Genomic DNA, 115,343 nt, shown 5'->3' with positions numbered 1-115,343 from the left:
ACAGGGACATGAACAGTCCTTTCCGGACTCGAGAGGTCAGCGAGGGTCGGGCAGGCCGGCGGCGGCAGCGGCGGCGGCCTCGTCGAAGATTTCGAGCAGCGGCTGGGCGCCGTTGCCGGCGGCCCACCTGCTGAGCGAGGTGTTGAGCACTCCGCCCGCCACCGCCAGCAGCAGCGACGGGAACAGGTCCTGCTCCGCGTCGGTGCCCGAACGCCGGGCGATGGCCGCGATCATCGGATCGCGCGAGCCGGAGTTGAGCGTCGTCGCGCGGATGAGCAGCGACGGATCGCCGTGGATGATCCGCAACCGGGTCAGCCACTCGTCGCGGTCCCGCTCGATGTCGGCGAGTTCCTCCCGGACGGTCGCGATGAACGCGGGGAACGCGTCGATCCCTTCCGGCTGCGCGAGGAACCGGGCGATCGTCTGCTCGGCCCGTTCGGCGTGGTCGGCGTACGCGAGCAGCACGGCGTCCTCTTTGACCGCGAAGTAGTTGAAGAACGTGCGCGCGGACACGCCCGCTTCGGCGGCGATGTCGTCGACGGTGACCTGGTCCAGACCACGCTCGTCGATCAGCCGAAGGGCCGCGAGGGCGATCGTGCGGTGGGTTTCGAGCTTCTTGCGCTCGCGAAGGCCGGGAGGGGTCACCGGATCAGCGTAGCGTGATCTTGCAGAAGCTGCAAAGTTGCAGTTTGTGAATCAGGGCACCTCGGGCCTCCCCGGAGCGGGCTGGCAGACTCACCGACCGTGAGCGGAACGGTGCTGGTGCTAGGCGGACGCAGCGAGATCGGGACGGCGGTGGCCGTCCGGCTGGCGCGCGGAGGAGCGAAGCGGTTCGTGCTCGCCGCGAGGCCGGGCGCGGATCTCAAGGAGCAGGCCGCCGCTTTGCGCGAGGCGGGCGCGGAGACCGTCGCGACCGAGGACTTCGACGCCGACGACCTCTCCGCGCACCGCCCGCTGCTCGAGCGCGTCCTCAAGGAGCACGGCCCGCTCGAGACCGTCGTGCTGGCGTTCGGCATTCTCGGCGACCAAGCCCGCGCGGAGACCGACGCCGCGCACGCCACCGCGATCGTGCACACCGATTACGTCGCTCAGGTGTCGGTGCTCACTCACACGGCGGAATTGTTGCGTGCTCAGGGTTCCGGAAACGTGGTCGTCTTCTCGTCGGTCGCCGGGATACGCGTGCGGCGGGCGAATTACGTGTACGGCTCGGCGAAAGCGGGGCTCGACGGGTTCGCCTCGGGACTGTCCGACGCGCTGCACGGCACCGGCGTCCACCTCCTGCTCGTGCGTCCGGGCTTCGTGATCGGCCGGATGACCGAAGGCATGTCTCCCGCGCCGTTCTCCAGCACCGCCGATCAGGTGGCCGACGCGACGGCCGCCGCGTTGCGCCGCCGCCGGGAAGTCGTGTGGGTGCCGGGCGTGTTGCGCTTGGTGTTCGCGGCGATGCGGTTCGTGCCGCGCGCGGTGTGGCGGCGGATGCCGCGCTGAACTCCCTGTGCCCGAAGGGATACCGGCTGTCGCCGCGCGCTCGGCCGAACGGGCAGCATCACATCTTCGCGACAGGTTTCTCAGGCTATTCCCAGCTAACGCGGTGATCCTCGAACGAGGGGGTCGAAATCCGTCCCCGGGGAAGCGAGGAACCGGCCGTGCTGATCACGTCCCGGGGCCGCCGGATCGGCGGCCGTGCGGTGCTGGGGGTGGTGTCCACCCTGGTGCTGGGCGCCACCGGATTCGCGTGGTCGCAATGGCACCGGCTGGACACGAGCCTGGTCACCGCCGACGTCATCGCGCCCTCCGCTCAGGTTCCGGACACCCCGGCCGGAGAACCGCTCACCGTCGCGCAGAACATCCTGGTGGTAGGTCTCGATTCCCGCACCAAACCGGACGGGACGCCGCTGCCGCAGAACGTGCTCGACGCGCTCCACGCGGGCAGCGGGGACGACGGCGGCAACACCACCGACACGATGATCGTGGTGCACGTCCCGGTCGGCGGGGCGGCCGCCACCGCGATCTCGATCCCGCGGGATTCCTATGTGGACATTCCGGGGTACGGCAAGCACAAGATCAATTCGGCGTACAGCCGCGCGCGGGCCGATCAGCGGGGAAAGCTCGCACAGCAAGGAATGAGCGGTCCGGAGCTGGAGGTGGCCGCCGACGCGGCCGGGGCGAAGTCGGCGATCGCCGCGGTGCAGAAGCTCACCGGGCTCACCGTCAATCACTACGCCGCGGTCAATCTCTCCGGGTTCGCCGCGCTGAGCCAGGCGGTCGGCGGAGTGCAGGTGTGCCTGAACGCCCCGGTGCACGATTCCTTCTCCGGTGCGGATTTCCCCGCCGGAACGCAGACCGTCTCGGGTACCCAAGCGCTCGCCTTCGTCCGGCAGCGGCACGGCCTGCCGGGCGGCGACCTGGACCGGATCGCGCGGCAGCAGGCGTTCATGTCGGCGATGGCGAAAACCGTTCTCGGCTCCGGCACCTTCACCGATCCGGCGCGGCTTTCGTCCCTGGTGGACGCTTTGGCAGGTTCGGTCACGCTCGACCACGGCTGGAACCTGCTGAGCTTCGCCCAGCAACTGCACGGCCTCAGCTCGGGCGCGATCGCGTTCGGCACGATCCCGGTGCAGAGCCTGTCGCTGGCCACCCCGTCCGACGGCGACGCGGTGAAGGTGGATCCGGCGCAGGTGAGGGAGTTCGTGCAGGCGCAGATCAGCTCGCCGGACGTCTCGGCCTCCGGGGGAGCATCCGATTCGGACACTGTCCACCCGTCGTCGAGCGGCGGCCTGGTGCGGCCGATCGCGCAGACGACGACGCCGGCTCCTCCGGCGGGGACTCCGGCGCAGCCGAAGCTGACGACTGCCAGCGGCTGTGTGAACTAGGCCGTCGGCAGCGTGATGGTGAATGCCGCGCCGCCTTCGGGTGCTGGTCCGGCGGTGAGCGTTCCGCCCATTCGCGTCACCAGTCCGTGTGCCAGCGCCAGCCCGATGCCGGACCCGACCGGGCGGCTGTCGCGGTACCGGGCGTTGAGCACGCCGCGTTCGAACGCCACCGGGTAGTCCTCCGGCGCGAGCCCCGGCCCGCCGTCCCGGACCGACAGATGTGCGTGGCCGTCCGCGACCGCCAGCGCGAACACCATCGGCGCGCCCGCCGGCGTGACGCGCAGGGCGTTCTCCGCCAGCCCGTCCACGACCTGGTGCAGCCGCCGGGCGTCGGCGGTGACCAGGACGGTTCCCGGGGGAGACTGGACGGTCAGCGAGACGTCCGAGCGCGCACAGCGCAGGCGCCACACCTCCGCGCAGTCCCGGACCAGCGCGGCGAAGTCGAAAACGTCCAGGTCGAGCTGGAATTCGTCGGCGCCGAGGCGGGCGAGTTCCAGCAGATCCGACACGAGCCGTTCCAAGCGCTGGGCCTCGCGGTGGATCGTCTCGCCGGCGCGGCGGGCGTCCGGGCCCTCGGCGACTCCGTCGGCGATCGCCTCGGCGAAACCGGTCACCGCGGTCAGCGGGGTGCGAAGTTCGTGCGACACCGACAACAGGAACTCCCGTTGCCGGGATTCGCTGCGGGCCAGCGCGTCGGCGAGTTCGTTCAGCGAGCCGGCGACCTGCGCGACCTCGGCAGGGCCTTCGACCGGAACCCGCACGTCGCGGCGGCCGGCGCGGAGACTCCCCGCGGCGGCGGCCGCGCGGCGGAGCGGGCGGCCGAGCAACCGCCCGGAGACGTATCCGGCGACGGCGGCGACCAAGAGCCCGATGCCCAGTGCCAGAAGGATGTTGCGCAGCAACGCGTGCTGGGTCGATTCGGCGCTGCGCACCGGCTGCACGAGCGCGAACGCGGCTTCCGGGCCGACCGGGCGCACTTCCACGAGGTAGTCGACGTCGCCGATCGCGACCCGCGTCGAACGGTCCGTTCCGGACGTGAGCCCGGCCCGTTCCGCCGCGCGCACCGCGGTCGCCTGGCCGGAGTTCTGGCCGCTGACCCGGTGCACGACGACCTCGATGCCCTGCCCCCGCACGACCGCCGCGACCTTGCCGATCGCGAGCCGGTTGCCGATGCCGGTGCCGTCGAGCTGCCCGGCGACGACGTCGGCCTGGTCCCGCAGCGACTGCTGCAGCACCGAATCGGCGGTGCTGCGGACCAGCCGGGACGCGACGAGCCCGGCCACGAGCACCGCGATCCCGGCGACCGCCAGGCACACCACGGTGATCCGGAGCGCGAGCGTGGTTCTCATCCGGCGTCCGCCGCGTAGCCGATGCCCCGGACTGTCCGGATTGGACTGTCCTCGCCGAGTTTCGCCCGCAGCTGCGCGACATGCACGTCCACCGTGCGGGTCCCGGCCGCGGCGGCGTAGCCCCAGACCGCGCTGAGCAGCTGATCGCGCGACAGCACTTGGCCGGGGTGACGCAGCAGGTAGGCGAGCAGATCGAACTCGGTGGAGGTGAGCGCGACCTCCTCCTGGCCTGCCCAGGCGCGGCGCCCGGAGACGTCGACGCGCACGCCGCCGCAAGCCAGCGTCGTGGCCGGACTGCCGGACGCGCGCCGCAGCACAGTCCGTACGCGGGCGGCGAGTTCGCGCGGGCTGAACGGTTTGGTCAGGTAATCGTCCGCGCCGATTTCGAGACCCAGCAAGCGATCCAGCTCGTCGTCGCGGGCGGTCACGAACAGCACCGGCGTCCAGTCGCCCGCCGCGCGCAGTGCCCGGCAGATCTCGATCCCGTCCATTCCGGACAGTCCAATGTCGAGCACAACGGCCACCGGCCGCAGCCGGCGGACGGCCGCGAGCGCCTTCGCGCCGTCCGGCTCGACCTCCACCCCGAACCCGTCGCGCCGCAGGTACAGCGCAGCGAGTTCGGCGATCGCGGTCTCGTCCTCCACGACGAGGACGAGACCGCGGCCAGCTGACCCCATCCGGGCTCCCGTTCCTCCGGCCGGCTACGTCGGGGGAAACGGTACGCGCGTCACCGCTGCCCGTCGCCCGCCATGTCGGACTGGATCGAGTCCAGCGTGGACTGGATGCTGCTCAGATCGCCGTCCGGCGCCGCCCCCGACGACGGCGTCGAACCGTTGTCGCACGCCACGCAGCCGAGCCCGACGACGGCAGCCGCGGCGGCGATCGCGATCAGCCGTTTCACTTCGGCGCCTGGCAGTGCGCCGCGGCGAACGCGTCGAGCTGCTTCGTCGCGTTCGCCAGCTCCCCGATCCGGCCCTGCCGTTTGTCCGCCCGCTTCTGCAGCCGGTCGGCCTGCGCGGTGTGGCCCTTTGTGCGGGCGTCGTTCGCGCGCGCCTTGAGATTCGCGACCGACCCGGAGACCTCCGGTCCGCCGTTGATCCGGTTGGTCAGGTTCTGGGCCTGTTTGCGCAGTTTCGGCACCCAGGCCGTGCACATCTGCTGCACCTCCTGCGGGCTCAGAGTGACCGGAGCCGGGGCAGGCGCCTGCGTGTCGGCGCTGGCGATCGGCGCGGCCACGAGCAGTCCGGCCGCGATCCCGCAGCCGGCCAGTGCCAGCCGCCTCGTTCCTCGCATCGTTCTCGTCCTCCCGTGTCGGTGTTTCCGGAACCACCGTCGCGCGCGGGTGTACGAGGGGTGTGGGACGAATGTTCGGGTTCGGTAAAGCCCGCCGGCCCGGGGGGAGTGTTACTCTCTTGCGGAGAGCGAGGAGGCCGCCGTGCTCGGAAACCCGTACGACCGCGAATGCCCGACGCGCCAGCTGCTCGACCGGATCGGCGACCAGTGGACGGTGCTGATCGTCGGCGCACTGACCGACGGCCCGCTGCGGTTCACCGAGATCGGCAAGCGGGTCGACGGGATCTCGCAGAAAGTCCTGACGCAGACCCTGCGCAGCCTCGTCCGCGACGGCATCCTCATCCGCACCGCGTACCCGGTGATCCCGCCCAAGGTCGAGTACGAACTGACCCAGCTGGGCCGCAACCTCGCCGAACCGCTGGACCTGCTGGACCGGTGGGCGCGCCAGAACATGGACCAGGTGACGGCGGCGCGAGCGGCTTACGACGCGGAGAACGCCGCCACTGCTTCTTGAGCGGCGATGCCGCGGTTCTCACCGGCGTTAACACTCACGAGGGCTGCCGCAGCAGGTTCGTCAACGTATGCGCCTCCTTGAGCAGCAGCGCCCCCAGCTCGCCCCGCCGCTCCGCCCGGAACCGCGACTCCACCCCGGTCAACGTCAACGCCCACGCGGGCTCTCCGGCGGGCGTGAACACCGCCGCCGCCATTCCCCAGCTGCCCTCGACCACCAGCCCGGGATTGGTCGAATACCCGTCCTCGCGCGTCCGCGCGACCCGGGCCCGCACGTCCTCCGCCCGGTGCGCCGGACCCCACTCGGCCGTCAGGTCCACTGTGGACAGATAGTCCTCGACCTCCCGGTCCGGCAGCATCGACAGCACCACCAGCCCCGCCGACACCACGCCCAGCGGGAACCGGGCGCCCTCGTACAGCACGAACGACCGGATCGGAAAATCGCCGTCCTCGCGCAGCAGGCAGACCGTCTCGTTGCCTCGCCGGGCGGAGAAGAACGCGCTTTCCCCGGTCGCCGCGGCCAGCCGGTGGACGCTCGCGCGCGCCTGCTGCGTCACGTCGTAGCGCGGGGCGGCCGCCTCGCCCAGCAGGTACAGCTCCGGGCCCAGGTACCAGCGGCCGGATTGCCGGTCGCGGTCGACGTAGCCCTCGGCGGCCAGCGACGCGAGCAGCCGGTGCACCGTCGGCCGGGCCAGGCCGCACTGGCGCGCCAGCTGCGAGGTCGACGCTCCGTCGCGATAGGCGGACAATGCGCGCAGGACCGCGGACACCCGTCCGACGACGTGGTCAGGAGGCGAGGCAGGCACGGGACGAGGGTACGTCCGCTCAGTGGACGCATCGGGCGCGGGTGTTCGGTGCGCGAGAGGTTTGCCGGGGATCCCGGCGTGTCGGTTGACCCGTTTCCCCTGCGCTGGGTTGTATGCGGGGACTGACCACTCACCGAACGAAGTGGAGAGGATGCCGTGCCGACGAAGTACCGCAGCGCCGCGGAGGCCCTCGACGGGCTGCTCGAGGACGGGCTGACGATCGCGGTCGGGGGCTTCGGCCTCACCGGGAACCCGAACGACCTCATCGAGGCGGTCCGGGACTCGGGCGTGCGCGATCTGACGATCGTCTCGAACAACATGGGAGTCGACGGGGCCGGACTCGGCATTCTGCTCGAGAACCAGCAGGTGCGCCGGGTGATCGCGTCGTACGTGGGCGAGAACAAGCTGTTCGCGCAGCAGTACCTCGACGGGACCGTCGAGGTCGAGTTCACCCCGCAGGGGACGCTCGCCGAGCGGATGCGGGCAGGCGGCGCGGGGATCCCGGCGTTCTACACCAAGTCCGGCGTCGGCACGCCGATCGCCGAGGGCAAGCCGCACGCCGAGTTCGACGGGGTCACCTACGTGCAGGAGCGCGGGATCGTCGCCGACCTCGCCCTGGTGCACGCCTACGTCGCGGACCCGGCCGGGAACCTGATCTACCGGTACGCCTCGCGGAACTTCAACCCGCTCGTCGCGACCTGCGGCAAGGTGACCGTCGCCGAGGCCGAGCAGGTGTCGGACGAGTACCTCGATCCGGAGCGGATCACCACGCCGGGGATTTACGTGCAGCGGCTGATCCAGGCCGCCGCGCGGGAAAAGCAGATCGAAAAGCGGACCGTGCGCGTGCGTGAGGAGGCGTCGGCGTGAGCTGGACTCGGGACGATATGGCCACGATCGGGGCCCGCGAGCTGCGGGACGGCGATTACGTGAATCTCGGGATCGGGATTCCCACGCAGGTGGCCAACCACATTCCGGACGGTGTGCAGGTGACCTTGCACAGCGAGAACGGGATTCTGGGGCTGGGGCCGTTTCCCTGGGAAGGGGAGGAAGACCCGGACCTGGTGAACGCCGGCAAGCAGACGGTGACGCTGCAGCCCGGGGCCAGTCTGTTCGATTCCGCGGAGTCGTTCGCGATGATTCGCGGCGGGCACATCGATCTGGCGTTGCTCGGGGCGCTGCAGGTGGGGGCCAACGGGGATCTGGCCAACTGGACCGTGCCGGGAGCGCTGGTCAAGGGGATGGGCGGGGCGATGGATCTCGTCGCCGGGGCCCGCCGGGTGGTGATCATCACTGATCACACCGCGAAGGACGGGACGCCCAAGATCGTCGAGAAGTGCACTCTGCCGTTGACCGGGGCCGGAGTGGTGAACCGGATCATCACCGACTTGGCTGTCCTGGATGTGACCGAGGACGGGCTGAAGCTGGTGGAGCTCGCGCCTGGGGTCTCTCTTGAAGAAGTGCGGGAGAAGACCGGGGCGCCGGTAGCGGAGTAGCTGCGGTCTGGATGCCCTGGCGCGCCGGGGCGGCTTCAGAGAAGTGCGTGAGGGGAACCCTGAGGGAATCTGATTCCGTCAGGGTTCCCCTCACGGCTTTGGTTACCTGGCGGGGAGGATGCGGCCTCGGACTTCGCCGAAGCCCAGCTTCGCGCCGCCGCTGGTCGTGGCTGCGCCGGTGATCGTGACCTCGTCGCCGTCTTGCAGGAAGGTGCGGGATTCGCCGTTGACGGTCAGCGGGTCCCGCCCGCCCCAGGAGAGTTCCAGGAACGAGCCGCGTTCGGCTGGGTCCGCCCCCGAGATCGTGCCCGAGCCGTAGAGGTCGCCGGTGCGAGCGGAGGCGCCGTTGACGGTCAGGTGGGCCAGCATCTGGGCGGGGGACCAGTACATCTCGCGGTACGGCGGGCGGGCCACTTCCTGGCCGTTCCACTCCACGGACAGGGTGATGTCCAGGCCCCACGGCGACGATTCCCGCAGGTAGGGCAGGGGTTCCGGCGACGTCTGGCCGGGCAGCGGCACCCGGGCCCCGGCCAGTGCCAGCACCGGGACCACCCACGGCGAGACCGACGTCGCGAAGCTCTTGCCCAGGTTCGGGCCCAGCGGGACGTACTCCCAGGCCTGGATGTCGCGCGCGGACCAGTCGTTCAGCAGGACCGCGCCGAAGACGTGGCGAGGGAAGTCGTCCGGCGAGACCGGGGTGTTGGCGGGGGTGCCCGCGCCGACAATGAAGCCCAGCTCCGCCTCGATGTCCAGGCGGGTGCTCGGGCCGAAGACCGGACCGTCCTCGCCCTTGCGCTGGCCGCTCGGGCGGACCACGTCGGTGCCGGACACGTAGACCGTGCCGGAGCGGCCGTGGTAGCCGACCGGGAGGTGTTTCCAGTTGGGCAGCAACGGTTCCGCGTCCGGACGGAACAGGCGGCCGACGTTCGACGCGTGGTGTTCGGAGGCGTAGAAGTCCACGTAGTCGGCGACGTCGACGGGCAGGTGCAGCTTGACGTCGGCGACCGCGTGCACGGCTTCGGCGGGCACCTCGCCGGTCACCAGCGTCTGCAGCCGCGTGCGGACCTCGACCCAGCGGTCGTAGCCCTGCGCCATGAAAGCGTTCAGCGTCGGCTCGGCGAAGACCGCGTCGCCCAAGGCGATCGACAGGTCCAGCACGTGCTCGCCCACGCGCACGCCCACCCGGGGGCTGCCGTCGCCTGCCGAGAAAACGCCGTACGGCAGGTTTTCGACGCCGAAAGGGGAGCCGGCGGGAATGTCGAGCACGGTCATGCGGTGGCTCCGATCAGGCCTAGGTCTGTCAGTTCGGTGAGCGGGTCGGTGATGCTGCAGGTGCCGAACGAGGTGAACTTGGCGCGGGCCGCGGCCAGGCGCTCCGGGGCCAGCGCGCGGATCCGGCCGGCGACGGTCTCGGCCTCGCGTTCGGCAAGCAGCGCAACGACTTCCTCGTCCTCGGCGCTGCGGTCGGCCGCCTCGGCGGCGAGCAGGAGGTTCAGGAATCCGTGCTGCTCGAAGCCCGTGTTCGGGTCGGTGTTGCGGATCGCGTGGTGCAGGCCCGCGGTCGCCTTGAACGGCACGCCCGCCTCGGCGGCCGCGCGGATCGCGGCGGCGAGTTCGGCTTCGTCCGGGTAGTACTCGGCCGACGTGCCTCCGGTGCGGAACTTCGCCTTGTGCGGGGTGCCGGAAAGCGCCCGCAGCAACGGAACCCGGCGTTCGTCGCGCGGGATCTCCACGGCGACCGGGACCGGGCAACCGTCCACCGCGGACAGGAACTCGGCGACGTCCATCCCTTGCGGCACCGCGATTTCCAGCGATTCGACCGACACCGGAAGCCCGTCGACCGCCTTGAGCACGCCGGCGATGCCGGCAGGCCCGCCGGGCAGCGTCACAGTCAGCGGCAGGGTGGTTTCCCGGCCCTGGACGACCTCGGCGAGTTCCGCCAAGCCGGACGCGGCGACCACCAGCGGGCCGACCATCGCGGCGTACGGCGCGGCGGTGTGCCGGTCGTGGGCGGCGACGGCGTCCGGCAGCGGCGCGAGGCCGGGCGGGAAGACCGCCGCGTCGTCGAGCAGGCCGCGGGTCAATGCGTCGGTCACGACTGCGGTCCCCGTCCTGCCCAGGTCCAGGCGTAGCCGGGGTCGTCGCTCGCGTGGCCGCCCTCGCCGATCTCCAGCGGGCGGAACGTGTCGACCATGACGGCCAGCTCGTCGAAGAACTCCGCGCCGAGCGAGCGTTCCACCGCGCCCGGCTGCGGGCCGTGGCTGTGGCCGCCGGGGTGCAGGCTGATCGAGCCCTGGCCGATGCCGGAACCCTTGCGCGCCTCGTAGTTCCCGCCGCAGTAGAACATCACCTCGTCGGAGTCCACATTGGAGTGGTAGTACGGCACCGGGATCGACAGCGGGTGGTAGTCGACCTTGCGCGGGACGAAGTTGCAGATGACGAAGTTGTTGCCCTCGAACACCTGGTGCACGGGCGGCGGCTGGTGCACGCGGCCGGTGATGGGCTCGAAGTCGGAGACGTTGAACGTGTACGGGTAGAGGCAGCCGTCCCAGCCGACCACGTCGAACGGGTGCGTCGGGTACACATAACGGGTGCCGACGACGCCGCGCGAGCCGCGGTGCTTCACCAGCACCTCGACGTCGGTGCCCTCGACGACCAGCGGCTCGGCCGGGCCGTGCAGGTCGCGCTCGCAGTAGGGCGCGTGCTCCAGCAGTTGGCCGTAGCGCGACAGGTAGCGCTTCGGCGGCGCGATGTGCGAGTTCGCCTCGATCACGTAGGCGCGCAACGGTTCCGGGCCCTTCGGCACCCAGCGGTGCGTGGTGGCGCGGGGGAGGATCACGTAGTCGCCGGTGCGGGCGGGCAGCGCGCCGAACACCGTCTCGACGACCGCTTCGCCGGACTCGACGTACACGCATTCGTCGCCGATCGCGTTGCGGTACAACGGAGAAGCCTCGCCGGCGGCGACGTAGGAGATCCGCACGTCGCCGTTGCCGAGCACGAGACGGCGGTTGTTGACGACGTCCGCGCTCTTCCATTCCTGGCCCGGGAACAGCGTGTGCAGCTTGAGGTGCAGCGGCTTGAGCGGCCGGTTCTCGGTGAGCGTCTGGTCCGGCAGTTCCCACGGCGTCGCGTCGACGATCGCGGACGGGATGCCGCGGTGGTAGAGCAGCGACGAGTCGGAGGAGAAGCCCTCCTCGCCCATCAGTTCCTCGGAATAGAGCCCGCCTTCGGGCGTGCGGTGCTGGGTGTGCCGCTTAGGCGGGATGCTGCCCGCGCTGCGGTAGTAGGCCATGGGTCGCCTCCTCGGCGCGAAGTAATCAAAGTATGTACTACTTTTCGGTCAGCCTAGTCCACGGACTGGCCGGGGGAAAGGGTTAGCGGCGGGTCGCGAACCCGGCCCGGCCGGAGATGAGCTTGTCCAGCAGCATCACCAGCACGCGCTGTTCGGCCTCGGTGAGCACCTCGACCCAGCCGGCCTCGCGTTCGTTCTGCGCCTCGAACACCTCGAGCATCTCGGCGTGCCCGGCCTCGGTGAGCGACAGCCGCACCGAACGGCCGTCCGTCTCGCCCGGCGTCCGGGTCAGCAAACCCTCGCTGACCAGGGTTTTCGCCAGATTCGACACGGCCGCGCGGCTCATCCCGGCGAGCCGCGCGGCGGCGGAGGGTTCGAGCGGCCCGGCCAGCCACACGACGAACAGCACCCGGAACGCCGACCACGACCGTCCGCGCGGCCGGTGCACGGCGGATTCGAGGTCGTAGGTGACCAGGTTCGACGCCCGGTTCAGGGTCAGCAGCACCTCGGTCGCCAACTGGTGGCGGAATCCGAATTCCTCCGAGAGCCTGTGGTTGGCCAGCGCGATGAACGACCAGAAGTCGAGCGAGTCCGGGTCCGGCGGCGCGGCGGGGTCCTGCATGGACAGCACTGTAACCGCGCCGCCGGGATAATCAAACTCGAAACTACTTCACCGGGCGAGCCAGGCGGGCGCCCGCGTCGCGCGGCACCTTCAGGAATGCCAGCATGACCGCCGCGACGACCAGGCAGCCGATCGGGAAGTACAGCCCGATCGTCACGTCGCTCTCGGTCGCCGCGAGCCCGATCGCGTACGGCCCGAAGAACCCGCCGAGCGCGGCGATCGAGTTGATCGCGGCCAGGCCGACCGCGGTGTGTTCCTTCGACAGCACGCGCGCGGCCATCGCCCAGTACGGCGCGAGGTAGCCGAGCACGCCGATCGCCGCCAGCGAGAGGCTGATCAGCGACAGCGTCGGCACGGTCTTGAACTGGATCGCGCCGAAGAACCCGATCGCCGCGACCAGCACGGTGCCGATCACGTGGCCCTTTCGCTCGCCGGTGCGGTCGGAGTTGCGGGCCAGCAACAGCATGCCGACCGCGCCGACGACGTACGGGATCGCGCCGAGCAGGCCGATGTTGGTCGAGGAGTATTTCGGGTCGAGCTGTTTCACGATCAGCGGCAGGAAGAACGTGAGCCCGTACAGCCCGCAGGCGATGAAAAGGTTGGAAATCGCCAGCAGCATGACCTTGCCGTCGCGCACCGCGCGCAGCTGGCCGAGGAACGTCTCCTTCTCCTCCGGCACGTACTCGCGGTCGATCTCGGCCTGCAGCCAGGAGCTCTCCTCTGCGGTCAGGAACTTCGCGTCGGCGGGCTTGTTCGGCAGGCAGAAGAAGGTCAGCAGGCCGATCAGCACCGCGGGCGCGCCCTGGAGGATGAACACCCACTGCCAGCTGCTCATGCCGAACCAGTGCACGTGGTCGAGGATCCAGCCGCCGAACAGGCTGCCGAGGATCAGCGCGATCGGCTGCGCGAGCGCGAGCGTCGCGATGGCCCGGCCGCGTTCTTTGCCGCGGAACCAGAAGGTCAAGTACAGCAGCAGGCCGGGGAACAGGCCCGCTTCGGCGATGCCGAGCAGGATCCGCGCGATCATCAGGTGCGTCACGCTCGCGACGAACCCGGTCAGCACGGTCACGATGCCCCAGCTGACCGCGATCCGGCTGAGCCACAGCCGGGCCCCGACCTTCTTCATGATCATGTTGCTGGGGACCTCGAACACCACGTAGGCGAGGAAGAAGATCGCCGACGCGACGCCGAAGGTCGCGGCCGTGATGGTGAGCTCCTTGGCCATGCCGAGCTGGGCGTAGCCGATGTTCGCCCGGTCCATGTAGTTGAAGATGTAGAGCAGCAGGACGATCGGCATGATGCGGACGCCGACCTTGCGGACGGTTCGTCTGGCCAGCGGGGAGTCCGCCGTGGTGGCGGCTGCGGCGGGGACGGACATGGGGTTTCTCCTCGACGGTGAGCAGTAACTCTCGGGGGTCAGGCAGCGGCGGAACGGCCGGCGATGCGGCCCATGGCGACGGCGTTGGCGACCGCGTTGCCGCCGCCGACGTAGCGGAAGCCGAGCACTCCGGCCCCGGCCTCGCCCGCGGCGAACAGCCCGGGCACGCGGTCGCCGCGGACGTCCAGCACCGCGGCGCTGGAGTCGATCTCCAGCCCGGCGTGCGTGCAGACCAGTTCGGCGGGCAGCGTGCGCGCGGCGAAGAACGGTCCGGTGGCGATCTTCTCGGGCGGTTCGGCGGCACCTTTGGCGGACAACGTTTCGTGCCTCAGGAACTCCGGGTCCTCGCCGGCGGGGAGCTGGGCGTTCCATCTGTCCACAGTGGCCTGAAGAGCGGCGGCGGGCACGTTCATCCCGCCCGCCAGTTCTTCCAGCGTGTCCGCGCGCAGGGTGCGGCCAGCGTCCGCCTCGGACAGTACGTGCTCGGCGTTCCAGTGCGCGTAGCCCGGCGGGAGGTCGCGGCGCGCTCGGTCGTCGAAGACCATCCACACTGGACCGTCCTGCGCGGAAATGATGCCGCTGGACACCGCGTAGGAGGCGTCCTCGTCCATGAACCGGCGGCCGTGTGCGTTCACCAGCACGCGCGAGCGCGGCGGGAAACCGGACTGCCAGTGGTGCAGGCGCTGGAAATACGCGGTCGGCAGCAGCAGTCCCCAGCCTTCGCCGGTGATCGAGGCGGACACCTGCTCGCCGAACGCGAAGTGGTCGCCTCGGGAGCCGGGCGCGGCGACGACGAACAGATCCTCGCCCGCCGCGTCCGCGTCCGGGTAGTACCGCGAGCGCAGCGCGGGGTCTTGCGCGAACCCGCCGCTGGTCACGATCACCGAGTTCGCGCGAACCTCGATGCCGTCGGCGACCACGCCGGCGACCCGGCCGTCCTCCACGAGCAGCCGTTCGACCCGGGTGTTCAGCACCGCTTCGGCACCGGCCTTGCGGCGCGCGCGGTCGAGCACCTGGACGAGGCCGTAACCCTGGTCCTTCGGCACGTGCCCGCGCCAGACGTCCTCGACGCCCGCGCGGGTCAGGCCCGGGGTGTGCGCGTCGTGCGACACCTTCGCCGGGATTTCCGCGCCGAGCCCGATCAGCCATTCGACCGCGGGTCCGGCCTCGCGGCAGAACGTCTTGAGCAGGCCCGGTTTCAACTGCCACTGGTTGAGGTCGAGGTAGTGCTGGAAGAACCGCTCCGGCGTGTCCTCGACGCCCAGTTCGCGCTGGACGCTCGTGCCCGCCGCGGTGAGCATGCCCGCGGACAGCTGGGTCGAGCCGCCGAGTTCCTTTTCCGACTCGAACAGCATCACCGAGGCGCCGTGTTCGGCCGCGGAGACCGCTGCGGCCAGGCCCGCGCCGCCACCGCCGATCACCACGACGTCCGTGTCGACGCTCATCCGAGATCACCTCCGGTTTCGGCGAGAATGCGATGGTAGAGACCGTTCGAGACGAGACCGCCGTCCACAGTGACCTCGCTCCCGGTCAAGTAGGTGGACCGGTCCGAAAGCAGGAACAGCACCGTGTCGGTGATTTCCTGGGGATCGGCCATCCTTCCGGCGGGCACACTGTCCACAGCGGACTTGACGAACGCGTCCGCGCCGGCCAGCAGCCCGGTGCCGACCAGCCCCGGATGGACGGAGTTGACCCGGATCCGCCACTTCGCGAAATTGCCCGCGGCGGACTTCGACAGTCCGGTCAGCCCCCATTTGCTCGCCGAGTAGGCGGGGGAGAAGTAGCCGATCTGGCCGGAGATCGACGAGATGTTCACGATCGAACCGCCGCCCGAATCGCGCATCAGCGGCGCGGCCGCGCGCATCCCGTGGAACGGCCCGGACAGGTTCACCGCGAGCACCCGGTCCCAGACCTCGGCGGTGGTGTCCTGGAATTCCAGCCGCCGCGAGATGCCCGCGTTGTTCACGAGCCCGCCGAGCGAACCGTGTTCGGTGCGGATCCGGTCGAGCACGCGAGTCCACTGTGCTGGTTCGACAACGTCCATTGTGTACGGCGTCGCCGCACCACCGGCCGCGCGGATCTCCTCGGCGATTTCGTCCGCACCAGCGAAATCCGCGACGCAGACGTGCACGCCGCGTTCGCCGAGCGCGCGGGCGTGCTGCGCGCCCATCCCGTTCGCCGCGCCCGTCACGAGCACGACGTCCGGGTAGCGCACGGCTTCGGTGGCGTCAGACATGCCGGGAGCCGCCGTCGACCGCGAGGCTGTGCCCGGTCACGTACCGCGAGCTGTCCGAAAGCAGGAACAGCAGCACGCCGCACACCTCTTCCGGCGAGCCGATCCGGTGCAGCGGCACCGCGTCGAGCGCCTTCGCCAGCGCAGGCGCGTCGTCCTGGATCCAGCGGGTCATCTCGGTGTCGATGTAGCCGGGGGCGATCGCGTTGACCCGGATGCCCTGGTCGCCGAGCTCCACCGCGAGCGATTCGGTGAGGTGCGCGACCGCGGCCTTCGAGCTGCAGTACGCCGCGCGGCCCTTGCGCACGCGGACCGCGGACACCGACGCCATGTTGACGATCGCGCTGCCCGGCTCCATCCGCGCGGCCGCGGCCTGCGCGCCGAACAGCACGCCCTCGACGTTCACCGAAAGCGTCGAGCGGATCTGCTCCGGGGTGATGTCGGGAACCTCGGCGTAGGGGAAGATTCCGGCGTTGTTGACCCAGAAGTCGATGCGGCCGAACTCGTCGATCGCGCGCTGGGCGAGCGCGACGTGGTCCTCGGCGCGGGTGACGTCGACAGCGGACGCGACGATCCGGCCCGGCTTGTCCTCAAGGGACTCCGCGGCCAGCGCGGCGGTGAGGTCGTCGGCGGTGGCGGTCATCGCGGCGGTGTCGAGATCGCCGCCCACCACGTGCACCCCGCGGGTGGCGAGACCGGCGGCGAATCGCGCGCCCATGCCTCGGGCCGCGCCGGTGACCACGGCGACCTTGCCCGGCATCTCCGGGTAGCGCGCGGTCGCGGGCTGGTGCAGCACCCGGCCGGGGCCGGTGGGGGCGAGGGGAGGGACGGGGGTGGTCAAGGAGGGCTCCTAGGTGAGGGTGGGCGGGTCTCGTGAGTGTTCATGCCGGTTCTCACCGGCATGAACACTCACGACGTGGTCAAGGCTCGCGGTGCACGGTGCGTCGGCGCACGCGCCAGCCTTCCGCGGTGCGCACGAGTTCGTCGTCCAGCACGGTGAGCCGGTGCAGTCGCGGGGCGCCGCCTTCCGGCGTCCCGACGATTTGCAGGTAAGCCAGCGCTCGCAAGGTGTCCTCGGACTGTCCTGATCGGACCTCCACTGTGGACACCACGTGCCGCAGCCGCTCGCCGGACTCGACGCATCCGGCGTGGAACCGCTCGGCGAACGCGGTCAGCGCGGCGGTGCCGGCCTCGGGCTCCGGGTAGCTGGGCGAGACGAACTCCCCGTCCGGGGTGAACGTGGCGGCCCAGCGCGCGGCCTGCCCGGAGTCGATGGCGTGGCTCTGGCGGCCGTAGAGCTGATGCACCGCCAGCACGTCCTCGACGGGTACCTCGCTCATGTCCGAACCTCGATCCGCGGGGGAGTTGCCTGGAGCGGCAAACGTGCTATATTCGCACGCACCGTGCGATATGTAGGAACAGTAGGTCGCCGGACAAGCTGTCGTCAAGGGAGTCGTGTGTCCGAATCGGGGACGTCGAAGACGCTGAGCCACGGGCTTCAGGTGCTGGAGCTGCTGGTGGAGCACCCGCAGGGGCTCACGATGACCGAGATCGCCGAAGGGATCGGCGTGCACCGCACGGTCGCGCACCGCCTCGTGCGCACGCTGGAGGCGCACCACCTGTGCCGCCGCGACCGGTTCAAGCGGATCTCGCTCGGCACCGGCCTGGTGCGCCTGGCCGAACCGGTGGAGCAGGACCTGCGTACGCTCGCGCGCCCGGTGCTGGAGGAGCTTTCGGACGCCGGCCGAGCGTCGGCGCACCTGGTCGTCCGCGAGAACGCCGAGCAGGTGCGGATGCTGATGATCGTGGAACCGCGGCAGGCGCGGATGCACGTGTCGTTCCGCAGCGGCCAGCTCGACCCGATCGGACGCGGATCGGCCGGGCTCGCGCTGCTCTCGGCGGAGCCGCCGGTGGAAGGCGAACGCGAGGAGATCACCCGCGCCCGTTCGCGGGGTTATGCGGTGTCGGTGGGGGAGATCGCGCCGGGGATCACCGGGATTTCCGCGGTGGTGCCGACCGGCCGGGACGCGCCGGGCACGAGCATCGGGCTGTCGCTGTTCGAGGCGCCGGACCCGGACGAGCTGGGCCGGTTGGTAGTGGCCTCCGCGCAGCGGCTGGGCTCCCTGCTGAAGTAGCTCGCGGCCGACGAGTCCGGCATCGTGCCGCCCCCGGGCTAGCGGCCGACGAGCCCGGCTTCGTGCGCGAGCAGTCCGGCCTGCGTCCGGTTCGTGCAGTCGAGCTTCACCAGCATCCGCGACACATAGCTCTTCACCGTCGCCTCCGCCAGATGCAGCCGGCCTGCGATGTCCGCATTGGACAGTCCTTCGCCCAGGCACGCCAGCACATCCCGCTCCCGCTCCGTCAACCCGGCGGTCCGGCGGCGGGCTTCGTCGTCGCGGCGGTGGCCGTCCGACGACAGCGCGACCAGCCGGCGCGCGGCCGACGGCGACAGCACGGTATGCCCGTCCGCGGCCACCCGCACGAGGCCGATCAAATCCTCCGGCGGCGTCGACTTCACCAGGAATCCCGCCGCGCCCGCGCGGAGCGCGCGGATGACGTAGGTGTCCGCGTCGAACGTCGTCAGCGCGACGACCGCGGGCGGTTCCGGCAGCGCGCAGATCCGTTCGATCGCGGTCAGCCCGTCCACGCCGGGCATCCGCAGGTCCATCAGCACCACCGAAGGCCGGTGCCGGACCACTTCCTCGACCGCCTCCGCGCCGTCCCGCGCCTGCGCGACTACCTCGATGTCGCCGGCCGAACCCAGGATCGTGCGCAGGTGCGCGCACACCATCGGCTCGTCGTCGGCCACCACGACCGTGATCACCGGGCAGCACCTTCCGTGGTCGGGACGTAGGCGGGAAGTATCGCACCGATCTTGAACCCGCCGCCGGGCGCCGGGCCCGCCTCGAAGCTCCCGCCGACGAGTTCGACCCGCTGGCGCAACCCGCTCAGCCCCGCGCCGGAGCCGGTGCCCGCGAGCGCCGCGTCCGGCGGCCGGGTCGCGCGGGTGTTGGCGACCGCGACGTCCAGCCCGCCCGGGTGGTAGCGCAGTGAAACAGTGGCCGAGCAGCCCGGCGCGTGCTTGCGGATGTTGGTCAGCGCCTCCTGCACGACCCGGTACGCGGTGCGCGCGACGGTCGGTGACACCGAGGTCCGGTCTCCGGTCACGGACAGCTCGGTCGCGATGCCGACCGCCACCGATTCGGCGACCAGGTCCGCCACCTCGCCGGGCAGTGGCGGATTCGGCACCGGAGGTTCGATCCCGGTGCCATTGCGCAGCACGCCGACCAAGTCGCGCAGCTCGTCGAGCGCGTGCGCACCTTCGCGACGGATGTCCTCAGCGGCCGACTTCACGGACGGATCCGGCGACGTCACGCCGAGCGCGCCCGCGTGCAGCACCATCAGGCTCAACCGGTGCGTCACCACGTCGTGCATCTCGCTGGCCAGCCTCCGCCGCTCGGCCGCCAGCGCCTGCTCGGCGAGCAGATGCTGCTCGCGTTCCGCACGCTCGGCCCGGTCGCGCAACGAACTCAGCAACTGCCGCCGCGCCTCGAAATACAGCGCCACCGCCACCGGAAGCGCGGTGCTCAGCAGCCCGAACGGCGTCGTGTTCCAGGCCGGGTTCCACGGCCGCGTCGCCAGCAGCGCCAGGAATCCGGCGATCCACAGCAGCCGCCGCCGGTCCAGCTGCCGGACGAGCTGCGCCAGCACGATCGGCGTGATCGTCGGGACGGTCATCAGCGTCGGCTGCCGGGCGGGCACGAGCAGTCCGGGGGAGAAGAGGTCGGACGCCAGCATCGCCAGCGAGGCCGCGATCAGCAGCCCGGCCACCGCGTTCGGGAAACGCGCCAGGAGCAGCAGGGACGCGTCGCAGACGAGTTCGAGCACGAGCGTCGCGTACGGCCCGAGGAAACCGGTGGTGGGCCCGGCGGCGAGAAACAGCCCGAAGTCGAGGCAGGCGAACACCAGCGCGGCGCCGCCCAGCCAGAGCCAATCGGTCGACCGCGGCCAGGAACGGCGTGTGCTGGTCACCCGGCCACGGTATCCGGTCGCCGGTCCGTCCGCGCCGGATCCGCACCGCACGGGTGGCGGGCTACCGCCGAAAGTTGCGGCCCGGGCGGAAACGATCCACTTTCGTCGCCGCGACCCGCTACCGAACACGCTTACCCCGCACCCGCCCGGCGCGGTGGACTCGACGCCATGACGAGCGAAGGAATCCCGCGGTTCGCCCGGCTGCCGGTGCTGGCGGTCGCGGCGGGCGCCGTCGCGCTGCTCGTGGCGACGAGCACCCGGTACGCGCACGGCTTCGACGAACTGTACTTCCTCGTGGCCGGTCGAGATCATCTGAGCTGGGGGTATTTCGACCAGCCGCCGCTCGTCCCGCTGCTGGCCGGCACGCTCGACCAGTGGTTCCCCGGTTCGCTGGCCGCGCTGCGGCTGCCGATGGCGCTCGCGGCCGGCGCCGGGGTGATCGTGACCGCGCTGACCGCCCGCGAACTCGGCGGCGGGCGTGGTGCGCAGGTCATGGCAGCCGGGGCGTACGCAACGTCGGGGCTGATCATCATCAGCCACTGGGTCGCCACGTACGCGCTCGACCCGTTCTTCTGGACGCTCGTGGTGTTCCTCCTCGTGCGCTGGACGCGGACCCGGCGCGACGGCCTGCTCGTGTGGGCCGGAGCGGTCACCGCCGTGTCGCTGCAGACGAAGTTCCTGATTCCCGCACTGTGGGGCGCGGTGCTGGTGTCGGCGTTGCTCTTCGGGCCGCGCATCCTGGTGTCCCGGCCGAAACTGTGGCTGGGCGCGCTGATCGCCGTCGTGGCGACCTTGCCGACGTTGCTCTGGCAAGCCACGCACGGCTGGGCCTACACCCGGATGGGCGAAGTCGTCGCGGCCGAATTCCCCGGCTATCTCACGTTCGCGCGCGACGGCTTGCTCAGCGCGGGAACGGGAATCGGCGTGCTGGCGCTGCTGTACGGGATGTGGCGGCTGTTCCGTTCGCCGGACCTGGCGCCCTGCCGGTACCTCGCGGTGGCGTTGCTCCTGGTCGTGGCGGTGATCATCGGGACGCACGGCCGCTCGTACTATCTGATGAGCCTGTATTCGCTGCCGTTCGCCGCCGCCGCGGCCGAGCTTTCGCGACGGAATCTGGTGCGGTGGTGGAAAATTCCGGTCGGAATCGCGTTCGCGCTTTCGGCCGCGATCACCGTCGCCGGGCTGCCGGTGTGGCCCGCTTCGATGAAAGCCACGTCGTTCGGGCCGATTTCGCTCGGCACCGTGTTCGCGGCCGGGGAGACCGCGCAACAGCAGCTGGCGGACGGCGTCGGGCAGGCGTATCGGTCACTGCCCGAGCCGGTGCGCCGGGAAACCGCCGTATACGGGGAAATCTACCCGTTCGCCGCGGCCGTCGAGTACTACGGGCCGCGGTACGGGATCCACGATGTCTACAGTGGACACCGAGGATACTGGTACTTCGACCGGCCGCCGGATTCCGCGAAGAACGTGCTTTTCGCGGGCTTCGATCCGGCGTTGCTGCGCCCGTACTTCTCTTCGGTGACTGAAGTGGTGCCCGGGCTGATGTGGCTGTACACCGGGCGAAAGCAATCCTGGGAAACGATCTGGCCAGAGGTGAAGAAACAATGAGCGACTCCTTGCCCGCGCGAGCGTACTTCCTCGCCTGCGACCCCGACGGCGGCCCGGCCTCCCGGCGTCCCCGGGCGGCCCTGCTGGTCCGCGCGGCCGCGGCGACCGACCTGGTGCTGCGCGGAAACCTCCGCGACCAGCGCGGCCACGCCGAACCGGCCGATGCCGCCCCGACCGGCGACCTCCTGCTCGACGATCTGCTCGCCGACCTCCGCGCGCACAGCCCGGCCTCCTGGCGCGCGCTGCTGCGGCGCGGCAAGAACGACACGCTGCAGTCGCTGGAAACACAACTCTCCGCGGCGGGGCTGCTTGAAGAAGGCCGCAGTTCAGTCTTGCGCCGCAAGGTTTTGGCGCCTTCCGACCCGGCGCGAGTACGCGACGCGCACGCGCGGCTCGACCATGCCCTGACCGCCCCGCTGTCCGAAGTGGACGCTTCTGCCGCGGCGCTGGCCGCTCTCGCCGCGGCGTCCGGAGCCGGAATGTCCCGCTCGGACGCGCGGCACCACGCTGATCGGCTGAAGGACCTGGAGAAGCTCGCCGGACCGGTCCTTCCCGCGCTCCGCAAGGCCGTAGCGGGCCGGCGCGCGGCGCGGATCGCGGCGTTCTCGGGCGGTTCCGGAGGCTGAGTCGACAGTTCGGCCGCTGCCGAAGCGTGGACGTCGTACCGTGGCGGACATGACCTCCTTCGCCGCATTGCACGTCCCGGGCCGTCCGCTGTTGCTGCCGAACGTCTGGGAGTTCGGTTTCGCCGCCGCCCTCGCCGCCGCGGGCCACCCGGCGGTCGGCACCACCAGCCTCGGCGTCTCGGCCGCCGCCGGGCTCGCCGACGGCGCCCCGGAGTCCCGTGCCGCGACCGTCGCGCTGGCGAAATCGCTGGCGCCCCTGGACATCCTGGTCAGCGTCGACCTCGCCGACGGCTTCTCCGCCGACCCCGAGGAAGTAGCGGACCTCGTCGCGGAACTCGCCGACGCCGGGGTAGCCGGGATCAACCTGGAAGACGGCCGGGCCGACACCCTCGCCCCGATCGTCGTCCAGGCCGCGCTGCTGGCCAAGGTGCGCGAACGCGTCCCGGGCATGTTCCTCAACGCCCGCACCGACACCCACTGGCTCGGCGCCGGACCGGCCGCGGACGCCATCACCCGGGCCCGTGCGTACGCCGACGCCGGTGCCGACTGCGTCTTCGTTCCCGGCCTGCACGAACCAGCGGACGTGGCAGAGCTGGTCGAGGCGGTCGACGTGCCGGTGAACCTCCTGCATCTGCCCGGGAAAGCCACTTTCTCCGGATTGGCTTCTTTGGGCGTGGCGAGGGTCAGCCTCGGCTCAACGCCTTACCGGGTAGCGCTTTCCGCCGCTCTGTCCACAGTGGACTCGGTGCGGGACGGTGCCGAACTGCCGATGAAGCCGCCTTCGTACGGCGATATCACGGCCTTGCTCCCGTAATCTGGGAGACATGATCTTCGGAGGAAACACCGACTTCGCTGTCCCCGCCGGATACCTCAACACGCCCAGCATCGGAATCCCGCCCGCGCCGGTGGCCGAAGCGGTCGAAGCCGCCGTCGGCCGGTGGCGCACCGGCAAGGACGCCCCGTCGGACTTCGACGAGGCGGTATCCCGTTCCCGCGGCGGGTTCGCACGGCTCGCCGGGGTCCCAGCGGACCGGGTGGCGATCGGCGCGTCGGTGTCGCAGTTGACGGCGAACGTCGCCGGCGGATTGGCTCCGGACGCCCGAGTTCTCGTCGCCGAAGGCGAATTCACCAGCGTGACGTTCCCGTTCGCGCAGCGGGCGAATGTCACCGAAGCGCCGCTCGCCAAGCTGGCGCAGCACGTCGAAGGCCACGACCTCGTCGCGGTCAGCCTCGCGCAGTCCGCCGACGGCGCGCTGCTGGACACCGCCGCGCTGCGGGCCGCCTCCGAAGCCGCGGGCGTGCCGGTCATGATCGACGTCACGCAAGCCGCGGGCTGGCTGCCGCTGGACGTCGCGTGGGCGGACTGGATCGTCTGCGGGGGCTACAAATGGCTGTTCTCGCCGCGCGGCTGCGCCTGGCTCGCGGTGCATCCGCGGGCGCACGAACGGACCCGCCCGGTCGCCGCCAACTGGTACGCCGGCGACGATCCGTGGTCCTCGGTATACGGAATGCCGCTGCGCCTGGCCGGAAACGCGCGCGGATTCGACCTTTCGCCGGTGTGGCTGTCGCACGTTGGCGCAGCGGAAGCGTTCGGTTACTTCGCGTCACTGGACCTCGCCGCGGTGCGCGATCACAACGTGGCACTGGCCGACTCCCTGCGCACCGCGGCCGGGCTGGAGCCGCAGGGGAGCGCGATCGTGGCGCTGGAAGCCGATCCCGCGCGGATCGCCGAAGCCGGCATCGTCGCGAGCGTCCGCAACGGGCGGGTACGGGTCGGTTTCCATCTCTACAACGGCCCTGACGACGTCGAACGCGTTCTGGACGCCCTGGGCGCAGCGTCTGGCTGAAGGCTGCCGGGGCGGTGAACTACGGTGTTCGCGTGTCCCATCCGCACTTCACCCCCGGACCCTCGGACACGGCCCCGATCCCGGCCGTGCCCGCGCAGCCGGGTCCGCCGCCCGGGCCGTCGCGCAACCGCGCCCTGCTGCTGCGCGGCGCCGGGCTCGTGGCGATCGCCGTCGTGGCCGGTCTCGTCTGGTACCTGATCCGGCACGACAGCACGCCGGACGAGCCGGTCGCCGAATCCCCGGCGACCACGACGAAGCCCGCGTTCGACTACAAACTGGCCGAAGGCCCGGTCAAGGCGACCGACTGCGCGGCCAACGCCTACTCCGGCGCCAAGAAGTTCTTCCAGGACAACCAGTGCAAGTCCCTGGCGCGGGCGCTGTACACGGTGCAGTCCGGGGACGCGAAGGCGCTGGTCTCGGTCGTGCTGGTGACGATGCCGGACGCGGCGAAGGCGACGGAGCTGAAACAGCTCACCGACCGGGACGGCACCGGCAACGTGAGCGACCTCGTCCGCGACGGCACCTTCCACGACACGGACGCCCCGAAACTGAGCGGCGACGAGGCCGAGTACGAGTCGAAGGCCAGCGGCCCCGAGGTGACGATCGTGCTGACCGACTTCTACTACGGCCATCACGACAAGCAGCTGCTCAACCGGATCGCGAAGAACGCTTTGAAGCTGTCCGGGAAGCTCCGCTGAGGTCTCGTGAGTGCCTGCGCCGGTTCTAACCGGCACAAGCACTCACGAGCTCCGCCCGGCCCGCGCGCTTTTCCTACGAGGGCTGCCCGGGCAACGCCACCGCAGCGGGCTTCTGACCCGCCTCCTGCCGCCAAGGCATCCCCCGCCGCGCCGCGGCGATCAACGCCTGCAAAGCCATCCCGCGCAACCCCGAGTCATCGGTATGCGTGAGCACCGCAAGCCAAGCCGCGGCCGTGTCCGCCTCCGCGCTCGCCACCAGCGCAGCGGCCGAAGCCGTGTCCGTAACCGGTTTAGGCGGCACATACGCGGCTTCAGGCGCAACCGGCGTCGCTGAGACCGAAGTGATCATCTGCGTCACCACATCGCGTCGCGCAGTGTGCTCCGCGCGCCCGGCCTTCACCGCCTCTCCGAAATCACCCGGCAGGAACGCCGTCACCAGCCCGTACACCCACAGTGACGCGTGCTCGGCCGCCAGCGCCTTCTGCAGCGAATCCACCGCTTCCTTCGGCACCGGCGACGGCGCGGCCGCGGGCTTCGCGTCGGCCCCCGGACCGAGTTCCGGCGCGACCCGCTGCAGCCCGGCGCACCCGGCGGCCACCGACGCGACGATCCCGGCCCGGTACGCCGGCAGCGCGGGCACCAGGTCCTCGGCCTGCTTGCGCGCGGCGGCGAGCCGGTCCTTGAACCCGGCGAGCCCGACCGGCGCGGCGGGGACGTTCGCCGCCTGCTTGGGCCGGTTCAGCCGGTCCACCTCGGCCTTGAGCGCGGCCGCCTGCGCGGCTCTGGCGTCGGCGACCTGGCCGGCCGCGTCGCCGCCCGCGGGCAGCTTCCTGGCCGCGGCGGCGTCCGCCTCGGCCGTCGCCAGCAGCGGGGCCAGTGGATCGGGGGCGTCGTCGTAGCCGCCGGAGCAGGCGGCGAGCGGCACAGCCGCGGCGACAGTGGCGCTCAGTGCGCCCAGACGCAGCACGGCGCGCCGGGAGAGGTCTGCGGTCACGTCGGCCCATCCTGCCAGGCCGCCCGGGTGCGCCGCCGCTCGCGCGTCCTGGCGGGGGCGCAGGATAAGCTTGACCTTCACCGACCACAGCCGTGACCAGCCCGCGTCACGACGGCCGAACAGGAGTGCTCCACGTGCCCAACGAACTCGCCAGCCGGCTGGAGCCGATCGTGGCCGAAGCCGTCACGACCGCGGGTTTCGACCTCGACTCGCTCGAGGTGCAGCAAGCCGGAAGGCGACAGCTGGTGAAGGTGGTCGTCGACTCCGACGACGGCGTCGGGCTGGACGAGGTCGCCGAGGTCAGCCGCACCGTCTCGGCCGCACTCGACGAGAACGAGCACGTGCTGGCGAGCGCCTACACGCTCGAGGTCACCTCGCCGGGCCTCGACCGGCCGCTCACCCAGCGGCGGCACTGGCGGCGCGCCCGGTTCCGCCTCGTCAAGATCACGCCCGTCGAAGGCTCCGCCTACCTCGGCCGCGTCGGGCACGCCGGCGAGAAGAGCGTGCGCGTGCTCGCCGACGGCCGGATCAAGGACGTGCACTACCGATCCGTCGCGAAGGCCGTGGTGGAAGTCGAATTCAAGCAACCGCCCGCAGAAGACCTCAAAGCCCTGGCCGACGACAGCGCTGCCGAGGACGACAAGGACAAGAAGGAGGAGTCGAAGTGAACGTGGACATCGCCGCGCTGCGGGCGATCGAACGGGACAAGGACATCCCCTTCGACACGGTCATCGAGGCCATCGAGACCGCGCTGCTCACCGCGTACAAGCACACCGAGGGCCACCAGCCGCACGCCCGCATCGACATCGACCGCAAGACCGGCCTCGTCCGCGTCCTCGCGCACACCCTCACGTCCGAGGGCGAGGTCGACGAGGAGTGGGACGACACGCCCGAGGGCTTCGGCCGGATCGCCGCCACCACCGCGCGCCAGGTCATCCTGCAGCGGCTGCGCGACGCCGAGCACGAGAAGACCTACGGCGAGTTCTCTGCCAAGGAGGGCGAGATCGTGGCCGGGGTGGTGCAGCGCGACGCGCGCGCCAACGCCCGCGGCATGGTCGTGATCCAGGTCGGCGACACCGAGGGCGTGCTGCCGCAGGCCGAGCAGGTCGCGGGGGAGTCCTACGAGCACGGCACCCGCATCAAGGCGTTCGTGTTCGGCGTGTCGCGCAGCAACCGCGGCCCGCAGATCATGCTGTCGCGCTCGCACCCGAACCTGGTGCGCAAGCTGTTCGCGCTGGAGGTCCCGGAGATCGCCGACGGCACCGTCGAGATCGCCGCGGTCGCCCGCGAACCGGGGCACCGGTCGAAGATCGCCGTGCGCTCGACCATCCCGGGCGTCAACGCGAAGGGCGCGTGCATCGGCCCGATGGGCGCGCGCGTGCGCAACGTGATGAGCGAGCTGGCCGGCGAGAAGATCGACATCATCGACTGGTCCGACGACCCGGCCAAGTTCGTCGGGAATGCATTGTCGCCGGCGAAGGTTGTTTCGGTACGTGTCGTGGACGAGCGCGCCAAGACGGCGAGGGTCGTCGTGCCGGACTTCCAGCTGTCGCTGGCGATCGGCAAGGAGGGCCAGAACGCCCGCCTCGCCGCCCGGCTCACCGGCTGGCGGATCGACATCCGCAGCGACGCGGCCCCCGCCGAGCCGGCCGGTCCGGCCGGGGGTGAGCAAGACCACGCCGGCCAGGCGCGGCCCGCCGCGGCAACCGGTTCGGCCGACTGAAGGTGCAGGCGCTAGACTCGACAACGGTTCAAGACCCGCGAAGGGCTACTGGGGACACCCCCGACCTCCAGCGTCACCGGCAGTCGCCGGTGCGCACGTGTGTCGGCTGCCGGAAACGGGACTTGACCGGTGAACTGCTGCGCGTGGTCGCGGCGGACGGGCGGCTGGTCGTCGACGAACGTCGGCGGCTGCCGGGCCGGGGTGCGTGGCTGCACCCGGGGCCGGGCTGCCTGGCCAAAGCCGAGCGGAAGCGGGCGTTCCCGCGGGCCCTCCGGGTCCAGGGCGCGCTCGAGGCCGCGGGGCTGCACGACCACGCGGCGTTCGCCGCAGGCAACGACTCCGGGACACTCCCGGAGTCGCGAGAAACAAGGAAGCAGGTCGACCCGTCATGAGTCAGCCGTGAAGCTGAAGCCATGAACGCGCGACGATAAGGACGAGGTCAGCGGGTCTTCCGCCTGGCCTCCCCTAGATGAGGAGAGCTGTGCCAGGCAAGGCCCGCGTACACGAGCTCGCTAAGGAGCTCGGCATCACCAGCAAAGAAGTTCTCGCCAAGCTGAAGGAGCAGGGCGAGTTCGTGAAGTCCGCGTCGTCCACCGTCGAGGCGCCCGTCGCCCGCCGGCTCCGCGACGCGTACCCCGCCAAGGGCGGGAAGAAGCCCGGTCCCACGCCGGGACCGCGCCCGGCCCCGAAGCCGCCCGCTCCGCAGCAGCAGAGCGCCGCTTCGCAGGCCCCGTCGGCTCCGGCGCCCGCGCCGCAGCAGGCCCCGGCCGTGAAGCCGGGTCCGCAGGCAGCCAAGCCGGCCGCGTCCCCGGGCCCGAAGCCCGGCGGCCCGCGCCCCGGTCCGCGCCCGCCCGCCCCGGCCCAGCCGGCCCCAGCGCAGGAGGTCCCGGCCGCCAAGGCCGAGCCCGCCGCGCCCAAGCCGGCCCCGAAGCAGCAGGACTCGTCGTCCGCCGGTTCGGTCGTGCCGCCCAAGCCGCAGGGCCCGAAGCCCGGCGGCCCGAAGCCCGGTCCGCGCACCCCGCGGGTCGGCAACAACCCGTTCGGCGTCGGTTCCGGTTCCCCGGCCCCGCGTCCGCCCGCCCCGCGCCCCGGCCCCGGCCAGGGCGGCGACAACCGTCCCCCGCGTCCGGGCGGCGGCCAGGGCGGCGGCGAGCGTCCGCCGCGTCCCGGCGGGCAGGGCGGCGGCAACCGGCCGAGCCCGGGCAACATGCCCCCGCGCCCGAACCCCGGCATGATGCCGGGCCGTGCCCGTCCGGCCGGACCGGCAGGCGGCCGGGGCGGTCCTGGCGGCGGCGGTCGTCCCGGTGGCGGCGGCGGTCGTCCTGGCGGCGGTGGCGGCGGCTTCCGCGGCGGCCCCGGCGGCGGCGGCGGTGGCGGCGGTTTCCGTCCCGGCGGCGGTGGCGGTGGCGGCGGCTTCCGTCCTGGCGGCGGCGGTGGCGCCCCGGCCGGCGGCGGCGGCTTCCGCGGCGGCGGCGGCCGTGGCGGCCCTGGCGGTCGCGGCGGCACGGCCGGCGCCTTCGGCCGTCCCGGCGGGCCCTCGCGCAAGGGCCGCAAGTCGAAGCGGCAGAAGCGCCAGGAGTACATGGACAACATGCAGGCGCCCAGCGTCGGCGGCGTCCGCCTGCCCAAGGGCAGCGGCGAGACGATCCGGCTGCCGCGCGGCGCTTCGCTGACCGACTTCGCCGAGAAGATCGACGCCAACCCGGCTTCGCTGGTGCAGGTGCTCTTCCACCTCGGCGAGATGGTCACCGCGACGCAGTCCGTGTCGGACGACATCCTCGAGCTGCTCGGCGGCGAGATGAACTACGTCGTCCAGGTCGTCTCCCCCGAGGAGGAGGACCGCGAGCTGCTGGAGACCTTCGACATCACCTATGGCGAGGACGAGGGCGGCGAAGAGGACCTGCAGGTCCGGCCGCCGGTCGTCACCATCATGGGTCACGTCGACCACGGTAAGACCCGGCTGCTGGACACGATCCGCAAGACGAAGGTCCGCGAGAGCGAGGCCGGCGGGATCACCCAGCACATCGGCGCCTACCAGATCGAGACCGAGCTCGAAGGCGTGCCGCGGCTGATCACCTTCATCGACACCCCGGGTCACGAGGCGTTCACCGCCATGCGTGCCCGAGGCGCGAACTCGACCGACATCGCGGTGATCGTGGTGGCGGCCGACGACGGCGTCATGCCGCAGACGGTGGAGGCGATCAACCACGCGCAGGCCGCGAAGGCCCCGATCGTGGTCGCGATCAACAAGATCGACAAGGAGGGCGCGAACCCGGACAAGATCCGGCAGCAGCTCACCGAGTACAACCTCATCGCCGAGGAATACGGCGGCGACACGATGTTCGTCGAGATCTCCGCACGGGAGAACATCAACATCGACGGGCTTCTCGAGGCGATCCTGCTGACCGCGGACGCGGCTCTGGACCTGCGGGCCAACCCGGACATGGAAGCACAGGGCGTCGCGATCGAGGCGCACCTCGACCGCGGCCGCGGCCCGGTGGCCACCGTCCTGGTCCAGCGCGGCACGCTGCGCGTAGGCGACTCGGTCGTGGCGGGCGACGCCTACGGCCGCGTCCGCCGGATGGTCGACGAGCACAACGAGGACGTCACCGAGGCGCTGCCCTCGCGTCCGGTCCAGGTCATCGGGTTCACCTCGGTGCCGGGAGCGGGCGACACCTTCCTGGTGGTCGACGAGGACCGCGTCGCCCGGCAGATCGCCGAGCGCCGCTCCGCCCGCACCCGCAACGCGCTCAACGCGTCGCGCCGCAAGCGGGTCAGCCTCGAGGACCTCGACTCCGCCTTGAAGGAGACGAGCAGCCTCAACCTGATCATCAAGGGCGACAACTCGGGTACCGTCGAAGCGCTCGAAGCGGCGCTGCTGCAGCTGGACGTCGGCGAAGACGTCGAACTGCACGTCGTGCACCGCGGCGTCGGCGGCGTGACCGAATCGGACATCGACCTGGCGACCGCGTCCGACGCGATCGTCCTCGGGTTCAACGTCCGGGCGCAGGGCAAGGCGACCGAGCGGGCCACCCGCGAGGGCGTCGACGTGCGCTACTACACGGTCATCTACCAGGCGATCGAGGAGATCGAGCAGGCTCTCAAGGGCATGCTCAAGCCGGAGTACGAAGAGGTCGAACTGGGCCGCGCCGAGGTCCGGGACGTCTTCAAGTCCTCCAAGATCGGCACGATCGCGGGTTGCCTGGTCATGTCCGGCGAGATCCGGCGCAACGCCAAGGCCCGCCTCCTGCGCGACGGCAACGTCATCGCGCAGAACCTGCCGATCAACTCGCTGCGCCGGTTCAAGGACGACGTGGTCGAGGTCCGGGAAGGGTACGAGTGCGGTCTCACGCTGGGCTCGTACAGCGACATCAAGGTCGACGACGTGATCGAGACCTACGAACAGCGGGAGAAGCCCCGCGCGTGAGCGACCGGTCCGGGGTGCGCCAGCCGCGCACCCCGGACCGCCCTCGCGGCACAACTTCGCCATTTATGTTTGTCGGAGCCCTAGAGCTTGACCTGCTGCTCGACGACGTGCATTCGTTGAAGCAGAAGCGATCCGTGGTGCGGCCGGTGGTGGCCGAACTGCGGAAGCGATTCGCCGTCTCGGTCGCCGAGGCGGGACATCTGGACCTGCACCGGCGCGCGCTCATCGGCGTCGCCGCGGTCGCCCCCGACGGCGAGCACATCCGGGACGTGCTCGACGCGTGCGAGCGGTTCGCGGCGGGCCGCCCCGAGTTCGAACTGCTGTCCGCGCGCCGCCGGCTGCTCGGCCCGGACGACTAGAACACCCGGAAATCCGGAGAAGGAGACCTCAGCCATGGCCGATCCCGCTCGAGCGCGCAAGCTCGCCAAGCGGATCTCGCAGATCGTGGCCTCGGCGATCGAACACGACGTCAAGGACCCGCGACTGGGCGCGGTGACCATCACCGACGCCCGTGTCACTGCGGACCTGCACGACGCCACGGTGTACTACACGGTGCTCGGCGAAACCGTCGACGCGGAGCCGGACTTCGCGAGCGCCGCGGCCGCGCTGGAAGCCGCGCGCGGCGTCCTGCGCACCAAGGTCGGACAGGGCACCGGCGTCCGCTACACCCCGACGCTCACCTTCGTCGCGGACAGCGTCCCGGACGACGCCCGCCGCATCGAAGAACTGCTCGCGAAGGCCCGCGAATCGGACGCCGAGGTGGCCCGCCGGGCGACCGGAGCGCAGCCCGCGGGCGAAGCGGACCCGTACAAGGCCCCTCGCGCCGAAGAGGACGAGGAGCAAGCAGAAGAGGAGACGCGCGGCTGAAGCGATGCGGTCAAAGCCCGGTGTCACGCGACGCGGCCTGCTGTTCGGCAGTGCCGCGGCGCTCGTCTCCGCCTGCACCGGGCGCTCCGCCCCGGTGGTTGCGCCGACCTCGGCTGCCCCGGCCTCCAGCCCGTCGCCCCTGAAGGCGTCCATCACGATCCACCGCAGGCACTCCGCGGCCCGGGGCCGGGACGTCGACGTGGTGCTCATGACGCCCGACGGAATCCCCAGCACCGGCCTGCCGGTCTGCGTCGCACTGCACGGCCGCGGGTCGAACGCCCGCACCTTCATGGACCTGGGCCTGCCCGCGGCACTCACCGCCGCCGTCCGGTCCGGCACCCCGCCGTTCGCGGTCGTCGCGGTCGACGGAAGCCACTACTGGATGCCTGACGGCGACGACGACCCGCACCGCATGCTCACCGACGAACTCCCCGGCTGGCTGTCCGAATCGGGCCTCCGCCCGATGACCGGACTCCTCGGCATCTCCATGGGCGGCTTCGGAGCACTGAACCTCGCCCGCCTCCGCCGCGACGTGACCGCCGTGGCCACCTGCAGCGCGGCCCTGTTCCGCACGTGGCCGGAAGCCCGGTCCCGGCACATCTTCGCGTCCCAGAACGACTGGACGGCCGCCGAACCGCTGCAGCACGTGGACGAACTCCCGCCCCGGGGCCTCGGCGTGTGGTGCGGCGAGGAGGACCCGTTCCTGCCAGCCAACCGGAAGCTGATCACCAGCGCCAAGCCGGAGGTCTCGCGGATCACGCCGGGGGCGCACACTTCGGAGTACTGGCAGGGAATCCTGCCGGAAGTCCTGCGCTTCCTCGGGCCGCGGCTGACGTAGCGGGTTCACCGGTTCGGGTGGCCGGGGTTGTGTAGGCAATTGGCAACACCGAGCTTTCCCGGGTGACCAGTGAACGAGCGCGGTGCGGTGCGGCTTCACGCGTCGTCCGCGCCGGGCGCCGGGACCTCCCAGTCCGGCGCGATGTTCCCCTGCGGATCGAGGCCGTACTTCCGCAACTGCGCGTGCTCCCAGGCAGTGCCGTCCCCCGCGAGAATGCGTTCGATCCTGATCCGCGCGCCCGGATGGCCGTGGGCCAGCGCGAGACAGTAGAGATCGAGCACCCTGGTCTGGTCGCCCGCGCCGCGGCGAAGATCGCCCAGCAGCACAGCGGATTCGACGTCCCCGCCGTTGGCCCCGCGCTCGGCGATGTCCTGCGCTTTGAAGTACTCCTCGTGCAGGTTGAATCCCCGGGCGACCCCGGCGGCGGCGCTGAAGTCGTCCTCGTCGAGCAGTTCCTCGAGCAGTTGTTCGGCGTCTTTCAGCGAGCCGCGTCCGGCGAGGGCTTCCGCCAGCAGCGCCCGCAACCGCCGCGGCACGGCCTCGCGTCCGGCGCGGATCAGCTGCACTGCCTCGGTGAAGTTGCGCGCGTCCATCAGCAGGCGAAGGGCTCGTTCCCCGATCCGCGCGCCACCCGACGCGGCCGCTTCCTTGTAGAGCCGGCCCGCCAGCACCAGCAGCGAGGAGGTCGCGTGGTGCGGGCCGTTCCCGCTCACCGTCGCCCGGTCGGCTTCCTCGGCGCGCGCGTCGAGGAGTTCGTCGGCCACCCAGACCAGCGCCCGCCAGCGCGGGATGTTCCTGCGCGAGCGGACGGCCTCGGCCACGGTCACCGCATGCGGGAAGTCCTTGACGTGCCGCGCGACCGGACCGAGCGAGCCCGGATCCGGCGGAACCGTGGCGACGTACCATTCCAACGCCTCAGCGCTCTTTTCCGCGGCGCAGAGCAGCCGGACGATCTTGACCGGATCCGGTGCGCGACCGGCGAGGCTCGCGCCGCGGAAGCAGCGGATTGTCCGGTCGAGCATCCCGAGCCGGGCCGCGGTGCGGGCACCCGCGCTGAAGGCGGCGGCCGGATCGCCGGACGCCGCAACGTCGTAGCACTCGAACGCTCGGTCCGGAAGCGGGGGTACGGAGCGGGCGAAGACGTCGCCGACCTCGATCAGCGGAGCCGCGTCCCCCTCGTCCGCAGCCTCGAGCGCGCACTTCTGGGCAGCTTCGAGCAGACGGGCGCGCAGATTCACCCGCGTCGCCGCGGCGGCGGTGCCGGGGACGCCGAGCAGCCGCGCCGCTTCCACCCACTTCAGCGCCCTTTCGGCCTGCCCGGCCGCGGACAGTGCTTCGGCGCCGAGCAGGTAGGCGCTGTGCCGGTCGTAGCCGGTCGCCTCCGCCTCCAGCATCTCCAGCACCGCGTCGATCCCGAAAGCGTCCATGGTCAGGTCGGCGATCAGGGGAAGCAGATCGCGCCCGTGCCGGGCGGCCAGCTCGTTCAGCCAGCGCACCGCCTTGTCGAGTTCTTTCCGGCGACGGTTCCGCTGTTTCTCCAGATCTTCGGCAGAAAGGCGGCCGTGGGAATCGACCGAAATCTCGGGCGAGACCATGCTCGCGGCCACATAGGCCGCCGACCGCAGGTCGCCGTTTTCCGCGCGCCGGCGGTGCACGGCCAATGCCAGCTCCGGCCGGCCGCACCGGGTATGGGCGGTCTCGACGTGCAAGGCGGCCGAACGGTCGCCCGCCTCGGCGAGCGGACTCAGCCAGTCCAGGACGTCCTTTTCGCGCCCCGCTGCGAAGAGAACGGCCGCCCCCTGGTTGATCGCCTCCTCGACGTCGGCACCGATCCGCGTGAGCATCCGGTACTGGACCACCGCCTCGTCGATCCGCCCGGCCTTCGCCAGCATCGCCGCGAGTTCGAGGCGCGCCTCCGGCAGGCCGCTCTTCAGGAAGAAGTGGGTGCTCAACTCCAGCAGATGGCGTCGGCGGCATTCCCGCGCGACGTCAAGACTGTCCTGTCCCGCAACGGTTTCCAGCAACACCGGCCACAAGCTCGCCCGAGGGAGGATCGGCTGCGCCGCCTCGGCCACGTACTGCCGATCGAGACCCGGGGCAAGGCGACAGGCGTCCGTTTTCCCGTCTTTGACCAGCACAGTGGCACCACCGCGGACTGGAGTCGTCAGCTCTTTCAGCGCCGTGCCGAACTGCTCGTCGGTCTCCGGTCCGTCCGGACAGGCTTGCGCACCCAGGCGGAGCATTGCCCGGGACATCGAGGGGCCGTGGCCCGCGTGCCGGGCCTCGACCACGAAATCCAGTATCGCGCGAGCGGCCGGGCTGATCCGCTGGCAGCGCGTGCGCAGTGCTGGCCCGGCGACGATCGTCTGGATCACCTGTCCGTTCGGCGCGTCCGCCGCCGCTTCGGAGACTCGTGGGTCGGACGAGCCGAGCGCCCGCTGGACCTCGGTTGCGGAGAAGGAGCCGGCCACCGTGTCGCTGGTGCCTCGCAGCAGCAGTTCGACGCTCGAGCGATCGACGCCCCCGTCCTGCGGTGCCGTGAGACTCTGCCAGTACTCCGAAAGCAGGCTGGCGAGAATCAGAATCGGCGCACGTCCGGCGTCTTCCAGCAGATTTCGCAGGAAATCGGCGACATCATTGTTTTTTTCGTTGTCATCCGAGAACAAGTACCGTTCCGCGGAGAGAAGCAACACGACGGTTTTTTCCTGGAATCTGTTCGCGCTCGCCAGCAGTTCCTCGATGCTGCGCGGACTGAGGGCGGGCCAGATTCTCCAGCCGTAGAGCAGCAATTGCCCGTCAGTGCCGCGGATGTGCGTGGCTTCCCATAGCGCGCGTTTCTTCCCTGTCGCCGGTCCGCCCACGAGGGTGCGCATTCCGCTCTTCCCCTGTGCGGCGGCCTCGACGACGGACCTCAGCGCGCGATCGTGGGCACGACGGCAATAGGAGGTCAGGTAGGGCAAGGATTCGTCGGGCTGACCGGCTTCGCTCAACGGGGAGAGTTCCAGCTGGCGGGGAGTTCGGGTCGCCAATTCGACTGCCTCGGTGGCCGGGGTTCGTTCTGCGGTCGTGTCCATGTCACGGTCGACCCTGCCGTACGGAATGCGTCAGGAGAGGCTTAATGCGATGAGCGGTCCGCTTCACGCGTTAAAAGCCCAGTGCGGTTCGTCCGCACTGTAGCGAGTTCACTCAATCCAGTGAATGCGTTCTGTGTGGGGAAACGGTAGTTTCCGCCGCGAATTCAGGCTGGCTTTCCCGCCACCACGAGATCCCGCACGATCGCCTGATCCACCCGGTGCGCCAGCTCCTCGTACGGCCCGCCGGCCCGCACCGCCAGCCCCGCCCGTTCCAGGATCGCCACCAGTTCCTCGCGCGGCAGCACATGCGTGTTCCACGAGATCCCGATCGCCCCGCCCGGCCGGAGCACGCGGTTCCACACCGGGATCGCCGCCGCGAGAAGGTCGCGCGGGCTGCGGGCCAGGCCGGTGTCGCGGTGGCTGCCGTGCTGCACGCCGTACGGCGCGTCGGTCACGATCAGGTCCACCGACGCCGGGCGGAGGACCTCGTCGGTCGTCAGCGTGTCCGCGTTCAGATAGCTGAGCCGTCGGGTGCGGCCGGCCTTGTAGTCGTCCTTGTCGAACGCGTACTCGATGTCCAGCCGACGGCCGAGGCGGACCTTGTTGCGGCGCAGCTGCCCGGATTCCGCGGTGTGCTTCACGCGCTTCGTGCGCAGCCACGTCTTCACGAACTGTTCGTACGCTTCGAAATCGCGCGTGTCGACGTCGAGGCCGGTCGCGTCGAAGCCGTACATGACTGCCTGGTTCAGCGTCGTCCCGCGGCCGCACAACGGGTCGAGAACGTGCAGTTCGCGATCCGGCCAGTCCGCGGGCCGCGAGGTCGCCAGGAGGGTGAGGTTGAGCAGCAGTTTCGTGAACTGCTCGTTGGTCTTGCCCGGGTACTTCTGGATGGTCAGCAGGTCCGAGTCCGCCTTCGCCAGCGGGTGCACGGCGACCGGCCGCAGCACTCCGTCGCCCAGTTCGAACAGGGCGTACAGCGAGGACAGGTTCGACAGCAGCGCCAGGTCGCGCTCGCCGAGCGGGGCCGCGCAGGCGAATTTCACGTACCCGACCCCGCCGAGTTCGATCTCTTCGATCGCCGACACCTCGGCGGAAAGACCGGTGCCGAAGGCCGCCAGTTCGGCGCGCAGCAGCGCCGGCGACGAGGCGGCGTACACGCGGTTGGCGGAAGGCAGAACGAGGATCACGTACTCAGGCATCCCGCAGAGCGTAGCGTGGCACTTCGTGACAGCTTCCCTGGTACAGGACATCGAGGCCGCCGCCGCACTGCTGGCCGGGGCCACCGACGTGACGCTGCTCGGACACGTGCGTCCCGACGCGGACGCCCTCGGCAGCGCGCTGGCCCTCGGCCACGTGCTGCATCGCCGCGGCGCGCGGGTGCGAGTCGCCTTCGGCGAGCCGGACGAGGCCCCCGAAACACTGGCGTGGCTCGACGTCGACGGCCTGATCACTCCTGTCGACGCGCTCCCGCCGACCGACGGCCTGCTGGTCGCGCTGGACACTCCGACCCTGGCCCGGCTGGGCAGGCTCGCCCCGCGGGTCGCCGCGGTCCGCGATGCGGGCGGTTCGGTCCTGGTCGTCGACCACCACGCGACCAACGGCCGCTACGGCACCCAGCACGTCGTGGACGACACCGCCGAAGCGACGGCGATCCTGGTCACTCGGATCGTCGAGGCGATGGGGGTCGAGCTGGACGCGGCCGCCGCGCGCTGCCTGTACGCCGGGGTAGTCACCGATACGAGTGGCTTCCGCCGGGCGAGCCCCGAAACGCACCGGATCGCGGCTCGCCTTCTGGAAGCCGGGGCGGACCCCGGCGAGGTGGCCCGCCGAATCGTCGACGATCACCCGTTCGCGTGGCTGCCGATGCTGTCGACAGTCCTGTCGGAGGCCCGGCTGGAACCCGAAGGGGCGCAAGGCTTCGGCTTCGTCCACACCGTCGTGCGCGCGGCCGCCGCGGCGACGGTGCGGCTCGAAGAGGTGGAGTCGGTGATCGACGTCGTGCGCGCGACCCGGGAGGCTGGCGTCGCGGCGGTGCTGAAGGAGGCCGGGCCGGGTCCAGTGTGGACGGTCTCGCTGCGCTCGGCAGGCGACATCGACGTGTCCGCGGCCGCCGCCGAGTTCGGCGGGGGAGGCCACCGGATGGCGGCCGGGTGCACGGCGGAGGGTCCGGCGGAGGAGGTGCTGGACCGGCTGCGGGAGGCGCTGGGACGGGCGCCGCTGCTGCGGGCTTCCTGATCTGGCTGGACGGTGCGCGGCCGGCCGACGCGTGCGCGGGGCTCAGGGCAGTGCTTTGGCCACCTCGGCCGAGCTGTTCGCGCAGGTCCTGAGCTGGCGAATCCCGGGTTCGTGTCGTCTCCTCGTTCGCGTGCCGGGACGCCACCACCTCGCGCCGGGTCACTCCGGTCGGCGCAACCCGTCCAGCACGAGCGTGATGACATCGTCGGCCTCGGCCCGCCACCGGGGACGGTCGTGGGCCGCGCCGATGCCGTGCAGCGCCATCATCACCGCACCCGCGTCCACGTCGTCGCGAACGGAGCCCTCCCGCACGGCGGCGGCCACCAGATCGGTGACCGCTTCCTCCAGTGCGTGGCTGCCCCCGGCGAGGGCGTTCGAACGGTCGGCCATGAGCGTGGCCAGCGTCCGGGCCAAGCCCGCGTGGGCGTCGATGTGGTCGACCATGCCGCGCAGGAAGGTCGCCAGCGCCTCCGCCGCGGGCAGCGTGTCCCGCAACTGCCGGGCGCGGTCGCACAGCGCGGCGACTTCCCCGTGGTAGACCGCCTCGGCCAGCGCCTCCCGGGTGGGGAAGTGGCGGTACAGCGTGCCGGTGCCCACTCCGGCCAGGCTGGCGAAGTCGTCGAAGCGCAGGTCGAAGAATTCGCCCGCGTCGAAGATTTCCCGCGCCTTGGCGACCAGGAGGTCGCGGTTGCGCCGGGCGTCGGCCCGCAGCGGCTTACCCGCGGTCATCCGCAGCCCTCCCGTCCGCAAGCGGAGATCGTCTCCAATTCGAGCGTACCGCACGAGCCGCGAAGCTCCGCCGGGTTGCGGCCCGCTCCGGTGTCCACCCGAGACAGTCGCGGTTGACCGGCCGCGCGCGCCGGATCACGCCACAGAGGACTTCTGTCGCTGATTCCCTTGCCCCATAAGCGAATCACGCACCTCGCTTACCCTTGCCCAGTCCGGGCCGCCGGAATTGTCGGTCCCGGTAGCTACTCTCGTCCCGTGTCCGAAAACGCCACGACCACCGCCGCGAGCGGTGACCGCATCCCGCCCCGCCGAGTGTTCGGCCTCGCCGTGCCCGCGCTCGGCGTGCTCGCCGCCGAACCGCTCTACGTGCTGGTCGACACCGCCGTCGTCGGCCATCTCGGGGCGCTGCCGCTCGCCGGCCTCGCATTGGGCGGCGTGGTGTTGTCGCAGGTCTCCACGCAGCTCACCTTCCTGTCCTACGGCACCACCTCGCGCACCGCGCGGCTGCACGGCGCGGGCAGGCGCGCGGACGCGGTACGCGAAGGCGTGCAAGCCACCTGGCTGGGCGTGCTGGTCGGGCTGGTGCTGCTGGTGGCGGGGCAGTTGCTGGCCGGGCCGATCGCCCGCGCGCTTTCGGGCAGCGACGAGATCGCCGCGGCGGCCGTGTCGTGGCTGCGGATCGCGTTGTTCGGCGCGCCGCTGATCCTCGTCACGATGGCGGGCAACGGCTGGATGCGCGGCGTGCAGGACGCCACCCGCCCGCTGCGCTATGTGCTGGCGGGCAACGGAATCTCCGCCGTCCTGTGCCCGGTGCTGGTGTACGCCGCCGATCTCGGGCTGGAGGGGTCGGCGATCGCGAACGTCGTCGCGCAGGTCGTGTCCGCGTCGATGTTCGTCGCCGCGCTGGTGCGGGAAAAGGTGCCGTTGCGGCCGGATTTCCCGGTGATGCGGGCACAACTGGGCCTCGGCCGCGACCTGGTGCTGCGCAGTTTCGCGTTCCAGGCGTGCTTCGTGTCGGCCGCCGCGGTGGCCGCGCGCACCTCGACCGAGGCGGTCGGGGCGCACCAGGTGGTCCTGCAGCTCTGGACGTTCCTGTCCCTGGTGCTCGATTCGGTCGCGATCGCCGCGCAATCGCTCGTCGGCGCGGCGCTCGGCGCGGGGGCGGCGCGGCAGGCGCGCGGGGTGGCCACGCAGATCACCGGATACGGCTTGATTTTCGGCTGTTTCCTCGGCGTGCTGTTCGCGGCGTTGTGGAGCGTCCTGCCGCATGCGTTCACGTCCGACCCGGGAGTGCTCGGCGAAATTCCGCACGCCTGGTGGTTCTTCGTGGCGCTGCAACCGATCGCGGGCGTGGTGTTCGCGCTCGACGGCGTTCTCCTCGGTGCGGGCGACGCCGCCTTCCTCCGCACCGCCACGCTCGTCAGCGCCGGGCTCGGGTTCTTGCCGCTGATCTGGCTGTCGCTGGCGCTGGGCTGGGGGTTGAGCGGGATCTGGAGCGGCTTGTCGCTGTTCATGGTGTTCCGGCTGGCGGCCGTGGTGGCGCGGTGGCGGTCCGGGCGGTGGGCCGTGGTCGGCGCGGTGCGGGAGGCGTGATGGCATAACGGCGAAACCCGCTCGCCGCCGGCGCCCGGCGGATGCGAGGGTGGGCGCATGCCGAAGTTCACCCAGGTCGACGTCTTCACCGATGAACTCGCCCGAGGCAACGCGCTCGCTGTCGTGCACGGCGCGGACGGGCTGTCCGACGAGCGGATGGCCGCGTTCGCCAGCTGGACGAACCTCAGCGAGACCACGTTCCTGCTGGAGCCGTCCGACCCGGCCGCGGACTACCGCGTGCGGATCTTCACCCCGCACGGCGAGCTGCCCTTCGCCGGGCACCCGACGCTCGGGTCGGCGCGGGCGTGGCTGGCCGCCGGGGGCGAGCCGAAGGCCGGGCACCTCGTGCAGGAATGCGGAGCCGGGCTGGTCCGGGTGCGCCGCGACGGAGACCGGCTGGCGTTCGCCGCACCTCCGCTGCGCCGCGGCGGTCCGGTGGACGACGCAGACCTCGCCGCGGTGAAACGCGGCCTGCACCTCCGCGACGCCGACGTCCTCGGCGCACGCTGGGCGGACAACGGTCCCGGCTGGGTCGCGCTGCTGCTGCGCGACGCCGCGACCGTCCTCGCGATCGAGCCGGACTTCGGGGCGCTTGGGTCGTACAAGGTGGGTGTCGCCGGTGCGCAGCCCGCCGGATCCGATACGGCTTTCGAGGTCCGCGCGTTCAGCGACGTCGTCGAGGACCCGGTCACCGGCAGTCTCAACGCGGCGCTCGGCCAGTGGCTGATCGGCGACGGCATCGCGCCCGAGTCGTACGTCGCGGCGCAGGGCACGAGGCTCGGCAGGCGCGGGCGGGTGCACGTCGAACGGGACGGCGACGACGTGTGGGTCGGCGGCGAAACGGTCGTCGGCATCCGGGGCGAAGTGGATCTGTGGTGAAGCACACCCCGGTTACGGCTATGTATCGAGGTTGCTGAGGCGATACAACTATCGAGGCGGCAGCGTCGTCGTCCTCCTCTGTCCGACGCTCGCCTGCTCTCTGGAGGAACTCTTGACGCCCGCCGGCCGCGCCCCTGTCCGGTCCTGGCTCATCTGGCTCACCGCGGTCACGGTGTACCTGCTCGCCGTTTTCCACCGCACCTCGTTCGGCGTCGCCGGCCTGAAGGCGGCCGAACGCTTCGGCGTCGGGTCCGCCGCGCTCGGCATCTTCACCGTCTTGCAGGTCGGCGTGTACGCGGCCATGCAGATCCCGACCGGCGTGCTGGTCGACCGCTACGGCCCGCGCCGCGTGCTCACCGCCGCCGTCCTGATCCTCGGCTCCGGGCAGCTGCTGCTCGGACTCGCCGACACGTACGCACTCGGCCTGGTCGCCCGCGGCGTCCTCGGCCTCGGCGACGCGCTCACCTTCGTCAGCGTCCTGCGCCTCGTCGCGGCCCACTTCCCGGCGCACCGGTACGCGCTGCTCGCGTCCTTCACCTCCTGCGTCGGCTACATCGGCAACCTCGCCGCGACCGTCCCGCTCACCCTGCTGCTCGACGGTCCAGGATGGACAGTCACCTTCCTCGCCGTCGGCGCGGTGACGGTGCTCTATTCGGTGCCGGTCGCGCTGCGCGTCCGCGACACTCCCGACGGCGCACCGGAACTCAAGCGCGAACCCGTGCGTCCGGCCGAACTCGGCAGGCAGGTCAAACTGGCCTGGCGAACCCCTGGCACCCGGCTGGGTTTCTGGGTGCACTTCTCGACGATGTTCGCGCCGAACGTGCTGACCCTGTTGTGGGGCATGCCTTTCCTGGTGCAGGGCGAAGGCCTGCCTGCCGCGACCGCCAGCGCACTGCTGACCGTCTTCGTATTCGGCTCCATGGCAGGCGGCCCATTGCTGGGCGCCGTGATCGGCCGCTCTCCGGTGCTGCGGGTGCCGCTGGTCATCGGCTACCTCGTCGGCGCCGCGATCGTGTGGGCAGTGCTCCTCGGCTGGAACGGCCACGTCCCGGTGGGCGTCCTCGTCCCCGCGTTCGCCTTCCTCACCCTCGGCGGCCCGGCGTCGATGATCGGCTTCGCCATCGCCCGCGACTACAACCCGCTGTCCCGCGTCGGAACCGCAACCGGGGTAGTGAACGTCGGCGGCTTCCTGGCGACCACCGTGACAGCTCTGCTGATCGGCATCCTCCTCCAGGCGACAGGCGGCAACTTCCGGATCGCGCTGCTGGTCGTCGTCGCCGTGCTGGCAGCAGGCGCGTCGCGAATGCTGGTGTGGTGGCGGCGGGCCCGCGCCCAGGTGTTCGCCGCGGAAGCCCGCGGCGAGGAAGTCCCGGTCCGGATCCGGCGGCACCGCTGGGACCGCGTTCCGGAAGAGGCCGTCGTCGCCGCCTGAGCCAGTCGTGAGTGGCGGCGCCGGTCAGAACCGGCGCCGCCACTCACGAGACCCCAGCCCGCCCCTCCGCTTCGCCCCGCGCACCAGGCGCCACCCGCGAATCCCCGCCTAGGTAGGGTTTCCGCCGTGTCTCGCCCGAAAGAACCGCGTCGTCCCGCCCCTCCTCCCGGACTGCTCATCGTCGACAAACCGGCGGGCATGACGTCGCACGACGTGGTCGCGCGGGCGCGGCGGATCATGGGCACCCGCAAGGTCGGCCACGCCGGCACGCTCGACCCGATGGCGACCGGCGTCCTGGTGCTCGGCATCGAGCGCGCCACCAAACTGCTCGGCCACCTCGCCCTCGACCGCAAGACCTACCTCGCCACGCTGTCGCTCGGCCGGTCCACCACGACCGACGACGCCGAAGGCGAACCGCTCGGAACCGAGGCCGCGCCGGAAACCCTCGCCGCTGTCACCGACGAGCAGATCGCCGACGGGATCGCCGCGCTGACCGGGGACATCCAGCAGGTGCCCAGCGCCGTCTCCGCGGTCAAGATCGACGGCAAGCGCGCTTACGCCCGGGTGCGCGCGGGCGAAGACGTCGTCCTCCCGCCGCGACCCGTGACCGTGCACCGGTTCGACGTTCTAGGCCTCCGCCGCGAGGACGACCGGATCGAACTCGACGCGATCGTCGAATGCTCGTCCGGCACCTATGTCCGCGCACTCGCCCGCGATCTCGGTGCGGGGCTCGGCGTCGGCGGGCACCTGAAAGCCTTGCGCCGCACCACAGTCGGGCCGTTCACGCTCGCCCGCGCGCGCACGCTCGACCAGCTCGAAGAGAAGCCGGAACTGTCGCTGGACCTCGACGCCGCCGTCGCCGCCGCGTTCCCGCGCCGGGATCTCGACGCCGCCACCGCCAAAGCCGTGCAGTACGGCAGGCGCATCCCGGCGGCCGGAATCACCGGCACGTACGGCCTCTTCGCGCCGGACGGCCACGTGCTCGCGCTGGCCTCCGACACCGAGGGAGTGACCCGCTCGGTGGTGGTCCTCCTGCCCGCATAGGGTGGGAGGCAAAGGCACCTCGCTCGGGGAGAGTTGACAACAGTGCAGCGGTGGCGTGGGCTCGGGGACCTCCCGGGCGGCTGGGGACGGTGCGTGGTCACCATCGGCGTGTTCGACGGCGTGCACCGCGGGCACCAGGAACTGATCAAGCGCACCGTGGCGACGGCCGCCGAGCGCGGCGTGCCGAGCGTGGTGCTCACCTTCGACCCGCATCCGTCCGAGGTGCTGCGCCCGGGCAGCCATCCCGCGCAGCTGACCACCCTGCGGCGCAAGGCCCAGCTGGTCGAGGGGCTCGGCGTGGACGTGTTCTGCGTGCTGCCCTTCACCCTGGAGCTGTCCCGGCTCAGCCCGCACGAGTTCGTGCACGAGGTGCTGGTCGACCGGCTGCACGCGGGCGCGGTGCTGGTCGGCGACAACTTCACCTTCGGGGCCAAGGCCGCGGGCAACGTCGCGCTGCTGCGCGAACTCGGCCGCCGCTTCGGGTTCGTCGCCTACGGCGCGGAGCTGCAGGGCCGTTCGCTCGACGACGACCGCGGCGCCAACGACATCACCTTCTCCTCGACCTACGTCCGCTCGTGCATCGACGCGGGCGACGTGGAGGCCGCGGCCGACGCGCTCGGCCGCCCGCACCGGCTGGAAGGCATCGTCGTCCGCGGCGACGGCCGGGGCCACGACCTCGGCTATCCGACAGCCAACCTGTCCACCGCGCGGTTCGCCGCCGTGCCCGCGGACGGCGTCTACACGGCCTGGTTCAGCAGACTGTCCGACCCGGACCGGCGGCTGCGCGCGGCGGTGTCGGTGGGCACGAACCCGACCTTCTCCGGCCGCGAGCGCACCGTCGAGGCGTTCGTGCTGGACGTCGACGAGGACTTCTACGGCCAGCACGTCGCGCTGGACTTCGTCACCCGGTTGCGGGATCAAGCGCGGTTCGGCGCCTCGGCCGATCTCGTCAAGAAGATCGACGAGGACGTGGCCCGGACCAGGGAAGCGCTCGGCTCGGACAGCTGAGCGGGCCCGCCCCCGGGACAGGACCGGCCCGGGGCGAATCGGGCGTTCCGGCCCGGCGGGGGCGTCCGGAGTGGCAAGATGGGCCGGCGGCGCCGGGCCGGGGAAGCGAAGTGGGCCGGCAGCACCGGGCCGCGGGACGACAGCGCTAGGGGAGCGGAGCTAGGTGGAGGACCACAAGATCGTCCAGCGGAACATCGCGCTGCAGCGGGAGTGGTACGGGGAGCCGCTGGGCGATCGGGTGCGCAGGCTGGTGGTGGCCTTCGACGTGTCGCAGGCGTTCCTGGCCGAGGTGCTGGGGATCAGCGCGCCGATGCTGAGCCAGGTGATGAGCGGGCGGCGGGCGAAGATCGGCAATCCGGTCGTGCTGGCCAGGATGATCATGCTCGAGCGCAAGATCCTGGTGCCCGAGGTCGCCGCGGGCGACCGCGACGCGATGCAGGCCGCGCTGGAGGACGTGCGCGACTCGCGGCCCACCGTCGGCCGCGACAACATCCCGGTCAGCTCGGACGAGAAGGTCCTGCTCGCGGGCATCCGGGACATCGCCGAGGACGAGAACCTGGCCGAAGCGGCGAAACTGCTCGACGAGGATTTCCCGGCGATCGCCGACCTGCTCCGCCGCGCGGGAGCCTCGGGCCAGTAGCCGATGCGGCTGTTCTCCGCGCTGCGCCCGCCCGCCGACGTCGCGGCGGAAGTGGCTGGCGCCCTCGGCGGCAGGGACCGGCTTTTGCGCTGGTCCGATCCGGCCGGCTGGCACATCACGCTGGCCTTCTACGGCGAGGTCGACCCCGCCGAATACGGCGCCTTCCTCGACCGGGCGCTCGACGGCCGAAAATCCGTTGACGTCCGGCTCTCCGGTTCGGGAACATTCCCGGGAGTGCTGTGGTTGGGAGTGGCAGGGGAGGACCTGGCCGATCTCGCCGCGGCCGCGACCCTGGGCTCCGGCGAGGACCGTCCCTACCGGCCGCACCTGACGCTGGCGCGCTGCTCCCGCACGCAGCCGCCGACGGAGTGGACGGAACAGCTGGCCGGTTTCCGCAGCCGCGTCTGGACCGCGGACCGGGTGGAGCTGATGGGCGGCGGCGCCCCATACCGCACGCTGCGGTCCTGGCCGCTGCGACGCGGGTGAACCCGTGCTGCCCGGCTAGCCCCACGCGCCGGAAGCCGCAGTTCAACCGGCTGGTAACCTCCATAACCGGGTCCGGCTGCAGTCCGTGGCGGCCGTGACCGGCTCACCCGGCCGCGTGGCGCGGTACGGGCCTCACGGCACTAGATGCACAAGGAGCACCACCAGTGGCGCTGTCCACCGAAGAGAAGAAGACGATCCTCGCCGAGTACGGGCTGCACGACTCGGACACCGGATCCCCCGAGGCCCAGGTCGCGCTGCTGACCAAGCGGATCATCGGCCTCACCGAACACCTCAAGACCCACAAGCACGACCACCACTCCCGTCGCGGTCTCCTGCTGCTGGTCGGCCGTCGCCGCCGGCTGCTGAACTACACGGAAAAGGTGGACGTGGCGCGGTACCGCGACCTGATCAAGCGTCTCGGCCTGCGCCGATAGCGTGCTGACGAGGGGGAGCGGCTTCGGCCGCTCCCCCTCGCCGCAAGCACACCCCCACACGGCGCGAGCGCGCTGGAGGAACGATCTCGCCGGTCCTCGGTAGTGGTTCCCGGGCAACGGACCCGGGGGCTTCGATCGAAGACCGGCCTCACACCTCCTCGAGCGTCCTCGGGCGAACCGGGTCCCACAGTGGGAGACTCTCGCCGTACGAAGGAACCAAAGAGGAGATTGACCATATGACCGACTCCACCGGAGTCACCGTGTTCGAGACCGAAGCCGTTCTGGACAACGGCCGGTTCGGCACCCGCACCGTCCGGTTCGAGACCGGCCGGCTCGCCAAGCAGGCCGCCGGCGCCGTCGTCGCGTACCTGGACGAAGAGACCATGCTGCTGTCGGCGACCACGGCGTCGAAGCACCCGAAGGAGCACTTCGACTTCTTCCCGCTGACCGTGGACGTCGAGGAGCGGATGTACGCCGCCGGACGCATCCCCGGCGCGTTCTTCCGCCGCGAGGGCCGCCCGTCGACCGACGCGATCCTCACCGCCCGCCTGATCGACCGCCCGCTGCGCCCGTCCTTCGCCGACGGCCTCCGCAACGAGATCCAGGTCGTCATCACCGTCCAGAGCCTCAACCCGGACGACCCGTACGACGTGCTGGCGATCAACGCCGCGTCGGCCTCCACCCAGATCGCCGGCCTGCCGTTCTCCGGCCCGGTCGGCGGCGTGCGCGTCGCGCTGATCGAGGGCCAGTGGGTCGCGTTCCCGACCTGGCCGCAGCTCGAGAAGGCCACCTTCAACATGGTGGTCGCTGGCCGCATCGTCGGTGACGACGTCGCCATCATGATGGTCGAGGCCGAGGGCACCGAGCACACGCTCGACCTGATCGCCGCCGGCGGCACCGCGCCGGACGAGACCACCGTCGCGCAGGGCCTCGAGGCCGCGAAGCCGTTCATCCGCGTGCTGTGCGAGGCGCAGCAGCGCCTGGCCGCCGACGCCGCGAAGCCGACCGGCGAGTTCCCGCTGTACCCGGCCTACCAGCCGGACATCTACGAGGCCGTCGCCGCGATCGCGTCCGACGAGCTGGCCAAGGCGCTGCAGATCGCCGGCAAGCAGGAGCGCGACGCCGCGACCGACGAGGTCAAGGCCGCCGTCCTGGAGAAGCTCGGCCTCGGCGAGGGCGAAGCCTTCGAGGGCCGCGACAAGGAGGTCGGCGGTGCGTTCAAGGCGCTGACCAAGAAGATCATGCGCACCCGCGTCCTCACCGAGAAGATCCGGATGGACGGCCGCGGCCTGACCGACATCCGCCAGCTCTCGGCCGAGGTCGCCGTGGTCCCGCGGGCGCACGGTTCGGCGCTGTTCGAGCGCGGCGAGACCCAGATCCTGGGCATCACCACGCTGAACATGCTCCGCATGGAGCAGCAGATCGACTCGCTCTCCCCGGAGACGACGAAGCGCTACCTGCACCACTACAACTTCCCGCCCTTCTCCACCGGCGAGACCGGCCGCGTCGGTTCGCCGAAGCGGCGCGAGATCGGCCACGGCATGCTCGCCGAGCGCGCCCTGGTCCCGGTGCTGCCGAAGCGGGACGAGTTCCCGTACGCGATCCGCCAGGTCTCCGAGGCGCTGGGCTCCAACGGCTCCACCTCGATGGGCTCGGTCTGCGCGTCCACCATGGGCCTGTTCAACGCCGGCGTGCCGCTGAAGGCGCCGGTCGCGGGCATCGCCATGGGCCTGGTGTCCGACGAGGTCGACGGCGAGACGCGTTACGTCGCGCTGACCGACATCCTCGGCGCCGAGGACGCGCTGGGCGACATGGACTTCAAGGTCGCCGGCACGAAGGACATCATCACCGCGCTGCAGCTGGACACCAAGCTGGACGGCATCCCGTCCGAGGTGCTCGCGGCCGCGCTGAAGCAGGCGAAGGACGCTCGCCTCACCATCCTGGAAGTCATCGCCGAGGCGATCGACGGCCCGGACGAGATGAGCCCGTACGCCCCGCGCGTCACGTCGGTGAAGATCCCGGTCGACAAGATCGGCGAGGTGATCGGGCCGAAGGGCAAGATGATCAACTCGATCACCGAGGAGACCGGCGCCGACATCTCGATCGAGGACGACGGCACGATCTACGTGGGCGCGGCCGACGGCCCGTCGGCGGAGGCGGCGATCGGCAAGATCAACGCCATCGCCAACCCGCAGCTGCCGAAGGTCGGCGAGCGCTTCCTGGGCACCGTGGTGAAGACGGCCGCGTTCGGCGCGTTCGTCTCGCTGCTGCCGGGCAAGGACGGCCTCGTGCACATCTCGAAGCTGGGCAACGGCAAGCGGATCGCGAAGGTCGAGGACGTGGTGAACGTCGGCGACAAGATCCGCGTCGAGATCGCCGACATCGACAACCGCGGCAAGATCAGCCTGATCGTCGTCAAGGAAGAAGACGCCGCGAAGCCGGCTGAAGGCGACGCCGCTCCGGCCGAGACCGCCGAAGCCAAGTAAGGCACCCGCAGTTCCATCGAGGGCCTCCTGACCCGAGGTGGCTCGTGAGCGGCATGCCGGTTCTAACCGGCATGCCGCTCACGAGCCAGGGTGGGAGGCCCTCGATGCACGTGAGCAAAGGATTGCATTGGCACGGCAGGTTTCCGGGCACGAGCAGCCCGTCGGCACCACCCGTACGCTCGAGTCCACTTCGGACGGTGCGGTCGTCAAGCGGAGTGTTCTTCCCGGCGGCCTGCGGGTGATCACCGAGCACGTCCCCGCGTCCCGGTCGGCGACGGTCGGGCTGTGGGTCGGGGTCGGTTCGCGGGACGAGCCGTCGCCGGTCGCGGGCGCGGCACACTACCTGGAACACTTGCTGTTCAAGGGAACCGCCCATCGCGACGCCACTCAGATCGCGGAAGAGATCGACGCGGTCGGCGGCGAATTCAACGCCTTCACCGCGAAAGAGCACACCTGCTACTACGCCCAGGTCCTGGACGCGGACCTGCCGCTGGCGCTCGACCTCGTCACCGACGTGGTCTTCGAAGCCCAGTGCACGGACCGCGATATGGACATGGAACGCAGCGTCGTCCTCGAAGAGATCGCGATGCGCGACGACGACCCGGAAGACCTGCTGCACGAGGAGTTCGTCAGCGCGATCCTCGGCGACCACCCGCTGGGCCGTCCGGTGCTGGGCACGGAAAAGTCCATCACCGAGATGTCGCCGGTCGCGCTGCGCGGCTTCTACCGCCGTCGCTACACCCTGCCGCGGATGGTGCTCGCGGTCGCCGGGAACGTCGAACACGGCCAGGTTCTGCGGCTGGTCAAGCGCGCGCTGAAGGACCGCCTCGGCGGCACCGCGACGCCGGTCGCGCCGCGGTCCGGCCGCGCGCGGCTGAAGACGGTGCCGAAGCTGGCGCTGCACCCGGACGACACCGAGCAGGCGCACGTGATGCTCGGTTTCCGCGCCCTGCCGCGGCACGACGAGCGCCGGTTCACGCTGTCGGTGCTCAACGCGGCGCTCGGCGGCGGCATGAGTTCCCGCCTGTTCCAGGAGATCCGCGAACGCCGGGGCCTGGCGTACCAGGTGTATTCGTCGGTGGCGAGCTACGCCGATCTCGGGCACATGTCGGTGTACGCGGGCTGTCAGCCGGAGCGGCTGGGCCAGGTCGCCGGAGTGATCCGCGAGGTGCTCGACGGCGTCGCCGCGGACGGGCTCACCGACGCCGAGGTCGCGCGCGCCAAGGGGCAGCTGCGCGGCGGGCTCGTGCTGGGCCTGGAGGACACGTCGTCGCGGATGTCCCGGATCGGCAAGAACGAGCTGAACTACGCCCGGTACCTGGGCGTGGACGACACGATCGCGCGGATCGACGCGGTCACGACCGAAGACGTGTGTGCGCTCGCTCGCACTCTGCTGCGGCGCCCCGGCGGGGTGTCGTCCGCGGCGGTGGTGGGGCCGTACGCTCACGCCGACGACCTGCCGGACGATCTGCACGAGGTGATCGCGTCATGACCGAGTCCCCGATCCGCGTCGGCGTGCTGGGCGCACGCGGCCGCATGGGCGCCACCGTGGTGAAAGCCGTGGAAGGCGCCGCGGACCAGGAACTGGTGGCCGCGCTCGACGCGGGCGACGATTTCGCCGCGCTCGAGAACGCCCAGGTGGTCGTGGACTTCACGCATCCGGACGCGGTGATGGACAACCTGCGCTGGCTGATCGCGCACGACCGGCACGCGGTCGTCGGCACCACCGGCTTCAGCGAGGAGCGGCTGGCCGAACTGCGCGGCCTGCTGGCGGACAAGCCGTCGGTGGGCGTGCTGATCGCCCCGAACTTCGCGCTGGGCGCGGTGCTCGCGATGCGGTTCGCGGCGCAGGCGGCGAAGTTCTACGCCTCGGCCGAAATCATCGAACTGCACCACAACCGCAAGGCCGACGCCCCGTCCGGCACCGCCGCGCACACCGCGCGGATGATCGCGCAGGCCCGCGCTTCCGCCGGGGTCACGCCGGGCCCGGACGCCACGACGTCCGAATTGGACGGTGCCCGCGGCGCCTCCGTCGAGGACGTCCACGTGCACTCCGTCCGGCTGCCGGGTCTGGTGGCGCACGAGGAAATCCTGTTCGGCGGCGAGGGCGAGACCCTGACCATCCGGCACGATTCGCTGGACCGGACGTCGTTCATGCCGGGCGTGCTGCTCGGCGTGCGCTCGGTGGTGTCGCGTCCCGGCCTGACGGTCGGCCTGGAGAACGTGCTCGACCTGTGAAAGCGCGCAATTTCGCGCTGCTGATGACGGCGGCGCTGGTGGTGTACCTGGTCCTGCTGGCGGACCGGGCCGTGGCGCTGCTCGGCACCGGGACGCCGGCCGGGATCGCGCTGGGCATCGGCGTGTTCCTGCTGCCGCTGCTGGGCGTGTGGATCGTCGTGGTGACCTGGCGGTCCGGCATGCAGATCCAGCGGCTGTCGCGGCGGCTGGACGCCGAGGGCGGTCTCCCGGACGTGTCGGACCTGCCGCGCCGCCCGTCCGGTCGCGTGGACCGCGACGCCGCGGACGCGTGGTTCGATCAGCGGCGCGCGGAAGTCGAGGCGGACCAGGAGAACTGGCGGCCCTGGTACCGGCTGGCGTACGCGTACGACATCGCGGGCGACCGGCGGCGGGCGCGGGCGACTATGCGCAAGGCGATCGAACTGGAAGCGGCGGAGCGCAAGTAACGCAGGACTTCTAGCCGGTTTACTGCAGCCACCCGGCGAACATCGCGGGCGACGCCGCCAGCAAGCTGAACCGCACCCACCGTCCGGCCAGCCCCGCGGCGAGGAACGTCGACAGCCGCATCCGGACCATCCCGGCGAGCACGCTCGTCGCCATGAACGGGGGCAGCCCGACGAGCGAGCTGACCCCGTACGTGCCGGTCATCCAGTGCGGATGGCGCTGGCAGCGTTCGCGCAGCGCCTCGATCTTGCCGCGGACCAGCTTGGTGCGCAGCTGCCAGCGGACCCGCCGCGGCGTCAGCGGGCGTTCGCGGTGCAGCCGGTCGTGCAGGAACTTCGGCAGCCGGATCGAGCCGCGCGCGGCCAGGTAGTACAGCAGTTTCCCGGCGATCTGCCCGACCGCGACCGCGCCGCCCAGCCACAGCCAGTGCACGCTGTGCTGGCTCGCGCAGAGGCCGATGACGAAGAGTTCGGCGTTGATCAGCGGCACGATCGCCGAGCCGAAGGCGACGCCGAGGGTCAGGAGCACCCATCCCATCGCGCCACCCCCGTCCGTGTCCCCGCTCACTCCAAGCTATCAGCCATCACGAAAAGATCACGGGGGCTAACCCCACTCTTTCCCCGGGAGCCAACCCCAGAAGATCACCTGGCCGACCGGTCTCGGACACCTTCCGCTGCCAGGATCGGGCAGGTGCCTGAGGTGCCGATCGCCGACCGTTTCGCCGGGCTGTGCGCCGCCGTCGTGCGCGTTCTGCCGTTCGGATTGCCGCGGATCGTCGCGCCGAGTTTTCTCGGTTTCGCGGTGATCAACGGCTTCACTTTCGGCGTTGACCTGTTGCTGCTGACGCTGTTCCACGGCGGGCTCAAGTGGCCGGTGTGGCTGTCGATCAGCATCGCGTACGTGGTCGCGTTCGGGCTGAGCTTCGTGCTGAACCGCGCGCTCAACTTCCGTTCGCACGCGCCGGTGGGCCGCCAGGCGGTGCTGTACGCGGCGGCGATCGCGGTGAACTACGTGGCGTTTTTGCTCGGGCTGGGCGCCGGACTGGCCGCACTGGGCGTCGAGTACCACCTGTCGCGGCTGATCGCCGGGGCGTGCGAGGGCGTGTTCATGTACTCGGTGATGCGCTGGGTGGTCTTCGCGAAGCGCGAAGAGCCGGTCAGTGTGTGAGTTCCAGTTCGAGCGTGCCGGTGAGCCGGACCTCGCGGAGCGTGCCGCGGCCGGTGTCGAGGGTGCGGACGGTGCCGTCGGGGGACCAGCCGGCGCGCCGGTAGAAGCCGAGCGTCGCGTGGTCGGACTGCGCGACCCAGGTGATGCCGCGGCTGAGCCCGTTCGCGCGCAGGTCGGCGGCGGCGGTCGCGAGCAGCCGTCCGGCGTGCCCGCGACGGCCCCAGCGCGGCTCGACCACCAGCGACGCGATCAACCCGGGCGCGTCCTCGGGCGCGGATCCGTCGGCCGCGACGGCTTCGTCCTGCGGAGCAGGCCCCGCGACGCAGTAGCCGACCGTGAACGAGCCTTCGGTGGCCAGGTAGACGCGGGAACCGGGGTACTCGATCGTCTCCGCCCAGGTGCCCTCGAGATCGGCCTTGTCGAGTTCGTCGATGGCTTCGCCGCCCAGCAGGCCGGCGTAGGCGGCCCGCCAGGTCAGCCGCTGGATGCGGGCGATCTCCGCGGCGTCGGACGGGTTCGCGGGGCGGACTTCGGCGGCACTCACGCGGGCAATGTACCGAAACTGTCGGGGGTGGCTGGCACCATGGCGGGATCATGCAGACGATCAGCCTTTCCGCCGCCCGCCGCACCGCTTTGGCCGCGCAGGGGTTCGCCGACCCCCGGCCCTCTTCCGACCCGACCCGGCGGCACCTCGCCAAGGTGCTGTCCCGGGTCCAGTTGCTGCAGCTGGACTCGGTCAACGTCGCCGTGCGCGCGCACTACATGCCGCTGTTCTCGCGCCTGGGGGCGTACGACCCGGCGCTGGTCGACGACGCCGCGTGGAGCCACCGCGCGCGCCGGCCGAGGCTGCTGGTCGAGTCGTGGGCGCACGAGGCGAGCCTGCTGCCGATCGAAGACTGGCCGCTGCTGAAGTCCGGCGCGAAACGGGACGGCTGGTGGCGGAACTACACCCGGGTGGTCGACACGGTGCCCGGCCTGCTCGACGACGTGCTGGCGGTCGTGAAGGAACACGGTCCGATCGGAGCCGGGGCGATCGAGAAGGCGCTGGAGACGGAGGCGGTCCGGCGCGGGCCGGGTGCGTGGTGGGAACGCTCGGTGGTGAAGAAGGCGTGCGAGTACCTATTCGGCGTCGGCCAGCTGAGCACCGGAACGCGGCGGTCGTTCGAGCGGCTGTACGACCTGACGGAGCGAGTGGTGCCGCCGGAGATCTTGTCCCGCAAGGTTTCCGCGGAGGAAGGCGCCCGCGGCCTGATCGACCGCTCGGCGCGGGCATTGGGCGTGGCAACGGAAACCGACCTGCGCGACTACTACCGCCTTGGTCCCGACGTCTCCCGGCAGGCTGTTCAGGAACTGGTGGAGGAAGGCGTCCTGGAACCAGTCCAGGTGGACGATTGGCGCGCGGTCGCGTACCGGCACGCCGAAGCGCGGACGCCGCGGGCAGTGTCCGGACGGGCTTTGCTGTGCCCGTTCGACCCGCTGATCTGGGAACGCGCGCGGACGGAGCGGTTGTTCGGATTCCGGTACCGCATCGAGATTTACGTCCCGGAAGCCAAGCGGGTGCACGGGTATTACGTGTTCCCGTTCCTGCTGGACGGGGCGCTGTCCGCGAGGGTGGACCTGAAGTCCGACCGAGCGGCCGGGGTGCTGCGCGTGCAGGGCGCGTTCGCCGAGCCCGGCGCCGACCAGCCGCGGGTGGCGGCGGAGCTGGCCGCGGAACTGCGGACGATGGCGGAATGGCAGGGGCTGGACGGTGTCGTGGTGGGGGAGCGGGGCGATCTGGCCCGGGCGTTGCGGCGCGCGGTGAAGGGGGCGGGGGTCTCGTAAGTGCTGGCGCCGGTTCTCACCGGCACCGCCGCTCACGACGCTCGCGCGGGGTTCTGCGGCGGCGGCCGGTCGGCGCGGGGGAAGTCCCCGTGGCAGCCGGAGCCGGCGCACGAAAGGCCGTCGCGGCGAGGCCCGGAGCGCGGAAAGCACTCGCCGCAGCGGCTTGTCATGGCGCACGAGGACTCCCTGCGGGCAGCACGAAGCGGCGGGCCGCTTCCGGAATCCCCGGTGCGGCCCGCCGCCTCCCCCTTGCATCCGTCTGCTCGGCGCACCCGGGGTAGTGGAATGACGGGTGTGCAGGCCTGAACAGACGGGCGTCAGCCGGCCGCGCGGGTCACGACCGCGTTGCCGGTTCCGGTGCGGGCGCGGACTTTCAGCGCGACCGCGTCCTCCGGCGGCGTGTCCGAGACCTCCAGTTCGCTCGAAACCCGCCCGGCCGCCGACGCCAGTTCCACTTCCGCTCGCACCCCGCTGCGGATGCCGACCCGCACCTCTCCCGAGCCGGTGATCAGTTCGAGCGAGCCGGACGCCGCGTCGGCCACGGACAGGTCGCCGCTGCCGGTACGGGCCATGACGTCGCCTTCGACCGCGCCCAGCCAGACGTTTCCGGTTCCGGTGCCGAGCGTCGCCGGTCCGGCGATCGACGCCGCTTCGACCGAGCCGCTTCCGCTCCGCAACTGGAGTCCGGCCAGGGTCGGGCCGAGTTTCACGGCTCCCGTACCCGTCCGGATGGTGGCCGCGCCGTCCGCGCGTTCCAGCGACACTTCGCCGGATCCGGTGAGGATGTCCGCGCGGCCCGCGGCGCCGGTCACCGTGACGTCCGCCGAACCCGCGCGTACTTCGAGGTGCGAACCGGCCGGTGCGTGCACCGTCACCGCCACCGGAACATTCCGCAGCTGCCACGCCTTCGCGGCCCGCACGACGACCCGGTTGCCGGTCTTCTCGATCCGCGCCTGCCGCACGGCGTCGGCCACCGAGAACTCCGGCACGCCGCCGAACTGGTCCCCGAACTTCTCGCCGACCCACGACAGCAGGCTGCTGACCCCGTTCACCCACGACGGCTGCTCGCCCGCGTCGTGCTGCAGCCGCACGGTCACCCCGGACTCCCGCCCGAGCACGACCTCGACCCGCCCGATCGTGACGCCCAGGTCCAGTTCGACCGGACCGTCCGCCGCGAAGTCCTGCAGCCGCACGTACGGACCCGGTTCCGCGCTTTCGGAACCAGCCGAAGCGGCGGAGCCGGCCGTGCCCGAAGCGGACCCGGACGAGTTCGCCGCAGCGGCAGACTCAGCCTCGTCCGCCGTGGCTGATGCCTTCGAAGCGCCGGAGCCGGCCGCCGAATTGTCCGAAGCGGACGCGCTCGCGGCAGACTCAACTCCGTCCGCCGCAGCTGACGAAGCGGTCTCGTCGCCCGCGGAAGCGCCGGCCGCTTCCGCCGTCCCGAAGCCGGGTTCCCCAACCCGGTCTTCGGTGTTCTTCCCCTGGTCTTCCCGGTTCTCGCCCATGGTGGTGCCCCCTTCTAGCCTTCGACCCAGCCGTGCAGCTTGGTCTCGGTGCGGCCCCCGCCGCTGCCGCTGTCCTGCCAGCGCTGGTGCCGTTGCTGGTGCTGCTGCGCCTGGCCGAGCGCCCCCTGCACGGCCTGCGCCACGAACGTGTTGAGCGAAACCCCTTGCGCGGCCGCCGCCTGTTCGGCCTGGCCCTTGATCTGCTCGACCAGCCGCAGCGTGATCCGCGAGATGTCGCCGCCGTCGATCGGAGGGACCGGCGGTGGCGGCGGCGGGGGAGGCGCGGACGCGGAACGGTCCTCGCCCCCGGTCACGACCACGCGCACGTCCCGGCCGTCGAGCCGGACGTCCACGACCTGGCCGGGCAGCGCGGCGGTCACCTCGGCCGCCAGGTCGGCCAGCGCGTTCATCAGGGTCAGCCGGACTGCCGGCTCCAGAGCAGACGACAGCAGTGCGGCCGCCCGCCGGGTCTGCTCGTCCCCGGCGGAGGCCGTGTTCGCGAGGTCTTCGCGAAGGTTCGCGATGTACGGCGTCAAGTCCATGACACCACTATGGCGTCACGAATGACGTCACGTCAAGGCGCGGTGATGTCACCCGTGCCGCCGGGTTAGGCTGGCGGAGCCGACACGAGGGGAGCGAGACCGGTGCCGCCCAAGGTGCAGCTGATCGCGAAAACCGAGTTCTTCCCGCCCGGGGACGTGCCCTGGTCCACCGACGCCGACGGAGGCGAAGCGCTCGCCGAGTTCGCCGGGCGCGCCTGCTATCAGTCCTGGGAGAAGCCGAATCCCGCGACCGCGACCAACGCCGGGTACCTCGAACACGTCATCGACGTCGGCCACCTGGCCGTGCTGGAGCACGGGTCGGTCACCTTCTACCTGTCCGGGATCTCCCGCTCGCTCACCCACGAGCTGATCCGGCACCGGCATTTCTCCTACTCCCAGCTGTCGCGGCGCTACGTCCCCGAGCGCGACGCCGAGTTCGTCGAACCGGACGTCATCGCCGAAGACCCGGTGCTGCACGAGAAATTCGTCAAGGCCACGCAAGCCAGCGCCGCCGCGTACGACGAGCTGCTCGCCGGGCTGGAGGAGAAGTTCGCGGACACGCCCAGCGCCACCCTGCGCCGCAAGCAAGCGCGCCAGGCGGCCCGCGCCGTGTTGCCGAACGCGACCGAAACCCGCATCGTCGTCACCGGCAACTACCGCGCCTGGCGGCACTTCATCGCGATGCGCGCCACCGAACACGCGGACGTCGAGATCCGTTCGCTGGCCATCGAATGCCTGCGGCAGCTGCACAAGGCGGCGGCCAACGTCTTCGCCGACTTCACGATTTCGACCCTGCCCGACGGCACCGAGATCGCCTCGAGCCCGAAAGTGCTGGAAGGCTGACAACGCACTGATGAAACACCTGACGATCGACCTCCGCCCCGGCCCCTATTCGGTCGTGCGGTTGCCCGCAGACGCCGCCGTTCCCGCCGAACTGCTCGAACCCGGCGAGCCCGCGCTCGTGTCGGTCACCCGCACGCCCGACGAACTGTCGGTGATCTGCCCGGCCGGCCGCGAACCCGAGGGCGGCACGGTCGAGGACGGCTGGCGGCTGTTCACCGTGCGCGGGCCGCTGGGATTCACCCTCACCGGCATCATTTCCGCGCTCGCCTCCGAGCTGGCGGCCGCGGGCGTCGCGCTGTTCTCGCTGTCCACCTTCGACACCGACCACATCCTGGTGCGCTCGGACGACCTCGACCGCGCCGTGGCCGCGTTCCGCGAAGCCGGCCACGAAGTGCTCCTGCCTGCCTGACCAAAGTCCTTCGCGGAGCGTCGGCGCGACGTGGCGCAGCACACCCTTGCCCGGCAAAGTTCGGCGTGCCTAAACTTTGAGTTGGGGCGGCCGATATCAGGGAGTGGCGCACATGGCGGTGGCGGAAGCGGCACGTCCGCGCGGCGTGGCCCGGCTGCGGGCCGGCTGGGCGCTGCTCGGACCGGCGTTCGTCGCCGCGATCGCGTACGTCGACCCGGGCAACGTGGCGGCCAACGTCAGCGCCGGCGCGCGCTACGGCTACCTGCTGGTGTGGGTGATCGTCGCGGCGAACCTGATGGCCGTGCTGGTGCAGTACCTGTCGGCGAAGCTCGGCCTGGTCACCGGCCAGTCGCTGCCCGAGGCGCTGCGCGACCGGCTCTCGACGACGGGAAGGCTCGGCTACTGGGCGCAGGCCGAGATCGTCGCGATCGCCACTGACCTGGCCGAGGTCGTCGGCGGAGCGATCGCGCTCAACCTCCTTTTCGGACTTCCGCTCGTGGCGGGCGGCCTGATCACCGGATTCGTGTCGCTGGTGCTGCTCGCGGTGCAGGACCGCGGCGGGCAGCGCCCGTTCGAACGCGTCGTGACCGGTCTGCTGGTGGTGATCGCGGTCGGGTTCCTGGCGAGCCTGTTCGTCGAATCTCCGTCGGCCGCCGGGATTGCCAACGGCCTGATCCCGCGTTTCAGCGGCGGCGACAGCGTGCTGATCGCGGCCGCGATGCTCGGCGCGACGGTGATGCCGCACGCGGTGTACCTCCACTCCGGACTGGTCCGCGACCGGCACGGCAAACCCGAACCCGAACGGCGCAGGCGGCTGCTGCGGGCGACCCGCTACGACGTCGGGTTCGCGATGCTGCTCGCCGGCGCGGTGAATCTCGGCATGCTGCTCGTGGCCGCGACGAATCTCCAAGGCCAGCAAGGCGTCGACACCATCGAAGGCGCACACGGCGCGGTCGCCGCCGCGCTCGGGCCGGGGGTCGCGCTGCTGTTCGCGATCGGGCTGCTCGCGTCCGGGCTGGCGTCGACGTCGGTGGGCGCGTACGCGGGCGCGATGATCATGCAAGGCTTGCTGCGCAAGAGGATTCCGATCGTGGTGCGGCGGCTCGTCACGCTCGCGCCGGCGATCGTCGTGCTGGCGCTGGGCGCCGATCCGAGTGCCGCGCTGGTGGTGTCGCAGGTGGTGCTGTCGTTCGGCATCCCGTTCGCGCTCGTGCCGCTGATCCGGCTCACCTCGGACCGAGGGCTCATGGGCGCGGACGTAAACCGCCGGACCACCACCGTGCTCGCGGCCGTCATCGCGGCGGTGATCATCCTGCTCAACGTCGTGCTGATCGTGCTCACCTGCACCGGCTGAGTCAGGCTCGAGCAGTCCTAACCGGACGGAACCGGCAGGGCGGCCGGACGGTCGGACTAGCATCTGCGCGAAGCCGACCGAGGAGCCCGACCCCGTGACCGACGAACAGACCCGCCCGCACGACCCGAACCGCACAGCCCCCGCGGGCCGCGTGGTGGCCGGCCGCTACCTGCTGCTCGGCGAACTGGGCCGCGGCGGCATGGGCATCGTGTGGCGCGCGCAGGACCAGGTGATCGGGCGCCACGTCGCGATCAAGGAGTTGCGGCTGCCTGAAGCTGAAGGCGCCGCGGTGTTTTCCGAGCGGATCCTGCGCGAGGTGCGCGCGGGCGGGCGGCTCAACGACCCGGCCGTCGTCACGGTCTACGACGTGGTCACCGACCAGGGCACCACCTGGATCGTGATGGAACTGGTCGAGGCGCCCACGCTCGCCGACCTGGTGCGCGCGCACGGCCCGATGCCCGAGCAGCAGGCCGCGCTGGTCGGGGAGCGGGTGCTGTCCGCGCTGCAGGCCGCGCACGCCGCCGGGATCGTGCACCGCGACGTCAAACCGGCCAACATCATGGTCGCGCCGGACGGCCGGGTGAAGCTCACCGACTTCGGCATCGCGCACGCCATCGACGACCCGCGGCTCACCACGAGCGGGATGATCGTCGGCTCGCCGGCGTTCATGGCCCCGGAGAGGGTCGAGGGCCGCGAGGCGATGCCGGAATCGGATCTGTGGTCGCTCGGCGCCACGCTGTACTTCGCGGTCGAGGGGATCGTCGCGTTCGAACGGCCCACCACGGCCGCCACGCTGCACGCGATCATGACCGAGGTGCCGTATCTGACCCGCGTGCAGGGCCCGCTCGGCGCGGTCATCCTCGGCCTGCTGGTGGCGAACCCGGAAGCCCGGCTCACCGCGACGCAAGCGCGGGCGCAGCTCGCCCACGCCACCGGGCCCACGCAACGTCCGGCCACCGCGGTGATGCCACGGCAGGAGACCCGCGTCGGCGGGCAGCCGACCCGGACGGCCGCGAAACCGGAAGGCAAGAGCCGCCGCGGCCTGTGGGCGGGCGTGATCGCGGTTTTGGTGATCGCCGCGCTGGCCGGCGGGTTCTTCCTCGGCAAGCCGGTGTGGTCGCCGAAGAAGGACGAGCAGCAGGCCGAAACCGTCACCTACGGTCCGGACGGCTACCTCAAAGCCAAGTTCTCCTCGTACGACGTCTGCTACAACGCCGTGGTCCAGGCGGGCGTGGTGATCAGCTCGGACAACAACGTCGACTGCAAGAAGAACCACACGCTCGAGGTCTACGACACGGCCGACCCGCTGCCGCTGGAGAACTGGAGCAACGACGACGCGGCCGTCGCCCCGTACCCGGGCCTGGAGGACATCAGCCGGGCGGCCGAGGCGCGCTGCGCGGCGACGTTCCGCTCCGCGGTGGTGCCGCCGCAGCAGCGCACGGGACTGGCCTACCGCGCGATCGTGCCGACCCAGCAGGCGTGGCAGGTGCAGCCGGACAGCGACAGCAGCAGCGGTCCGAACCGCAAGATCTACTGCGTCCTCGCGCGCACCAACAACGACCAGATCCCGGCGCAGATCACCGCCAAGGTCAAGTAGCCGCGCGAGAAGTTCCGCCGGGAGCGGCGCGGCGGCGGAAAATCTCCGAAGTTGCCGGTGGCACACCAGGTCGAGGCCGGGTTCGGCGCTCCGACGAGGTACCGTCGTGGCCATGTCCACCTCACCTGCCGCCGCGCCCGGACGTCCGTTCGGCCGCGTGCTCACCGCGATGGCGACCCCCTTCGACCGAGCCGGGGCGCTGGACGTGAAGCGGGCCCAGGAACTGGCCGAGTACCTCGTGGACCTCGGCAACGACGGCCTCGTCGTCAACGGCACCACCGGCGAGAGCCCGACCACCACCGATCAGGAGAAGGCCACCCTGGTCCGCGCCGTCGTCGAGGCGGTCGGCGACCGCGCGACCGTCGTCGCGGGGGCGGGCACCAACAACACCGCGCACAGCATCGAGCAGGCCCAGGCCGCCGCCGAGGCGGGCGCGCACGGCCTGCTCGTGGTCACGCCCTATTACTCGCGGCCGAGCCAGGCCGGGCTGTTCGCGCATTTCACCACGGTCGCGGACGCCACCGAGCTGCCGGTCATGCTCTACGACATCCCGCCGCGCTCGATCGTGCCGATCGAGGTCGACACGCTGCAGCGGCTGGCCGAGAACCCGCGCATCGTGGCGGTGAAGGACGCCAAGGGCGATCTGATCGCCGGGTCCGAGGTCATCGCGAACACCCACCTCGCCTACTACTCCGGCGACGACGGCCTGAACCTGCCGTGGCTGTCGGTCGGCGCGGTCGGCGTGGTCAGCGTGATCGGGCACGTCGTGGCGGGCCGGATCCGCGCGATGATCGAGGCCTACGAGGCGGGCGACACGTCCACCGCGCGCACGAACCACCGCGCGATGCTGCCGGTGCTGCGGGCGATGTCGCGCGTCGGCGGCGTCGCGTTCAGCAAGTCCTCGCTGCGCCTGCGCGGCTTCGACATCGGCGACCCGCGGCTGCCGATCGTGGCCCCGTTCGACGACCAGCTGGAGCAGATCGCGGCCGATCTCGCCCAGGGCGGCGTGCCGCTGGAGGACAGCGCGGCCTCGGACTGGCATGGTGCACGGGTGGCACAAGCAGATTCGCAGGCGGCCTACACCGCCCCCACCTCGCACACCAGCGTTGGGACAATGCCCCGGTGACCTCACTTCCCGCCGGACCCGGCCCGACGCACCTCCCGCCCGCACTTCCCGAGGGAGCCCTGCGCGTCGTCGCGCTCGGCGGCATCGGCGAGGTCGGGCGCAACATGACCGTCTTCGAATACGACGGCAGGCTCCTGATCGTCGACTGCGGCGTCCTCTTCCCCGAGGACGACCAGCCGGGCGTCGACCTGATCCTGCCGGACTTCCGCGCGATCGAGGACCGGCTCGACGACATCGACGGCCTCGTGCTCACCCACGGGCACGAGGACCACATCGGAGCCGTCCCGTTCCTGCTCCGGCTGCGCCCGGACGTCCCGATCTACGGCTCGCGCTTCACCAACGCGCTGCTCGCGGCCAAGGCCAAGGAGCACCGCCAGCGGCCGAAGCTGATCGAGGTGCGCGAGGGGGAGAAACGCAAGGTCGGCGCGTTCGACCTCGAGTTCTTCGCGGTGAACCACTCGATCCCGGACGCGCTCGCGGTCGCCATCCGCACGCCGGCCGGCGTCGTGCTGCACACCGGCGACATCAAGCTCGACCAGCTGCCGCTCGACGGGCGGCTGACCGACCTCGCGGGCTTCTCGCGCCTCGGCGACGAGGGCGTGGACCTGTTCTGCGTGGACTCGACCAACGCCGAGGTGCCCGGGTTCGTCATGCCCGAGCGCGACATCGGCCCGGTGCTCGACGACGTGATCCGGCGCGTGGACCAGCGCGTCATCGTCGCCTGCTTCGCCAGCCACGTGCACCGCGTGCAGCAGGTGCTGGACGCCGCGGTACGGCACGGCCGCCGGGTGGCGTTCGTGGGGCGGTCGATGGTCCGGAACATGGGCATCGCCGCCGAGCTGGGCCTGCTGAACGTGCCGGACGGCCTGCTCGTGGACCTCGACCAGGCGAGCAACCTGCCGGAGAGCAAGGTGCTGTTCGTGTCGACCGGTTCGCAGGGCGAGCCGCTTTCGGCGCTGTCGCGGATGGCCCGCGGCGAGCACCGGCAGATCTCGATCCGCGCGGGCGACACCGTCGTGCTGGCCAGCTCGATGATCCCGGGCAACGAGACCGCGGTGTTCGGCGTCGTCAACGGCCTGACCCGGCTCGGCGCGAACGTGGTGCACCAGGGCAACGCGAAGGTGCACGTGTCCGGGCACGCGTCCGCGGGCGAGCTGCTGTACCTGTACAACGCGGTCCGGCCGAGCAATGTGATGCCGGTGCACGGCGAGTGGAAACACTTGCGCGCCAACGGGGAACTCGCGATCCGCACCGGCGTCGCGCCGGACAATGTGGTGATCGCCGAGGACGGTGTGGTCGTGGACCTGGTCGACGGCAAGGCCTCGCGCACCGGCCGGGTCGAGGTCGGGCACGTGTACGTGGACGGGCTGTCCGTCGGCGACGTCGGCGAGTCGACCCTGTCCGACCGGCTCGTGCTCGGCGAGGGCGGGTTCATCGCGATCACCGTGGCGGTCGATTCGAACACCGGCCGCGCGGTGAGCAGCCCGACGATCTCCGGCCGCGGGTTCTCCGACGACCCGAAGGCCCTCGACGCCGTCGTGCCGCTCGTGGAGATGGAGCTGGCGCGGACGGAAGCCGAGGGCATCACCGACACCCACCGCATCGCACAGGCGGTGCGCCGGGTCGTCGGCCGGTGGGTCGCCGACACCTACCGCCGCCGGCCGATGATCGTGCCGACGGTCATCCCGGTCTGATTCAGCGGCGCGCGCCCGCCAGCAGCAACGCCATCACGACGATCGCTGCCTGGCGGGCGAGTGCGTTGCGGGCTCTGCGCTGTTCGGCTCTGCGCTGTTCGGCTCTGCTCGGCCGGTTGTCCATGAAATCCCCCAGGTGTCTCGTGCGGCCCGTCCAGTGTGGCGGGTCCGCGGATAGGACACATCCCGCTCGAGGTTGGTTCCCTCGTCCGCCCGGAGAGGGAGTCAGGCGACCTCGGCGGTCTGCCGTTGGACCAGGTAGGCGCCGCCGAGCAGCAGCGCCGCCCCGACCGCTTGCGGCCAGGCGAGCGCTTCGCCGAGCAGCGCCCACGCGAACGCCGCCGCCGTGACGGGTTCGAGCAGCCCGACAACGCTCGCCACCGAGGCGGGCAGGTGGCGCAGCGCGGAGATTCCCGCGACGTAAGGGATCGCCGTCGACAGCACCACCAGGCCGAGCAGCAGCAGCCACAGCGGCGGGGTCCACGGTCCGAAGGGGACGGTCTGCCCCGCCATGCCCAGCGGCAGCGTCCACGGCGGCGCGGCGACGCTCACGAGCACCCCGCCGATCACCATGCCCCAGGTGACCAGCCCGAGCGGTTCGCGGTCGGCGACCGCGCGCTCGCCGATCAGGAAGTACCCGGCCGAACACAGCGCCGCGCCGATCCCGGCCAGCAGCCCGATCACGTCGAGCCGCAGCCCCTGCCAGACCTGCGCGACCAGCGCCAGTCCGACCAGCGCGACCGCCATCCCGAACCACAGCATCCGCGGCAGCCGCTTCTTCCGCACCACGCGCACCCACAACGCGATCAGCACCGGCGACAGGAATTCCAGCAGGATCGCGATGCCGACCGGGATCCGTTGCGCGGCAATGAAATACAGCAGCTGCGTGCCGGCGACGCCGAGCGCGCCGTATGCCAGCAGCATCGGCCATTCCCCGCGCCGGACGCGCAACGTGTGCGGTGCGAAGAGCGCGGTGCCGATCAGCAGCAGAACTCCCGCCGTCCCGATCCGCAGCACCGCCACCTGCTCCGGCGTCATGCCCGCGCCCATGACCGGTTTCGCGAGCGTGCCGGACGTGCTGAAGAAGACCGCGGCGAGCAGCACGAGCGACAGGCCGCGGCCCCGGTGGATGACCCGGGGCCGTTCCAGGACGGGGAGTTCGGTGGTCACGCGCGCGACATTACGGAGCGGCGCGACCGAACGAAACTGAGTTATTCCCCGGTTTTCAGGCCTGTCGCGACGTGTGTCGTGATCGTCGCCAGCCTTCGTCCCTGAATCCGCAGTGCCTGCAGTGCGGTGCCGTCCGGGGCCGCGGACTTGCGCGAGACGAACGAGCCGCCGTAGGGGTTGCCGGACTCCAGCAGGTGCGGGTCCGCGTAGCCGAGGGGGAGGACGATCGCGCCCCAGTGGTAGAAGATGTTGTTGATGGCCAGCACGGTCGCTTCGAGGCCGCCGTGCGCGGTGGACGCCGACGTGAACGACGTCGCCACCTTGTCGGCCAGTTTCCCTTGCGCCCACAGGCCGCCCGTGGTGTCCACAAAGGACTTCAGCTGTGCCGCGGGCCCGCCGAACCGGGTGGGGGTGCCGAACGCGAGCCCGTCCGCCCACTCCAGATCCGCCAGCGTGGCGAGCTCATGATGCGGCCCGGTGTCAACCCGCTCCTGCCACCGCCGATTGCTCGCCACCGCTTCCGGCGGCGCGGTCTCGGCCACGGTGCGGACGCGCACCTCCGCACCGGCTTCGCCCGCCCCTTCGGCGAGCGCGCCGGCGAGGGCGGCGGTGTTGCCAGTGGCGCTGTAGTAGACGACCAGAATGCGGGTGCTCACACCTGGCGACCCTAGCCGGGCTGGTGGGTGCGTCCCACGATCCGGACTCAGCGCTGCGGCTTCCAGGGACTGACCGTGTCGGTCGGCCGGGTCGGGTCGTAGAAGCGCGGCCGGATGGGTTCGTGGCGGCGCAAGGGGACCAGGCCGTCGGTGATGGCCTGCATGATCTTGGCGTGCGCGCGAACGCCCGCGCCCGGCCGCTCCGGCTCGACGTCGGAAAGGTCCACCGGCGCGCCGAAATGCACCTTGAACCGAGGCCGCCGCAACGGCGCGCTCAACCCGGATTTGGCCAGCGGCAGCAAATCCGCGGGCCCGTTCACGGTCTCCGTGCCCCAGTAGACGGCTTCGTGCGCGCCCCACTGGCTGATCGGGATCACCGGCACGCCCGCCGCGAGCGCGAGCCGCGCCGCGCCGGTCTTGCCGCGCTCCGGCCACAGCCCCGGGTCGTGGCTGATCCGCCCCTCCGGATACACGACGATCGGCTCGCGCGTGGTCCGCAACGCCTCCGCCGCCTCAGCGAACTGCCCGACCGCGGTCGCCGCTTTGGCCCGGTCCACGCGCAAATGCCCGCTGACCTTGAGCGCGGGGCCGATCACCGGCGCGTCGAGAATCCCGCCGGCGAGCATGAAACGAGGGTTGATGCCGATCCGCTTGCACGCCGCCATGAGCACGAAGGCGTCGAACACGCCGATGTGATTGGCCGCCATGAGCAACGGCTTGCCTCGCAGCTCCCGCGGCACCGACCCGGTGACCGTGAGCCGCCCGACGAGATTCACCAGCCCTCGGTCGAGGTTGAGCATCGTCCGCCAGATCGCGGGGGCACGGCGCGGAGCCTCGTCCTGTTGGAGCGCGAACATGAGCAGAGCATTTCACGGCGGCTGGATTGCCCCGGATCGGGTGGTTCTCTCTCCCGGTGACCGGGGAAACGGCGATAACGTCGGCCGCCCCGGCCGTGTTCGAAAGAGGTGCTGATGGCTGACCAGACATTCGTTTCCGACTTCGTTCAGCGGCCCGGTTACGACCCGGTACGTGCGGCCGCGACGGTGCGGTGGAGCGACTTGGGAGCCGAGATCCGCCGGATGGACGAGTCAGGTGCGGCGGACCACGAGTTGCGTGCCGCTCTTGCCAAGCTCGCGGATGCCACGTCGGAGGAGCTGAACCGGATATTCGTTCATGCGGATTGGTGCGAGGACCAGACCTACGGGGCCCGGCACAACTGCACATCTTGTCCTGACTATGTGATCGGAGTTCCTCGGCTGGCGGGGCGTCCGGTGCCGTCAGTGACGGCGCGAGCTTGGGCAAATGAAGAGGACGGGGCCAAGTCAGTCGGCGTGCACATGCTGACTGACTCCGAGGACGACGGGAGCTACGCAGAGGGCTGGTTCACCCCCGACGCGGCTCGTGCGCTGGCCACCCAGCTGGTCTTAGCAGCCGACCTGGTAGATCGTCGCCGTCGACTGTGATCTGGAGACGATTGTTTCGCCTGCGCTGCGAGTGGCACATGTGACTATCGGTCCTCGCCCGTTACCGTGGAGGCATGGCTGGGTCGGCGACGAGGAAGCGGAGCACGGCGGGAAGCGGCGGGAAGGCACCGGCGCGTAGTTCGCGTACGCCGGCGAAGTCTCGGGCGGCTGCGTCGAGCAGGTCGTCCAAGGGCTCCGCCAGGGGCAGGAGCGGCTCCCGGCCGCGGACGTCCAGTACCCGGCGCCCAGCCCCCCGGCGCAAGAACGGCGCGTTCGGGCGCGGCGTGCGCAGCACCTGGAACCTCGTGGCCAAGGGCGTCGGTTCGCTGGCCCGCACGGTCGGGCGCACGCGGGAGCTCGAGGCCGAACACCGGCGCGACGGGCTCGCGCTCGGGCTGATCGCGCTGGCCATCGTCGCCGCGGTCGGCGTCTGGTGGCGGGCGGCCGGGCCGATCGGGGCTGGGGTCGAGGTCGCGACGCGGACGGTGCTCGGCGCGGGAGCGGTGACGCTGCCGCTGGTGCTGCTCGTGGTCGCGGTCGCGTTGATGCGGTCCGAACCGAGCCCGGAGACCCGGCCGCGGATGGTCATCGGCACGGTGCTGGTCGTGCTGTCCGTGCTCGGGATGCTGCACATCTTCACCGCGCTCCCGGACACCAACGACGGCCGGATGTACGCGGGCGGAATCCTCGGCGCGTTCTCCGGCGGGCTGCTCACCAAGGGCGTCACCACGTGGGTCGCGGTGCCGCTGCTGATCCTCGCGCTGCTGTTCGGCGTGCTCGTGTTCACCGGCACGCCGGTGCGCGACATCCCGCACCGCCTACGCACCTGGGGGCTCGACGAGCACGAGCTGGCTGAATACGAGGCCGGTCAGCACGACGAAGAGCCGGAACCCGAACCCGAGGCCGACCCGAAGTCGGTCCGGTTGCGGAAGCCGTCGCGGCGGCGCCAGGCGAGCGCCGACAAGGACGGCGAGCAGCTCGACATCGACGCCGCGCTCGCCGAGCCCGCCACGCCGATCCGGCCGCCGAAGCCGGTCGCGCCGCCCGCCGAGGTGCCGGAGAAGAAGCAGAAGAAGGCTCCGGAACCCGCGCTGTCGGTCACCCGCACCGTCGAGGGCGATTACGCGCTTCCGCCGCCTGACCTGCTGAAGCTCGGCGACGCGCCGAAGTCCCGCAGCAAGGCCAACGACCAGATGATCGAGGCGATCACCGGCGTCCTCGACCAGTTCAACGTCGACGCGCAGGTCACCGGCTTCACCCGCGGCCCGACGGTCACCCGGTACGAGGTCGAGCTCGGCCCGGGCGTGAAGGTCGAGAAGATCACCGCGCTGACCAAGAACATCGCCTACGCGGTGGCCACCGACAACGTCCGCCTCCTCGCGCCGATCCCGGGCAAGTCCGCGGTCGGCATCGAGGTGCCCAACTCCGACCGCGAGATGGTGCGCCTCGGCGACGTGCTGCGCGCGCCGACCACGGTCAAGGACAACCACCCGATGCTGATCGGGCTGGGCAAGGACATCGAGGGCGAGTTCGTCACCGCGAACCTCACGAAGATGCCGCACCTGCTGGTCGCCGGTTCCACCGGTTCCGGCAAGTCGAGCTTCGTGAACTCGATGCTGGTGTCGCTGCTGGCCCGTTCGACGCCCGCCGAGTGCCGGATGATCCTGATCGACCCGAAGATGGTCGAGCTGACGCCGTACGAGGGCATCCCGCACCTGATCACGCCCATCATCACGCAGCCGAAGAAGGCCGCCGCCGCGCTGGCCTGGCTCGTGGAGGAGATGGAGCAGCGCTACCAGGACATGCAGGCCAACCGGGTCCGCCACATCGACGACTTCAACGCCAAGGTCCGCTCCGGCGACATCACCGCGCCGCCGGGCAGCGAACGCGAGTACCAGCCGTACCCGTACATCATGGCGATCGTCGACGAGCTCGCCGACCTGATGATGACCGCCCCGCGCGACGTCGAGGACGCGATCGTGCGGATCACCCAGAAGGCCCGTGCCGCGGGCATCCACCTGGTGCTCGCGACGCAGCGGCCGTCGGTCGACGTCGTCACCGGCCTGATCAAGACGAACGTGCCCTCGCGGCTCGCGTTCGCCACGTCGTCGCTGACCGACTCGCGGGTCATCCTCGACCAGCCGGGCGCGGAGAAGCTGATCGGCATGGGCGACGCGCTCTACCTGCCGATGGGTGCCGGGAAACCGGTCCGCATCCAGGGCGCGTTCGTCGGCGACGAGGAAATCGCCGCGGTCGTCAACTTCGCCAAGGAACAGGCGCAGCCGGACTACAACGAGGGCGTCACGAGCGCCAAGGCCGGCGAGAAGAAGGAAATCGACCCGGACATCGGCGACGACCTCGACGTCCTGTTGCAGGCCGCCGAGCTGATCGTCACGTCGCAGTTCGGGTCGACCTCGATGCTGCAGCGCAAGCTCCGCGTGGGCTTCGCCAAGGCCGGACGGCTCATGGACCTGCTGGAAAGCCGCGGCGTGGTCGGCCCGTCGGAGGGCTCGAAGGCTCGCGACGTGCTCATCAAGCCGGAGGAACTGGAGTCGGTGCTGTTCATGATCCGCGGCGGCTCCGACGCGGGCGGCTCGCCCGCCGGCGGCGAGGACGAAGACTTCTGAGCCGCGCGTGCAACCCGGCGGCACCCCGGTCCCGTCCCTTGGGCATGGACCTCAAGAAGCTCGCACTGGGTATCGGGACGGCCGCCGCGCTGGCCGGGTGCGCGGGCGGCACGGTCGCTGTCGCGCAGACACCGTCGCGACCGCCTGCCGCTGAGCTGGGCGGGAACGTGGCGCTCACGCCCGGCCAGGAGGTGCAGGTCGCGGGCCGGGACCTGACCGTGCGCTACCGCCAGCTGGTCTCGGATTCGCGCTGCAAGCCGGGCAGGCAATGCTTCGTGGCGGGGGAGGCGGTCGTGGCGCTGGTCCTGACCGAACCGGGCCGCGGCGAGCACACGTCCGCGCAGTTGCACACCGGCCGCCAGGGCCCGGACGCGACGACGTTCGCCGGGACGACGGTGAAGCTCGCCGCGGTGGACGGGTCGGGGGAGCACATCCTGGTCCGGTTCTCCTGAGCGGTCAGAACTCCAGCAGCATCCGCGAGTTCCCGAGCGTGTTCGGCTTGACGTAAGGCAGGTCGAGAAACTCCGCCACGCCCGGGTCCAGCGACCGCCGCATCTCCTCGTACACCTCGTGCGACACCGGGGCGCCGTCGATCTCGACGAATCCGTGCCCGGCGAAGAACGACGTCTCGAACGTCAGCACGAACAGCCGCTTGAGCCCCAGCTCGCGGGCCTCTTCGACGAGCCTGCCGACCAGCGCGCGGCCGATCCCGCGGCCGCGCGCCGCCTTGTCGACCACCACGGTGCGGAGTTCGCCGATGTCCTCCCACAGCACGTGCAGCGCGGCGGCGCCCAGCACGTCCTCGTCGTCCGTCTCCTCGTCGATCGCGACCCAGAACTCCTGCACCGCCTCGTAGAGCGTGACCAGATCTTTTTCCAGGAGCACGCGGCCCGCGTCGGAATCGACGAGGGCCTTGATCTTGCGGACGTCGGCGATCCGCGCGCGGCGGACGGACGGGGAGCGGGAATCGGGCACCTGGTCAAGATAACGACCGCGAGGACCGGCCGCGCCGAGCGGCTCCGTCAGGGGCTTTGCCGGTCGTGCGGGGAGCGAAGTTCCCGGCGGTCAGGCTGGGCCGGCGACGGCCGGCTCGGGCCCGGGAGGTCCTTCGGCCTCGGCAGTCGCGCCTCGGTCGCCTCTCGAATCGCGGGCGTTGGCCGAGCGGCTCCATCGGGGGACCCCGGATGCGTGACGCCGCGAGCCGTCACGTATAGCTAGTGAGCGCACATGACCAGTAGTCGGCGGCCCGGCCCGCTGCCGGCCCTCGGGAGGAACCCTGCATGTCCGGCACCACGGTGGTCGCCCCGGAACGGCCCGGCAAACCTCCCGCCGGGCCGAGCGCGCAGGCGCGGTTCCGGCCCGAGCTGCAGGGCGTGCGGGCGCTGGCCTCGGTGCTGGTCGTCGTCTACCACGTGTGGTTCGACCGCATTTCCGGCGGCGTCGACGTGTTCTTCCTCGTCTCCGGGTTCCTGATCACCGGCCAGCTCTACCGGGCGCTGCTGCGCGGCCGCATCGAGCTGCGCGCCACCTGGGGCCGGATGATCAAGCGGCTCTTCCCGGCCGCGATGACCGTGCTGCTGACCGTCGTGGTCCTCTCGCAGCTGCTGCTGCCGCAGGACCGCTGGTTCCAGACGATCCGCGAGGTCGTCGCCTCGGCGCTGTTCTACGAGAACTGGCAGCTCGCGGCCGATTCGGTCGACTACTTCGCCCAGCACAACAGCGCGAGCCTGGTGCAGCACTTCTGGTCGCTGTCCATCCAGGGCCAGTTCTACCTGCTGTGGCCGCTGCTGTTCGTCGGCCTCGGCCTGCTCGTGCGCAGGCTCGGCTGGTCGCTGCGGCGCACGGTGAACCTGCTGCTGATCGTCCTGTTCGCCGCCTCGCTCGCGTATTCGGTGTACCTCACCGCCGCCGACCAGCCGCTGGCCTACTTCCACGGCCTCACCCGAGTGTGGGAATTCGCGCTCGGCGGCCTGATGGCGATGTTCCTCGACCAGGTCACGCTGCCGCGGCTGCTGCGCATCGTGCTCGGCTGGATCGGCGTAGCCGGGCTGGTGCTGTGCGGCGTGCTGCTCGAGGTCGACAGCGTGTTCCCCGGCTGGATCGCGCTGTGGCCGACCCTTTCCGCGGGACTGGTGCTGGTCGCCGGGCAGACCGAAAGTGTGCTCGGCGCGGACCGCTGGCTCAGCTCGAAGTTCCTCGGCTACGTCGGCAACCTCAGCTTCTCGCTGTACCTGTGGCACTGGCCGGTGCTGGTGTTCTACCTGATCGTCCGCGACCGGGTAGCGGTCGGCCTGCTGGGCGGCACGTTCGTGGTCGGCGTGTCGTTCCTGCTCTCGATCCTGACCTATCACCTGATCGAGAACCCGATCCGGCTGTCGAAGATCGGCACCGCGAAACAGTGGGGCGCCTACCGGTTCGGCGTGCTCGCGCTGGCCCCGGTGCTCGTCGCGAGCGGCGTCTGGCAGGGCGTGAGCAGCGCGCGGGCGAACTACGAGATCGCCATCGGCGACCCGGACCACCCGGGCGCGGTCGCACACGCGCCGGGCTTCGTCTACCGCGGCGCGTCGTCGCCGTCGATCGTGCCGCCCACGGTGAAGCTGGCCGACGACTGGGCCCGCACGCCCCCGGACCAGTGCTCGATCTCGCCGCGCAACAAAGAACTCCAGATCTGCACCGAGTCCCCGGAAGGCCCGCCGGCGAAGCGGGTGGTGCTCGTCGGGGATTCGCACATCCAGCAGTTCCTCGCGTCGTTCCGGCCCGCGGTGACCTCCGACGGCTGGCAGGTCTCGACCATGTTGAAGGGTGCGTGCCCGTACTCGTCCGGTTCCGAGCTGATGCCGGGCGACCAGCCCTGCCTCGACTGGAACAAGGCGGTCACCGACGAACTGCTCGACACGCACCCGGACGCGGTGATCATGCTCGGCACCATCAACGCCAAGCCGGGGCCGAACGAGACGACGCCGAAGGGCTTCGCCGACGTCTGGGCCACGCTGGACAAAGCGGGCATCCCGGTCGTGGCCGTGCGCGACAACCCGCGCTACACGTTCAACATGGCCAGCTGCGTCGCGCAGAAGAGCCCGGCCGACCCGTCGTGCTCGGTGCCGCGGTCCGCCGCGGTGGCCGCGACGCCGTCGTGGGAGCAGGTCGACGACGTCCCGGACAACGTGACTTTCCTGGACTTCACCGACTACTACTGCGACCAGAAGCGCTGCCGCGCGGTCGTCGGGAACGTGCTGGTCTACATGGACGACAATCACCCGTCCGCGACCTTCAACACGACACTCGCGCCGATCGCGGTCAAACAGCTCAAACAAGCCCTGCGGTGGTGACCGCACGCGAAGCGGGAACGGACGAGTTCGGCGACTAGCCGTCGCGGAGCGTCCCGGGTTGGGCACAATGGGACGGCGGCGGGTTCGCCGCACGGGCACCTGAGGGGGAGCTGGTCTTTTTGACGCGCGCAGGGTGGGACGCATTCCAGGCCGCACAGTCGGAGGCGGCGGCGGGCCGGACGGCCGCGCTGACCGGCCCGGACGGCGTCGGCTGGCTGCTCGTCCCCGGCCAGGCGTGGCAGCGGAGGCTGCCGGACGGGAACTGGCAGTACACGCAGCCGCCCGCGGATCCCGGCTACCGCGGCGCCGCCCGTCCCGTGCCGCCGCCCTCTCCCGGCACTCCCGCGCCGGGGTACGGCGCGCCGCAGCAGTACCAGGGCGGGCAGCCGGGCTATCCCGGTCCCGGCGGAGGGCCCCGGCAGCCGTATCCGGGTCCGCGGAGCAACCCGGGCGGATTCGCCGGGCCGCAAGGCAATCCCGGCGGGTATCCGGGGCCGCAGGGCTATCCCGGGCCGCAGGGCAACCCCGGCGGTCATCCCGGACCCGGCGCGCCGCAAGGGAACGGATTCGGCGGCCCGCCGCCCGCCCCGCAGGGCTACCGGCCGCCGCAGCCGGGCTATCCGCAGCCGCAGGGCGGCCCGTGGTCCGGGCAAGTCCCGGCGCAGCCGCCGCCCGCCGCGCCTCCGGGACCGCAGCCGCCCGCCGCGCCTCCGGGACCGCAGCCGCCCGCCGCACCTTCGGGACCGCAGCCAGTCGCGGGGCCGCCGCCGGTCCCCGCGAGCGCCCCGGCCCCGAATCCCGCCCAACCGCCGCAGATCCGGGTCGAGAACCTGGGCCAGGCGGGGATGTTCGTCGCCGGGTCCGAATCGATGGCCGAGTTCGTCACGCGCGCCACCCGGGTGGTCGCCTGGGCGGACGCCACCCGGCACGGCACCGCGAACGGCCCCGGCGAACCGCCGCCGGTCGAACCGGAGCGGCCGGGGTCGGACGGCTCCGGCAGCAACGTGCTCGGCGACATGGCGCGGCACAGCCGGTCGGTCACGCTCGACCTGCTGGCCGCGGGCAACCGGATGTGGCAGCGCAAGGAGCAGTCCCGCTACGAAAAGGCCTACGAGGAGTGGCAGAAGGCCTACGCCGAATGGGAAAAGCGCGAAGCGGCCCGGATGACCGCGGGCACCAAGCAGCCGAACCCGTTCATCCTGCTGGTGGGGGAGCCGAACACCGGCCAGCGCCGGTTCACCCGGGCGCTGAAGGCGTCGCTGACCGACGCCGAAGTCGGCTTCGACAACGCCGAGTTCTTCGACTGCGCCGCCTTGATCGCCGAGTACGGCGACGACCCGCTCGAGCGTTCGGTGCCCGCGACGATCAACGAGATCGAGAACGGCGGCTCCGCGCTCATGCTCGCCGAGCGGGCCGACGCGCTGTTCGAGAAGGACGTCGCGGCCACCGTCCGGCTGCTTCGCAACTACGCGCGCGACCAGGACAGCTGCCGCTTGATCGTCTTGGACGGCACTGAGAAGGTCCTCGAACAGCTCAGCACGGAGGCTCCCGACCTGGTGCAGAACATGCTGCAGTACCGGCTGCCCCGGTTCGACCGGCCCGCCGAAGCGGCCGCGCTGCTCGACGTCCTCGCCCGGGAACGCTCGTTCGGCCTGCCCGCCGACGTACGCGACCGGCTCGCCGCGCTGGCCAAGGAACCCAGTGCCCGCACGGTGGAGGCGCTGCTGGACGCGGCGTCGCGGCAGGCGATCAGCCGGGGCGCGATGCCGGGCACCCGGATCGAGATCGGCCACCCGGACATCGAGCCGCTCGTCGCCGCGGCGGGCCAGCGCGGCGGGTCCTCGATCGAGGAGCTGCTCGCCGAACTGGACGGGATGATCGGCCTCGCCGCGGTCAAGGAGCGGGTCCGTTCGCTGACGTCGGAGATGACGATCGACGCGCGGCGCCGGGAAGCGGGCATGAAGGTCGCGGTGCGCAGCCGCCACCTGCTGCTGACCGGAAATCCCGGCACGGCGAAGACGACCGTCGCCCGGCTGCTCGGCAAGATCTACCAAGCGCTCGGTGCGCTGCCCAAGGGCCACGTCGTCGAGGTGACCCGCACCGACCTGGTCGGCGAGTACGTGGGACAGACGTCGCTGAAGACCCGCGCGGCGGTCCAGCGGGCCGTCGGCGGCGTGCTGTTCCTCGACGAGGCGTACAACCTCGTGAACGACAAGGACGACGACTTCGGCCGGGAAGCGGTCGCGGAACTGCTGGTGCAGATGGAAAACCATCGCGAGGACCTGGTGGTCTTCGCGGCCGGCTACCCCAAGGAGATGGACGCCTTCCTGGAGTCCAACTCCGGCCTGCGCTCGCGGTTCGCCGGCGCCATCGAATTCCCGGACTACTCCAACGACGAGCTGGCGCAGATCTTCCGCGCGATGGCGAAGGGCCAGGGCTACGAGCTTTCCGCGGACCTGCTCGCGGCGCTGCCCGAGGCGGTCCGGCGGATCCCGCGCGGCCGCGGCTTCGCGAACGGCCGGTCCGCGCGCGTGCTGCTGGAAGCGGCGATCGGCAAGCAGTCCACCCGGTTGACCACCGACGGCGGCGCGGACCTGGTCACCCTCGTCGCCGCCGACCTGCCGCAGCCCGGCGAATCCGGGGTGGGCGCGGTGGACGATTCCGGACCGCGGCGCAGCCTCCCCGAACTGCTGGCCGAGCTGGACGCGATGATCGGGCTCGACTCGGTGAAGCAGCGCGTGCGGTCCATGGTGGACGAGATGGCCGTCGACGCACGGCGGCGCGACGCGGGCATGAAGGTCGCCGTCCGCAGCCGCCACCTGCTGTTCACCGGCAATCCGGGCACCGCGAAGACGACCGTGTCGCGGCTGGTCGGGCAGATCTACCGCGAGCTGGGCGTGCTGCCGTCCGGGCACCTCGTCGAAGTCGGCCGCGGCGATCTCGTCGCCGAGTTCACCGGCCAGACCGCGCCGAAGACCCGCGAAGTGTGCGAACGGGCCGCGGGCGGCGTGCTGTTCATCGACGAGGCGTACAACCTCGTGCGCGACGACAACGACGACTACGGCAAGGAAGCCGTCACCGAACTGCTGGTGCAGATGGAGAACCACCGCGACGACCTGGTGGTCTTCGTCGCGGGCTATCCGAAGCAGATGGACGAGTTCCTCGAGTCCAACCCGGGCCTGCGGTCGCGGTTCTCCGGCCGGATCGAATTCCCGGACTACACCAACGAAGAACTCGCCGGGATTTTCACCGTGATGGCGAAGAGCCAGGGCTACGAGCTCTCCGCCGACCTCGCCGCCGCGCTGCCCGAGGCGATCCGCCGCATCCCGCGCGGGCGCGGATTCGCGAACGGCCGGTCCGCGCGCGGACTGCTGGAAGCCGCGATCAGCGGGCAGTCCGGCCGGCTCGCCGCCGCCCCGGACACGCCGCCGGACCAGCTGGCCGTCCTGGTGGCCGCGGACCTGCCGGGCGAGGCCGGGGTCGCGGTCAGCGACGACGCCGGACCGCGCCGCGGACTGGACGACCTGCTCGCCGAACTCGACGGCATGATCGGCCTGGACGGGGTGAAGGAGCAGGTCCGCGCGCTGGTCGCGGAAACGCGGCTGGACGCGCGCCGCCGCAAGGCCGGGCTGCCGGTCGGGGCGCGCAGCAGGCATCTGGTGTTCACCGGCAACCCCGGCACGGCGAAGACGACCGTCGCGCGCTTGATGGGACAGCTCTACCGCGAGCTCGGCGTGCTGCCGTCCGGGCATCTGGTCGAGGTCGCGCGGCCGGACCTGGTCGGCGAGTACATCGGCCAGACCGCGCCGAAAACCCGCGAGGTGTGCGAACGGGCGATCGGCGGGCTGCTGTTCATCGACGAGGCCTACAACCTGGTCCAGACCTACTCGAACGGCGCCGACTTCGGGGCCGAGGCGGTCGCGGAACTGCTGGTGCAGATGGAGAACCACCGCGAGGACCTGATCGTGATCGCCGCGGGCTACCCGGCGGACATGGACCGCTTCCTCGACGCCAACGCGGGACTGCGGTCCCGCTTCGGCGCGACGGTGCATTTCGCCGACTACGACAACGACCAGCTGGCCGCGATCTTCACCGCCATGGCGGGCAAACAGGGCTACCGGCTCGACGCCGCGCTCGCCGAAGCGCTGCCCGGCTTCATGGCCGGCCTCGACCGCGGAACGGGTTTCGCCAACGGCCGTTCGGCCCGCGGCCTGCTCGAACGCGCGATCCGGGCGCAGGCGATGCGGCTGGCCGGGCCCGACGTCGACCTGGAGGCGCTGGACGACGCGGAGCTGACGCTGCTGACGGTTCCGGACGTGTCCACAGCGGAGTGATCCCGCGCCGGGGACTCGCGCCGGGTGCGGCCCGGCCGACCGGCCCCGGCGCACCTCAGCCGGGTCGTGGCGGCGGAGCGGCCCGGCCGGAGGAGGCCGCTTCACCGCACTGGGCGACGCCGTCGCGGGGCGGTCCGCAGGCGACGGCTACCCTGAACGTCGTGCCTTCTCCAGCCGCTGACTCCGCTCGCGCCCGCCGTGTCTCCCTCGTGACCTTGGGCTGCGCCCGCAACGAGGTCGATTCCGAGGAGCTGGCGGGCCGGCTGGCCGCGGGCGGCTGGGAACTGGCCGCCGAACCGGAGGATTCCGACGTCGTCGTGGTCAACACGTGCGGGTTCGTCGAATCGGCCAAAAAGGACTCGGTCGACACGCTGCTCGCCGCCGCCGACACCGGGCGCAAGGTCGTCGCGGTCGGCTGCATGGCCGAGCGCTACGGCAACGAACTCGCCGACAGCCTGCCCGAGGCCGACGCCGTGCTCGGCTTCGACCACTACGCCGACCTGTCCTCGCGCCTCGACGACGTGGTCGCCGGCCGCGCGATCGCCGCGCACACCCCGTCCGACCGGCGCAAACTGCTGCCGATCAGCCCGGTGCAGCGGCCCGCCGCGACGGCAGAGGTCGAGGTGCCCGGGCACGCGCAGCACGGCTGGGGCCCGCGCGTCCTGCGCACGCGGCTCGACGATTCCCCGGTCGCCGCGCTGAAGATCGCGTCCGGCTGCGACCGCCGCTGCTCCTTCTGCGCGATCCCGTCGTTCCGCGGGTCGTTCGTGTCCCGCCAGCCCGACGAGATCGTCGCCGAGGCGGCCTGGCTCGCCGAGAACGGCGCGAAGGAACTGTTCCTGGTCAGCGAGAACTCCACGTCGTACGGCAAGGACTTCGGCCGCGACGGCACCCGTGCGCTCGAACTGCTGCTGCCGCGGCTGGCCGAGATCGACGGCATCGAGCGCGTCCGCGTCTCCTACCTGCAGCCCGCCGAAACGCGGCCGCAGCTGGTCAAGGCGATCGCGACCACGCCGGGCGTCGCGGACTACTTCGACCTGTCCTTCCAGCACTCCAGCGAGCAGGTGCTGCGCCGGATGCGCCGGTTCGGCTCCACCGACTCGTTCCTCGCGCTCACCGAGCAGATCCGCGAGTACTCGCCCGAGGCGGGCATCCGCACCAACGTGATCGTCGGCTTCCCCGGCGAGACCGAGGACGACCTGGCCGAGCTGGAGCGGTTCCTCACCGGGGCCCGGCTCGACGCGGTCGGCGTGTTCGGCTACTCCGACGAGGACGGCACCGAGGCCGAGACCTTCGAGGGCAAGCTCGACCCGGCCGTGGTCGCCGAGCGCGTCGCGCGCATCTCGGCGCTGGTCGAGGAGCTGACCGCGCAGCGCGCCGAGGACCGCATCGGCACCTTCGTGGACGTCCTGGTCGAGCACGACGGCACGGACGGCGACGACGCGGTCGGCCGCGCCGCGCACCAGGCCCCCGAGGTCGACGGGGAATGCGTCATCCTCGAGGACGAAGACACCAAGCCGCTCGCGGTGGGCGACATCGTCCGCTGCGAGGTCGTCGACTCCGCCGGCGTCGACCTGGTCGTCCGCCCGGCGCCGGACGCCGGCCGGTGAGTGCCGCGCCCAGCGGGGCGGGCGAGGGCGTGCCCCGCGCCGCTTCCGAGGGCGGGGCCCAGCTGCCCGAGGCGACTCCAGTCCCGACGCTGAACCTGGCGAACCTGCTCACCATCTCGCGGCTCGTCCTGGTCCCGCTGTTCGTCGTCGCGCTGTTCACCGGCCACGGCGAGGACACCACCTGGCGCGCGATCGCCACCGGCCTGTTCGCCATCGCCTCGGCCACCGACCAGGTGGACGGCTGGGTCGCCCGCCGCTACGGGCTCATCACCGACTTCGGCAAGATCGCGGACCCGATCGCGGACAAGGCGCTCATCGGCGCCGCGCTGATCGGGCTCAGCGCGCTGGGGGAGCTGTCCTGGTGGGTCACGATCGTGATCGCGGTGCGCGAGATCGGCGTGACGCTGCTGCGGTTCTGGGTGATCCGGCACGGCGTGATCCCGGCCAGCCGCGGCGGCAAGGCGAAGACGATGGCGCAGATCGTCGCGATCGTGACCTATCTGCTGCCGCTGCCTGCGGGCGCGGACCCGGTGCGCTGGGCGCTGATGGGCCTCGCGGTGGCACTGACCGTGATCACCGGCGTCGACTACCTGGTCCGCGCGATCCGGCTGCGCGCCGCCGGCCGGCGCGCGATGGGTTCGTGATGACCGAAGCGCGCGAACTGGTCGCGACCCTCACCCGCCGGGGGGAAACCGTGGCGGCGGCGGAGTCGCTCACGGCCGGTCTCGTCTGCGCGACGCTCGCCCAGGTGCCGGGCGCGAGCGCGGTGCTGCGCGGCGGCCTGGTGGTCTACGCCACAGAGCTGAAGGCCGCGCTCGCCGGGGTCGACGAAGCGTTGCTGGCCGAGCACGGTGCGGTGCACCCCGACGTCGCCGCGCAGCTGGCCAGGGGCGCGCGGGAGCGTTGCGGGGCGACCTGGGGCCTCGGCCTGACCGGTGTCGCCGGGCCGGATCCGCAGGACGGCGTGGCCCCGGGAACGGTGTACGTCGGGATCAGCGGACCGGGCGTGGGCACGGTGCGTGAACTGGCCGAGACCGGTGACCGGGACACGATCCGGACGGCCTCGGTGCGCGCCGCGTTCGTGCTGCTCGGGGAACAACTAGACTGAAAACGGCGTTCGCCCTTGGCGTACGTACGTGTCAAGTCCTGCACTCGGGGTACCGCTCTGGGTAACGTAGGAGGCACCAGTTCGGGAAGGGAGGCGCGTGATGACCGTGCTGTTGCGCGAGGCGATCGGTGATCGGCTCCGTCATGCCCGCACCAACCAGCGTCGGACGCTGCGTGACATCTCCCGCGCCGCCCGGGTGAGCCTCGGCTACCTGTCCGAGGTCGAGCGCGGCCAGAAGGAAGCTTCCAGCGAGCTGCTGGCGTCCATTTGCGAGGCGCTGGAGCTGCCGCTGGGCGAGCTGCTGCACAAGGTCGCCGCCGACGTGTCGGCCCTCGACAAGGTCGAGGTCGCACCGGTCGAAGAGGTGGAGACCGCGCCGAGGGAGACCGTGCCCGACCGGGGCGAGGCCGGGTTCGAAGGCGGCCGCCTGGTGTCGGAGCTGATCGGCGACGACCTCTCCGACCTGCGGCTTCAGCCCGCGCCGCGGATGAACACGACGTTGCGGACCACGATCGGCGCGCCCAAGCTCGCCTCCACGATCGCGGCGTAACGCCGGCGCTGTTTCGCTGCACGGCCCCGGGGATCTCCCCGGGGCCGTCGGCGTGCGCGGGGTCCCCCTCCGGGCCGCGCCCGGCCGCCGGTCAGGGCTGACCCTGAATTCCCCCGGGGTCGCCTGGAACGGCGGAGGCCGACCTGACACGATGGAACCCAACGCCGGGGTCGGTACGTTGTGCGACTAGGGGAGCGACGCCCCGCCCCGAAGCAATCAGGGCCCGTGGGACGCAAGAAGGCAGGCGGAGGAGATGGCCAACCCGTTCGTGAAGTTCTGGAAGTACATGATGGCGGCGTTCTCGTCGAAGATCGACGAGCACGCCGACCCGAAGGTACAGATCCAGCAGGCCATCGAGGAGGCGCAGCGCAACCACCAGGCGCTGACGCAGCAGGCCGCCTCCGTGATCGGCAACCAGCGGCAGCTGGAGATGAAGCTCAACCGCCAGCTCGGCGAGGTCGAGAAGCTGCAGGCCTCGACGCGCCAGGCGCTGGTGCTGGCCGACGAGGCCCGCGGCAAGGGCGACGAGGCGAAGGCGACCCAGTTCGAGACCGCGGCGGAGAGCTTTGCCGCGCAGCTGGTCACCGCCGAGCAGAGCATCGAAGACCTCAAGACGCTGCACGACCAGTCGCTGCAGGCGGCGACGCAGGCCAAGCAGGCCGTCGAGCGCAACGCGACGATGCTGCAGCAGAAGCTGGCCGAGCGCACCAAGCTGCTCTCGCAGCTGGAGCAGGCGAAGATGCAGGAGCAGGTCTCCGCGTCGCTGAACCAGATGAGCCAGCTGGCCGCGCCGGGCAACACGCCGTCGCTGGAAGAGGTCCGGGACAAGATCGAGAAGCGCTACACCACCGCGCTGGGCTCGGCGGAGCTGGCGCAGAACTCGGTGCAGGGCCGCATGATGGAGGTCCAGGAGTCGGCCACCCAGATGGCGGGCCACTCGCGGCTCGAGCAGATCCGCGCGTCGATGCGCGGCGACTCGGTCGCCCAGGTCACCGACGGCGGTGCGGGCGCGGCCGCGGCCAAGCCCGCCGCCGCCTCGGGCGACATCCAGCGGGAGATCCAGGCCCGCGTGCAGGCGGAACAGGGCAAGAACCCGGCCTGACCGGCCGGGCACGAGCGGCGCAGGGGGCGAGACGGATGACCAAGCGGCGGGACTTCAGCGAGTTCAACGCCAAGCTCGAGAAGCACATCGAGCGGTTGCCCGACTACGCCCAGCGCGCCCAGGAAAAACTGCAGCGGTACTTCCCGCCCGCCGACGAGGCGGGCGGGAAGCCGCAGCAGAACAGCCGGGCCCCGCGCGGTCCGGTTTCCCCGCCGCCGGTGCCGCGCCGCCCGTCGGCCCCGGCCGCCTTTTCCGCGGTGGCCGGTCAGGTCCCCGCGGTGGCCGAGGTCCGCGCGAAATGGCAGCGCTGGAACGAGCCGAGCGCGAAGCACCAGCGCCGGATCCGCCGCACCTCGCGCGTGCTGACCTTGTGGGTGCTGGTGACGATCCTGTTCGGGGTCCTCACCGTGCTCACCGCCACCGGCCTGCTCGGCGGAGCGGTCGCCGGCCCGGAGATCGGGCAGGCGGTGTTCTCCGGTTTCGCGACGCTGGTGTTCGGCACGTTCAGCGTCCGCACCGGAATGCGGTTGCGAGAGCTGAAGAAGGTCGAACTTCCCGCCGCGCCCAGCGGTCCGCCGCCGCTGCCCGCCGCCGGATCGGCCGCGCGCGAGCCGATGGAGCGGCTGGCCGAGTCGGAAGCTTCGCTGCGCGAGCTCCTGAAACAGCTTTCGGTCCCGACGTCGCTGGGCACCACGGCGGTTCCCGGGGTTTCGGTCGCCGACGCCCGCGCGACGGCCGACGAGGCCGCCCGTGCGCTGCGCGGCCTGGCCGACCGGATCCAGGCGATCGAACGGGGCCGCAATTCCGCGCCGGAACGCGAACGTTCGGCGCTGCAGGCCGCGATCGCGAAACTGCGCGAACAACTCGACGACGGCATCGAAGGCTACGGCGGTCTGGTCGCCGCGGCCGGTCGCGCGGTGGCGGCGAGCAGCGACGGGATGGTCACTTCGCGGGAGGCGCTCACGGACGCGACGGACCGGCTCGCCGGGTTGGCGCTGGCGCTGAAGGACCTCGGCTGATCCGGACCGCTGACCGCGGCCGTGCGCGAGTTCGCGGTGCCTCCGGGAAGCGGTGGCCGACCGGGTCGCCGTCGTTGAAGGATCTTGGCTGACCTGCTGGTCCAGCCCCGTTCCCGGGCTCGCGGCCGGGTAATCCGCCGCGAAACGCCCGATCCGGGGGTGAATGTGGTCCGGGCCCGCGGCTTCGCGACGACTCCGGGAATCGCAGCGGCCGGGCGGGAACGCCGTCCTGATGGCCGAGTTTGGGATTCCGGTCGGCGCAACCGGACAGTGCAGCCGCGACGGTGCGTGAGTTTCCTCCGCACACCGCAACAATCGCGTAATCCGATCCTGCTGGTGACGGAAACGTCTGCGGTTTAACGTTTTTCCCATGAGGTCGGTGTTGGCACCCGCCAGGCCCGGCGTCGCGGGCTGAGGTTCGCGGCGCCGGACGTACACAGTGGACTCCTCCGATCCCGCCGAGGAAAGGACGCCCTCGTGACTACGCTCCCGCCGGAACCTGATCCTGTTCCCGTCCCTCCGCCCAGCTCGCACGAGCGGGTCCGCACCGCGTTCGAGCGGCTCGCGAAAGCCGACCGCCCCGGACTCTGGGCTTCGGTGCGGACCATGGAGGAAGTGCTCGTCGAAGCGAAAACCGTCGACGAACGCGTCCACGCCGGAGAAGACCTGCCGCTCGCCGGAATCGTCTGCGCGGCCGACTGCGACAGTCCGCCCGCGATCGCGCGGCTGACCGAAGCCGGCGCGGTGGTCCTCGGAACCACGGCCGAGGACCCGGAAAACGCGGTCGTCGGACTCGAGATCGTCGACCTGGCACTGAATTCCACTGCCCGCGAGATCGCCGCCCCGCCCGGGGTGCTGACCGTCAAACCGACGCCCGGGCTCATCCCCGGGACGGCCGTTTCGGTGTCCACGCACCGCCTCGCGACCGCCCAGCGCGCCGTCGCGGCGATGCTCGGCCCCGATGGTCTGGACCCGGCGGTCCGCGAATGGCCCGCCGACGTCCGGCTCGCTGCCGGACAGCACCCGCGCCTCGGCATTCCCGCCGAAGCCAGCCTCCCGCTGCCCGCGAGAAGGGCCTTCGACGTCGCCGCGGCGTCTCTGGAGGCTTCCGGTGCCGTGTTGGTCCCCGTGGACGTCAGCGCGCTTCACGGAGCCGGGGATGTCCTTGCGGCGCGCTCGCTGCTGGCGGATCTGGACGCGGTTCTCCTGCCGACCGTCGGCGTCCTGGACGCGACTCTGAACGCCTTGGATCTCGCCGCGGTCACCGTGTCTGGGGACCGGCGGCCGTACGGGATCACGGTGGTGACAAGGGCGTTCGAGGACCAGATCGGGGTCGACCTGGCTTCGGTGCTGACGGGTGAGCAGTCGCCGGATCCGTATCCGTGCGAGAGCGTCGACGTCGTGGTGTTCGGCGCGCATCTGTGCGGCCAGCCGTTGCACGACGAGCTGCACGGTGCCCGGTTCGGTGGTCTGGTCCGGACCGCTGAGCGCTACCGGATGGTGCTGCTCGACGGAGTCGCGCCGCCGCAGCCCGGGGTGGTCTCCGGTTCGGCGGGCGTGGACGGCGAGCGCTGGCGGCTGTCTCCCGCGGCGTTCGGCCGGTTCGCTTCGGGTTTGGCCGCGCCGTTCGTGCTCGGCCGGGTCGAGCTGGAGGACGGGACCTCGCCGCTCGCGGTGCTGTGCGAACCAGCGGCCGCGGTGGGCGGGGAAGGTCTGGACCGGTACGCGTCTTGGCGGGGGTACCTGCGGTTCGTCAGCACCGGAGGACCGCGGTTGCCCGGCTGAGGTCGGGCGGTCGCTTTCGGCGCCCGGACTGAGCTGCCGAGGCTGGCTCGTCCGGCGCCGGAGGCGGGTCCGCCCGATGCGGTGGGCGGGCCCGAGTCTTCGTGGGCGGACTCGGGCTTGGCGCCGGTGTCTGGGGGCTACCGGGCGGCGAGCCCCCGGCCGACGCGGCGGACGAGTCCGGGTCCGTGCAGGGCGAAGCCGGTGTAGATCTGCACGAGGCTGGCTCCGGCGTCGAGCATGCGGCGGGCGTCGTCCGGGCCGAGGATGCCGCCGACGCCGATGATCGGCAGCTTGCCTTCGGTCTTCTCGTGGACGAAGCGGACGACTTCGGCCGAGCGCGCGGTCAGCGGGCGGCCGGACAGCCCGCCGGTTTCGGCGGCCAGTGCGGCTTCGGCCGGGACGATGCCTTCGCGGGAGAGGGTCGTGTTGGTCGCGATGATTCCGGCGACGCCGTGCTCAAGGCAGACTTCGAGGAGTTCGGCGAGCGCGTCGTCGGTGAGATCGGGGGCGACCTTCACCAGCAGGGGAGTGTCGCCGCCCAGTTCGGTACCGGTCTTGCGGAGTTCGGCGAGCAGTTCGGCGAGCGCGGCTTTGTCTTGCAGCGCACGGAGACCCGGGGTGTTGGGGGAGCTGACGTTGATCGCGAAGTAGTCCGCGAAGGGGTGCAGGGCGCGCAGCGAGAAGCGGTAGTCCTCGACAGCCTCGTCCAGCGGCGTCACCTTGGACTTGCCGATGCTGATCCCCAGCGGGACCGCGGGTTTGCCGTGGGCGGCCAGCCGGTCGGCGAGGGCCTGGGCCCCGTCGTTGTTGAAGCCCATGCGGTTGATGACCGCGTCGCTGGCCGGGAGGCTGTAGAGGCGGGGTTTGGGGTTGCCCGGCTGGGGGTGGCGGGTGACCGTGCCTACTTCGACGAAGCCGAAGCCCAGGGCGGGCCAGGCGTGGAGGGCGCGGCCGTTCTTGTCCATGCCCGCGGCCAGGCCGATTTTGTTGGGGAAAGTCAGGCCGAGGACGGTGGTGGGGTCGGCGGTGCGGTACAGCTTCGAGATCGGGCGGAGGGTTCGTCCGGCTCGGCTCAGGAGGGCGACGGTGCGTTCGTGGACTGCCTCGGGGTCGTGGTAGGCGAGCCGGTACATCGCTGGGCGGACGATCCTGTCGAAGAGCACGTCGTCCATGCTGCCGTATCGCTGCTGGTCCGGCTTGGGGTGGCTCGGGTTGGTGTGGTTTGGGTCGCTGTCTGGGGTTCGGCTCGTCGCCTGGCGGCGACATTGCGCTCGGGGTGGGGCCCCACCCCGAAGGTTGATTGTGCTGACGGCCTGGGGGTGCTTGTCAAGGCGGGAAAGATGCCTTGACAAGCACCCCCAGGCCGCAGGGAGGCTTCGGATCGGGGTTGGGGGCGGTGTGGGTGCTGGGATCGGTTGGGTGCACCGGCAGCGGTTGGGTGCGTCCGCGGCTGGGTGCGTTGGCTGCGGTTCGTAGGCGGGCGGGGCTAGCGCCCCAATGCCACATTGGGTGCGTCTGACGCACCGAATGCGGCATTGGGTGCATCCCGCGCACCCAATGCCGCATTGGGGCATCCCGGTGACGGTGGGCGGAGGCGGTCCGTGAAGGGCTCCTTGAGGGAATCCAAGTCCGTGAAGGGGCCCCTCACGACCGGCGGCACCTGGCATGCCGCTGAGCCAGCAGCGGGCGGACGGGTGCGAGGACCGGCGCGAGGGGTCAGTTTCTCCTCGCGGCTCCGGATTTCCACTCGTCTTCCAACATGGCGTAGACCAGTTCGTCGGTCCATTCGCCCTTGACGATCTCGTTTTCCCGCAGGCGCGCTTCCTGGCGCATGCCCAGCCGTTCCATCAGCGACGCCGACGCGGTGTTGCGGCCGTCGCAGCGGCCGATGATGCGGTGCAGGCCCAGGTCTTCGAAGCCGAGGCGCAGTACTTCGCGCGTTGCTTCCAGCGCGAGGCCTTTTCCGTGGTGGTCGGGGTGGAACACGAAGCCGATCTCGCCTTGGCGGTGTTCGGCGCTGAGGTATTCGAGGTTGAGATCGCCGATGAGCTGCCCGGTTTCGGCGAGTTCCACGGCGACGGCGAGGAACTGGCCTTCCTCCGACAGGGTCGCGCTGTGCACGCGCTTCGCGAGCGCGGCCGCGGATTCCGCTCGGCTGCGCGGTCCCCAGTACAGGTAGCGGACGACGTCCGCGCGGGACTGGAACGAGTTCAGGGCATCGAGATCGTCGTCCCGGAACGGGCGGAGGAGCAGGCGTTCGGTGCTGATCGGATAGTCCGGCCTGAGCATCCTCCCAGCCTAGCCACTTCCGCGGGTCCGGAGGTACCGCCGCGGTGATCGCCCGGCGCGGAAAGGACACCGCGAGCGGACATGGAAATTCCCGGGGCGCCTCCTGGACGCCGTCAGCGTCCAGGCTCGAGCCGGACCGGTGCTCGAGAACCCCGGGAACCCGGTGACTGCCTGGTATTCGTCAGCAGGCAGCACGTGAAGCAGGCGATGAGCCGAAGGTGGCTCTTGTTGCATCGCTGCTCAAAGTCCCTGCACGTGCCATCCGCTAGCGGACAGCCACCTCACGAGTCCTGTGTGAATACAACTTAGGACCACCTCCTCTCTCGTGTACTGCCACGCTAACCGCGAACCTCTCGGTACGGCAACATCATTTGCGCGGCGGTCCGTCGGCCGGGACGGGGCCGGGCTGGCAGCGCGGGCAGCACCAGGTCGGGCGCCGGTACTGGCCGTCGCCCTGCTGGCGCACCAGGAGCGGGCCGCCGCAGCGGAAGCAGCCCTGGCGGGTGCGTTCGTAGACCCAGGTGCGGCGGCCGCGGCGGAGGTCGCCGGTGGTGGCCTGTTCGTGCCGCCACGCGTTGGCGACCAGCAGCTTCCGGGCGAGCGCCACTGCCCGTGCGGGGTCCACTTCGGACACTGGGGTCCACGGGGAAACCCCTAGCAGGAAAGAGATCTCGCACTTGTACAGGTTGCCGACGCCGGCCATGACCCGTTGGTCGAGCAGTGCGTCGCCGAGTTCGCGGTCCGGTTTCGCGGCGAGGTTGGCGGCGGCCAGCGCGGCGTGCTCGTCCGTCCACTGTGGATCGAGCAGGTCCGGGCCGAGGTGGTCGACGAGGGTGTGCTCCTCGGCGGTGGGCAGCAATTTCAGGTCGTGCAACCGGAAACCGATCGCCTGGACGTCCTCGGTCATCAGCACGACGCGCGCGTGATGGGCGGGCATCGCCCATTTCGCGCCCGCGGGCTGGATCTTCCACGAGCCGTCCATGCGCAGGTGGCTGTGCAGCGTCAGGTCGCCGGAGAAGCGCGTGAAGAGGTGCTTCCCGACGGTGCCGACCCCGTGCACCTCGCGGCCCGCGAGGTCCGCAGTGGCCAGTCCGGGATGCCGGAACTCGCCGCGCACCAACGTTTTCCCGGCGAGCGCGCGGTCGAGCAGCTTTCCGGCCAGGAATACGGTATCGCCCTCGGGCACGGTTCAGCCCGCGGTTTCCGACACTTCCGCCTGCACCGCTTCCTCCTCGGCGCGCACGCGGTGCCGTCCGGCGCGGTTGGAGCGCAGGATCTTGGCGAGGACCATGTTGAAGGTCAGCGCGATCTCTTGTGCGCCAGGGGAATGCCATTCGTGGATCGGGCTGCACGCGCCCTGTGCCTGCTGCACCGCGAGCCGGTCCGGGATCGCGGTCGGCATCACCAGCGAACCGAAGTTCTCGCGCAGCTCCGAGACCCGGAACTGGTGCTCGTACGACCGCACGCGCAGCTTGTTCACGAGCACGCCGATCGGCCGCAGCGACGGATTGCTGTCCTCGCGGATCCGTTCGATCGCTTCGAGCGCGCGCTGGGCGCCGGCTACCGCGTACATTGTGGGTTCAGTCACAATGAGCGCGCTGTCGGCCGCCACGAGCGCCGATTTGGTGAGCCGGCCGAGCGACGGCGGGCAGTCGATGATCGCCAGCTCGTACGGGTCCTCGCGCAACGGGTGCTGGTGGAGTTCGTCGAGCGCGCGGGAAAGGTTTTCCAGGCGGCGGCCGTCGGAGTCGGGTTCGTTGAGCGACTCCAGCTCCTCGGCGCCGACCAGCACGTCGATCTCCTCGCTCCAGACGCTGGGCGCGATCGCGCGTTCGAGGACTGCCCGCGCGGGCGTCTCGAGCACGTCGGCGAGCGTCGCGTCGGTGAACGGCGGGTCGAGCGAGGTGGTGGCGTTGCCCTGCGGGTCGAGGTCGGCTACGAGCGTGCGAGTTCCCCTACGCAGCGCGGCCGACGCGATACCGAGCGCGACCGTCGTTTTGCCGACACCACCCTTGAGGCTGAGAACGGCGACCGTGTGCACTCGACACAGCCTACGGGCCGCGCGCCGGGGCGGTAGCCCGGAAGGTGGCGAACGCCGCTGCGGCGCCCACGCGGGTCACGGCAAGTGACCGGCGGCCATTACCCTGTCGGCCATGAAGACCGACACCGTGGCCGCCCGGGGTTCGGGCGCTGTTCGCCGGGCGCTCGAGGCCGAACTGCGGGCCGCCCGCGCCCGCGGCGTGGAGCAGCCGGTCGTCGTCGACGTCGGCGGCGGGAGCGGCGGCTGGGCGGTGCCGTTCGCCTCGGCCGGATGCCTGGTCACCGTGGTCGAACCGAACCCGAACGCGCTCGCGACGCTGCGCCGCCGCGCCGAAGAGGAGGGCGTCTCCGGCCGGATCACGGTGATCGCGGACGACTCCGACGCACTCGGCGCGCACGTGGAGGCCGGATCGGCGGACCTGGTGCTGGCGCACGGCCTGCTGGAGGTCGTGGACGACCCGCGCGCCGTGCTCGACGCGCTCGCGGCGGCCGTTTCGCCGGGCGGGGCCGTGTCGGTGCTGGTGGCCAACCGCACCGCGGCCGTGCTGCATCGCGCGCTGGCCGGGCGGATCTCCGAGGCTCAGCAGCTGATGGAAGGCCCGGACGGCATCGTCGCGGGGGACACCGTGCTGCGCCGGTACGACAGCGCCGGGCTGACCGATTCGCTCGTGGCGGCCGGCCTGGAGGTCACGCTTCTGCAGGGTGACCGGGTGATCTCGGATGTCGTGCCGGGCGGGGTCCGCGAGGACGAGCTGGCCGAGTTCGAGCTGAGCGCGTCGGCGGTGCCCGCGCTGCGCGACGTCGCGGGCCGGCTGCACGCGATCGCCCGGCGAGGCTAACCCGCTCTTCTGCCTCGGCAACCGTCCTGGCGAGGATCCGCGCCACCCGTAAGCGTGGCCGCCGGGGCTCGTGCGCCGGGAATTGTCGGTGGCGGCAGGTAGCGTCCGGAGGCGTGGGGAGAAACACCGAACTGCCGAGCGGGATGGCCCGCTACCGCGTCACCACGGGCGCGACCGAGCTGCCGGACGACACCGGGTGCTCGATTCTTCACGTGGACATGGACGCCTTCTTCGTGTCGTGCGAACTGCGCACGCGGCCGGAGCTGGCGAACCAGCCGGTCGTCGTGTCCGGCGGCGGCCCACGCTCGGTCGTCGCCGCCGCGAGCTATCCGGCGCGGCGCTTCGGCGTGCGCTCGGCCATGCCGTTCGCCACGGCCAAACGGCTCTGCCCCCAGCTCGTCTGCATCCAGCCGACGCCCGGGCTGTACGGAGAGGTGTCGCGCGGCGTCATGGGGATTTTCCGGCAGCTGACGCCGCTGGTGGAGCCGCTGAGCCTGGACGAGGCGTTCCTTGACGTAGGAGGCGCACTGCGGCGGCTGGGGACCACTCCGGGCGCGCTGGGGGCGCGGATCCGGGAGCGGGTGGAGGCCGAGCACGGGATCACGTGCTCGGTCGGGGTCGCGAAGGTCAAATTCGTGGCGAAACTGGCCTCGGGGATGGCCAAACCGGACGGGATGGTGATCGTCCCCGCGGCCGAGACGCTGGAGTTCCTGCACCCCCTGCCGGTGTCGGCGTTGTGGGGCGTCGGAAAGCGGACCGAGGAACAGCTGCGGCAACACGGCTGGCACACGATCGCGGACATCGCCGCCACCCCGCCCGCCCGGCTGCGGCGCGCGGTCGGCCGCGCGGCCGGGGACCACCTGTGGGCCTTGGCGAACGGCCACGACGACCGGGCGGTGGAACCGGAGTCGGCGGAGAAGTCGATCGGGGCGGAACACACCTTCGACGTCGACGTCCTGAACCGCGGCGAGCTGAGTGTGGAACTGCTGCGCCTGTCCGAACGGGTCGGGGCGACGCTCCGGTCGCGCGCGCTGCGCGGGAGGACGGTGTCGATCAAGGTGCGGTTCGCCGATTTCCGCACGATCACCCGGGCGCGCACGGTGCTCTCGGCGACCGACGTGGCCCGCGACATCCACCGCACGGCAGTAGAGCTGCTGACCGAGCACGCGCCGACGGGAGCGGTCCGGTTGATCGGGGTGCGAGTGGAAGGCCTGGACACCGGCGACGGGGGAGAGCAGTTGTCGTTCGCGAACGACGAGCCTCGCTGGCGGGACGCGGAGGTGGCCGCGGACGTGGCGAGGCTGAAGTTCGGATCGGCGGCTATCCGGCCTGCTTCGTTGCTCTCTCCTCGGGAGGAGTGACGGTGTGGCATAAGGGCTGAGGCCCGCTGAGTCGCTCGGCAGGGGTGCCGCGCGCCGCTTCCCGCGCGAAACCTTCGCCCTCTGGAGTGACGCTGCGGAACCTGGACACGTTCTCCGCGCGACGCCTCGATCGAACCCGTCCTCGCCTTCCCGAGACCCCGCCCCCGCGAAGAAGGTCCGGCGAGGTGGGTCCGGTCTCGCGCCGCCCGGCGAGGTGGGTCCGGTCTCGCGCCGCCCGGCGAGGTGGGTCCGGTCTCGCGCCGCCCGGCGAGGTGGGTCCGGTCTCGCCCCGCCCCGCGAAGTGGGGTCCGGCCTCGCGCCGCCTGGCGTGGGGGCAAGGGCAAGACCGGGCACCGGGCCCGGAGCTGATTGCGCGCCGGGAAGTCTTCGCGTCGCTGGCGAAGCCAACGTCCCTCGTGCCGGACCGGTGCGACGCGCCGGGACGGGCCCAGCGTCGGGCGGCGGGATCCGGATCGGATTCTGCGCCTGGCCGACGGGGTGTCCCCGACGGTCTCCGCGACTGCTCGGCGGCGGACCATGCCGGTACGCGTCCGGGGGAAGTCGGTCCGTCTGGTCGGCCGCTGCCGCCTGAGCCGCCTTTCGGCCGGGTTTGTCCTTCCCGGCTGGTTCGTGGGCACCTCGCCGAGATGACCGCTTGGCGGAGAGTCGGCGTCCGGTTGCGAGGCGGTTGAGCGACGCCCGGAACAGGGGTCCGCCGGTAGCGCTGAGTCAGCAGGACCCGGGCTGTTCGGGCGGTGGGGAATTGCCGATCTCGGAGACGGCCGGGTGAATGAATGGCGGACGGTATCGATCGGCGGAAGATCGGGCGGACCGGGGCGTCGGCAGGGCGGGTGGTCGGCGCGAAGACGGTTTCTCTCCGTGACGAGGGACCCCGCGCGGGGGAGGCCGACGGGGCGGCGCGACGGCCTGGGCTGCGCCGATGGGGGTGACTTCCGTCGCGGTGACGCACTGTCAACCCGCATTGTGCGGGATTTCCCCCGATTCGATCATTTCCGGATCGGGGATCGGGTAGTCGGACGAGCGCGGGGCTCGTATCCTGGACAGTGCCACCCCGCCTGGGGTTGGCTGTTGGGTCCAGGACGTTGCGCGGCCCGGCGCCCGCGACAGCTGTGCCGGAGGAGGAAAGATGCCACTCTCCGAGCATGAGCAGCGGCTGCTCGACCAGATCGAGCGCGAGCTCTATGCCGAGGACCCCAAGTTCGCATCCACGGTGCGCGGCACCCGGTTGCGCCGACCCGCGCGCCGTCGGCGCATCCAGGGGATCGCCCTGTTCGTGGTGGGCGTTGCGCTGCTGGTGCTCGGTGTGGTGATCCCGGTGTTGCGGGTCGCCGACGTGCCGGTGGTCAGCGTGCTCGGGTTCCTCGTGATGTTCTTCGGGGTCATGATGGCCGTGACGTCGCTGCGCCACAGCGACAGCGGCGGCAAGAACAGCCATGACGACGGAGGCGGCGGGGGGAAGCAATCCGGCCGCAAGAGCTCCTTCACGCAGCGCATGGAGGAACGTTTCCGCCAGCGCTTCGAAGGCCAATAGCACGACGGCGAATCCGCGCTTCTCCCCTCGGGGCGGAGCGCGGATTCTCGTGCGCGGGCACCGGCTGCACCGCTTAGCGGGACACAGGTTCCGGCCCTCGGCACGCTCGACGGCAGACCTGACTCGCGTACGCCTGGTCGGGACGCTGGTCGCGCTCCGGGCAATGCGGTCCCACCCGGCGGACGGATCTGGACACGGCACCGGATCGGGCGACGTGGTGCGGCCACGCCGGGGCACAGCGGATTCGCCGAGGCGGGTCAGGGCCGGCGGGCCGCGCGGATTCCGCGTGGAGAACCGCACCCGGGCGGGCCCCGCTCGTGTGGCAGTGACTGCGCCGATTCGGGTCTGAGCCGGGACGGCAAGCCGCTCGGGTTCGCGGCGGATCCCGCGTGTTGCGGCGGCTTCCGGGGTCTCGGGCGGGCTGGCTGCCGGGTTTTGCGGCGGGCTCCGCTGACGGTTCCGTCGATCGTGATCGCGGTAAGCGCGGTCGCCGCGCGTCTGTCGAGCCGTCAGTTGAACGCGCTCGCGCTGGGCGGTGCCGTCGCGCACACTTTGGCGCGCGTCGCTGCGGTTTCCGGGACTGGGACGAACAAGCAGGCCGCCGGGTTTGCCGCGGCGTGGGCCACGCGAGTCGCCGCGACGACTTCCCGCCCGAGGGGCCGTCCCCCGTCGGGGAACGCATCCGGGTCGTTTCGCCCGCCTCACTGCGCCGGCCGCCAAGACAAGGCTTGGCGGCGCGGCAAATCGCAGCCAAGGCGCGAAGCTCACCGCCGTCGGCGGAGGACCGATCGGGGGAACAACCGGCCCCTCATCGACAACGGAGCGGTCCGGCGCAGGCTCTCCCTCAGCTGCCCGAAAGCGGGCTCCAGCGTCGGATCCGGGGCCGCCTCGTCGCTGTACCAGCTGCGTTCCACCGCGCCCAGCACGGTGCGCAAAGCCTCCCGGCCCGAGTCGTCCAAGCGGTGGCGTTCGGCGATCTTCCCGCCGGCGACGCGGACCGTGTCGCTGTCGGAGATGGGCAGATCCCGGTCCGCGCACTCCGCCTTCAGCTCGCGCCAAGCCGCGTCGGCGGCACCGGAGGAGTGCGTCGCGATCGTCTGGAGGTGACGGCGGCGCGTCAGATCCCGGACCGCGGCAGGGCCGCCGGTCGCGGCGAGGATCAGGACCACCGCCCCGGCGAACCACCACGACACGGTCCCGGCCAGCAGGCCGAGAGCGGCGACCAGCAGGACGGCTCCGGCCAAGGGCAGCCACAAGGCGGCCAGGTGCACCGGGGTCGGGGCGGTGACTGGGTTTCTGACCAGCACGTTCCCGTCCGGTGTGGCACCCGGCGGGACTCCGGACGGGGTCAGGCCGGGACGGGGGCGGCGGCGCAGGAAGTACGACGCGGCAACGGCGGCGGCGCCCAGGACAGCCAAGGCGAGAGCCAGCCAGGTCAGCCAGCTGTCGTTGGGGGCGGAATCGGCCGGGGCGGCGGGGGCGGCCTGGTCGTGGGCCTTGTCGGTCGACGCACCTGTCGACGGCGAAGCGGAGCGCGGGGCCGTCGGGAGGTCGTCGGTCGCGTTGGGCTGTTGCGGGTTTTGGGTGTTCTGCTGGAGATACGGCGGGACGATGCCCCGCCCGTCGGCGAGCGGGGTCGGGTCGAAGCTGACCCAGCCCTTGTCGCCGAAGTACGCCTCGACCCACGCGTGCGCGTCCTGCGAGCTGATCGACTGGTAGTCGCCCTTGGAAACGCCGGGGGTGAAGCCGATCGCGACGCGCGCGGGGATGTGCGCGACCCGCAGCATCACCGCCATCGCCGACGCGTATTGCTCGCAGTAGCCCCGTTTCCCCTTGAGGATGAAGTCGGCGAGCGCGTCGGCGTCGGTGGCGTCCGCGGTCTTCGTGTCGTACACGAAACCGTTCTGCGCGCTGAAGTACTGCCACAGCGCGGTCGCCCGGTCGAAGTTGTTCGTCTTGCCCGCGGTGAGCTGTTCGGTCAGCGCCGTGACGCGCCGGTCGACCTGGCCGATCCGCGTGTACAGCGCGGGGACCTCGTCGGATTTCGGGGCGGCGTCGCGCAATTCGGCGGCGGTCGGCTCCTTGAGCGAAGCGGTTTCCACGTAGGCCGGGGCGGGTTCGCTCGTCGTGGTGAACACCGAGCCGCTGACCCGGTCGTACAGCCACTGCGGCGGTACGCCCCGGAGCGCGCGCGGGGCGCCGTAGACCGGCAGCCAGTTGTCGACCCAGCGCGTCGGCTGGATCTGGATCTGCCGCGACACCCCGGTGCCGTCGTCGCCGGGCGCGGCGGGCAGCGTGCTGTTCGCGAGCACGCCGGTTTGCGCCTGGCCGCCGGCGCGCAGGCCCCAGCCCTTGTTCGGGGTGTAGGTGTCCAGGGTGAACGCGCGCATCAGCCGCCGGTCCGGGCCGAGGCCGCGAACCTGGAACAGTTCGGTGTTCTGGCCCTGGTCGAGCAGGCCGCGCAACTGCGTGAACGGCGCGATGCCGAAGCCGCCGGTCCCGTCGCCGTCGCCGCCCGGCCCGGAGCCGAATGGGATCTTGCCGACGGTCCCGACCATCGTGATCCCGCCGCCCAGCAGGCCGAGCACGATCGCCGAACTGACCACGGCCACCGGGGCCTGCATCAGCCGCAGCGTGCCGCCGGAGCCGGGTGCGTCGCGGTTGCGCCAGCGGCGATGCCGGTGGCTGCCGTCGAGCGCGAGCAGGCACGCGAAGGCGCCCGCGCCGAGCACGAACGTCCACCACGGCATCAGTTCGTCCGACAGCGCCGCGGGCACGGCGTATACGCAGAGCAGCACGAGCCCGGTCGCCGCCGGCGCTGCCGCGGCGACGGCGAGCGTGTCGACCAGCACCGCGACCAGGCCGACCGCGATCGTCACCAGGCACAGGATCGGCTGCGTGCTGTCGACCGGCGGGAGGCCGATCCGGATCTGGTCGGCCGCCGCGGTGAGCGTGGCCCGCAGTTCGCCGAACGCGGTGGGCCCGGGGAAAATCGTGAGCACGCCCTGCGTCGTGAACGCCCCGGTGATGAGGAACAGCAGCACCAGCAACTGCCCGAACCCGGCGACGACGGTCGGCGCGCGCAGCGACCGCAGCGCCAGCCCGGTGCCCGCGACCAGCACGACGGCCACGAAGAGGTACCCGAACCAGGCCCAGCCGGAGACGACGCTGGTCAGCGACGTGGCCGCGCACAGCGTCGCGAGGCCGGCAGCGATCGGCGGCAGGACGCTGCTCCGCCACGCGGGCGGGGGATCGGTCGGCTGCGGGGTCGGGGTGTGCGGGATCGGCGGCGCGCCGGACGGGCGGGGAGCGGTGGTGGTCATCGGATCCCCCTGCGTGCTCGTGAGCGGCAACACCGGTCAGCACCGGCATCGCCGCGCACGACGGTCTTCTTCAGGTTCATCGCGTCCCGCCGATCACCGTCGACCGATGGGTGCCCGCGCGGCACAGCAGACCCCACACCTCGGGCATCGGCGTCCGCGGCCCGGCCACCACGACGCCCCATCCGGCTCCGCGCAGCAGCTCCGCCGATTCCTCGGTCGCCGCGGCGAGGTGGTCCGGCGAGGCCGATCCCGCCCAGGCCGGAGTGTCCAGGAGAACGGCGAGACTGCGGACTCCGCGGGCCCGGTACCGGGTCAGCTCGTGCACCGATTCCGCGCTCACCGTCCCCAGGATCGCGATCAGTTCCTGTCCCTCGGCCGGGTCGTGGCCGAGCGTCACGTCCCGCTGGTGCGCGGGCTGGAGCGCGGCCAGCGCGTCGAGCACCAGGTTGTCGTAGCCTTCGCCGCCGTCAGCGGGGGAGTCGGCCAGCGAAATGCCGTGTTCGGTCACCAGCCGGACGCGATGGCCGGTCCGGCGCAGATGCAGCGATACCGAAGCGGCGAACGAGACCGCCCACTCCAGGCTCGCCGTCGGCCCGCTGCCGTGGTGCGCCGCGGCGCGGTGGTCCAGCAATACTGTCGTGCCGCCGCGCCAAGGACGTTCCTCGATGCGGACCATGATCTCGTCGCGGCGCGCGGTCGACCGCCAGTGGACCTTCCGCATGTCGTCGCCGGTGCGGTAATGCCGCACGATGACGTCCGGCTCGCCCTGCCCGGAATGCAGCCGCACGCTGCCGTCGTCGCCCGCCCCGGCCCCGGCGCCGCCGGGCAGACCCCACAGCGGCACCGCGCGCGGCACGACGACCAGCCGGGAATGGCCGATCAGCTCGCGTTCGAACTCGCACAGCCCGAACGGGTCGGTGATCGTCGCGCGCAGCGGCCCGACCTGCTGGATCCCGCGCATGGCCGGCCGCAGCGGATACCGCAGCAGCACGCGCCGGTCGTGCGGCAGCCTTTCGACCACGAACCGCGGGCGGGCGCCCAGCGCGTACGGCACGCCGTCCTCCAGCAGCACCTCGCCGCCGGGCAGCCGTCCGCTGCGCCACAATTCCAGGTCGACCTCGCCTGCCGAACCCGCCGCGACCCGGTCCGGGCGCAGCGAGCGCGCGGCGCCGAGCCGCAGCCGGGTCGCCGAAATGTAGGCGGCGACCAGCAGCGGCAGGGCGACGACGAACACCGCGACCCGCAGCAGGTCGCGTTCGTTGAGCACCAGCGAGCACACCGCGGCCGCGATCCCGGCGGCGAGGAGGCAGCGGCCTCGGGTGGTGAGGCCGGAAAGCGCGCGCAGCATGCGGATTCCCTAATCGGGTAGCGGGACGCGCCTCAGCGGGCCGAGCCCTGGGGGACGGGGACGCGGTGCAGCACCGCGCGGACCACGTCGGTCGCCGAACGGCGGGCGGCGTGCGCCTCGGTGGTGAGCACGAGCCGGTGCGCCAGCACGGGAGCCGCGACCGTGTGCAGGTCGTCGGGCACCACGTAGTCGCGCCCGGACAGCGCGGCCTGCGCGCGGGCGGCCCGGACCAGGTGCAGCGTCGCGCGCGGCGAGGCGCCGAGCCGGATCTCCGGCACCTGCCGGGTCGCCGCCACGACGTCGACGGCGTACCGGCGGACCTCCGGCGCGATGTGCACGCCGCGGACGGTCTCGATCAGCCGCAGCATCGTTTCGCCGTCGGACACCGGGGTCAGGTCCGCGAGCGGATTGTGCCCGGAATGCTCGTCGACCATGGCCAGTTCGGCCTGCTGGTCGGGGTAGCCGATGGACACCCGCGCGGTGAACCGGTCGCGCTGGGCCTCGGGCAGCGCGTAGGTGCCCTCCATCTCGATCGGGTTCTGCGTCGCGATCACCATGAACGGCGCGCCGAGCGTGTAGGTGCTCGTGTCGACCGTGACCTGGTGCTCCTCCATGCACTCCAGCAGCGCGGACTGCGTCTTCGGCGAGGCCCGGTTGATCTCGTCGCCGACCACGATGTTCGCGAACACCGGGCCGGGCCGGAACTCGAACTCGCCGGTCTGCCGGTTGTAGATGGAGACGCCGGTGACGTCGCTGGGCAGCAGATCGGGGGTGAACTGCACGCGGCTGACGGTGCAGTCGATCGAGCGCGCGAGCGCCTTCGCGAGCGAGGTCTTGCCGACGCCCGGCACGTCCTCGACAAGCAGGTGACCCTCGGCGAGGAGGGTCACCAGCGCGATCCGGATGACGTCCGGCTTGCCGACGAGGACGCGCTCCACGTTCGCGGCGATCCGGCGCGCGGTGTCGTGCAGTTCGCCGAGCCCGGCCGCCGGGACCGGAGCCAGCCCGTCCGCGGACTCGACCGCCGGGTACGGCGGCTGCCCGGACCCGTTGCCGTGCGGCCCGGCGGGGGAAGCGGACTGGATTCTCGACGTCACTCGACCTCCTGGTGGCGCAATAGCTGGACGGGAACCGGCGGGGATGCGCGCCTGTCCAGCGTTCTCCCCAGTGTGTCAAACCCGGGAGAACTGGGCGGCGGAACCCCGAGATCGTTTCATGGTGACGCCCAGCCACCCCGGCGCTCCTTCTTACGGGTGATTATGAGGCATTTTCAGGTGATCCCGCTGACCGTATGCACTGTCGTATGCTCCGAAACGAAGTCGCCCGACCACGGTTCGACGTCGGAAGAGGTGCATCCGCGCATGAGCGAGGCCGAGGCGGAACGGAAAGCCGGGCTCCCGGGACTGTCCGGCGGCCGGTTCGCGGTCACGCCCGAACTGGCGTCCGCGACGTATTCGAAGCTGGGCGAACTGCAGGACGTCGTCGGCGAGATGGTCCGCGAGGCCGCCGTGCTCGGCCGGTCGGTGCCGCTGGGCGGCGGGTACGCCGGCGAGGTCGGCGCGTTCATGGCGAAGTACGGCCTCGGCCGCGACGGCTCGGCGGTCGACCAGCTCACCGCGTTCGGGAAAGAGATCGCCGGGCTGAAGAAACGCATCGGCGGCGCGCTGGAGAAATACCGCGACCAGGACAGCGAAGCCGCCGAAGGCGTGGACTGCACCGGTGGCTGACCGTTCCGCGGCGCGTGCCGCGCTCCTTCTTCTCCCGCTCGCCGGGCTCGCCATGCTCGTTTCCTGCGGCCGGATGCCCGGCATCTCGCACGCCGCGCCCGCCGACGGAGGCCCGCCCGCCCCCGCGCCGCCGTCCTCGTCGGCTCCTTCGCTGGCCAAGCTCGACCCGTGCGCGCTGCTCTCGCCGCAGGACCGGTCGTCGGCCGGGCTCACCGGCCAGGGCAAGCCGAAGACGATCGGCGAGGCGCGCGCCTGCGACTGGACAGTGCCCTCGACCTTCGGCGTCACCGTCACCCTCGACGAAACCAACGGGCTGGCCAACCTCGACCTCTCCGACGGCAAGCGCACCAAGAAGGACGTCGGCTCGCACCAGGCGGTGCAGGTGTCCGGCCGCCGCGGCACCTGCGCGGTGCTGCTCGACGTCGGCGGCGCGCAGAGCGTGCAGGTCGACGTGAACAACGCGAACTTCGCCGACTCGGACCTCGCCTGCTCGCGGGCGGACGACGTGGCCGGGCTGGTCGAGCCGAAGCTGCCGTGAACCCCGTGCGAGGAGGAAAGTCGTGACCGACACCCCGGCTGCGTCCCCGGCCCCCGAGCCGACGGCGCGGTACGAAGCGTTCAGCCACGCGGCGCTCGCCGCGCAGGCGGTCGACGGCAACGACCCGGCCGCGGCGGGCGAATCGGGTTCGCGGTGGGCCGGGCTGTCGCAACGGCTCGAGGATTCGATCGGCGGGCTGGTCGCGCTGTCCGCGGGCAGCGAGGAATCCTGGCAGGGCGACGCGGGCGACGCGATGCGGAAGGTGCTCGGCACCGCGTCCGGCTGGCTCGCCGAAACCTCCGTGGTGTCGGCGAAGGTCGGGGAAGCCGTGCAGGGACAGGCCGAGGTCGCCGCCCGGGCGCGCGCGGACATGCCCGCGCCGGTGGACTTCGACCCGGCGGCGATGATCCGTTCCGCCGCGGCGAGCGGGGACCTGGTGCGGCTGGCCGGGCTGTCGTCCGCGATGGACGAGCGGCGCGCCGAGGCCGAGGCCGCCCGGCAGAAGGCGATCGACGTCCTGCGCACCCGGGACACCGCGTTGCGCGGGCTCTTGCCCGAAGGCGAGTTCCCCGCGGTCCCGCCGCTCGGCGCGGGGCCGGCTTGATCAGCCTGTCGGCGTCCGCGTTCGACATCGTCTGGGCCGACCTCGGCCTCGACGCCCCGCCCGCGCCGCTGGCGGTGCGCAGCGTGGGGGAGACCGACGCCGACCGCTCCGCGATCCGCGCGGAGGTCTACCGGAACCTCGGCGAACGCGGCCTCTTCGACGGCCGTCTCGACGCCGCACTGGAGAACAGCCTCCGCGTGCTGGCTTCCGCGGAACGGTATGTGGAGTGCGAAGCGCTCGCGGACATGACGGCCGACGAACCGTTTCGCGCGGTCGCCGCGCTCCGCGGCCGCGACGCGGTGCTCGCCGTGCAGCCGGCGCGGACGATCGGCGTGCGCGGCATCGGGGAAAGCGAGCTGGCCTCGGCGATCATCGACGTGCTGCCCGAGCTTTCGGCCGGCCCCGGGTACGGCGTCCGGCTGCCCGCGGCGGGGGAGCCGCCCGGCGGCTCGCAAGGCGAGGAGCTCCGGGCGATCCAAGCCCGGCCGGTGTACGCGGCGGGGCAGTTCACCGTCCACGCCCGCGACCGGGCGGGGAAACTGTCCCGGACCGGCGGGCTGACGTGGTTCGACACGGACGCCGGGGCCTATTCGGCGGTGTCCTCGCCCGGGCGCGGTGGGCAGGAGTGGGTGACGGTGTCCCCGGTGGACAGCGCGCGGCTGGCCGAGCGGGTCATGGAGCTGGTGCCGCGCTGACCCCCGTGGTCTGAAGTGGACGGTCGGTCGCGAGTGTTCGTGCCGGTTGGAACCGGCGTGAACACTCACGACACGGACCCGCGCAGGACTGGCCCGCAGCCCGCGCTGTCCAGCCAGGCCTCGTGAGTGGCGATGCCGGTTCTAACCGGTATCGCCACTCACGACTGCGGTCAGCAGGCCGCGCTTCACCGCCCGTGCGGCACAGCGGCCCCCGCTCGCTCCCGCCGCGGCTGCCTCAGTGCCCGTCGCACGGTCCCCCACCGGCCCCCACCACGGCATCCGGCCGAGTCGTCCGGCTCCCCGCAACCGCCCCACCAGGCCCCACCGCGGCTGCCTCGGCACCGCCGCGAGGGGTTCCCCACCAGCCCCCGCACGGCATCCGGCCGAGCCATCCGCCTTCCTCCTACGCCCCCCCACCAGGCCCCACCGCGGCTCCCCACCCCGCTCCACCCGCGTCCCCACCCGTCCCCACCGGTTCCCCCACCAACCCCCACCATGGGTCCCCACGCTGCCGAAACGCGGACGTTTCAGGCCTTCCGAGGTTGCGAGAGACCCCGGTGCGGGGGATCTTCGCCACGGTCCCCCCACCGTGCCCCCACCTGGGCCCACCTCCGTGACCTGCGCAAACGCGCCACCCGACGGAGTGGCGCGGGCGCGGGACGCGTTGACTGTGGTGAAAAGTGGGGTACGGTGGTGGCCAGTGGGGCGGAAGGGAGCCCCCGAGCCGGAACCGGGCGGGGAGCCAACCGGATCCGGTAGGGAGGTGGAGGCCGGTGTTCCTCGGCACCCACACCCCGAAGCTGGACGACAAAGGGCGGCTCACGCTGCCCGCGAAGTTCCGCGAAGCCTTGGCAGGCGGGCTGATGGTCACCAAGGGGCAGGACCACTGTCTCTTCGTCTTCCCCCGTGCCGAGTTCGAGCAGATGGCCAGGAAGGTCGCCGAAGCCCCGTTCACGAACGAGGCGGTGCGGGCCTACCAGCGCTACCTGTTCGCCGGGACGGACGAGCAACGTCCGGACGGGCAAGGGCGCGTCGCCATCGCGCCGGAGCTGCGCCGGTACGCGGGGCTCAACAAGGAGTGCGTGGTGATCGGCGCGATCACCCGGCTCGAGATCTGGGACGCCCAGGCGTGGCAGGGCTACCTGGACGAACACGAGGACAGCTACGCACAGGCTCGGGAGGAAGTTCTGCCGGGCGTCTTCTAGGAGACGCCTTGAGCGCACCTGCGTCGTCGGGGGACGCGGGTACGCCGTTCGACGCGGATGCCGTGAGGCCTCTGTCCGCTCTTTGACCCTGGCGCACCTTCCCCGGTGCCAGGTCAGCAAGCGGGCGGGCAGGGACCTGACGGCATCCGCCGCATCTTCCCCGGAAACACTCGCGGCAGAAAGGGGGGAAGACATGACGGACGCAGCAGAGCACGTTCCGGTGCTGCTGGACCGCATCGTCGAACTGTTCGCCCCCGCGCTGGACGGCCGCGACGCCGTGCTGGTCGACGCGACCGTCGGCCTCGGCGGCCATTCCGACGCGCTGCTGGCCGCGTTTCCCCGACTCCGGCTGATCGGTCTCGACCGCGATCCGGCCGCGCTCGAGCGCTCCGCGGAGCGGCTCGCGCGGCACGGCGACCGCGTCGACCTGGTCCACACTGTCTACGACGGACTTCCCGAAGCGGTGTCCGGACTGGGACTGTCCCGAGTGGACGGAATCCTGTTCGACCTCGGCGTCTCGTCGATGCAGCTCGACCGCACCGAACGCGGATTCGCCTATTCCCAGGACGCGCCGCTGGACATGCGGATGGACCCGACCACCGGGTTCACCGCGGCCGACGTGCTCAACACCTACGCGCCGGGCGAGCTGATCCGGATCCTGCGCGACTACGGCGAGGAACGGTTCGCGCAGCGGATCGTCCGCGCCGTCGTGGCGGAGCGGGAGAAGGAACCGTTCACCCGCAGCGGCAGGCTGGTCGAACTGCTCTACTCCGCGGTGCCCGCGGCGAGCAGGCGCACCGGCGGCCATCCGGCGAAGCGCACGTTCCAGGCGCTGCGGATCGAGGTCAACGGCGAACTGGAAGTGCTGCGGCGGGCGATGCCCGCGGCGCTGGGCGCACTGGCGATGGACGGCCGGATCGTCGTCGAGTCCTATCAGTCCCTCGAGGACCGGCTGGTCAAGCAGGCGCTCGCGGAACTGGCGAAATCCCGGACGCCGGAAGGGCTTCCGGTCGAACTGCCCGGGCACGGGCCGGAATTGAAGCTCCTCACCCGGGGAGCGGAGAAAGCCGGCGAGAGCGAGATCGAGCACAACCCGCGGGCCGCCTCGGTGCGGCTGCGCGCAGCACAACGGATCGGAGAGCCGCGATGACCGCACCTACGAAGTCCCGCCGCTCGTCGTCGACCGCTGCGGAGCGGGCACCGCGGAACACCGTCACCGAGGCCGACGCTCCGGCTCGGCGGCGCACGACGGCGGCCGAGCGCGCGTACGCCCGGCGGGCGCAGCGGGCCGACCTGCTGCGGCAGCGCGCGCCGAAAAAGCCGGTCGCGGAACCGGAAAACGTCGAGACGAAGACCGTGCGCACGCGGTTCCAGCTGCGCTGGCCGCAATCGCGCGCGTCGTTCGTGCTCGTGATGATGGGGCTGCTGGCGGTCGGGGTCGCCGCGACGCTGTGGTTCACCACGCAGGCGATCGCCGATTCGTACCGGCTCGAAAAGCTGCGCACGGACAGCGCTTCGCTGATGGAGACGAAGGACCGGCTGGAGCGCGAGGTCGCGAAGGCCCAGTCCCCGGCGTCGCTCGCGCCCGCGGCCAAGCAACTGGGCATGGTGCCTGGCGGCGACCCGGCGCGCATCGTCGTCGGCAAGGACGGCAAGACGACCGTCGTCGGCGAACCGAAGAAGGCCGAGGCGCCGCAGGACGACGCGGCCGTGCCGCCGTCGACCCCCGTCGCGCCGCCCGCTGAGGGCGGCATCGAAGGCGATCTGCCGGGCACCACGCCTGACCTCGCCGGGGGAGGGCAGTGATGGCGGCAGGCGGCAACAGCCGTTCCCGGGCGGCGGGCAGCGCGCGGCGGACCTACGCCGCGGGCACCCGCCGCGCGGTCGCGAAACGGGGCAACGGCGGACAGCGCAGCCGGTTTTCCGCGGTGCGCATCATGCTCGTCGTGCTGATGGTGGTGGCGGGCGCGAAACTGGTGCAGGTGCAGTGGTTCGAGGCTCCCGCGTTGTCCGCGGCGGCCGAACGGCAGCGCACCCTGACGATCGACATCCCGGCGCAGCGCGGGTCCATTGTGGACCGCAACGGGGCGAAACTGGCGTTCAGCGTGGAAACCCGCACGCTGTCGGTGAACCTGCGCGCGCTGCACAAGACGATGGACGAGTACGCGAAGAAGTACCCGGACAAGGGCCGCAACTTCGAAACCGAGGTGTCGGGCGCGGCGAAGCTGATCGCGCAGAAGCTACCGCATCTGACCACCGAGGCAGAACAGTTGGCGCTGCTGCACAAACAGCAGTCCTTCACCTACCTCGTCGACAATGTCGAGCCTTCGGTGGCCGACCAGATCGTCAAGAAGTACGCGTGGATCAGCGTGGAGAAGCGCGCCAAGCGCGAGTACCCCGGCGACACGCTCGCGTCCAACATCGTCGGCCTGGCGAACTGGCGGATGGACGACCCCGACGTGTCGAAGCACAACCTGCACGGCGTGATCGGGCTGGAGAAATCGCGCGACGCGGACCTGGCGGGCACGCCCGGCCGCGAGATCGTGAACACCCAGAACGGCAACGACAATCTCTACCTGCCGGGCACCGAGCACGTGCTCACCGCCGCCGTCCCCGGCTCCGATCTGGAGCTGACCATAGATTCCGACCTGCAGTTCGAACTGCAGCGCCAGCTGAGCGACTACGTCGCGAAGGCCGGGGCCAAGGGCGGCCAGGCGGTCATCATGGACGCGAAGACCTCCGAGGTGTACGCGCTGGCCGACGCGAGCACGTTCAACCCGAACGACCCGTCCACGATCAAGGACGACCTGCTCAACAACCGGCCGATCACCACGCCCTACGAACCCGGTTCGGTGAACAAGGTGGTCACCGCGACCGCGGCGATCGACGACAAGATCGCCACGCCCACCTCGACGCTCGAGGTGCCGGGTTCGATCAAGGTCGCCGACCGGACGGTGCACGACGCGTGGGTGCACGGCACGCAGACGTTCACCACCACCGGCGTGTTCGCGAAGTCCTCCAACGTCGGCACGCTGGAGCTGGCCCAGCAGGTCGGCCCGGACCGGTATCTGGCGCTGCTGAAGAAGTTCGGCATCGGGCAGAAGACCGGCATCGGCCTTCCCGGCGAGAGCTCCGGATACGTGCCGCCGCGCAAGGACTGGTCGGCGTCCACGTTCGGGAACTTGCCGATCGGGCAGGGTCTTTCGATGACCGTGGTGCAGATGGCCGGGATGTACCAGGCGATCGCGAACGACGGCCTGCGCGTCGAGCCGCGGATCGTGAAGGCGAAGAAGAACCCGGACGGCACTGTCACGCCGGAAGCGCCGCCGAAGACCGAGCGCGTGGTGAGCCCGGAGACCGCGAAAACGGTGCGGGACATGCTGCGCGCGGTGGTGCAGAACGCCAAGAGCCCGAACGCGGGCACCGCGCCGTCGGCCGGGCTGGAGGGTTACCAGATCTCCGGCAAGACCGGCACCGGCCAGCAGATCGACCCGCGCACCAAGGCCTACAGCTCGAGCCTGGCGAACATCACCTTCGCCGGCATCCTCCCCGCCGACCACCCGCGGTTCGTCGTCGGCATCCGCCTCGACGCGCCGGACAGCACGCCCGCCGGGCATTCCGCGGGCCCGCTGTTCCACTCGATCGCGTCGTACCTGTCGCAGCGGTACCAGATTCCGCTGTCGGACGGGCCGTCGCCGGTGGTGCCGCTCGTCGTCGGCTGACCGCCGCGCCTCGCTGCGCAGCACGCTCCGCGTGCGAGAATGTCCGTGAAGGGCCCCTTGAGGGAATCAGATTCCCTCAAGGGGCCCTTCACGTACTTCTGCGGGAGAAGAGCCGCGCGAGGCTGGGGCGGACAAGACCCCGTCGAGGTTTTCTCAGTAGCTGTGGCGTGCAGCTGTGGTGTGCGGCCTCTCTGCGGCAACGCCCGGCTCCGCCTCCGCCGACGTGCGTGTGGGTTCCCCTCATCGACTCTGCTTCCCGCAGGGTTCCCCTCACGTACGGTGCTCACCGGCCGGACCGGCGGGCATCGGCCGGGGATGGCTTCACCCGCGCCTCGCCAGGCACTTGCGAGGCTTACCGCCCTGCGTCCGGCCCGCCGCAAGGTGCCACTGAGGAAACCCCCAATGTGGCATTGGGTGCATGTGACGCACCGGACGCCGCATTGGGTGCGTGGGACGCACCCAATGCCACCTCGCGGCGGGGCCGGGCATTGTCCACACGGGCCGGTGCAGTGCCAGGGAAAGGGTTGCGCCGCAACGATCTTGACTGCTCCGCTTACCACACGCGCGGCGGCGGCGCGCGTTCGCCGTACCGCGTTGGGTCACCCGGATCCGGCCTCGGTAACCTCTCCGGCGTGTCCGTGTCCTCGTCCCAGCCCCGAAGCGGGCCCGCTGCCGCGTCGCTGCCGGACAGCCCGGCCAAGGCAGCCGCAGCCCCGCCCCGCCCGGCCCGGATCGACCCGGTCCCGCTGGCCACTCTGCTCGCCCGTGCGGGAGCCCGGCTCATCGCCGACCGTCCCGAGGCCGCCGACCTCACCGTCACCGGCACCACGCTGCGTGCGCAGCACGTGCTCCCCGGTGACCTGTTCGCCGGCCTGCCCGGAGCCCGCGCGCACGGAGCCGACTTCAGCGACCAGGCCCTCGCCGCCGGAGCCGCGGCCGTCCTGACCGACCCGAGCGGAGCCGACCGGCCCGCGCTGCGCGACGCGCCGGTGCCGGTCCTCGTGCACCCGGACCCGCGCGCCGCGCTCGGCGAGATCGCCGCGTGGATCTACGGCGAGCCGTCGCTGAGCCTGTCCGTCCTCGGCGTCACCGGCACGTCCGGCAAGACCACCACCTCCTACCTGGTCGACTCGGGCCTGCGCGCCGCCGGGCGGACCACCGGCCTGATCGGCACGGTGGAGACCCGGATCGCCGGCGAGCGCCTCGCCAGCGGGTTCACCACGCCGGAGGCCCCGGACCTGCAGGCGCTGCTCGCGGTGATGCTGGAGCGCGGCGTCACGCACGTGCCGATGGAGGTGTCCAGCCACGCGCTGGCGCTCGGCCGGGTCAACGGCACCCGGTTCGCGGTGGGCGCGTTCACCAACCTGTCGCAGGACCACCTCGATTTCCACAAGGACATGGAGGAGTACTTCGCCGCCAAGTCCCTGCTGTTCGACGGCCGCTCGACCACCGAGGTCGTCGTGGTCGACAGCGCGTGGGGGCAGGCGCTGCTCACGCCGCAGACGGTGACCGTCTCGATCGAGGCCGGCGCCGACGCGCTGTGGCGGGCCGCCGACATCGAGGCGACCCCGGCGGGGGAGCAGACCTTCACCCTGCTCGGGCCGGACGGGCTCAGCCGCGCGGCGAAGATCCCGCTGCCGGGCACGTTCAACGTCGCCAACGCGGTCCTCGCGGCGGCGATCCTGGACAGCGCGGGCATCGACGCCGACGACATCGTCGCCGGGCTCGCCGCGGTGGAGGTGCCCGGCCGGATGGAGCGGGTGTACCTCGGCCAGGAGTTCACCGCGGTGGTCGACTACGCGCACAAACCGGCCGCGGTGGCGCAGGGCCTCGACGCGCTGCGCGCCCGCACCGACGGCCGGATCATCACCGTGCTCGGCTGCGGCGGCGACCGCGACACCGCGAAGCGCCCGATGATGGGCGAGGCCGCGGTGCGCCGCAGCGATCTGCTGATCGTCACCGACGACAATCCGCGTTCGGAGGACCCGGCCGCGATCCGCGCCGCGATGATGGCCGGGGCCCGCGCGGTCGGGCCCGCCGCGGGCGGCGAGGTCGTGGAGATCGGCGACCGGCGCGAGGCGATCGCGTCCGCGGTGTCGCTCGCCCGGCCGGGGGACATCGTGCTGATCGCAGGCAAGGGCCACGAGACCGGCCAGGAGGTCCAGGGTGTGGTGCACCCGTTCTCCGACCGGGACGAACTGGAGGCCGCCATCCGCAAGCGTCTCGAGGTGACCGCGTGATCGAGCTGAGCCTGGCCGAGATCGCCGACGTCGTCGGCGGCCGGCTGCACCGCACCGACGGATCCGCTGTCGTGACCGGCAGCGTCGAATTCGACACCCGCGAGCTCGGCCCCGGCGGGCTGTTCCTCGCGCTGCCCGGCGAACGCGTCGACGGGCACGATTTCGCCGCGAAGGCGGTCGAGGCGGGCGCGGCCGGCGTGCTGGCCGCGCGGGAGGTCGACGCCCCGGCGATCGTCGTGCCGCCGCTGCCGCCGGGGCAGGGCAACGCCGGGTCGGTCGCGCTGACCGGCGACACCGACGGTTCCGGAGCCGCCGTGCTGGCCGCGCTGGCCAAGCTGGCCCGGCACGTCGTCGACCGGCTGGCGGCGGGCGGGCTGACCGTCATCGGCGTCACCGGCTCGTCCGGCAAGACCTCGACCAAGGACGTCATCGCGCAGCTGATCGAGCCGATGGGCCCGACGGTCGCGCCGCCCGGGTCGTTCAACAGCGAGCTGGGCCATCCGTGGACCGCGCTGCGCGCCGACGCGTCGACGAAGTTCCTCGTGCTGGAGATGTCCGCGCGCGGGGTCGGGCACATCGCCGCGGCCGCCGAGACGACGCCGCCGCGGATCGGCGCGGTGCTCAACGTCGGCAGCGCGCACGTCGGCGAGTTCGGCTCGCGCGAGGGCATCGCGAAGGCGAAGGGCGAGCTGGTCGAGGCGCTTCCCGGCGAAGAACACGGCGGGCTGGCGGTTCTCAACTTCGACGACCCGCTGGTCGCCGCCATGGCGAGCCGCACGAAGGCCCGCGTCGTGGGCGTGGGGGAGTCGGCCGGGGCGCAGGTCCGGGCCGCGGACATCACGGTCGACGACGAGGCCCGCCCGTCCTTCCGGCTGATCACGCCCGAGGGCGAGGCCCAGGTGACGCTGCCGCTGCACGGCGAGCACCACGTCGGCAACGCGCTGTCGGCCGCCGCCATCGCCCGCGAGCTCGGCGCGACCGTCGAGGAGATCGCGCAGCGGCTGTCTTCGCTGCAGCGGCGCTCGGAGCGGCGGATGGAGGTCACCACCCGCGCGGACGGCGTCACGATCCTCAACGACTCGTACAACGCCAACCCGGAATCGGTCCGGGCCGGGCTGAAGGCGCTGGCGTCGATGAGCCGCTCCGGCCGTCGCGCGTGGGCGGTGCTCGGCGTGATGGGCGAGCTGGGCGAGGACTCGGTGACCGCGCACGACTCGATCGGCCGCCTCGTCGTGCGGCTCAACATCGAGAAGCTCGTCGTGGTCGGCCAGGACGCGGCCGCCATGCACCAGGGCGCGTTCCAGGAGGGTTCCTGGGGCGAGGAGTCGGTGCTGGTACCCGATGTCGAGGCCGCGGTCGCCGTGCTGCATGATCAGCTCCGTCCCGGGGACGTGGTGCTGGTCAAGGCGTCCAAGGCCGCCGGTCTCTGGCGGGTGGCCGAAGCGCTGCTGGCCGACCCCGGGAACTCCCCCTCCTCGAACTCCGAACGCTCGAACGGTGGTCACGCGTGATCAACATCATGATCGCGGCCGCGGCGGGTCTGCTGGTCTCGATCCTGCTCACGCCCTACCTCATCCGGGTCTTCTCGCGGCAGGGCTTCGGCCAGGAGATCCGCGAGGAAGGCCCGCAGGGGCACAAGTCGAAGCGCGGCACGCCGACCATGGGCGGCGTCGCGATCATCATCGCGATGGTCGTCGGCTACTTCGTCGCGCACCTGATCACCTGGATCGGCAACTCGCGCTCGGCCGCGCCCTCGGCGTCCGGCCTGCTCGTGCTGATGCTCGCGGTCGGGCTCGGCGTGGTCGGCTTCCTCGACGACTTCATCAAGATCCGCAAGCAGCGCAACCTCGGGCTGAACAAGACCGCGAAGCTGGTCGGCCAGCTCGTGGTCACGATCCTGTTCGCGGTGCTGTCGCTGCAGTTCAAGGACGCGCAGGGGCTGACCCCGGCGTCGCAGAGCCTGTCCTACGTCCGCGACCTGGCGCTGATCACGTTCCCGTCGGTCGTGTTCGTGATCTTCTGCTACATCGTCATCTCCGGCTGGTCGAACGCGGTGAACTTCACCGACGGCCTGGACGGCCTGGCGGGCGGCGCGGCGGCGATGGTGCTCGCGACGTACGTGGTCATCTCGTTCTGGCAGGCCCGGCTTTCCTGCTCGACCCAGCCGCTCCCGGCCTGCTACGACGTGCGCGACCCGCTCGACCTCGCGGTCGTCGCGGCCGCGGCCACCGGGGCCTGCATCGGGTTCCTGTGGTGGAACGCGGCTCCGGCGAAGATCTTCATGGGCGACACCGGGTCGCTCGCCCTCGGCGGCCTGGTCGCCGGGCTGTCCATGACCACCCGCACCGAACTGCTCGCCATCGTCATCGGCGGCCTGTTCATGGTCGAGATGATCTCGGTGGTCACCCAGATCGCGGTCTTCCGCACGACGCGGCGGAGGCTGTTCCGGATGGCGCCCTTCCACCACCACTTCGAGCTCGCCGGGTGGGCGGAAACCACGGTGATCATCCGGTTCTGGCTGCTCTCGGCGATCTGCTGCATGTTCGGGCTCGGGCTGTTCTACAGCGAGCAGCTCAACTTCGGAGGCTGAGCCTTGCAGCTTGACGGCAAACACGTTCTCGTCGCGGGCGCGGGCGTCACCGGGAAGTCGGTCGTTCCCGTGCTCCGCGAGCTGGGCGCGCGGGTCACGGTCACCGACGGCAACGCCGACCGGCTCGCCGAGCTGAAGGACCTGGACGCCGAGCTGGCGCCGGGCCTGACCGAACCGCCTGCGGACACCGCGCTCGTGGTGACCAGCCCCGGCTGGCGGCCGACGTCTCCGCTGCTGGTCGCGGCGGCCGAGGCGGGCGTCGAGGTGATCGGCGACGTCGAGCTGGCCTGGCGGATCGGGCAGCTGCGCGAGCATCCGCCCGCGTGGCTGGTCATCACCGGGACGAACGGCAAGACGACCACGGTCGGGATGCTGGAGTCGATCCTGCGCGCGGCCGGCGCGGACGCGGTGGCCTGCGGCAATGTCGGCTACCCGGTGCTGGACGCGGTCCGCGGCGGGCACCAGGTGCTGGCCGTCGAGCTGTCGAGCTTCCAGCTGCACTGGTCGTCCACGATCGCGCCGGACGCGTCGGTGGTGCTGAACCTCGCCGAGGACCACCTCGACTGGCACGGTTCGATGGAGGAGTACGCCGCCGCGAAGGGCCGCGTGCACGAGCGTTCGCGCGCCGTCGTGCACAACGTCGACGACCCGTGGTCCGTGCGGATCGCCGAGGCCCACGCGCCCGATGGCGCCCGGCGGATCGGCTTCGTGCTCGACACCCCGCGCGCCGGGGAACTGGGCCTGGTCGAAGACCTGCTGGTGGACCGCGCTTTCGGGGCGGACCCGGAGACGAGCGCGGACGAACTGGCCGAGATCGCCGACGTCCGCCCGGCCGGCCCGCACAACCTCGCGAACGCACTCGCCGCGGCCGCGCTGGCCCGCGCGCACGGCGTGTCGCCCGCGGCGGTGCGAAAAGGGCTGCGCGCATACGAACCCGCGCCGCACCGCGCGGTCGAGGTCGCCGAGATCGGCGGAATCCGCTACGTCAACGACTCGAAGGCCACCAACCCGCACGCCGCGCTCGGCTCGCTGCTCGCGCACGAAAGCGTGGTCTGGATCGCGGGCGGGCAGCTCAAGGGCGCGTCGGTGGACGATCTGGTCGCCGCGGTCGGCGGCCGGTTGCGCGCGGCCGTCCTGCTGGGCGTCGATTCCCCGGTGATCGAAACCGCTCTCGCGCGACACGCGCCGGATGTCCCGTGCAACCGCCTCCTTCCGGGTGACGATGAGCCCATGACTGCGGCGGTGAATGCGGCCAGCGCCCTGGCTCGTCCTGGTGACGTGGTGCTTCTCGCGCCCGCCGCCGCCTCGCTGGACATGTTCGGCGGCTACGGAGCGCGCGGCGACGCGTTCGAAGCCGCGGTGCGTGCGCTGGCCGACGGCGCGGCGGGGGCGGCGGATGACAGTCGTTGACGGAGACAAGCCCCGGCCGCGGCGCGTCCGCAAGGAAAGCCCGTTCGTCGCGCTCCGCACCGCGCTGACCGCCTGGCTGTCCCGGCCGCTGGCGTCGTTCCACCTGGTCCTCGCGCTGACCGGCATCCTCACCGTGATCGGCGCGGTGATGGTGCTGTCCGCGTCGTCGGTGGCCTCCTACAACCCGAAGACCGGCAGCGGCGTGTACGCGCTGTTCTTCCGGCACCTGATGTTCGTCGCGCTCGGCGGGATCGTGTTCTGGGTCGGCCTGCGGGTGCGGCTCGAGCGGATCCGCCGGATGTCGGCGACGATGACGGTGATCTGCCTCGGCCTGCTGATGCTGGTGCTGACGCCGCTCGGGTCGACGGTGAACGGTTCGCAGGGCTGGTTCAAGCTCGGCGTGTTCACCTTCCAGCCGGTCGAGGCGGCGAAGGTGGCGCTGGCCTTCTGGGGCGCGCACATCCTGGTGATCAAGTACAACGTGCTGCACCAGTGGCGGCATCTGCTGGTCCCGGTGGTGCCGGTGGCGCTGCTGATGTTCGCGCTGGTGATGCTGCAGCCCGACCTCGGCGGCACGATCACGCTCGCGGTGGTGCTGCTCGGCCTGCTGTGGTTCGCCGGCGCGCCGAAACGGCTCTTCGGGGTGATCCTGGCGGGCGGCCTGAGCGGCGTGCTGGTGCTGGCGATCATCGCGCCCTACCGGCTCGCGCGGGTGATGTCGTTCCTGTCGCCGGACGCGGACACCTCGGCCGAGGGGTTCCAGGCGAACCAGGCCAAGCTGGCCCTCGCCGACGGCGGCCTCTTCGGCAAGGGGCTCGGGCAGGGCGCGTCGAACTGGGGCTATCTGCCGAACGTGCAGAACGACTTCATCTTCGCCCTGATCGGCGAGGAACTCGGCTTCGTAGGCTGCGCGGTCGTGCTGGCGCTGTTCGCCGGCGTGGCCGTGGTCGGCCTGCGCATCGCCACCCGCAACATCGACCCGTGGATCAGGATCGTCGCGGGAACGCTGACGGTGTTCCTCGTCGCGCAGGCGGCCATCAACATCGGCTACGTGGTGGGGCTGCTGCCGGTCACCGGCGTCACGCTGCCGCTGATCTCCTACGGCGGCACCTCGCTCGTGATCACCATGCTCATCATGGGCGTGCTGGCCAACGCCGCGCGGCACGAACCCGAGGCGGTGGCCGCGCTGCGCTCGCACGGGCCGGGTAAATTCGGACGCCTGCTGCGGCTGCCCGCGCCCGATCCGTACCGCCCGCCGTCCTCCCGCAAGGGAACGCGCGCCGCGGGGACCGGGACGAAGGCGGCCCGGCCGGCGCCGCGTGCGGCCCGGCCCGCACCGGCACAGGAACGCCGCCGGTCGGCGCGGCGGACTACAGCGAACCGCGGTGCCCGGAGCACCGCGAACCGGAGAGGTCATTGGTGAGCAAGCCCGTCAAGGGAACCGAGCGGTCGGCAGCGGGCCGGGCGCCGGTCGTCGTGGTCGCAGGCGGGGGCACCGCCGGGCACATCGAGCCCGCGCTCGCGCTGGCGGACGCCGTGAAGCGGCTGCGCCCGGACGCCGAGGTCGTCGCGCTCGGCACGGAACGCGGCCTGGAGAACAAGCTCGTGCCCGCGCGCGGGTACCCGCTGGAGCTGATCCCGCCGGTGCCGATGCCGCGCAAGCCGACGCCGGAGCTGCTCCGGCTGCCGCTGAAGGTGCGCGATTCGGTCCGCCGCACCCGCGAGGTGCTCGACCGGGTGCACGCGGACGTCGTGGTCGGCTTCGGCGGCTACGTCGCGCTTCCGGCGTACCTCGCCGCGCGCGGCCGCACGCCGATCGTGGTGCACGAGGCGAACAAGTCGGCCGGGCTGGCCAACAAGGTCGGCGCCCGGTTCGCGTCGCGCGTCGCGGTCGCGGTGCCGGGCACGCCGCTGCCGAAGGCCGAGGTGGTCGGCATTCCGCTGCGCCGCTCGATCACGTCGCTGGACCGGGCCGCGCTGCGCGCCGAGGCCCGCGAGTTCTTCGAGCTGGACCCGGACGCGCCGACGCTGCTGGTGTTCGGCGGTTCGCAGGGCGCGGCGTCGATCAACTCGGCGGTTTCCGGCGCGGCGAAGGACTTCGCCGAGGCGGGCGTGGGCGTGCTGCACGCCCACGGGCCGAAGAATTCCCTTGTGGTGCAAGAGTTCCCCGGTCGTCCGCCGTACGTGCCGGTGCCGTACCTGGAGCGGATGGACCTGGCCTACGCCGCGGCGGACGCGGTGGTGTGCCGGTCCGGCGCGATGACCGCGGCCGAGGTGTCCGCGGTCGGGCTGCCCGCGGTGTTCGTGCCGCTGCCGCACGGCAACGGCGAGCAGGCGGTCAACGCCCAGCCCGCGGTCGACGCGGGCGCGGCGCTGATGGTCGCCGACGGCGACCTCACCGCGGAGAAGGTCGCCGAACTGGTGATCCCGCTGGTCACCGACGCCGACCGGGTCGCCGCGATGAGCGCGGCCGCGGTCGGGCTCGGCCACCGCGAGGCCGACGAGACCCTCGCCCGCATCGTTTTGGAGGCCGCCGGTGCCTGACACGCCCGAACTGCCCGCGCAGCTGCGCCGGGCGCACCTGATCGGGATCGGCGGGGCCGGGATGTCCGGCATCGCGCGTATCCTGCTCGCCCGCGGCGCGGCCGTGTCCGGGTCGGACGCCAAGGAATCGCGTGCGCTGCTTTCGCTGCGCGCGCAGGGCGCGACGCTGTTCGTCGGCCAGACCGCGGACAACCTCGCCGAACTGGCCGAACCGCCGTCGGCCGTCGTGGTGTCGACCGCGATCAAGGAGACGAATCCGGAGCTCGCGGCGGCCCGCGAACGCGGCATCCCGGTGCTGCACCGCGCGCAGGCGCTGGCCGGGCTGATGGCCGGGCACCGCGTCGCGTGCATCGCGGGAACGCACGGCAAGACGTCGACCACGTCGATGCTCACCGTGGCGCTGCAGAACTGCCGGATGGACCCGTCGTTCGCGATCGGCGGCGACCTCAACGAGTCCGGGGCCAACGCGCACCACGGCGAGGGCGGCGTGTTCGTCGCGGAAGCCGACGAGAGCGACGGCTCCTTCCTCACCTACACGCCGTCGGTCGCGGTGGTGACGAACGTCGAGCCCGATCACCTCGACCACCACGGCACCGCCGAGGCGTACGTGAAGGTGTTCAGCGACTTCGTCGGCCAGATCGAGCCGGGCGGGCTGCTGATCGTGTGCGCGGACGACGAGGGCGCGGCCCGGCTGGGCGACGAGGCCGTCGCGGCCGGCGTGCGAGTGCGTCGCTACGGCCGTGCGGCTTCCGGCGTCGGCGACGTGCGCGTGGTCGGCTACACGCCCGCGCCGGACGGCGGCGTCGTGCGGATCGCGCTGGACGGCGAAGAACACGACCTGCGGGTCGCGGTGCCGGGCGAGCACATGGCGCTCAACGCGGTCGCCGCGCTGCTCGCCGGGCTCGAACTCGGCGCGCCGCTGGACGGCATGGCCGCCGGACTCGCCGCGTTCGGCGGGGTGCGCCGCCGGTTCGAGTTCAAGGGCCGTGCGGGCGACGTCCGGGTGTACGACGACTACGCGCACCATCCGACCGAGGTGGCCGCGCAGCTGCGCGCGGTGCGCACGGCGGCGGGCAGCGGACGGGTCGTCGTGGTGTTCCAGCCGCACCTGTACTCGCGCACGCAGACTTTCGCCGCTGAGTTCGCCGAAGCGTTGTCGCTGGCCGACGAGGTCGTGGTGCTCGACGTGTTCGGCGCGCGCGAGGAGCCGGTGCCGGGCGTGACCGGCGCGCTGATCGCCGACCGGGTGACCGCTGCCGTGCACTACCAGC

General features: G+C 71.5%; 107 protein-coding genes (2 of these 107 only partly in view). 69 read left to right on the top strand and 38 right to left on the bottom strand.

The window, feature by feature from the left end; all coding sequences use genetic code 11:
• Both H4281_RS25555 and H4281_RS25550 read right to left on the bottom strand, forming a co-directional pair.
• Positions 1 to 10, bottom strand: partial view of an MDR family MFS transporter gene (locus H4281_RS25555; RefSeq protein WP_182893456.1) — the 5' portion only. Its footprint begins 1,550 nt before the window's first position; the window shows 10 of its 1,560 coding nt (coding positions 1–10); its start codon is at positions 8 to 10; its stop codon lies off the left edge, out of view.
• Positions 11 to 36: 26 nt separating this feature from the next.
• Positions 37 to 645 (bottom strand): TetR/AcrR family transcriptional regulator, encoded by a 609-nt coding sequence (locus H4281_RS25550; protein WP_182893455.1) that lies wholly within the window; start codon positions 643 to 645, stop codon positions 37 to 39.
• Between the two features lie 99 nt (positions 646 to 744).
• On the opposite strand from H4281_RS25550, the gene dprE2 reads away from it, so the two are divergent.
• Both dprE2 and H4281_RS25540 read left to right on the top strand, forming a co-directional pair.
• Positions 745 to 1,488 carry a decaprenylphospho-beta-D-erythro-pentofuranosid-2-ulose 2-reductase gene (gene dprE2, locus H4281_RS25545; protein WP_182893454.1) on the top strand — a complete coding sequence of 248 codons (744 nt, stop codon included), beginning with the start codon at positions 745 to 747 and terminating at the stop codon, positions 1,486 to 1,488.
• Positions 1,489 to 1,646: 158 nt separating this feature from the next.
• Positions 1,647 to 2,873, top strand: a complete 1,227-nt coding sequence (locus tag H4281_RS25540; RefSeq protein ID WP_182893453.1) for an LCP family protein — start codon at positions 1,647 to 1,649, stop codon at positions 2,871 to 2,873.
• Here H4281_RS25540 and H4281_RS25535 read toward each other — a convergent pair.
• From H4281_RS25535 to H4281_RS25520, 4 genes are read right to left on the bottom strand one after another with little or no spacing between them, the layout of a single operon-like run.
• A complete protein-coding gene (locus H4281_RS25535; protein ID WP_182893452.1) occupies positions 2,870 to 4,222 on the bottom strand; it encodes a sensor histidine kinase in 1,353 nt (450 codons plus the stop codon). The genes H4281_RS25540 and H4281_RS25535 overlap by 4 nt on opposite strands.
• Positions 4,219 to 4,899 carry a winged helix-turn-helix domain-containing protein gene (locus H4281_RS25530; protein WP_182893451.1) on the bottom strand — a complete coding sequence of 227 codons (681 nt, stop codon included), beginning with the start codon at positions 4,897 to 4,899 and terminating at the stop codon, positions 4,219 to 4,221. Before H4281_RS25530 ends, H4281_RS25535 begins: the two co-directional genes overlap by 4 nt.
• Positions 4,900 to 4,949: 50 nt before the next feature.
• The gene (locus tag H4281_RS25525) at positions 4,950 to 5,123 is read right to left on the bottom strand and encodes a hypothetical protein (protein ID WP_182893450.1); all 174 of its coding nucleotides are present in this window, start codon (positions 5,121 to 5,123) and stop codon (positions 4,950 to 4,952) included.
• Complete coding sequence (locus tag H4281_RS25520) at positions 5,120 to 5,515, bottom strand: hypothetical protein (protein ID WP_182893449.1); 396 nt, start codon at positions 5,513 to 5,515, stop codon at positions 5,120 to 5,122. The genes H4281_RS25525 and H4281_RS25520 overlap by 4 nt, the downstream gene beginning before the upstream one ends.
• 142 nt (positions 5,516 to 5,657) lie before the next feature.
• On the opposite strand from H4281_RS25520, the gene H4281_RS25515 reads away from it, so the two are divergent.
• Positions 5,658 to 6,029: a winged helix-turn-helix transcriptional regulator gene (locus H4281_RS25515; protein WP_182893448.1), complete on the top strand. Its 372-nt coding sequence runs from the start codon at positions 5,658 to 5,660 to the stop codon at positions 6,027 to 6,029.
• Positions 6,030 to 6,063: 34 nt separating this feature from the next.
• Here H4281_RS25515 and H4281_RS25510 read toward each other — a convergent pair whose 3' ends face one another.
• Positions 6,064 to 6,831, bottom strand: a complete 768-nt coding sequence (locus H4281_RS25510) for an IclR family transcriptional regulator (protein ID WP_182893447.1) — start codon at positions 6,829 to 6,831, stop codon at positions 6,064 to 6,066.
• Between the two features lie 156 nt (positions 6,832 to 6,987).
• Here H4281_RS25510 and H4281_RS25505 point away from each other — a divergent pair, with 156 nt between their 5' ends.
• Together H4281_RS25505 and H4281_RS25500 are read left to right on the top strand one after the other, a co-directional pair.
• A complete protein-coding gene (locus tag H4281_RS25505; protein WP_182893446.1) occupies positions 6,988 to 7,698 on the top strand; it encodes a CoA transferase subunit A in 711 nt (236 codons plus the stop codon).
• A complete protein-coding gene (locus H4281_RS25500; protein WP_312872177.1) occupies positions 7,695 to 8,324 on the top strand; it encodes a CoA transferase subunit B in 630 nt (209 codons plus the stop codon). Before H4281_RS25505 ends, H4281_RS25500 begins: the two co-directional genes overlap by 4 nt.
• A gap of 102 nt (positions 8,325 to 8,426) precedes the next feature.
• Here H4281_RS25500 and fahA read toward each other — a convergent pair whose 3' ends face one another.
• From fahA to H4281_RS25455, 9 genes are all read right to left on the bottom strand, one after another.
• Positions 8,427 to 9,596, bottom strand: coding sequence for a fumarylacetoacetase (gene fahA, locus H4281_RS25495; protein ID WP_182893445.1), 1,170 nt, complete (start codon positions 9,594 to 9,596; stop codon positions 8,427 to 8,429).
• Entirely contained in the window at positions 9,593 to 10,450 is an 858-nt protein-coding gene (locus tag H4281_RS25490; protein WP_182893496.1) for a hypothetical protein, read from the bottom strand. Before H4281_RS25490 ends, fahA begins: the two co-directional genes overlap by 4 nt.
• Positions 10,417 to 11,616 carry a homogentisate 1,2-dioxygenase gene (locus H4281_RS25485; RefSeq protein WP_043830279.1) on the bottom strand — a complete coding sequence of 400 codons (1,200 nt, stop codon included), beginning with the start codon at positions 11,614 to 11,616 and terminating at the stop codon, positions 10,417 to 10,419. Before H4281_RS25485 ends, H4281_RS25490 begins: the two co-directional genes overlap by 34 nt.
• An 82-nt stretch (positions 11,617 to 11,698) precedes the next feature.
• Positions 11,699 to 12,238: a MarR family winged helix-turn-helix transcriptional regulator gene (locus H4281_RS25480; protein WP_182893444.1), complete on the bottom strand. Its 540-nt coding sequence runs from the start codon at positions 12,236 to 12,238 to the stop codon at positions 11,699 to 11,701.
• Positions 12,239 to 12,281: 43 nt separating this feature from the next.
• Entirely contained in the window at positions 12,282 to 13,616 is a 1,335-nt protein-coding gene (locus tag H4281_RS25475) for an MFS transporter (RefSeq protein ID WP_182893443.1), read from the bottom strand.
• Between the two features lie 38 nt (positions 13,617 to 13,654).
• Complete coding sequence (locus tag H4281_RS25470) at positions 13,655 to 15,061, bottom strand: FAD-dependent oxidoreductase (protein ID WP_182893442.1); 1,407 nt, start codon at positions 15,059 to 15,061, stop codon at positions 13,655 to 13,657.
• Positions 15,058 to 15,852 (bottom strand): SDR family NAD(P)-dependent oxidoreductase, encoded by a 795-nt coding sequence (locus tag H4281_RS25465; protein ID WP_182893441.1) that lies wholly within the window; start codon positions 15,850 to 15,852, stop codon positions 15,058 to 15,060. Before H4281_RS25465 ends, H4281_RS25470 begins: the two co-directional genes overlap by 4 nt.
• Positions 15,845 to 16,690: an SDR family NAD(P)-dependent oxidoreductase gene (locus H4281_RS25460; RefSeq protein WP_220507763.1), complete on the bottom strand. Its 846-nt coding sequence runs from the start codon at positions 16,688 to 16,690 to the stop codon at positions 15,845 to 15,847. The genes H4281_RS25465 and H4281_RS25460 overlap by 8 nt, the downstream gene beginning before the upstream one ends.
• 79 nt (positions 16,691 to 16,769) lie before the next feature.
• Positions 16,770 to 17,189 (bottom strand): nuclear transport factor 2 family protein, encoded by a 420-nt coding sequence (locus H4281_RS25455; protein ID WP_182893440.1) that lies wholly within the window; start codon positions 17,187 to 17,189, stop codon positions 16,770 to 16,772.
• A 117-nt stretch (positions 17,190 to 17,306) separates the two neighbouring features.
• Between H4281_RS25455 and H4281_RS25450 the strand changes: the two genes are divergently transcribed.
• A complete protein-coding gene (locus H4281_RS25450) occupies positions 17,307 to 17,984 on the top strand; it encodes an IclR family transcriptional regulator (protein ID WP_182893439.1) in 678 nt (225 codons plus the stop codon).
• Positions 17,985 to 18,022: 38 nt separating this feature from the next.
• Here the strand turns inward: H4281_RS25450 and H4281_RS25445 are convergent, their stop codons facing one another.
• Positions 18,023 to 18,673, bottom strand: a complete 651-nt coding sequence (locus tag H4281_RS25445) for a response regulator (RefSeq protein WP_182893438.1) — start codon at positions 18,671 to 18,673, stop codon at positions 18,023 to 18,025.
• Entirely contained in the window at positions 18,670 to 19,881 is a 1,212-nt protein-coding gene (locus H4281_RS25440) for a sensor histidine kinase (RefSeq protein WP_182893437.1), read from the bottom strand. The genes H4281_RS25445 and H4281_RS25440 overlap by 4 nt, the downstream gene beginning before the upstream one ends.
• Positions 19,882 to 20,049: 168 nt before the next feature.
• Between H4281_RS25440 and H4281_RS25435 the strand changes: the two genes are divergently transcribed.
• The 5 genes from H4281_RS25435 to H4281_RS25415 are packed head-to-tail and all read left to right on the top strand — an operon-like array spanning position 20,050 to position 24,660.
• A complete protein-coding gene (locus H4281_RS25435; RefSeq protein ID WP_182893436.1) occupies positions 20,050 to 21,489 on the top strand; it encodes an ArnT family glycosyltransferase in 1,440 nt (479 codons plus the stop codon).
• Entirely contained in the window at positions 21,486 to 22,115 is a 630-nt protein-coding gene (locus H4281_RS25430; RefSeq protein ID WP_182893435.1) for a GPP34 family phosphoprotein, read from the top strand. The genes H4281_RS25435 and H4281_RS25430 overlap by 4 nt, the downstream gene beginning before the upstream one ends.
• A 49-nt stretch (positions 22,116 to 22,164) precedes the next feature.
• Positions 22,165 to 22,929, top strand: coding sequence for an isocitrate lyase/PEP mutase family protein (locus H4281_RS25425; protein WP_182893434.1), 765 nt, complete (start codon positions 22,165 to 22,167; stop codon positions 22,927 to 22,929).
• A gap of 10 nt (positions 22,930 to 22,939) precedes the next feature.
• The gene (locus H4281_RS25420) at positions 22,940 to 23,962 is read left to right on the top strand and encodes an aminotransferase class V-fold PLP-dependent enzyme (RefSeq protein WP_182893433.1); all 1,023 of its coding nucleotides are present in this window, start codon (positions 22,940 to 22,942) and stop codon (positions 23,960 to 23,962) included.
• 32 nt (positions 23,963 to 23,994) lie between these two features.
• Positions 23,995 to 24,660, top strand: coding sequence for a hypothetical protein (locus H4281_RS25415; RefSeq protein ID WP_182893432.1), 666 nt, complete (start codon positions 23,995 to 23,997; stop codon positions 24,658 to 24,660).
• A gap of 73 nt (positions 24,661 to 24,733) precedes the next feature.
• Here H4281_RS25415 and H4281_RS25410 read toward each other — a convergent pair whose 3' ends face one another.
• The gene (locus H4281_RS25410) at positions 24,734 to 25,654 is read right to left on the bottom strand and encodes a ferritin-like domain-containing protein (protein WP_312872176.1); all 921 of its coding nucleotides are present in this window, start codon (positions 25,652 to 25,654) and stop codon (positions 24,734 to 24,736) included.
• Between the two features lie 134 nt (positions 25,655 to 25,788).
• Here H4281_RS25410 and rimP point away from each other — a divergent pair, with 134 nt between their 5' ends.
• The 7 genes from rimP to H4281_RS25375 all read left to right on the top strand — a co-directional run bounded on the left by rimP (position 25,789) and on the right by H4281_RS25375 (position 32,509).
• A complete protein-coding gene (rimP, locus tag H4281_RS25405) occupies positions 25,789 to 26,322 on the top strand; it encodes a ribosome maturation factor RimP (RefSeq protein ID WP_182893431.1) in 534 nt (177 codons plus the stop codon).
• A complete protein-coding gene (gene nusA / locus H4281_RS25400) occupies positions 26,319 to 27,377 on the top strand; it encodes a transcription termination factor NusA (protein ID WP_182893430.1) in 1,059 nt (352 codons plus the stop codon). Before rimP ends, nusA begins: the two co-directional genes overlap by 4 nt.
• Positions 27,378 to 27,466: 89 nt before the next feature.
• Complete coding sequence (locus H4281_RS25395; protein ID WP_182893429.1) at positions 27,467 to 27,769, top strand: YlxR family protein; 303 nt, start codon at positions 27,467 to 27,469, stop codon at positions 27,767 to 27,769.
• An 89-nt stretch (positions 27,770 to 27,858) separates the two neighbouring features.
• A complete protein-coding gene (gene infB, locus H4281_RS25390; protein WP_182893493.1) occupies positions 27,859 to 30,804 on the top strand; it encodes a translation initiation factor IF-2 in 2,946 nt (981 codons plus the stop codon).
• A 65-nt stretch (positions 30,805 to 30,869) separates the two neighbouring features.
• The gene (locus H4281_RS25385) at positions 30,870 to 31,163 is read left to right on the top strand and encodes a DUF503 domain-containing protein (RefSeq protein ID WP_009080501.1); all 294 of its coding nucleotides are present in this window, start codon (positions 30,870 to 30,872) and stop codon (positions 31,161 to 31,163) included.
• A gap of 34 nt (positions 31,164 to 31,197) precedes the next feature.
• Positions 31,198 to 31,671 carry a 30S ribosome-binding factor RbfA gene (rbfA, locus tag H4281_RS25380; RefSeq protein ID WP_037369137.1) on the top strand — a complete coding sequence of 158 codons (474 nt, stop codon included), beginning with the start codon at positions 31,198 to 31,200 and terminating at the stop codon, positions 31,669 to 31,671.
• Positions 31,672 to 31,675: 4 nt separating this feature from the next.
• Positions 31,676 to 32,509 (top strand): alpha/beta hydrolase, encoded by an 834-nt coding sequence (locus H4281_RS25375; protein WP_182893428.1) that lies wholly within the window; start codon positions 31,676 to 31,678, stop codon positions 32,507 to 32,509.
• Positions 32,510 to 32,604: 95 nt separating this feature from the next.
• On the opposite strand, the gene H4281_RS25370 is transcribed toward H4281_RS25375, so the two are convergent.
• Both H4281_RS25370 and H4281_RS25365 read right to left on the bottom strand, forming a co-directional pair.
• A complete protein-coding gene (locus H4281_RS25370; protein ID WP_182893427.1) occupies positions 32,605 to 35,583 on the bottom strand; it encodes a tetratricopeptide repeat protein in 2,979 nt (992 codons plus the stop codon).
• Positions 35,584 to 35,747: 164 nt separating this feature from the next.
• Entirely contained in the window at positions 35,748 to 36,782 is a 1,035-nt protein-coding gene (locus H4281_RS25365) for a TRM11 family SAM-dependent methyltransferase (RefSeq protein WP_182893426.1), read from the bottom strand.
• A 25-nt stretch (positions 36,783 to 36,807) separates the two neighbouring features.
• Between H4281_RS25365 and H4281_RS25360 the strand changes: the two genes are divergently transcribed.
• A complete protein-coding gene (locus H4281_RS25360) occupies positions 36,808 to 37,818 on the top strand; it encodes a DHH family phosphoesterase (RefSeq protein WP_182893425.1) in 1,011 nt (336 codons plus the stop codon).
• 159 nt (positions 37,819 to 37,977) lie between these two features.
• Here the strand turns inward: H4281_RS25360 and H4281_RS25355 are convergent, their stop codons facing one another.
• Positions 37,978 to 38,547, bottom strand: coding sequence for a TetR/AcrR family transcriptional regulator (locus H4281_RS25355; RefSeq protein WP_182893424.1), 570 nt, complete (start codon positions 38,545 to 38,547; stop codon positions 37,978 to 37,980).
• A gap of 255 nt (positions 38,548 to 38,802) precedes the next feature.
• Between H4281_RS25355 and H4281_RS25350 the strand changes: the two genes are divergently transcribed.
• From H4281_RS25350 to H4281_RS25295, 12 genes are all read left to right on the top strand, one after another.
• Positions 38,803 to 40,140, top strand: coding sequence for an MATE family efflux transporter (locus tag H4281_RS25350; protein WP_182893423.1), 1,338 nt, complete (start codon positions 38,803 to 38,805; stop codon positions 40,138 to 40,140).
• A gap of 57 nt (positions 40,141 to 40,197) precedes the next feature.
• A complete protein-coding gene (locus H4281_RS25345; protein WP_182893422.1) occupies positions 40,198 to 41,019 on the top strand; it encodes a PhzF family protein in 822 nt (273 codons plus the stop codon).
• 112 nt (positions 41,020 to 41,131) lie between these two features.
• Complete coding sequence (locus H4281_RS25340; RefSeq protein WP_182893421.1) at positions 41,132 to 42,451, top strand: MFS transporter; 1,320 nt, start codon at positions 41,132 to 41,134, stop codon at positions 42,449 to 42,451.
• 126 nt (positions 42,452 to 42,577) lie between these two features.
• Entirely contained in the window at positions 42,578 to 43,495 is a 918-nt protein-coding gene (gene truB / locus H4281_RS25335; RefSeq protein ID WP_182893420.1) for a tRNA pseudouridine(55) synthase TruB, read from the top strand.
• 42 nt (positions 43,496 to 43,537) lie between these two features.
• Positions 43,538 to 44,503, top strand: coding sequence for a bifunctional riboflavin kinase/FAD synthetase (locus H4281_RS25330; protein ID WP_182893419.1), 966 nt, complete (start codon positions 43,538 to 43,540; stop codon positions 44,501 to 44,503).
• Positions 44,504 to 44,666: 163 nt separating this feature from the next.
• Positions 44,667 to 45,143, top strand: coding sequence for a helix-turn-helix domain-containing protein (locus H4281_RS25325; RefSeq protein ID WP_182893418.1), 477 nt, complete (start codon positions 44,667 to 44,669; stop codon positions 45,141 to 45,143).
• A gap of 3 nt (positions 45,144 to 45,146) precedes the next feature.
• Positions 45,147 to 45,629, top strand: coding sequence for an RNA 2',3'-cyclic phosphodiesterase (thpR, locus tag H4281_RS25320; protein WP_182893417.1), 483 nt, complete (start codon positions 45,147 to 45,149; stop codon positions 45,627 to 45,629).
• Positions 45,630 to 45,793: 164 nt separating this feature from the next.
• Positions 45,794 to 46,063, top strand: a complete 270-nt coding sequence (rpsO, locus tag H4281_RS25315; RefSeq protein ID WP_009080476.1) for a 30S ribosomal protein S15 — start codon at positions 45,794 to 45,796, stop codon at positions 46,061 to 46,063.
• Between the two features lie 236 nt (positions 46,064 to 46,299).
• Complete coding sequence (locus H4281_RS25310) at positions 46,300 to 48,549, top strand: polyribonucleotide nucleotidyltransferase (RefSeq protein ID WP_182893416.1); 2,250 nt, start codon at positions 46,300 to 46,302, stop codon at positions 48,547 to 48,549.
• Positions 48,550 to 48,676: 127 nt separating this feature from the next.
• The gene (locus H4281_RS25305) at positions 48,677 to 50,041 is read left to right on the top strand and encodes a M16 family metallopeptidase (RefSeq protein ID WP_182893415.1); all 1,365 of its coding nucleotides are present in this window, start codon (positions 48,677 to 48,679) and stop codon (positions 50,039 to 50,041) included.
• A complete protein-coding gene (gene dapB, locus H4281_RS25300) occupies positions 50,038 to 50,787 on the top strand; it encodes a 4-hydroxy-tetrahydrodipicolinate reductase (protein ID WP_182893414.1) in 750 nt (249 codons plus the stop codon). Before H4281_RS25305 ends, dapB begins: the two co-directional genes overlap by 4 nt.
• A complete protein-coding gene (locus H4281_RS25295; protein WP_182893413.1) occupies positions 50,784 to 51,233 on the top strand; it encodes a tetratricopeptide repeat protein in 450 nt (149 codons plus the stop codon). Before dapB ends, H4281_RS25295 begins: the two co-directional genes overlap by 4 nt.
• 19 nt (positions 51,234 to 51,252) lie before the next feature.
• Here H4281_RS25295 and H4281_RS25290 read toward each other — a convergent pair whose 3' ends face one another.
• Positions 51,253 to 51,768, bottom strand: a complete 516-nt coding sequence (locus tag H4281_RS25290) for a YqaA family protein (protein ID WP_182893412.1) — start codon at positions 51,766 to 51,768, stop codon at positions 51,253 to 51,255.
• A gap of 153 nt (positions 51,769 to 51,921) precedes the next feature.
• On the opposite strand from H4281_RS25290, the gene H4281_RS25285 reads away from it, so the two are divergent.
• On the top strand, positions 51,922 to 52,398 hold the full coding sequence (locus H4281_RS25285; protein ID WP_237600560.1) for a GtrA family protein: 477 nt from the start codon (positions 51,922 to 51,924) through the stop codon (positions 52,396 to 52,398).
• Here the strand turns inward: H4281_RS25285 and H4281_RS25280 are convergent.
• The gene (locus H4281_RS25280; RefSeq protein WP_182893411.1) at positions 52,388 to 52,942 is read right to left on the bottom strand and encodes a GNAT family N-acetyltransferase; all 555 of its coding nucleotides are present in this window, start codon (positions 52,940 to 52,942) and stop codon (positions 52,388 to 52,390) included. The genes H4281_RS25285 and H4281_RS25280 overlap by 11 nt on opposite strands.
• A gap of 50 nt (positions 52,943 to 52,992) precedes the next feature.
• Between H4281_RS25280 and H4281_RS25275 the strand changes: the two genes are divergently transcribed.
• Positions 52,993 to 54,222, top strand: coding sequence for a winged helix-turn-helix domain-containing protein (locus H4281_RS25275; protein ID WP_182893410.1), 1,230 nt, complete (start codon positions 52,993 to 52,995; stop codon positions 54,220 to 54,222).
• Between the two features lie 317 nt (positions 54,223 to 54,539).
• Here H4281_RS25275 and H4281_RS25270 read toward each other — a convergent pair whose 3' ends face one another.
• Positions 54,540 to 55,415, bottom strand: a complete 876-nt coding sequence (locus H4281_RS25270; RefSeq protein ID WP_182893491.1) for a DUF4097 family beta strand repeat-containing protein — start codon at positions 55,413 to 55,415, stop codon at positions 54,540 to 54,542.
• A gap of 326 nt (positions 55,416 to 55,741) precedes the next feature.
• Positions 55,742 to 56,269 (bottom strand): toxin-antitoxin system HicB family antitoxin, encoded by a 528-nt coding sequence (locus H4281_RS25265; RefSeq protein WP_182893409.1) that lies wholly within the window; start codon positions 56,267 to 56,269, stop codon positions 55,742 to 55,744.
• Positions 56,270 to 56,371: 102 nt separating this feature from the next.
• Here H4281_RS25265 and thyX point away from each other — a divergent pair, with 102 nt between their 5' ends.
• The 6 genes from thyX (at position 56,372) to H4281_RS25235 (ending at position 63,292) form a co-directional block, all read left to right on the top strand.
• Positions 56,372 to 57,112: an FAD-dependent thymidylate synthase gene (gene thyX / locus H4281_RS25260; protein ID WP_182893408.1), complete on the top strand. Its 741-nt coding sequence runs from the start codon at positions 56,372 to 56,374 to the stop codon at positions 57,110 to 57,112.
• Positions 57,113 to 57,122: 10 nt separating this feature from the next.
• On the top strand, positions 57,123 to 57,521 hold the full coding sequence (locus tag H4281_RS25255; RefSeq protein ID WP_182893407.1) for an ACT domain-containing protein: 399 nt from the start codon (positions 57,123 to 57,125) through the stop codon (positions 57,519 to 57,521).
• Between the two features lie 112 nt (positions 57,522 to 57,633).
• A complete protein-coding gene (locus tag H4281_RS25250; RefSeq protein WP_182893406.1) occupies positions 57,634 to 58,875 on the top strand; it encodes an Nramp family divalent metal transporter in 1,242 nt (413 codons plus the stop codon).
• A gap of 94 nt (positions 58,876 to 58,969) precedes the next feature.
• Positions 58,970 to 60,472 (top strand): serine/threonine-protein kinase, encoded by a 1,503-nt coding sequence (locus tag H4281_RS25245; protein ID WP_182893405.1) that lies wholly within the window; start codon positions 58,970 to 58,972, stop codon positions 60,470 to 60,472.
• Between the two features lie 112 nt (positions 60,473 to 60,584).
• Entirely contained in the window at positions 60,585 to 61,598 is a 1,014-nt protein-coding gene (gene dapA, locus H4281_RS25240) for a 4-hydroxy-tetrahydrodipicolinate synthase (RefSeq protein WP_182893404.1), read from the top strand.
• Entirely contained in the window at positions 61,595 to 63,292 is a 1,698-nt protein-coding gene (locus tag H4281_RS25235; protein ID WP_182893403.1) for a ribonuclease J, read from the top strand. The genes dapA and H4281_RS25235 overlap by 4 nt, the downstream gene beginning before the upstream one ends.
• 1 nt (position 63,293) lies before the next feature.
• On the opposite strand, the gene H4281_RS46315 is transcribed toward H4281_RS25235, so the two are convergent.
• The 4 genes from H4281_RS46315 to H4281_RS25220 form a co-directional block, all read right to left on the bottom strand.
• On the bottom strand, positions 63,294 to 63,416 hold the full coding sequence (locus H4281_RS46315; RefSeq protein WP_255751369.1) for a hypothetical protein: 123 nt from the start codon (positions 63,414 to 63,416) through the stop codon (positions 63,294 to 63,296).
• A gap of 101 nt (positions 63,417 to 63,517) precedes the next feature.
• The gene (locus H4281_RS25230) at positions 63,518 to 64,462 is read right to left on the bottom strand and encodes an EamA family transporter (protein WP_182893402.1); all 945 of its coding nucleotides are present in this window, start codon (positions 64,460 to 64,462) and stop codon (positions 63,518 to 63,520) included.
• A gap of 41 nt (positions 64,463 to 64,503) precedes the next feature.
• Complete coding sequence (wrbA, locus tag H4281_RS25225) at positions 64,504 to 65,118, bottom strand: NAD(P)H:quinone oxidoreductase (protein ID WP_182893401.1); 615 nt, start codon at positions 65,116 to 65,118, stop codon at positions 64,504 to 64,506.
• Positions 65,119 to 65,165: 47 nt separating this feature from the next.
• Entirely contained in the window at positions 65,166 to 65,975 is an 810-nt protein-coding gene (locus tag H4281_RS25220; protein WP_182893400.1) for a lysophospholipid acyltransferase family protein, read from the bottom strand.
• Positions 65,976 to 66,089: 114 nt separating this feature from the next.
• Between H4281_RS25220 and H4281_RS25215 the strand changes: the two genes are divergently transcribed.
• From H4281_RS25215 to H4281_RS25205, 3 genes are all read left to right on the top strand, one after another.
• On the top strand, positions 66,090 to 66,581 hold the full coding sequence (locus H4281_RS25215; RefSeq protein WP_182893399.1) for a hypothetical protein: 492 nt from the start codon (positions 66,090 to 66,092) through the stop codon (positions 66,579 to 66,581).
• Positions 66,582 to 66,655: 74 nt separating this feature from the next.
• A complete protein-coding gene (locus H4281_RS25210) occupies positions 66,656 to 69,208 on the top strand; it encodes a DNA translocase FtsK (protein WP_182893398.1) in 2,553 nt (850 codons plus the stop codon).
• 44 nt (positions 69,209 to 69,252) lie between these two features.
• Positions 69,253 to 69,660, top strand: coding sequence for a hypothetical protein (locus tag H4281_RS25205; protein ID WP_237600553.1), 408 nt, complete (start codon positions 69,253 to 69,255; stop codon positions 69,658 to 69,660).
• 4 nt (positions 69,661 to 69,664) lie between these two features.
• Here H4281_RS25205 and H4281_RS25200 read toward each other — a convergent pair whose 3' ends face one another.
• Positions 69,665 to 70,183: an amino-acid N-acetyltransferase gene (locus tag H4281_RS25200; protein WP_182893396.1), complete on the bottom strand. Its 519-nt coding sequence runs from the start codon at positions 70,181 to 70,183 to the stop codon at positions 69,665 to 69,667.
• A 305-nt stretch (positions 70,184 to 70,488) separates the two neighbouring features.
• Here H4281_RS25200 and H4281_RS25195 point away from each other — a divergent pair, with 305 nt between their 5' ends.
• The 9 genes from H4281_RS25195 to H4281_RS25155 all read left to right on the top strand — a co-directional run bounded on the left by H4281_RS25195 (position 70,489) and on the right by H4281_RS25155 (position 84,045).
• Positions 70,489 to 72,537 (top strand): acyltransferase family protein, encoded by a 2,049-nt coding sequence (locus tag H4281_RS25195; RefSeq protein WP_182893395.1) that lies wholly within the window; start codon positions 70,489 to 70,491, stop codon positions 72,535 to 72,537.
• 119 nt (positions 72,538 to 72,656) lie between these two features.
• Positions 72,657 to 76,871, top strand: coding sequence for an AAA family ATPase (locus H4281_RS46310; RefSeq protein WP_182893394.1), 4,215 nt, complete (start codon positions 72,657 to 72,659; stop codon positions 76,869 to 76,871).
• Between the two features lie 161 nt (positions 76,872 to 77,032).
• Positions 77,033 to 78,481: a 30S ribosomal protein S12 methylthiotransferase RimO gene (gene rimO / locus H4281_RS25185; protein ID WP_182893393.1), complete on the top strand. Its 1,449-nt coding sequence runs from the start codon at positions 77,033 to 77,035 to the stop codon at positions 78,479 to 78,481.
• Positions 78,478 to 79,125: a CDP-diacylglycerol--glycerol-3-phosphate 3-phosphatidyltransferase gene (pgsA, locus tag H4281_RS25180; protein WP_182893392.1), complete on the top strand. Its 648-nt coding sequence runs from the start codon at positions 78,478 to 78,480 to the stop codon at positions 79,123 to 79,125. Before rimO ends, pgsA begins: the two co-directional genes overlap by 4 nt.
• Entirely contained in the window at positions 79,125 to 79,589 is a 465-nt protein-coding gene (locus H4281_RS25175; RefSeq protein ID WP_182893391.1) for a CinA family protein, read from the top strand. Before pgsA ends, H4281_RS25175 begins: the two co-directional genes overlap by 1 nt.
• Before the next feature lie 100 nt (positions 79,590 to 79,689).
• On the top strand, positions 79,690 to 80,139 hold the full coding sequence (locus tag H4281_RS25170; protein WP_182893390.1) for a helix-turn-helix domain-containing protein: 450 nt from the start codon (positions 79,690 to 79,692) through the stop codon (positions 80,137 to 80,139).
• 253 nt (positions 80,140 to 80,392) lie between these two features.
• Positions 80,393 to 81,241 (top strand): PspA/IM30 family protein, encoded by an 849-nt coding sequence (locus H4281_RS25165; RefSeq protein ID WP_182893389.1) that lies wholly within the window; start codon positions 80,393 to 80,395, stop codon positions 81,239 to 81,241.
• 35 nt (positions 81,242 to 81,276) lie between these two features.
• Positions 81,277 to 82,260, top strand: coding sequence for a phage shock envelope stress response protein PspM (gene pspM / locus H4281_RS25160; RefSeq protein ID WP_182893388.1), 984 nt, complete (start codon positions 81,277 to 81,279; stop codon positions 82,258 to 82,260).
• Positions 82,261 to 82,737: 477 nt separating this feature from the next.
• A complete protein-coding gene (locus H4281_RS25155) occupies positions 82,738 to 84,045 on the top strand; it encodes an allophanate hydrolase-related protein (RefSeq protein ID WP_182893387.1) in 1,308 nt (435 codons plus the stop codon).
• 137 nt (positions 84,046 to 84,182) lie between these two features.
• Here the strand turns inward: H4281_RS25155 and H4281_RS25150 are convergent, their stop codons facing one another.
• From H4281_RS25150 to H4281_RS25135, 4 genes are all read right to left on the bottom strand, one after another.
• A complete protein-coding gene (locus tag H4281_RS25150; protein WP_182893490.1) occupies positions 84,183 to 85,208 on the bottom strand; it encodes a quinone-dependent dihydroorotate dehydrogenase in 1,026 nt (341 codons plus the stop codon).
• A 553-nt stretch (positions 85,209 to 85,761) separates the two neighbouring features.
• Entirely contained in the window at positions 85,762 to 86,334 is a 573-nt protein-coding gene (locus H4281_RS25145) for a GNAT family N-acetyltransferase (RefSeq protein ID WP_182893386.1), read from the bottom strand.
• A 367-nt stretch (positions 86,335 to 86,701) separates the two neighbouring features.
• Positions 86,702 to 87,520: a DNA-formamidopyrimidine glycosylase family protein gene (locus H4281_RS25140; RefSeq protein ID WP_182893385.1), complete on the bottom strand. Its 819-nt coding sequence runs from the start codon at positions 87,518 to 87,520 to the stop codon at positions 86,702 to 86,704.
• A gap of 3 nt (positions 87,521 to 87,523) precedes the next feature.
• The gene (locus tag H4281_RS25135; protein ID WP_182893384.1) at positions 87,524 to 88,375 is read right to left on the bottom strand and encodes a ParA family protein; all 852 of its coding nucleotides are present in this window, start codon (positions 88,373 to 88,375) and stop codon (positions 87,524 to 87,526) included.
• A gap of 112 nt (positions 88,376 to 88,487) precedes the next feature.
• Between H4281_RS25135 and H4281_RS25130 the strand changes: the two genes are divergently transcribed.
• The 3 genes from H4281_RS25130 (at position 88,488) to H4281_RS25120 (ending at position 92,126) form a co-directional block, all read left to right on the top strand.
• Positions 88,488 to 89,213 (top strand): methyltransferase domain-containing protein, encoded by a 726-nt coding sequence (locus tag H4281_RS25130; RefSeq protein ID WP_182893383.1) that lies wholly within the window; start codon positions 88,488 to 88,490, stop codon positions 89,211 to 89,213.
• Positions 89,214 to 89,356: 143 nt separating this feature from the next.
• Entirely contained in the window at positions 89,357 to 90,574 is a 1,218-nt protein-coding gene (gene dinB / locus H4281_RS25125; RefSeq protein ID WP_182893489.1) for a DNA polymerase IV, read from the top strand.
• A 1,147-nt stretch (positions 90,575 to 91,721) separates the two neighbouring features.
• Positions 91,722 to 92,126 carry an SCO2097 family morphological protein gene (locus tag H4281_RS25120; protein ID WP_043827044.1) on the top strand — a complete coding sequence of 135 codons (405 nt, stop codon included), beginning with the start codon at positions 91,722 to 91,724 and terminating at the stop codon, positions 92,124 to 92,126.
• A gap of 764 nt (positions 92,127 to 92,890) precedes the next feature.
• Here the strand turns inward: H4281_RS25120 and H4281_RS25115 are convergent.
• The 3 genes from H4281_RS25115 to H4281_RS25105 form a co-directional block, all read right to left on the bottom strand.
• The gene (locus H4281_RS25115; RefSeq protein WP_182893382.1) at positions 92,891 to 95,449 is read right to left on the bottom strand and encodes a transglutaminase TgpA family protein; all 2,559 of its coding nucleotides are present in this window, start codon (positions 95,447 to 95,449) and stop codon (positions 92,891 to 92,893) included.
• Between the two features lie 76 nt (positions 95,450 to 95,525).
• Complete coding sequence (locus H4281_RS25110) at positions 95,526 to 96,797, bottom strand: DUF58 domain-containing protein (protein ID WP_182893381.1); 1,272 nt, start codon at positions 96,795 to 96,797, stop codon at positions 95,526 to 95,528.
• A 32-nt stretch (positions 96,798 to 96,829) separates the two neighbouring features.
• Complete coding sequence (locus tag H4281_RS25105) at positions 96,830 to 97,894, bottom strand: AAA family ATPase (protein WP_182893380.1); 1,065 nt, start codon at positions 97,892 to 97,894, stop codon at positions 96,830 to 96,832.
• A gap of 264 nt (positions 97,895 to 98,158) precedes the next feature.
• Between H4281_RS25105 and H4281_RS25100 the strand changes: the two genes are divergently transcribed.
• The 15 genes from H4281_RS25100 to murC form a co-directional block, all read left to right on the top strand.
• Positions 98,159 to 98,524 carry a hypothetical protein gene (locus H4281_RS25100; protein ID WP_182893379.1) on the top strand — a complete coding sequence of 122 codons (366 nt, stop codon included), beginning with the start codon at positions 98,159 to 98,161 and terminating at the stop codon, positions 98,522 to 98,524.
• Positions 98,517 to 99,062 carry a DUF3558 family protein gene (locus H4281_RS25095; protein WP_312872175.1) on the top strand — a complete coding sequence of 182 codons (546 nt, stop codon included), beginning with the start codon at positions 98,517 to 98,519 and terminating at the stop codon, positions 99,060 to 99,062. Before H4281_RS25100 ends, H4281_RS25095 begins: the two co-directional genes overlap by 8 nt.
• A gap of 22 nt (positions 99,063 to 99,084) precedes the next feature.
• A complete protein-coding gene (locus H4281_RS25090; protein WP_182893378.1) occupies positions 99,085 to 99,666 on the top strand; it encodes a PPE domain-containing protein in 582 nt (193 codons plus the stop codon).
• Positions 99,663 to 100,361 (top strand): ESX secretion-associated protein EspG, encoded by a 699-nt coding sequence (locus H4281_RS25085; protein WP_182893377.1) that lies wholly within the window; start codon positions 99,663 to 99,665, stop codon positions 100,359 to 100,361. Before H4281_RS25090 ends, H4281_RS25085 begins: the two co-directional genes overlap by 4 nt.
• 773 nt (positions 100,362 to 101,134) lie before the next feature.
• A complete protein-coding gene (gene mraZ / locus H4281_RS25080) occupies positions 101,135 to 101,566 on the top strand; it encodes a division/cell wall cluster transcriptional repressor MraZ (protein ID WP_009080393.1) in 432 nt (143 codons plus the stop codon).
• 193 nt (positions 101,567 to 101,759) lie between these two features.
• Positions 101,760 to 102,716 (top strand): 16S rRNA (cytosine(1402)-N(4))-methyltransferase RsmH, encoded by a 957-nt coding sequence (rsmH, locus tag H4281_RS25075; protein WP_182893376.1) that lies wholly within the window; start codon positions 101,760 to 101,762, stop codon positions 102,714 to 102,716.
• Positions 102,713 to 103,372: a cell division protein FtsL gene (gene ftsL / locus H4281_RS25070; RefSeq protein ID WP_182893375.1), complete on the top strand. Its 660-nt coding sequence runs from the start codon at positions 102,713 to 102,715 to the stop codon at positions 103,370 to 103,372. The genes rsmH and ftsL overlap by 4 nt, the downstream gene beginning before the upstream one ends.
• Complete coding sequence (locus H4281_RS25065; RefSeq protein WP_182893374.1) at positions 103,372 to 105,288, top strand: peptidoglycan D,D-transpeptidase FtsI family protein; 1,917 nt, start codon at positions 103,372 to 103,374, stop codon at positions 105,286 to 105,288. Before ftsL ends, H4281_RS25065 begins: the two co-directional genes overlap by 1 nt.
• Positions 105,289 to 105,968: 680 nt before the next feature.
• Positions 105,969 to 107,528 (top strand): UDP-N-acetylmuramoyl-L-alanyl-D-glutamate--2,6-diaminopimelate ligase, encoded by a 1,560-nt coding sequence (locus tag H4281_RS25060; protein WP_182893487.1) that lies wholly within the window; start codon positions 105,969 to 105,971, stop codon positions 107,526 to 107,528.
• Entirely contained in the window at positions 107,525 to 109,039 is a 1,515-nt protein-coding gene (locus H4281_RS25055) for a UDP-N-acetylmuramoyl-tripeptide--D-alanyl-D-alanine ligase (protein ID WP_182893373.1), read from the top strand. Before H4281_RS25060 ends, H4281_RS25055 begins: the two co-directional genes overlap by 4 nt.
• Positions 109,036 to 110,118: a phospho-N-acetylmuramoyl-pentapeptide-transferase gene (gene mraY / locus H4281_RS25050; protein WP_037812444.1), complete on the top strand. Its 1,083-nt coding sequence runs from the start codon at positions 109,036 to 109,038 to the stop codon at positions 110,116 to 110,118. Before H4281_RS25055 ends, mraY begins: the two co-directional genes overlap by 4 nt.
• A gap of 3 nt (positions 110,119 to 110,121) precedes the next feature.
• On the top strand, positions 110,122 to 111,528 hold the full coding sequence (gene murD, locus H4281_RS25045; protein ID WP_182893372.1) for a UDP-N-acetylmuramoyl-L-alanine--D-glutamate ligase: 1,407 nt from the start codon (positions 110,122 to 110,124) through the stop codon (positions 111,526 to 111,528).
• Complete coding sequence (gene ftsW / locus H4281_RS25040; RefSeq protein WP_182893371.1) at positions 111,515 to 112,951, top strand: putative lipid II flippase FtsW; 1,437 nt, start codon at positions 111,515 to 111,517, stop codon at positions 112,949 to 112,951. The genes murD and ftsW overlap by 14 nt, the downstream gene beginning before the upstream one ends.
• Positions 112,948 to 114,072 (top strand): undecaprenyldiphospho-muramoylpentapeptide beta-N-acetylglucosaminyltransferase, encoded by a 1,125-nt coding sequence (murG, locus tag H4281_RS25035; RefSeq protein WP_182893370.1) that lies wholly within the window; start codon positions 112,948 to 112,950, stop codon positions 114,070 to 114,072. The genes ftsW and murG overlap by 4 nt, the downstream gene beginning before the upstream one ends.
• On the top strand, positions 114,065 to 115,343 hold the 5' portion of the coding sequence (gene murC / locus H4281_RS25030) for a UDP-N-acetylmuramate--L-alanine ligase (protein ID WP_182893369.1). The gene runs 140 nt beyond the window's last position; only the first 1,279 of its 1,419 coding nucleotides appear in the window; it begins with the start codon at positions 114,065 to 114,067; its stop codon lies off the right edge, out of view. The genes murG and murC overlap by 8 nt, the downstream gene beginning before the upstream one ends.

It is taken from the genome of Amycolatopsis dendrobii (assembly GCF_014145675.1).
Classification (GTDB): domain Bacteria; phylum Actinomycetota; class Actinomycetes; order Mycobacteriales; family Pseudonocardiaceae; genus Amycolatopsis; species Amycolatopsis dendrobii.
Note: the sequence above shows the minus strand (reverse complement) of the source record. Positions and strands in the feature narration are given on the sequence as shown.

Bases quoted from the DNA above. Each gene is read 5' to 3' on its own strand.
- H4281_RS25475 (WP_182893443.1), bottom strand. From the start codon at position 13,616: ATGTCCGTCCCCGCCGCAGCCGCCACCACGGCGGACTCCCCGCTGGCC.
- H4281_RS25365 (WP_182893426.1), bottom strand. From the start codon at position 36,782: ATGCCTGAGTACGTGATCCTCGTTCTGCCTTCCGCCAACCGCGTGTAC.
- H4281_RS25265 (WP_182893409.1), bottom strand. From the start codon at position 56,269: ATGGACTTGACGCCGTACATCGCGAACCTTCGCGAAGACCTCGCGAAC.
- H4281_RS25120 (WP_043827044.1), top strand. From the start codon at position 91,722: ATGCCACTCTCCGAGCATGAGCAGCGGCTGCTCGACCAGATCGAGCGC.
- H4281_RS25170 (WP_182893390.1), top strand. From the start codon at position 79,690: ATGACCGTGCTGTTGCGCGAGGCGATCGGTGATCGGCTCCGTCATGCC.
- H4281_RS25370 (WP_182893427.1), bottom strand. From the start codon at position 35,583: ATGGACACGACCGCAGAACGAACCCCGGCCACCGAGGCAGTCGAATTG.
- H4281_RS25420 (WP_182893433.1), top strand. From the start codon at position 22,940: ATGATCTTCGGAGGAAACACCGACTTCGCTGTCCCCGCCGGATACCTC.
- H4281_RS25470 (WP_182893442.1), bottom strand. From the start codon at position 15,061: ATGAGCGTCGACACGGACGTCGTGGTGATCGGCGGTGGCGGCGCGGGC.
- ftsL (WP_182893375.1), top strand. From the start codon at position 102,713: ATGACCGCACCTACGAAGTCCCGCCGCTCGTCGTCGACCGCTGCGGAG.
- dapB (WP_182893414.1), top strand. From the start codon at position 50,038: ATGACCGAGTCCCCGATCCGCGTCGGCGTGCTGGGCGCACGCGGCCGC.
- H4281_RS25100 (WP_182893379.1), top strand. From the start codon at position 98,159: ATGAGCGAGGCCGAGGCGGAACGGAAAGCCGGGCTCCCGGGACTGTCC.
- H4281_RS25130 (WP_182893383.1), top strand. From the start codon at position 88,488: ATGAAGACCGACACCGTGGCCGCCCGGGGTTCGGGCGCTGTTCGCCGG.
- fahA (WP_182893445.1), bottom strand. From the start codon at position 9,596: ATGACCGTGCTCGACATTCCCGCCGGCTCCCCTTTCGGCGTCGAAAAC.
- ftsW (WP_182893371.1), top strand. From the start codon at position 111,515: ATGACAGTCGTTGACGGAGACAAGCCCCGGCCGCGGCGCGTCCGCAAG.
- H4281_RS25215 (WP_182893399.1), top strand. From the start codon at position 66,090: ATGGCTGACCAGACATTCGTTTCCGACTTCGTTCAGCGGCCCGGTTAC.
- H4281_RS25480 (WP_182893444.1), bottom strand. From the start codon at position 12,238: ATGCAGGACCCCGCCGCGCCGCCGGACCCGGACTCGCTCGACTTCTGG.
- H4281_RS25250 (WP_182893406.1), top strand. From the start codon at position 57,634: ATGGCGGTGGCGGAAGCGGCACGTCCGCGCGGCGTGGCCCGGCTGCGG.
- H4281_RS25110 (WP_182893381.1), bottom strand. From the start codon at position 96,797: ATGCTGCGCGCGCTTTCCGGCCTCACCACCCGAGGCCGCTGCCTCCTC.
- H4281_RS25425 (WP_182893434.1), top strand. From the start codon at position 22,165: ATGACCTCCTTCGCCGCATTGCACGTCCCGGGCCGTCCGCTGTTGCTG.
- H4281_RS25375 (WP_182893428.1), top strand. From the start codon at position 31,676: ATGCGGTCAAAGCCCGGTGTCACGCGACGCGGCCTGCTGTTCGGCAGT.
- H4281_RS25430 (WP_182893435.1), top strand. From the start codon at position 21,486: ATGAGCGACTCCTTGCCCGCGCGAGCGTACTTCCTCGCCTGCGACCCC.
- H4281_RS25385 (WP_009080501.1), top strand. From the start codon at position 30,870: ATGTTTGTCGGAGCCCTAGAGCTTGACCTGCTGCTCGACGACGTGCAT.
- dapA (WP_182893404.1), top strand. From the start codon at position 60,585: ATGTCCACCTCACCTGCCGCCGCGCCCGGACGTCCGTTCGGCCGCGTG.
- H4281_RS25065 (WP_182893374.1), top strand. From the start codon at position 103,372: ATGGCGGCAGGCGGCAACAGCCGTTCCCGGGCGGCGGGCAGCGCGCGG.
- H4281_RS25530 (WP_182893451.1), bottom strand. From the start codon at position 4,899: ATGGGGTCAGCTGGCCGCGGTCTCGTCCTCGTCGTGGAGGACGAGACC.
- H4281_RS25205 (WP_237600553.1), top strand. From the start codon at position 69,253: ATGGACCTCAAGAAGCTCGCACTGGGTATCGGGACGGCCGCCGCGCTG.
- H4281_RS25485 (WP_043830279.1), bottom strand. From the start codon at position 11,616: ATGGCCTACTACCGCAGCGCGGGCAGCATCCCGCCTAAGCGGCACACC.
- thpR (WP_182893417.1), top strand. From the start codon at position 45,147: ATGCGGCTGTTCTCCGCGCTGCGCCCGCCCGCCGACGTCGCGGCGGAA.
- H4281_RS25145 (WP_182893386.1), bottom strand. From the start codon at position 86,334: ATGCTCAGGCCGGACTATCCGATCAGCACCGAACGCCTGCTCCTCCGC.
- H4281_RS25165 (WP_182893389.1), top strand. From the start codon at position 80,393: ATGGCCAACCCGTTCGTGAAGTTCTGGAAGTACATGATGGCGGCGTTC.
- H4281_RS25345 (WP_182893422.1), top strand. From the start codon at position 40,198: ATGCCGAAGTTCACCCAGGTCGACGTCTTCACCGATGAACTCGCCCGA.
- H4281_RS25455 (WP_182893440.1), bottom strand. From the start codon at position 17,189: ATGAGCGAGGTACCCGTCGAGGACGTGCTGGCGGTGCATCAGCTCTAC.
- pspM (WP_182893388.1), top strand. From the start codon at position 81,277: ATGACCAAGCGGCGGGACTTCAGCGAGTTCAACGCCAAGCTCGAGAAG.
- H4281_RS25220 (WP_182893400.1), bottom strand. From the start codon at position 65,975: ATGTTCGCGCTCCAACAGGACGAGGCTCCGCGCCGTGCCCCCGCGATC.
- dinB (WP_182893489.1), top strand. From the start codon at position 89,357: ATGGCCCGCTACCGCGTCACCACGGGCGCGACCGAGCTGCCGGACGAC.
- H4281_RS46315 (WP_255751369.1), bottom strand. From the start codon at position 63,416: ATGGACAACCGGCCGAGCAGAGCCGAACAGCGCAGAGCCGAACAGCGC.
- H4281_RS25535 (WP_182893452.1), bottom strand. From the start codon at position 4,222: ATGAGAACCACGCTCGCGCTCCGGATCACCGTGGTGTGCCTGGCGGTC.
- H4281_RS25310 (WP_182893416.1), top strand. From the start codon at position 46,300: ATGACCGACTCCACCGGAGTCACCGTGTTCGAGACCGAAGCCGTTCTG.
- H4281_RS25255 (WP_182893407.1), top strand. From the start codon at position 57,123: ATGAAACACCTGACGATCGACCTCCGCCCCGGCCCCTATTCGGTCGTG.
- H4281_RS25520 (WP_182893449.1), bottom strand. From the start codon at position 5,515: ATGCGAGGAACGAGGCGGCTGGCACTGGCCGGCTGCGGGATCGCGGCC.
- H4281_RS25115 (WP_182893382.1), bottom strand. From the start codon at position 95,449: ATGACCACCACCGCTCCCCGCCCGTCCGGCGCGCCGCCGATCCCGCAC.
- H4281_RS25290 (WP_182893412.1), bottom strand. From the start codon at position 51,768: ATGGGATGGGTGCTCCTGACCCTCGGCGTCGCCTTCGGCTCGGCGATC.
- H4281_RS25275 (WP_182893410.1), top strand. From the start codon at position 52,993: ATGCAGACGATCAGCCTTTCCGCCGCCCGCCGCACCGCTTTGGCCGCG.
- H4281_RS25210 (WP_182893398.1), top strand. From the start codon at position 66,656: ATGGCTGGGTCGGCGACGAGGAAGCGGAGCACGGCGGGAAGCGGCGGG.
- rbfA (WP_037369137.1), top strand. From the start codon at position 31,198: ATGGCCGATCCCGCTCGAGCGCGCAAGCTCGCCAAGCGGATCTCGCAG.
- H4281_RS25175 (WP_182893391.1), top strand. From the start codon at position 79,125: ATGACCGAAGCGCGCGAACTGGTCGCGACCCTCACCCGCCGGGGGGAA.
- H4281_RS25465 (WP_182893441.1), bottom strand. From the start codon at position 15,852: ATGTCTGACGCCACCGAAGCCGTGCGCTACCCGGACGTCGTGCTCGTG.
- H4281_RS25355 (WP_182893424.1), bottom strand. From the start codon at position 38,547: ATGACCGCGGGTAAGCCGCTGCGGGCCGACGCCCGGCGCAACCGCGAC.
- H4281_RS25435 (WP_182893436.1), top strand. From the start codon at position 20,050: ATGACGAGCGAAGGAATCCCGCGGTTCGCCCGGCTGCCGGTGCTGGCG.
- rsmH (WP_182893376.1), top strand. From the start codon at position 101,760: ATGACGGACGCAGCAGAGCACGTTCCGGTGCTGCTGGACCGCATCGTC.
- H4281_RS25195 (WP_182893395.1), top strand. From the start codon at position 70,489: ATGTCCGGCACCACGGTGGTCGCCCCGGAACGGCCCGGCAAACCTCCC.